Source organism: Glaciihabitans tibetensis (assembly GCF_003003265.1).
Taxonomy (GTDB): domain Bacteria; phylum Actinomycetota; class Actinomycetes; order Actinomycetales; family Microbacteriaceae; genus Glaciihabitans; species Glaciihabitans tibetensis.
The window spans coordinates 1-115,343 of sequence record NZ_PVTL01000002.1 but is presented as its reverse complement, the minus strand read 5'-3'; the positions used below and the strand labels follow the sequence as shown (position 1 = coordinate 115,343).

Here is a 115,343-nt window from a genome sequence, read left to right as displayed (position 1 = left end):
GAGATGCTCGGCCGCAAGGTCACGCTGCGGGACCGCGCCGGCGAAGCCACGATCGAAGACGTCGCGATCGAAGAAGCTGACCTCGGCGAATGGGAGGTCGGCCAGCTCTTCTGCCGTCAGGCGAAGACCACCCCGTCTCCGTTCGGCAAGGGCGCGACGGTCTTCGCAAAGTGGAGCGACGTGGTCGAGAAGACCACCGCGGGCGAATCACAGTCGGCAACCCAGCTCATCGCCACCTACGCGGACTTCCTCCCCGCAGACCTCGCCAACGCCATGCTCGACCTGCCCGGGCAGCGCATGCTCGAAGTCGCCGACGAGCTCCCCGACAGCCGCCTCGCGGACGTGCTCGAAGAGATGCCCGAGACCGACCAGGTCGACATCATGAACCAGCTTGATGACGCGCGCGCGGCCGATGTGCTCGATCACATGCAGCCGGATGACGCGGCCGACCTCATCGCGCAGATGAGCGAAGAGCGCGGCGAGGCCCTGCTTGAACTCATGGAGCCCGAGGAAGCCGAAGATGTGCGGTTCCTGCTCTCCTACGCGCCGGAAACCGCGGGTGGACTCATGACCACCGAGCCGATCATCGTCTCCGCCGACACCACGGTGGCCGAAGGCCTGGCGCTCATCCGACGACACGAGCTCGCCCCGGCACTGGGCGCCGCCATCTGCGTGACCCTCCCGCCCTACGAGCCGCCGACCGGCAGGTTCCTCGGCATGGTGCACTTCCAGCGGATGCTGCGCTACCCGCCGAACGAGCGTCTGGGCACCCTGCTCGACCAGTCGCTCGAGCCCGTGCGCGCCGACGCTCCCGCGGCGGAGGTGGCCAGGATCCTCGCCAGTTACAACCTGGTGTCCGTTCCGGTAATCGACGAGAACCGCCGACTGGTCGGGGTGGTGACCATTGACGATGTCCTCGACTATCTCCTGCCTGACGACTGGCGAAGTACCGACCACGACAGCAGTACCCCCCGCACTCCCATCGATACTTCAACATCAACCATCCCGCTGAGAACCAGCACAGCCAAGACGAGGAGGGCAGGCAATGGCTCGCGCTAACCGATCCGAAATCCGTCTCGACTCTCCCAAAGGCCTCCGCACCAAAATCGTCCCCCGTTTCGGCGGTGGCGGCGGAGACCGGTTCGGCCGCTTCACCGAGTGGGTCGCCCGCGCCATGGGAACGCCGACCTTCCTCGCCGGGCTGACCGTCTTTGCGGTCGCCTGGATGGCCTTCAACTCGTTCGGACCCGAGAACTGGCGCTTTGACAGCGCGGCCATCGGCTTCACCGCGCTGACCCTCATCCTGTCGCTGCAGGCGTCCTACGCCGCTCCCCTCATCCTGCTCGCGCAGAACCGTCAGGACGACCGGGACCGCGTACAGATCGAACAGGACCGCCAGCGCGCCGAGCGCAACCTGAACGACACCGAATACCTCGCACGCGAGGTGGTGTCGTTGCGATTGGCGATGCGCGATCTCGCCAGCAAGGACTTCATCCGGGCAGAGTTGCGCTCCCTGCTCGAAGAGCTCGATCGTGACAAAAACAGCTCCGACCGGAACAACGGATGACGGTGCCCCCCGCAGAGGCGTCGGATCAGACCCTCGCGCTCGGCCGTGCCCTCACCCGCGTGATCGACCCGGAGATCCGCAAACCGATCACCGAGCTGAACATGATCGGCGCAGCATCCGTCATCGCCATATCGGCCACAGAAACCGTAGCGACCGTCGACCTGAAATTAACGATTGTGGGATGCCCCGCCGCCCAGACCATTGAACGCGACGTGCGCGAGGCTGCAGCATCCGTTCCGGGAGTGACCGACGTTGTGGTCAATGTGGGCGTGATGACGCGGGCGGAGCGCGACGCCCTGACCGAGAAGCTGCGGGGCGGCCGTGCGCGCACGCAGCAGTTCGGGCCGGAGTCCCTCACCCGGATCTACGCGATCACCAGCGGCAAGGGCGGCGTAGGCAAGTCGACGCTGACGGCCAACCTCGGGGTCGCCCTCGCTGCCCGGGGCTTGCGTGTGGGGATCGTGGACGCCGACGTGTTCGGTTTCTCGATTCCCGGGTTGCTCGGCATCGCCGGCACGAAGCCGACCCAGGTCAATGACATGATTCTGCCGCCCGTGGCGCACGATGTGAAGGTCATCTCGATCGGCATGTTCGTCGACACCACCGGCACCGCCGTCGCCTGGCGCGGACCGATGTTGCACCGCACGATCTCGCAGTTTCTTACCGACGTCTACTTCGGCGATCTCGACATCCTGCTGCTCGACCTGCCCCCGGGCACGGGAGACGTGGCGATCTCCATCGGGCAGCTCCTCCCCCAGGCCGAGGTGCTGGTGGTCACGACGCCTCAGCCGGCGGCGGCGGACGTGGCCGAGCGCAGCGGCCTGGTCGCGCGCCAGACGGGCCAGAAGGTCATTGGCGTCATCGAAAACATGGCCGGCCTGCTGCAGAGCGACGGCACCATGCTGGATATTTTCGGGCGGGGCGGTGGGGCGGATGCCGCGGCGCGGCTGTCCACGCCGGAAGAGCAGGTTCCGCTGCTCGCGTCGATTCCGCTGAGCATCGCACTGCGCGAGGGCGGCGACGTCGGCGCCCCGATCGTGCTGTCGTCTCCGCTGGATCCGGCTGCCGTGGCAATCGCCGGGGTCGCGGCGCAGCTCGCGGTTCGCGCCCGCGGCCTGGCGGGCCGCAAACTGGGCCTGTCTGTCACATAGGCGCCATCGCGGGGGTACGGCAATATGCTCAAGCCATGGCGCAGAACTGGATCGAACATCGACGCGGACGGGACGGCGAACTACTCGGCTGGATGAAACCCACCGGGGATGGATTTGTCGCGGTCGACCTGCTCGGGCACGAGAAAACCGCCGTTGTCGACTGGCTCACCGCAGAGGAGACCCTCGACGCCCTGGGTATCGGCTATCTCGCTGAGCCCTATGAACTGCGGCTCGACGATGGTGGCTGGCTGCGGGTGCGGCTGGTCGAAGTTTCTGCCCAACAGATTCGGCTGAAGAAGGACGACTGGGGAGCCATTGATGCCCCCCAGGTGTTCTACACGCTTCCGATTCCGGCGCCCGACGCGTTGCGGCCGCTGCAACGCTGAACGGTGCGGGTCGAACGGTGCGGGCTGAACGGTCAGGTCAAACGGTGCGGGCTGAACGGTCGGGTCAAACGGTGCGGGCTGAACGGTCGGGTCGCTCGAAGCGTTCAGCACGCAGCGGACGTTCGGGTCTTATGCGCGGCGCGTCGGAATGCGGTGGTAGCCGTCGCGCGCGACGGAGACAACGGTGCTGTAGATGGCGACGACGGACAGGACGGTGACGAGGGTGATGGCGATTGTCATGGGGTGCTCCTTGTAAGTATGAGTACATTTCACCGCCAAAAAAGAGTTAGCACAATCGAATGTTTCTTGTGTGAGTGTGTAGCCTAGCTACATGGACATCCGTCGCCTCGAACTGCTGCGGGAGCTTGCCGAACGGGGCAGCATCACGGCCGTGGCACGAGCAACCCAACGCACGCCCTCTGCGGTCTCCCAGCAGCTCAAGGTGCTCGAGCGAGAGGCCGGTATCCCACTCACGGAGCGCTCCGGGCGCGGCATCGTGCTCACCGGAGCGGGCCGCGCGCTGGCCCTGACCGCGACCGAAGTTGCCGTCGCGATCGAGCATGCGCAGGCGGTCTGGGAGGACTTCAAGCAAGCGCCCCGCGGAGAGGTCACGCTGACCACTTTTCCCACGGGAGGCCAGATGTTTCTCCCCGGACTCCTCGGGGCCGTCGCCGAGGTTCCCGGCCTCACCTTGATCTGCACCGACCAGGATGCTCTGCTGCCAGATTTCGCCGACCTCACCCCCGACTTCGACATCGTGCTGGCCGATGCTCCCGGCTACCTGCCGTCGTGGCGCGAGCGGGGACTCGCGGTGATCCCACTGATGCGTGAGCCGCTCGACGTGGCGCTGCCGGAGGGTCATCCGCTGAGCGCCAAAGCGACCCTGGCACCGAAGGACCTGGTCGATGTCACCTGGATCGGCATGCGGGTGGGATTCCACTACGACCGAATCCTGAGTCAGATCGAGGCCGCGAACGGCGTCAGCGCAAAAGTAGGGCAGCGGTTTCTCGACAACGGCATCGTGGAGTCGGTCGTCGCCGCGGGCCATGGCATCGCCATCCTGCCCCGCTTCACCACACGCGACAAGGAGAACGGGCTCGTCACCCGGCCACTCACGGGCGTCGTTGCGGTGCGCCAGATCTTCGCGCTGCTGCGGCCGGACCGCGCCGAGCGCCCGTCGGTGCGCCTCGTGGTGGAGGCGCTGCGCACGGAAGCAAAGCGCATGCAGGAGCTGTACGAGTCTCTGCGGTAGCTACGCCGCCATGTCGCCCGGTGCGTTCACTAACAGGCGGGTTCGATGTCAGGCGGGTGCGTTTGCTATCAGGTCGCTTCAGAGTCGTAGGGGGCGGGCTTGCCCTCGCGCTCAAGCCGCAGCCGCTGCGCATACGCGCTCTCTCGCACCGGCTTCACGGCCGGAGTGACCGTCGCAGTGGCGGCGGCTGCTGCAGGAGTGGTGTCGTCAAGCAGGGCCTCGCGGATGATCCGGCGAGGATCATACTGCCGGGGATCCAGTTTCTTCCAGTCGACGTCGTCAAAGTCCGGGCCCATTTCTTCCCGCATGCGGTCCTTCGCACCGTTGGCCATGTCGCGGACCGTGCGCACCAGGCGCGCCAGCTGCGCCGCGTAGTGGGGAAGCCGTTCCGGGCCCAGCACAAAGACCGCGATGATGCCAATGATCACCAATTTGTCGAACGTCAACCCAAACACCCGCTCAGAATACCCGCTTCGGATGCAACCTCGCCCTAGGCTGAAGAGTCAAGAGGAGTTCAGGGTGTCTGACAAAGATTTGAGCTGGAAGTTCGCGGAAGACTTCGTCGTCGAAAGCGATGAGATGCTCGCGGCCCGCCAGCACTCGCTGGAGCAGGGCGTCGAGCCCATCTCCCCCGGGATGGGTGCGCAGATCGCGGTGATCGCCGCGGCGTCCCGAGCGCGCACCATGATCGAAATCGGCACCGGACTCGGCGTCAGCGGACTCTGGCTCATGAAGGGCGCCCCGCAGGCGATCCTGACCTCGATCGACATTGAACTGGACTACCAGCAGTCGGCCCGCAAAGCATTCAACGCCGCCGGCATCCCGGTCAACCGCGCGCGTCTCATCACCGGACGTGCGCTCGACGTGTTGCCCCGCATGAACGAATCGAGCTACGACGTGGTTCTGGTCGACGCCGACGCGCACTCGGTGATCGAGTACGTGGAGCACGGCCTGCGCCTGGCGCGCACGGGCGGCACGGTGCTCGTCACCCACGCGTTATGGCGTGGGCGGGTTCCCAACCCTGTTCAGCGGGATGCCACGGTCGCCGACTATCGCACCCTGCTCCGAGAGATCGCGGCCTCCCCCGCCGTGCACAGCTCTCTCTCGACGGTCGGCGACGGACTGCTCCAGCTCACGAAGGTCGGCGACTAGCCCGAGCTCGTCAGCGCAAACCCGGGTAGGTCGACACCGACCCGAGCACTCCAGAACTACGCCGAGCAGGACGGCACAGCATGACGACCGTCGCCCGCACCTGATGTGTCACGTTTGGTCACTAACCGCACCTGAAGTGTCACGTTTGGTCACTAGCCGCACCTGATGAGTCACGTTTGGTCACTAGCCGCACCTGAACCCTCTGCGTCACGTTTAGTCACTAGCCGCACCTGAAGTGTCACGCTTAGTCACTAACCGCACCTGAAGTGTCACGCTTGGTCGTTCACCGGCCGTGAGGTGTCTCACTTGGTCGCAGCTTTTGTTCAGGATGCGACCAAACAAGCCACTTCAGTTCCGGCGCAGCGGCGAGGTGCCAAGTTTTGTCGGACGACCCCAACCACACGGCCCACCCAAGAGAGACGATCAGAGGTTACCGTGGTGACGGAGCGGGAATGATCGAAGACCTGGACCAGAAGTCACCGGAGGGACGGACCAGAGCTCGCCGAAGCACAGGAGCAGAAGTCACCTACGTGACGGAGCAGGAGCCGCCGAAGAGCAACGGACCAGAACTAAGGGGAAGTGAGTGCTTACGCCGAAACGACGTTGGCGAGAGCGTCGTGCAGCTCTTTGGCCTCGGCGTCGTTCACGGATACGACCAGACGGCCGCCGCCCTCAAGGGGAACGCGCACGATAATGAGGCGACCTTCCTTGACAGCCTCCATTGGGCCGTCGCCGGTCCTCGGTTTCATGGCTGCCATGAGTAGTCCCCTTTCACAAAGATACGTTCCTATTATCGTCTATTTCTCGCGTTCTCAAAAACGCGGGATTCTCAGGTCTTGGACTACGGCGGTGTCCAGTCATTCTCACCCACCAACCAGCCTATGTAAATCCAGCCCACCTGGCCCGCAATCAGCACTAAAACGAGCAGAATCCGGTAGGTCCTTGACCGGGGCTGCGCGAGTGCACCCCAGAGCGGGAACATGGGCATCAACAGCCGGAACGTGCTCGACTGCGGAAAGAACACCGCGAGCAGGTAGAGCGCGTAACTCGCCACCCACAAGCGCAGGTCAACGCCGATGCGCCTGACCCACGGGGTGAACATCGCGCAGGCAAACAGCGCGACCGCCAGGATCAGGAGCAAGACACCCAGCGGTTCTGGCACCCACCAATTCGCCCCGGCAATCCACCCGGCGAACGGAACCAGCTCGCCGTATCCCACGTACGAGGCCCGCCAGGCGAGCTCGGTGTCAGTGTATGCGCTGGCCGACCCCGTCACCGCCCAGGCGATAAGCGGCCAGGCGAAGCCCATCGCGGCGCTGAAGCCGCCCGCAACCACGGCGGCGACTCGTTCGGGCACGGGAAACGGCTCGGTGCGCCGCTTCGTCCACCGGTAGATCACGTGGAGCCCGAGCATGAGGGCAAATGCCAGACCGCTCGGCCGCGTGAGGCTCATCGGGACGATGACCAGCAGAAGCAGCCAATACCGGCGCTGGAGGAGCAGGTACAGCCCGAGTGTGAGAAAAAACAGGCCCATCGACTCGGCGTAGGCGACCTGCAGAATCGGGGACAGCGGCGCAAAGCAGAACAGCACAACGGAGTACAACGCCTGGCTTCCCGGCAGCACCAGGGCCATCAGCCGGTAGAACATCAGCGCCGCTCCCAGGGCGAAACCGACCGACACCCAGACCGCGACAACGGCGAAGCTGCCGCCGGTGATGGCACCGATCAGGCGGACCAGCATCGGGTACGCGGGCATAAACGCCCAGGCATTTTCCCCGATGTGGCCGTCAGCGGTCACGGGGAGATCGCTCGGATACCCCGCGACGCTGACGATGTAGTACCAGTGGCCATCCCAGATGGAGGCGAACGAGAAGTAGTCGGGGCTTGCCGCGGTCCACGGGTTCTGTGCCTGCATCGACGCGAAGATGAGCAGCAGGATGGTGGTGACAACACGCGACACCAGGAAGACGACGAGGACCTTCGCCCACCACGGCGTCCGCGCGTAGTAGCTGGCGGAGGAGCTGGCAAGGTCGACCGGCGCTGGCGGGCGCCCGGGCTTGCCCGCCGAGGGCCGACGGGCAGCGGTGCGGGAGTTCGGCACGGAGATCAGGCCGTGGCGTCGGAGAGCCAGGTGCGCAGGCCCGTCTCGCAGGACGTGATCTGCTCCAGCGCCACCCGCTCATCATCGGCGTGTGCCTTCAGCGGGTCGCCCGGGCCGTAGTTGACCGCGGGGGTACCGAGGGCGGAGAACCGCGCGACATCCGTCCAGCCATACTTCGGGCGGGCCTCACCGCCCACCGCCGCCAGGAAGTGCTGTGCCAGCGGCGCGTCGAGCCCGGGGCGTGCGCCGGCCGCGAGGTCGACCACGGTCAGGTCGTACCCGTCGAAGAGTTCGCGCAGGTGAGCGACCGCCTCCTCCGCCGACCGGCTGGGCGCAAAGCGGTAGTTGATGTGCACCATCGCCTCATCCGGGATGACGTTTCCGGCGATGCCCCCGGAGATCCCGACGGCGTTGAGGCCCTCGCGGTAGACGAGGCCATCGACCTCGACCTCGCGGGCAACGTAGCTGGCGAGGGTGTCGAGGATGGGTGCGAGATCGTGCACCGCGTTGTGCCCCACCCACGACCGGGCGGAGTGCGAGCGGAGGCCAAAAGTGCGCACCTCCACGCGCACGTTGCCGTTGCATCCGCCTTCGATCTCAGAGTTTGTCGGTTCGCCCAGAATGGCGAAGTCGCCCGCGAGCAGGTCAGGGCGGGTGCGGGCCAGACGACCCAGGCCGTTGAGGGACTCAGAGACTTCTTCGTGGTCGTACCAAATCCACGTGACATCCACCGCGGGATCCACCAGCTCGGCGGCCAGCTTGAGCTGAACGGCCACGCCCGCCTTCATATCGACGGTGCCGCGCCCCCAGAGGTACTCGACCCCGTCGATGGTCTCGTACCGGGTGGGCACGTTGTTGTTGATCGGCACCGTGTCGATGTGGCCGGCGATGACCACCCGCTTGTCCCTGCCGAGGTTCGTGCGCGCCACGATTGCGTCGCCGTCGCGGATGATCTCAAGGTGGCCCGCACCGGCGAGGCTGGCGATCATCGCGTCGGCGATGGTGGCTTCGTCGCCGGACACGGATTCGATGTCACAGAGCTGGCGGGTGAGGTCGATGGATGAGGCGGTGAGGTCGAGCACGGGAACGGTGGCGTTTACGGTCGGCATGCACGAAATTCTACTGGTGAGCGGCTGGCCCGCCCCGGCAATCGATACTCTGGAGCCATGACTTCTCGCTCTGCCTGGGGCTACGGCCTCGCCACCATCGCCGGCGACGGCACCGTTCTCGACACCTGGTTTCCCGAGCCGAAGCTTGGCGCGGTTCCCGAGGGTACCGATCCCCACATCGCGCCCGCCGTGTTCGAGGATCTCGCCGGGGCCGACGAGCGCCGCAACGTTACCCTCGAGTTCCGCACGGTTGAGATCGACCTCGACGCGCCTCCCGCGAGCACCTCGGATGCCTACCTGCGCCTGCACCTGCTCAGTCACCTGCTGGTGGAGCCGAACAGCATCAACCTCGACGGACTGTTCGGGCAGCTGCCGATCGTCACCTGGACCAACGCTGGCCCGGTGCACCCCGACGACTTCACCCGGCTGCGCCCCCGCCTGCAGCGCGCGGGCATCGCCATCACCGGTATCGATAAATTCCCCCGGCTTCTCGACTACGTCAGCCCGGATCGGGTGCGAATTGCGGATGCCTCGCGCGTGCGTCTCGGCGCCCACCTGGCACCGGGAACCACAGTGATGCACGAGGGCTTCGTCAACTTCAACGCCGGCACCCTGGGCGTCTCAATGGTCGAGGGACGCATCTCCCAGGGCGTTGTGGTCGGCAACGGCTCGGACATCGGCGGCGGGGCATCCATCATGGGCACCCTCTCCGGCGGCGGTACTCAGCGGGTGTCGATCGGCGAGCGGGCGCTGCTGGGAGCGAACTCCGGAATCGGCATCTCGATCGGCGACGACAGCGTGGTGGAGGCGGGGCTTTACGTCACCGCCGGCACCAAGGTCACCGTGGTCGACAAGACCACCCCCGAGGTGCGCACCGTGAAGGCCGTTGAGCTCAGCGGAGTTGCCGGACTGCTCTTCCGCCGCAACTCGATGACCGGGGCCGTCGAGGTGCTCGCCCGTTCCGGCAACGGCATCGAGCTCAACACCGCGCTGCACGCGTAGGGCGGGCGCGTCAGGCGGGCGTCGCGCGCCAGGCGGGCGCGTCAGGCGGGCGCGTCGCGCGCCAGGCCAGCGGGAGCGGGAGCGGGCTGCGCTGAGCCAACCTCAGCGCGCCCGTGCCGCCGTGCGTGCTACTGGTGGCCCTCCGGGCGACCCTCGGGCCATTCACGCGCCGGTGAGCCCGTGTAGAGCTGCTGCGGGCGTCCGATGCGGGTCGCGGGGTCGTCGTTCATCTCACGCCAGTGCGCGATCCAGCCGGGCAGGCGTCCGATGGCGAACAGCACCGTGAACATGCGCGGGGGGAAGCCCATCGCCTTGTAGATGACCCCCGTGTAGAAGTCGACGTTCGGGTACAGCTTGCGCGAGATGAAGTACTCGTCGGCGAGGGCGACCGCCTCGAGCTCCTTCGCGATGTCGAGCAGGTCGTCCTGCACGCCGAGCGCCTCGAGCACCTCGTCTGCGCTCTCCTTGACCAGCTGGGCGCGCGGGTCGAAGCTTTTGTACACCCGGTGGCCGAAGCCCATCAGGCGAACACCGGGCTCCTTGTTTTTGACCCGCTCGACGAATTTCTCGACTCCCTCGCCGGAGTCCTTGATCTCCTGCAGCATCTCGAGCACGGCCTCGTTGGCGCCACCGTGCAGCGGGCCGTAGAGCGCGTTGATACCGGCGGAGATCGACGAGAAGATGTTCGACTCGGTCGATCCGACCAGGCGTACCGTCGAGGTGGAGGCGTTCTGCTCGTGGTCGGCGTGCAGGATGAGCAGGCGCTCGAGCGCCTTGCTGACGACCGGGTTGACCACGTAGGGCTCGGCCATGGTGCCGAAGTTCAGGCGGAGAAAGTTGTCGACGAAGCTGAGGCTGTTGTCGGGGTACAGGAAGGCGTGCCCGAGGCTCTTCTTGTGGGCGTAGGCAGCGATGACCGGCAGCTTCGAGAGGAGGCGAATCGTGGAGAGTTCGATCTCGTCGGGATCGTTGACCCCGCGGGACTTCTCGTAGTACGTGGACAGCGCGGAGACGGCACTGGAGAGCACCGACATGGGGTGCGCGTCGTGAGGAAGCGCGTCGAAGATGCGGCGAAGGTCTTCGTGGATGAGGGTGTGCCTGCGCACCCGCTTGTCGAAGGCCTCGAGCTCTTCCGCCGTCGGGAGCTCCCCGTAGATGAGCAACCACGCGGTCTCAAGGAACGAGGAGTGTTCGGCGACATCGGCGATGTTGTAGCCGCGGTAGCGCAGGATTCCCTTGTCGCCGTCGATATAGGTGATTGCGCTGCGTGTGGCGGCGGTGTTCACGAATCCGACGTCGAGCGTCGTGAGTCCGGTCTGCTTGGTCAGCGTCGAGATGTCGATCGCATCCCGCCCGTCGACCGCGCGGACTATCGGAAACTCGGCGCTTACGCCGCGAAAGTGGAGTGTGGCCTTCTCGGCGTTAGCGTCTTCAGCGTCGTTCACGCACACAGCCTAATTGCCCGCGGGCGTAACCGTTGCATCCGTCAATACTGGGGCGACTTCTCTGTTGGTAGAGACCAACGACCCGCGCAACCGGGTGACGGCCTCGTCAATCAGCGCGTCGGTGGTGGTGAGAGCCACCCGCACGTGGTGGGGAGCCCCCGTGCCGTAGAAGCTGCCGGGAACCACGAGGATGCCGAGTTCTGCCATCGCGGCGACGGTAGTCCAGGCGTCTTCTCCCCGGGTCGCCCAGAGATACAGCCCTGCTTCGCTGTGGTCGATGCGGAAGCCCGCGTCCTGCAGCGCCGGCAGCAGTCGGGCGCGGCGCGAGCGGTACAACTCGCGCTGGGCGCTCACGTGCTCGTCCTCGCCGAGGGCAGCGACCATGGCCGCCTGCACGGGCGCCGGCGGGATAAGTCCCGCGTGTTTGCGCACGGCCAGCAGCGCGTCGATGGTGGCAGCGCACCCCGCGACGAACCCGGCGCGGTAACCGGCGAGATTGGACTGCTTGCTGAGCGAATACACCGAGAGCACTGACTCGGTCGAATTGCCGACCACACGGGGGTCGAGAATTGACGGGGTCGGCTCGTCCCCCGCCCAGTTCAGCTCGGCGTAGCACTCGTCGTTCGCGATAACGGCGCCGAGTTCGCGGGCGCGGGCGACGGCAGCGGCGAGACCCGCGATGCCGAGAACCCTGCCGTCGGGATTGCCAGGCGAGTTGAGCCAGATCAGTTTCGTGTTCGCGGGCCAGGCGGCCGGATCATCCGCCGTCACCACGCTCGCACCGGCCAACGCCGCACCGATCGCGTAGGTGGGGTAGGCGACGCTCGGCTGCACGACAACGTCGCCGGCGCCGAGGCCCAGCATCAACGGAAGCCACGCAATCAGCTCCTTCGAGCCGATCGACGGCAGCACCTCGGTGAGCGACAGACCGGACACCCCGCGACGGCGGGCGTACCACGCGACGATCGCTTCGCGCAGCTCGACCGTGCCGGCGGTCAGCGGGTATGAATGCGCGTCGGTCGCCTCGGCCAGGGCACGCCGAATGTGTTCGGGCGTCGGGTCAACCGGGGAACCGACAGAGAGGTCGATCATGCCGTCGGCGTGACGGCGCGCCGTCTGGGCGAACGGAATGAGGGCGTCCCAGGGGAATTCGGGCAACGTCACGGGCATAAATCGCGGTTCCTTTGCGACGCGAGCGCGGGCGTTAGTGCGCCGGACCCTGCGGGGGCAGCACGGAGATCACGGGGTGATCCTTGTGGATCACGCCCACCTTTGCCGCGCCTCCTGGAGAGCCGACGTCGTCGAAGAACTCGACGTTGGCCTTGTAGTAGTCCGCCCACTGCTCGGGCAGGTCATCCTCGTAGTAGATCGCTTCGACCGGGCAGACCGGCTCGCAGGCGCCACAGTCGACGCATTCGTCTGGATGGATGTAGAGCGAGCGATCACCCTCGTAGATGCAATCGACGGGGCATTCGTCGATGCACGCGCGGTCCTTGATATCGACACACGGAAGGGCGATGACGTAGGTCACTGGGGCAGTGATCCTTTCACTTCGGAGGGAGCTTCAATCTTATCGTGCCGCCGGGGCGGAAGCTGCGGCCAACCGAGCACAACCAGAGCAATCACCGTTGGCGCGGCCGTCCAGATGTATCCGGCCGCGGTCGCCGGCACCAAAACCGATCCTCCTCCGCTGCGCAACGACAGCGTGCCGACGGCCAGCAGAATGCCGAGGGCACAGGTCGCTGCGATGAGCCTGGTGCCGAAAATCAGGCGAAGCCCAGCCAACAGACAGGCGAAAATGATCACGCCGATGATGAGGCCGTAGGGCACTGTGACCGTGCCAACAACGAACGAGGCCTGGTGCGCCACCGTGAGCATGGCCCCGACGGCGACGCCGACAATGAGGCCCACGAGGGCGCTGACCACCTTCACGGGGAGGCTCTGGTCGACGAAGGGAGCGCGTCCCGCCGGATATTCCCGGCGCACCCGACGAAACCGTTCGATGCTGTCGATCGGCTGGGAAACGCCGTTGGAGAGCGCGAAGCTGTCGCCGTCGACGGCGATCTGGGTCGCGTGGGCGGCCATGGCGGAGCGCTTGCGGTCGAGCACGCCAGCCACATTGATGTCGAGGGTGGATGCCGCGGCCGAATCCCGCGGCTCGATCGCGAAATACGGCACGTTGTACACCTCGGCGGCTCGCCTGGCGGCCCGTGCGGCCCGGATATGGTCGGGGTGCCCATACCCTCCGAAGTCGTTGTAGCTCACAATCACGTCGGGTCGAACGTCGGCGACCACCGCCGCAACGTCGGAGGCCACCTCGCCGAAGTCGGCGGCAACCAGGCTGTCCGGGTCGAGGTCGGGCAGCGCCTGGGCCCCGGACTCGCCCCACTCCATGCCCGAGTCACGGTAGCGGCGTGCATCCCGGCCGACCCAGCGGGCGCTGCCCTCGCCCAGGTACCGGTGGTCGGTCACGCCGAGGATGGCAAGCGCGGCAGCGAGCTCCCGCTCGCGATGCTCGGCGAGGGCATCTTCTGAGGTGAGCAGATGCTGCAGCGATGCCGGAATCACCTCACCGCGCTCGCCACGGGTGCAGGTGACGACGGTGACAACGGCGCCGCTGTCCACCAGAGTGGCGATGGTGCCCCCGCTGGCAATGGTTTCGTCGTCGGGGTGGGCGTGCACAAACAACACGCGTTCCTGCACGCTCATCTGACCTCTTTCGCAATGGCTCATGGACAGGATAGGCATACGACGGTAGAGTCACGTCGGTTAGGTCAGCCTTACCTTCGTCACACTGACCGGTTCATCCGCTCGCCAGGCTCCCCGACATCCGCCTCCTCAATCAAAGGTCCCGCCGTGCTCGCAAACTTCCTCATTGGTCTCCGCGAGGGGCTCGAGGCGGCGCTCGTGGTGGGAATCCTGATCGCGTACGTGAAAAAACTGGGGCGAACCGACGTCATCCGGCGCATCTGGCTGGGCGTCGCTCTCGCGGTGCTCCTGTCGCTCGGCCTCGGCGCGATCCTCACCTTCGGCGCGTACGGGCTCTCATTCACGGCCCAGGAGTTCATCGGCGGAATGTTGTCGATTGTCGCGGTCGGGTTCGTCACCTGGATGATCTTCTGGATGCTGCGTGCCGCCCGTGACCTGTCGAAGCAGATGCGCAGCGACGTCGACTCCCATCTGGACGGCGCGGGGTGGGGGCTGGTGCTCGTGGCGTTCCTCGCGGTCGGACGCGAGGGCATTGAAACGGCCCTCATCATCTGGGCGGCGGCGCGCGCCACCGGCGAGGACAACTTCCCGCTCGTGTGGGCGACGCTCGGAATAGCCACCGCCGTCGTGCTCGGGTACCTCATCTACCGCGGCGTGCTGTCGATCAACCTCACGAAGTTCTTCACCTACACCGGGGTGTTTCTCATCATCGTCGCCGGCGGAATCCTCGCCTACGGGGTGCACGACCTCCAGGAGGCCGGTTTCCTGCCCGGTCTCTACACGCTCGCCTTCGACGTCAGCGCGACGATCCCCCCGAACAGTTGGTACGGCACGCTGCTGAAGGGCATTTTCAACTTTTCCCCCGCCACCACCGTGCTCGAGGCCATCGCCTGGGTTGCCTACGTCGGTGTCGTGATGACCATCTTTATCCGCTCCGTGCGACGCCAGGCACCCAAGGTCGGCGCTCCTGCACGCTCAGTACCCATCCCCCGAGGAGTCCGATGACCCAGCCCGCCGCTACGACAACGCCAGAGCGCCGTTCGGTTCAGCGCCCCATCCGAGCCGCCCTCGGCCTCGTGACCGGCGTGGTCGCCCTGCTCGCCCTGTCGGGCTGCGTGCCCAATAACCCCACGACCGAGGGGGATGCCACGGCCACACTCGCCCTCACCGTGGACAGCAGCGCGGACTCGTGCACGGTCTCCGCGGCTGAAGCGCCGAGCGGCAGCCTCGCGTTCACCATCACCAACTCTGGCGACCAGGTCACCGAGTTCTACCTCCTCGCCGACGACGGCCTCCGCATCGTCGGGGAGGTCGAGAACATCGGCCCCGGCATCACGCGAGACCTGGTCGTGCAGGCCAAACCCGGCGACTACTACACCGTGTGCAAGCCCGGCATGATCGGGGACGGTATCGGCAGAACCGCGTTCACGGTCACCGACTCCGGCGCGGACCTCGCCGATTCGGGGGACGACGCCGAGGCAGCCGCCGCGGCGGCAACAAACTACGTCGCCTACGTCAAGGACCAGATCGAAGCCCTTGTTCCGGCGACAACAGCGTTCCTCGACGCGTACCGCGCTGGAGACGACGACACCGCGCGGTCGCTGTACGCCCTCACCCGCGCCTCCTACGAGCGGATCGAGCCGGTTGCCGAGTCCTTCGGCGACCTCGACCCGAAAATCGACTTCCGCGAGGCGGACGTCGAGGAGGGCACGGAGTGGACCGGCTGGCACCGCATCGAGAAGGATCTCTGGCCGCCAGCCGCGGAGGACAACAACGGCGAGGCCTACGTCCCGCTCACGGCCGCTGAGCGCGCGTACTTCTCCGACTTGCTGCAGGCCGACACCGGCGCTCTGAACGACGCCGTCCACGAGGCGGATTACACGGTCTCGATCGACGCCATCTCCAACGGGGCGATCGGGCTGCTCGACGAGGTCGCGAGCGGCAAGATCACCGGTGAGGAAGAGATCTGGTCGCACACCGACCTGTGGGATTTCCAGGCCAACCTCGAGGGTGCCCGGGTGGCGTTCGAGGGCGTGCGCGACATCGTCGAGCCCAAAGATCCCGAGCTGGTCGCCCAGATCGACGAAGAGTTCACGGCGCTGCAGAGCGAACTCGCCGCGTACGGATCCCTCGATGCGGGCTTCGTGTCGTACACGGAGCTCACCACCGAGCAGGTCAAGGACCTCGCCAACGGCGTGAATGCGCTCAGCGAGCCGCTGAGTAAGCTCACCGCAGTGCTGGTCGGCTAGGGCCAGCGTTACCCGAGGAACTGAACGATGAATGACACACCGGCTTCGCCGAAAAAAGGGCTCTCGCGGAGGGGTCTGCTCTCCCTCGCGGGTGCCGGCGTTGTCGGTGCGGGTCTCGGCGCCGGTGCCTCCTATGCCGTTGCCGCTGCCGCCCCCGGGCACTCGGGCGCAGCGGCCAGCTACCCGTTCTTCGGCGAACACCAGTCCGGCATCACCACGCCCGCGCAGGACCGGCTGCACTTCGCGGCGTTCGACGTCGATGACATCAGCCGCGACGAACTGGCGGAGTTGCTGGCGGACTGGAGTTACGCCGCCAGCCGGATGACCTCAGGGCTGGGTGCGGGCGGCTACGGGCCAGCCAGCGGTCCGTATGACTCGCCGCCGGACGACACGGGCGAGGCCCTCGACCTTCCGCCGTCCGGGTTGACCATCACCTTCGGCCTCGGTCCGTCTCTGTTCGACGACCGCTTCGGCCTCGCCGGCAAGCGCCCCGCCGCGCTGATCGACCTCCCGCACTTTCCCGGAGATGCCCTCATCGACGCCCTCGTCGGCGGTGACCTGTGCATCCAGGCGTGCAGCGACGACCCGCAGATCGCCGTGCATGCCATTCGCAACCTCTCCCGGATCGCCTTCGGGCGCGCATCGATCCGGTGGTCGCAGCTGGGCTTCGGCCGCACGTCATCCACCACCCGCGCCCAGACAACCCCGCGCAACCTCTTCGGGTTCAAGGACGGCACGGCGAACATGCGCGCCGAAGACACCGATCAGGTTAACTCCGCGATCTGGGCCCATTCGTCCGAGGGACCGGGATGGATGGCGGGCGGCAGCTACCTTGTTGCGCGCAAGATCCGCATGACCATCGAGACCTGGGACCGCTCGTCGCTGCGCGAACAGGAGCGAGTGATCGGGCGCACCAAGGGCGAGGGCGCGCCACTCAGCGGCGGAAGCGAGTTCACGGAACCCGACTTCGCCCTGGCGGGACGCGGGGACGCGCCGCTCATCGACCCCGCCTCACACGTGAAGCTTGCCCACCCCACCAATAACGACGGCGCGAGCATGCTCCGCCGGGGGTACAACTTCGTGGACGGCAACGACGACCTCGGTCGGCTCAACGCCGGCCTGTTTTTCATCAGCTTCCAGCGCGACCCGCAAACGCAGTATGTGCCCGTGCAGCTGAGCCTCGCGAAGAACGACGCCATGAACGAATACGTGCGCCACGTCGGGTCCGGCATCTTCGCGGTTCCCCCCGGCGCGCGCGAGGGCAGCTTCGTCGGGGCCGGGCTCTTCGGCTGAGGGGGACTTCTCGACTGAGAGGGGCTCTTTGCCTAGGCCGGACCTTTCGCCTGAGAGGGGCTCTTCGCCTGGGCCGGACCTTTCGCCTGAGCCGACGTCTCCCTATTGCGGGATGGTGGTGACCGTGTAGTTCGCCGCGAAAGTACCGTCGCCGTTGTCATTGACGATCAGCGCGACGGCGTAGGTGTCGTTCGCGAAGCCCGCGGTACCGCCGATGTCGGGCGCTCCGGGAAGATTCGACGTCGAGGCGAAGCCGGCCGAGGTCAGCTGCTCGGTGATGACGCTGGGCGCCGCGACATCCGTCACCGTAATCGTAATGTTCCACACCTTGCCTGTGCCGGTGCCGACGCGGCCGGCCGACGCCACCTCGCCGCTTGCCAGGGGGATCTCGGCGGGGAAGTCCTCGGGGATGGTGGTGCCCCCGACGTCGACGGTTCCGCCGGTCGCGTCGCCGACGATCGACTGGACCTGCTCCCCCGAGCAACCGGCGAGCACCGGCGCAGCGAGCAGCGCGCCGATGAGCAAAACGGTCGGCGCGATGCTTCGGGCGGGTCGGACTCCAGAACGGACAGCGGTGAGAACCATGCATCGAGTGTATCGGCGCAGCATCCGCCCTCCCCGACGGCGGCCCTGTCGGGGAGCCTCACCTCTCGGGCAGCCTCACCTCTCGGGGAGCCTCACCTCTCGGGGAGCCTCACCTCTCGGGGAGCCTCACCTCTCAGGGGGCCTCACCTCTCGGGCGGCTGACCGGTCGGCGACGCGGCAGGGCTGACCGCAGCGAGGCGAAGGCGGCGGCGGGCGGCAGGCGGCAGCAGGTAGGACGGCGAGGAGAAGGCGGCGGCGGCAGGGCTGACGGCGGCGAGGCGAAGGCGGCGGCGGCAGGGCTAGCAGTCCGGCTGGGGCGGCGATCGCGAACGACCAAACGTGACCCGTCGCTGCTCGTGCAAGCCACTCAGGCCCGCGCCAGGGCCCGAAGTGACGCGTTTAGTCGTATCTCGAGCAAAACTTACGACGAATCGAGACACCTCGCGGACGGCTATCGACCGAACGCGACACTTCGGCTGACGGCAGAGACAAAACGCGACACTTCGACTCCGTGCCCGACCGGACCTGCTTGGGCAAATGGGCAGGAACCGTGACTCGTCCGATCGACCGCGCACTCATTGATCGACCGCGCACTCATTGATCGACCGCGCAGTCATTGATCGACCGCGCAGTCACTAAAACGACACATGGCCGCCTCGGGAGATCCCGGGGCGACCATGTGTGTGGTGCGTGTGCTGCGGCGGTTCTGGTTACGCGTTCTGCTTCTTCAGGCGCGAGACACGGCGGGCACGGTCGCCCGCGGCCAGCTCGAGCTTGCGGATACGCACGAACTCGGGGGTGACCTCGACGCACTCGTCTTCGCGGGCGAACTCGAGGCACTCCTCCAGGGTCAGCTGGCGCGACGGGGTCATGCGCTCGAACGAGTCCGAGGTGGACTGGCGCATGTTGGTGAGCTGCTTTTCCTTGGTGATGTTCACGTCCATGTCGTCCGCGCGCGAGTTCTCGCCGACGACCATGCCTTCGTAGACCTCCTGCGTGGGCTGCACGAAGAACGACATACGCTCCTGGAGCGCGACCATCGCGAACGGGGTGGCAACACCGGCGCGGTCGGCAACAATGGAACCGTTGGTGCGCGTCTGGATGTCACCGGCCCAGGGCTCGTAGCCGTGGCTGACGGCGTTGGCGATTCCGGCACCACGCGTGATGGTGAGGAACTCGGTACGGAAACCGATGAGTCCACGCGACGGGACAACAAACTCCATACGCACCCATCCGGTGCCGTGGTTGCTCATGCCCTCCATGCGACCCTTTCGGGCGGCGAGGAGCTGCGTGATCGCGCCGAGGTACTCTTCCGGCGCGTCGGTGGTGAGGTGCTCGAAGGGCTCGTGCACCTTGCCGTTGACCGACTTCACGACTACCTGCGGCTTGCCGACGGTGAGCTCGAAGCCCTCGCGACGCATCTGCTCGACCAGGATGGCGAGGGCGAGCTCGCCACGACCCTGAATCTCCCAGGCGTCCGGGCGTCCGATGTCGACGAGCTTGATCGAGACGTTACCGACGAGCTCGCGGTCGAGACGGTCCTTAACCATCCGCGCGGTGAGCTTGTGGCCCTTGATCTTGCCGATCATCGGCGAGGTGTTGGTTCCGATGGTCATCGAGATGGCCGGGTCGTCAACCGTGATGGTCGGCAGCGGGCGAACATCGTTCGGGTCCGCGAGGGTCTCACCGATGGTGATGTCTTCGAAGCCGGCGACGGCGACGATGTCACCGGGGCCCGCAGACTCGGTCGGGAAACGGTCGAGCGCCTTCGTGATGAGGAGCTCGGTGACCTTGGTGTTGACGACGGATCCGTCGTGCTTGACCCAGGCGACGGTCTGGCCCTTCTTGATGTGTCCGTTGAAGACACGCAGGAGGGCGAGGCGTCCGAGGAACGGCGACGCGTCGAGGTTGGTGACGTGGGCCTGCAGGGGGTGCTCGTCGTCGAAGGTCGGCGCGGGAACATGCTTGAGGATCGCGTCGAACAGCGGCTCGAGGTCGGCGTTGTCCGGCAGCGTGCCGTCTTCCGGCTTGTTCCAGCTGGCTGCACCGTTACGGCCCGAGGCGTAGACGACGGGAACGTCGAGTACGGCGTCGAGGTCGAGGTCGGGGTGGTCATCGGCCATGTCGGAGGCGAGACCGAGGAGGAGGTCCTGGCTCTCGGCGACGACCTCGTCGATACGTGCGTCAGGGCGGTCCGTCTTGTTGACGAGCAGGATGACGGGAAGCTTGGCCTCGAGGGCCTTACGCAGCACGAAGCGGGTCTGCGGAAGCGGTCCCTCAGACGCGTCGACGAGCAGTACAACACCGTCGACCATCGACAGGCCGCGCTCGACCTCGCCACCGAAGTCGGCGTGACCCGGGGTGTCAATAACGTTGATGACGATGTCGCCACCGTCGTTGTGCTCCTGGGCGTGAATGCCGTTGTAGAGCACCGCGGTGTTCTTCGCGAGGATCGTGATGCCCTTTTCGCGCTCGAGCTCGTTGGAGTCCATAGCGCGGTCTTCAAGGTGAGCGTGCGCGTCAAACGAGTTCGTCTGGCGGAGCATTGCGTCTACGAGAGTGGTCTTGCCGTGGTCAACGTGTGCAACGATCGCCACGTTGCGCAGGTCGTTGCGAGTGGCGATTGCCATGCGTCTAGTCCTTGGTGGGGTGTACGCGTCTCGCACTAGTCGCGCCCGCGCGTATATTTCAAGCAGCGGCACGGCAGCGGTCGACGCTGGGTGAAGGGGTCTTTGGGGCCCGCAGGGTTTCGTCTACGGTGCCCTACACGACCAGTCTACCGCGAGATCGCAGATTCCGGTGGCTGCCCGGTGGCTGCCCGGTGGCTGCCCGGCAGCACAGACGGCCCCTGACACGGTGCCTGACCGGTCGACAGACGACCGGTCAGGCACCCTGGGAGCCCGGGAAGGCTACCGCGCGAAGGCGAAATGCGCCCCGGGAATGGCTTCCAGCAGACGCTGCGTGTACTGGTCCTGCGGGTTGTCAAAGACGTCGTCGGTCGGCGCCGTTTCGACGATCCGACCCTTTTGCATCACGCAGACGTTGTCCGCGACCAACCGCACAACGGCCAAGTCGTGGGTGATGAACAGGTAGGTCAGTCCGAGCTCGGCCTGGAGGTCGGTCAGCAGCGTGAGAATCTGCCCCTGCACCAACACGTCGAGAGCGGAGACCGCCTCGTCGAGCACAATCACATCGGGCTTCAGGGCAAGCGCCCGCGCCACCGCGATTCGCTGGCGTTGTCCCCCAGACAATTCGTTCGGGTAGCGGTTGATGGTGGATGCCGGGAGCGCAACCTGATCGAGCAGCTCACGGACGCGTGCCTGACGAGACTTCTTGTCGCCGATCTTGTGGGCCATGAGCGGCTCGGCGATTGTGTTGCCGACACTGTAGACCGGGTCGAGTGAGCCGTAGGGATCCTGGAATACCGGTTGCACTCGGCGCCGGAATGCCAGCAGGTCCGCACCCTTGAGCGCAGCGACATCCGCTCCATCGAAGGTGATCGATCCAGACGAAATCGTCTCCAGCTGGAGAACCAGCTTCGCCACGGTCGACTTGCCCGAGCCGGACTCCCCCACGAGTGCGGTGGTTGTGCCCTTCGCGATGCTGAACGACACATCATCCACCGCGCGCAATTCGGTCTTGCCGAACCCGCGCTGGCGAATGTTGTAGATCTTCGACAGGTGATCAACCGTGATGAGGTCGGGATGAACGCCGGCCTCCCGCTTGTCCGCCCGGGCGATCAGCGTGTCATCGCTGGCACCGATGTCGGAGATCGCCATGTGGTCGGTGGTTTCCGGGCGCCGCGCGGACTGGATGCGGCGCGAGGCGAGGCTCGGTGCCGCGGCGACCAGACGCTGGGTGTACGGGTGGAGGGGGTTCGCCAGAATCTCGCGGGCGTTACCGGCCTCAACAACCTGGCCCTTGTACATCACCACGAGCTGCTCCGCGCGCTCGACCGCGAGGCCGAGATCGTGCGTGATGAACAGCACCGAGGTGCCGTAGTCGCGGGTCAGGGTGGCGAGGTGGTCGAGGATCGTCCGCTGCACGGTCACGTCGAGTGCCGACGTGGGCTCGTCGGCGATCAGCAGCTTCGGACGCGCCGAGAGGCCGATGCCGATGAGCACCCGCTGGCGCATACCGCCGGAGAACTGGTGCGGGTACTGCTTGAGCCGGTCTGCGGCGTCGGCGAGTCCCGCCTCCTGCAGAACCTCGACCGTGCGTGCGCGCGCGGCTTTGCCCGTGAGGTTGCTGTTGGCGCGGATGGCTTCTTCGACCTGGAAACCGATGTTCCAGACCGGGTTGAGGTTCGACATCGGGTCCTGCGGAACGTAGCCGATCTGCCCGCCACGAACCTGCTCCATCTCGGACGCGGAGATCTTGGTGAGGTCGCGACCTTCGAAGAGGATCTGACCGCCGGTGACCTTGCCAGCACCCGGCAGCAGATTGATGATCGCCTGCGCGGTCGTCGACTTGCCGGAGCCGGACTCGCCCACGATCGCGAGCGTCTGCCCGGCGCCGAGGGTGATGTTCACGCCCTTGACGGCGGGAACGAATCCGCGCTGCGTCTTGAAGCCGACCTGAAGGTCGCGAATTTCGAGGAGGGGGGCGGATGTCTCGTCCGCCACTGTCGGAATACTCATGATCTGTTCCTTGGTCATCGGCGTGCCCGTGCCTGAGGATCGAGGGCATCTCGGACGACATCGCCGAGCATGAGGAACGACAGCACCGTTATGGACAGTGCCGCCGCCGGGTAGAACAGCACCATGGGTGCGGTCTGGATGGAGGTGCGCGCCTGACTGATGTCGTTTCCCCACGACATCACGCTCGGCGGCAGTCCGATTCCGAGGAAGGACAGGGTCGCTTCCGCGACGATGAACGTTCCGAGCGACGTGGTTGCGACAACGATGACGGGAGCAATTGCGTTGGGCACAACGTGACGGACGAGGATCTGCAGCTTACTTACGCCGAGCGCGGTGGAGGCCATGACGTAGTCGGAGCTGCGCGCCGCGATAACGGCGCCGCGCATGATGCGGGCGATCTGCGGCCACGCGAAGATCGCCAGTACCAGAGCCACCGTGATGGAGGTGCGGTCGGGAAGCACCGACATCAGCACGATCGCGCCGAGGATGGTGGGGATCGCGAAGAAGATGTCACCAAACCGCGAGACCAGGGCGTCGAACGCGCCGCCGTAGTAGCCGGCGAGGGCACCGACGATGGCGCCGAACAGCGTCACCAGCAGGGTGGCGAGCAACCCGACGGTGACCGAGGCCTGGGTTCCGAAGATCACGCGGGAATAGATGTCGCAGCCCTGGCGGGTGAAGCCAAATGGGTGGCCAGCTTCGGGCCCGCCGTTTCCGTTGGGCAGCAGGCATCCGCTGTTCGGGGCTGTGTGCGAGAACAGTCCGGGGAACAGCGAGACCAGCAGGATCACCAGGATGAGGGCCGTGGCGATCCAGAACATCGGGCGAACCCGCATCGAGTCCCACGCGTCGGACCAGCTGCTTCTGGCCTTCTCCGACTCGTCAATCGTGTCGATTGCGGCGATCGGCGTGTCAGACAGGTCGGCAACAAAGTGCCCCGGGGTTGAAAGATTATTACTTGGCAAGACGGATCCTCGGGTCAAGTGCCGCGTAGAGGAGGTCCACGAGCAGGTTGGCGAGCATGTAGATGATGACCATCACCGCGACGAACGAGACGACGGTGGGCCCCTCGCCGCGGGTCACGGCCTGGTAGACGGTTCCACCAACACCATTGATGTTGAAGATGCCTTCGGTGACGATCGCGCCCACCATCAGCGCACCCACATCGACACCGAGGAACGTCACCACCGGAATCAGCGAGTTACGCAGAATGTGCACGCTGACGACCCGACGCCGCGACAGCCCCTTGGCCGTCGCGGTGCGCACGAAGTCGGCACCGAGGTTGTCGGAGACGCTGGCCCGGGTCAACCGCACGATGTACGCGAAGGACACCGAAGCCAGCACCAACGCCGGGAGCACGAGGTCTCCGAGGGGCGCTCCAGCGCTGACCGTGGTCCTGAACCAGCCGAGCTGGATCGCGAAAACGTACTGGAGGATGAAGCCGAGCACGAAGGTCGGCACCGAGATGAGCAGGAGACTGACCACGAGAGCGGAGCCGTCGAAGAACTTGCCCTTGCGGAGACCGGCGATGAGGCCCAGCAGGATTCCGGCGATCGCCTCGAACGCGAGAGCGAGCATCGCGAGTCGGAAGGTGATGGGGAATGCCTGAACGAGCAGGTCGCTGACGGGCCTGCCCGAGTACGTGGTACCCAGGTCGCCCGTGAGAATGCCGCCGACGTAGTAGAAGTACTGCACGATGAACGGGTCGTTCAGGTGGTACTGCTCACGAATGGTCTGGATGACGGCTTCGGGCGGGGGCCGCTCGCCGAAGAGTGCGGCGATGGGGTCGCCCGGCAGGGAAAAGACCATGAAGTAAATGAGGAATGTGGCGCCAAAAAAGACGGGGATCAACTGCAGCAGTCTGCGCCCGACATACCCCCACATCAGAGGCTCGCGTCTGAGGTCAAAAACATAAAAATCACAATCGTAGATTTCGGTGGCTCACACCGGAATGTCCGGGACGCAGAGTGCGTCCCGGACATTCGCGGGCGGTCTAACAGAGTACGCCCTGATTAGCCCTTGGTGATTTCGTCGTACAGCGGGACCGAGTCCCAGCCGAACACTACGTTGTCAACCTGGTCGCCCCAGACGCCATTCACGTTGGCGTACCAGAGCGGGATGGTGGGCAGGTCCTTCAGGAGGACTTCCTGTGCGTCCTGGTAGAAACCAGTGGCGGTCTCAACGTCGGGAGCAACGCTTCCCTCGTCGAGCAGGTTGTCGAACTCTTCGCTGCTGTAGCCCTCGTAGTTCGAGCCGGCACCAGTCTGGTAGTTCGGCGCGAGGAAGTTGTACAGCGACGGGTAGTCGGCCTGCCATCCGGCGCGGGTGGCGCCGGTGAGGGTGCCCGCTGCGCGGTCGGTCAGTGCGTCGGCGAACGTCGGGTAGGGCTTGCCCTGCGCGGTGATGCCGAGTGCGTTCGAGATGCTCTGCGTTGCAGCGTCGACCCAGGCCTGGTGGCCACCGTCGGAGTTGTACGCGATGTCGAACACGGTGTCACCGTACGGCGCAATCGCGTCAGCCTGTGCCCAGAGGTCAGCGGCGATGTCGGCGTCGTACTCGAGCACCTCAGCACCCTCGAGCTCGTCGGAGTATCCGTCGATCACCGGGGAGGTGAAGTCAGTTGCCGGGGTGCGGGTGCCCTGGAAGATGAACTCCGTGATCTCGTCACGGTTGATGGCGCGGGAGATCGCTGCGCGACGCAGTTCGCCCTCTTCACCGGTCCAGTGCTCGAGGTACTGCGGGATGTTGATCGCCTGGAAGACGGCGGCGGGCTGGTTGGCCGTGCGGCCATCGAACTCGGTCTCGTAGGTTTCGAACGCACTGTCCGGGACCGCATCCAGCACGTCAAGGTTTCCACCCTGCATGTCGGCGTACGCGGCGTCGAGGGTCGCGTAGAAACGCATCGTGACGCCTTCGTTCGCGGGAACGCGCTCACCGGCGTAGTCCGGGTTGGCCACGAGATCGATGTCGATGTCGTGCTCCCAGGCGCCCTCACCATCGAGCATGTACGGACCGTTACCGATCGGGTTCTCACCGAACGCTTCCATGTCCTCGAACGCGACCTCGGGCAGCGGCATGTACGCCGTGTAGCCCAAACGCAGCGGCCAGTCAGCCTCGGCGGCAACCAGCTCGACGGTGAACGTCTGGTCGTCGACAACCGTCAGACCCGACATCGTCTCGGCGGTTGGCGCGGGTACCTGGAGGACGCTGCCGTCTTCGTCGAGGGTTCCGGCCGGGTCGTCGATCATGGCGTTCACGTCGGTGTAGCCGACGATGTTGTCGAAGAAGTAGGAAGAGCTCTGCGCGTTGGTGATCAGCGCGCCGTAGTTCCAGGCATTCACGAACGAGCTCGCGGTGACCGCTTCACCGTTGGTGAACGTCCAGCCGTCCTTGAGCGTCACGGTCCAGGTAATCGAATCGTCGGTTTCGAGCGACTCGGCGACCTCGTTGGAGATCTCGCCCGCAGCGTCGTAGGACACCAGGCCGGCGTAGATCGACGTGAGGATCTTTCCACCGCCCACCTCTGTGGTGTTGGTGGTAACCAGCGGGTTCTGCGGCTCGCTGCCGTTGGTGGTGATGATGCCTTCGGCAGATGTCGACGCAGTGTCGTCCTCCGCCGCACAGCCGGTCAGGACGAGCGCGGTGGCAAGCCCAAGACCGACGGCTGCTGTGCCGATTCGGTTGAATCTCAATTTTCCTCCAGTGCAAGATGAACGCGGCAGAACAAGACGCTGTTCTGCCGCGTGATTAGGTTCACCCTAGAACGGGGGTCCATGCTGACCAAATCCAGACGACAAATGTTACATATCGGCAACACGATCGCCGGAATCCTGCGTCTGCCGCACTAATTGTGCGTCCTGGGCGCTTTGTGCGCATAAAAGCTGCGTATTGTGGCGGTCGGGCATTGAGATACCCGCGCGGACGCCCGCGTAGCATGAGCAGGATGGAGCAGATCACCCTGTCACTTATGTACCTATGCGCGTAGCCACAAGGGCCTTCGCGCCCGTTTCGCTGGATTCGCCGCGCCGCATCTGGGCCGAGGTGAGCATCGTCCTCGCGCTCTCCCTCGGGGCCTCCGCCGTGTACTCGCTCGTGTCGATCATCAACCGGCTGACGCAGTCCACCGCCCTGTCCGAGCAGACGGCCACGCTCAACACCTCGCTGAGCGCCCGCCCCACCTTCGATCTCATCTACCAGCTGCTCGCGGTGTTTTTCGACCTCGCCCCCGTCGCGCTGGTGGTTTTCCTGCTCTGGCGGAGCGCGCGCCCCCATCTCGGCGCGCTCGGCATCGACTTCACCCGACCGGTCCGGGACGGTCTCAGCGGGCTCGGCCTCGCCGTCGTCGTCGGGGTTCCCGGCATTGCGGTCTACCTTGCCGGCCGCGCCATCGGCATCAGCGTCACCGTGGTTCCGACGGCGCTCGACGCCTATTGGTGGACGGTTCCTGTCCTGGTGCTTTCCGCGCTGCGCGCCGGCATCACGGAGGAAGTCATCGTCATCGGGTACCTGTACTCCCGCCTGCGCGATCTGGGCTGGGGACCATGGAGAATTATCGTCGCCAGCGCCGTGCTGCGGGGTACCTACCACCTGTACCAGGGCATCGGTGCGTTCTTCGGGAACGTCGCGATGGGACTCCTCTTCGGGTGGTTGTACACCCGTTACGGTCGCCTCCTGCCCCTGGTGGTGGCGCACACGGTCATCGATACCGCGGTCTTCGTCGGATACCCCTGGGCCGTCGCGACCTTCCCCGCACTGTTCAGCTGACCGCACGCCCCGCCGTTCGGCCGGCTGCGGCCCGCGCGCCCCGCCGTTGAGCTGCCTGCGGCCCGCTCTACACCCGACCGCCGTCGATTGAACGCCCGTAAACGACGTCTTCCTCCGGCACCAAGACCTCGGTCGATTCGTTCAGGCTCTGGCCCCGGAAGTACGGCCTCGAGGCCCCGAAGAACGACCAGACAACCATGAGCACGACGCCGAACAGCAGCGAGCCGATGCCAATCACGAAGACGCCGCCGATGCCCCAGATGACGGTGTACCCGTAGTCGGGGTCGAGCATGTCCACCGCCGACTTGATGAACGCGGCGGTCAAGGCGAGCGCGCCGAGCAGCGGGAACAGAAACTTGTACACGAAGTTGAATGGTGTCGCGAAAAGCTCCCGCCGAAAATACCAGACACAGGAGTAGCCGGTCAGCCCGTAGTAGAAGGCGATCGCGAGGCCCAGGGAGTAGATCGAGTCGGCGAGAAAGTTCTCGCTGATCATCGTCATCGCGACGTAGTACACAACCGAGACCGCGCCCATCACGAGGGTCGAAAAGCTGGGGGTGCGGAATTTCGGATGCACCGTGGCGAAGCGTTTCGGAAGCGCGTTGTACACCGCCATCGACAACGTGCCGCGCGCGGTGGGCAGGATCGTCGTCTGCGTGGAAGAGACCGCGGAGATAAGCACCGCGAGTACCAGCAGCCACGCCCACGGGCCGAACAATGCGTCCTTGACGACGAGGAACACGTCGTCCTGATCGGCGAGAGCGTCCAGCCCCGCGAACGACATCACCGCAACGGTGACGAGTACATAGGTGATGACGAGCACGACGGTGGAGATGAGCGCCGCGCGACCCGGGATCGTTTTGGGGTCCTTGGTTTCCTCGTTCAGGGCGAGGCAGGTGTCCCAGCCCCAGTAGATGAAGAGCGCGAGCAGTATCGACTCGGTGAACCCGTCCACCGAGGTGAATGCGAGGGGGTTGAACCACTCGAGCGTCGGCAACACCGACGCCGCGGGCGGGTTCGATCCGAGAACGCTGATGAAGGAGAGGATCACGAACAATCCGAGGGCCAGGTACTGCACCCCGAGCAGAACGTTCTGGAGCCGTTCGCCGATCTCGATTCCGCGGTAGCTGACGAAGACCATCGCGACAATAAACGCGACCCCGGTGAGCGTGGTCACCCAGACGGTCTGCGACAGCTCGGTCTGGCCGAGGAGGATCCAGAAGTAGATGCCGGCGATCTGGGCGAGGTTCGCCAGCACCACGATGCCGGCCACGGCGATACCCCAGCCACCGAGCCAGCCCACCCGGGGCCCAAACGCCTTGGCCGCCCAGGTGAATGTCGTGCCGCAGTCGGGTACCGCGCGGTTGAGTTCTCGGTAGGCAAACGCGATGAAGAACATGGGCACAAACGCGAGAATGAACGCGATCGGGGCCTGGAACCCCACCGCCGTGATCACAAAACCGAGCGTCGCGACGAGCGAGTACACGGGCGCCGTGCTGGCCAGCCCCATCACTGTTGACCCGATCAGGCCGAGCTGGCCCCGCGCGAGTCCCTTGCCCCTGCCCTCTGCCGCCACCCCTGTGCTCGTCATGGACGGATACTAGAGGACCGGGTACCCGCAGCACCAGAGGTCAGGTCTCAACTTACGTCGTGTGTTCGTCATCGCGAACGACATAAGTTGAGACCCGGCCGGCCGGCCAGTGACTCCGGCCGGCCCGCGGACCCAGCCCGCCCGGAGACCTGACCGGCGCGACTATTCGGCGAACGCCTCGATCGGCGGGCAGGCGCAGACCAGGTTGCGGTCGCCGTACGCGTTGTCGATGCGGCGCACCGGCGGCCAGTACTTGCCCCGGATGAGCGAGGACACCGGATACACGGCTTCCTCCCGGCTGTACGCGTGGTCCCACTCCCCCACGATCACGGATTGCGCGGTGTGCGGTGCGTTGTGGAGCGGGTTGTCGTCTGCGGGCCAACGACCCGCGGCGACAGCATCCGCTTCCTTCTTAATGGCGATCATCGCGTCGATGAAGCGATCGATTTCGGGGAGATCTTCGCTCTCGGTCGGCTCGACCATGAGGGTTCCCGCGACCGGGAACGACATGGTCGGCGCGTGGAATCCGTAGTCGACGAGGCGCTTGGCCACGTCGTCAACGGTCACCCCCGTGGCCGCGGTGAGCGGACGCAGGTCGAGGATGCACTCGTGCGCGACCAGACCGTTGTCCCCCGCGTACAACACGGGGTAGTGCTCCCGCAGGCGCACGGCCACGTAGTTCGCGGCGAGCACGGCTGCGCCGGTCGCGGCCTTGAGTCCCTCGGAGCCCATCATGCGCACGTACGCCCAGCTGATCGGCAGGATACTCGGGCTGCCGTAGGGTGCGGCACTGACGATGTTGTGGTGGGCCGGCATCGCGGCGTGGCCGCCAGCCGACTCGTCGCCCCCGCTCGCGAGCAGGTCTCCCCGGTGGGCGAGCAGGTCGCGCTGTGCCATCGGGTGGCCGGGCAAGAACGGCGCGAGGTGCGCCTTCGCCGCGACCGGACCGACGCCGGGGCCGCCGCCGCCGTGCGGGATGCAGAAGGTCTTGTGCAGGTTCAGGTGCGAGACGTCGCCGCCGAACTCGCCGAAGCGGGCATAGCCGAGCACCGCGTTGAGGTTTGCCCCGTCGACGTACACCTGTCCGCCGGCGTCGTGTACCGCGTCGCAGATCGCGACGACCTCGTGCTCGTACACACCGTGGGTCGAGGGGTAGGTGATCATGAGCGCGGCCAGAACGTCGGCGTGCTCCGCGATCTTGGCGTGCAGGTCGGCGATGTCGACGTTTCCGAGGTCATCGGTGGCGACGACGACGACCTTCATGCCGGCGAGCACCGCGCTGGCGGCGTTGGTGCCGTGGGCACTGGACGGGATGAGGCACACCGTGCGGTGTTGGTCACCGCGCCAGTGGTGGTATCCGCGAATCGCGAGCAGGCCCGCGAGTTCACCCTGGCTGCCCGCGTTGGGCTGCAGCGACACCGAGTCGTAGCCGGTGACCTCGGCGAGCCAGTTCTGCAGCTGCTCGATGAGCGTCAGGTAGCCCTCGACGTCGGCCTCCGGGGCGAACGGGTGCAGTCCGGCGAACTCGGGCCAGGTGATCGACTCCATTTCGGTCGCGGCGTTGAGCTTCATGGTGCACGACCCGAGCGGAATCATCCCCCGGTCAAGGGCATAGTCCTTGTCCGCGAGGTACTTGAGGTAACGCATCATGGCCGTCTCGGAGCGGTGCGTGTTGAACACCGGGTGGGTCAGGTACTCGCTCTGGCGTTCAAGCTCGACGGGCAACGACGAGGTGAGAATCGAGAACGCCGTGCGGCTGGTGAAGCCGAAGGCCTCCGCGAGCCCCAGCTGCCCGTCGACGCTCGAGACCTCGTCGAAGCTGACACCGATGGTGTTCTCGTCGACCAGGTAAAGGTTGATGTTGGACTGGCGCGCGTTCTCGACGATGTCGGCGGCGCGGCCCGGGGCGGAAACCCGCACCGTGTCGAAGAAGGTCTGCGTCTCGACCGTGAACCCTGCCGCAGCGGCGTCCTGCGCGAACACCTGGGCGCTGAGGTGGATGCGCTGAGCGATGCGCTTCAGCCCGTCCGGCCCGTGGTAGACCGCGTACATCGAGGCCATGACGGCCAGCAGCACCTGCGCGGTGCAGATGTTCGACGTGGCCTTCTCACGGCGGATGTGCTGTTCACGCACCTGCAGCGACAGGCGGTAGGCGGGGTGGCCGTCGGAATCCTGGGACACCCCGACGAGGCGGCCGGGGAGTTGCCGCTCGAGACCCTTGCGCACCGCCATGTAGCCGGCGTGTGGTCCGCCGAAACCCATCGGTACGCCGAGGCGCTGGCTGGTGCCGACGGCGACATCCGCCCCCAGCTCCCCCGGCGCTTTGATCAGGGTGAGGGCGAGCAGGTCGGCCGCGACGACCGCGAGTCCGCCCGCGTTTTTGACCGCTGAAATGGTGGATGTCGGGTCCCACACGGTTCCGGAGGCGCCCGGGTACTGCACAAAGACACCGAACGCCTCGGGCAAAGCTGAGGGCTCGGTCGACGCCAACGGCAGCTCGACAATCTCGATACCGACTGCCGCCGACCGATTCGCCAGCAGGGCCTTCGTCTGCGGCAGCGCGTCGGAATCCACGAGGAAGACGGCCGACGTCGACTTCGACGCGCGGCGCGCCAGCAGCATCCCCTCCACGACGGCGGTGCCCTCGTCGAGCATCGAGGCGTTGGCGGTGGTCATGCCGGTGAGGTCGGAGACCATCGTCTGGAAGTTGATGAGCGCCTCGAGCCGGCCCTGGCTGATCTCGGGCTGGTACGGGGTGTACGCGGTGTACCAGCTGGGGTTCTCGAGCACGTTGCGCTTGATCACCGCGGGGGTGATTGTGTCGTAGTAGCCGAGGCCGATCATCGAGCGGCGCACCGTGTTGCGGTCGGCGAGGGTGCGCAGTTCCTTCAGCGCGTCGCGCTCGGTGGCGGGAGCGGGGATGGTGGATGCCGCGACCGGAAGCGCATGGATGGACGTCGGCACCGCGGCATCCACCAAACGCTCAACGGTGTCGTAACCCACGGCTGACAGCATTTCCAGCTGGGCCAGGGAGTCGGTTCCGATGTGGCGTTCTGCGAAGCTGAACGGCATTACTCGGCCACCAACGCCGCGTACTCGTCGAAGCTGAGCAGCTCGGGCAGTGTCTCGAAGGTCACCTTGATGAGCCAGCCCTCGCCGAACGGGTCGCTGTTGACCAGCTCGGGCGAATCCACAACGGCCTCGTTGGCCTCGAGCACGGTGCCGTCGACCGGGGCGAACAGTTCCCCCACCGACTTGGTCGACTCGATCTCACCCACGACGGTTCCGGACGCGACGGTGGAGCCCACCTCGGGCAGCTCGACAAAGACGACATCGCCCAGCTTGTCGGCTGCGTAGTCGGTGATGCCGACCGTCGCGGTCGTTCCGTCGACGAGAATCCACTCGTGCGCGGCGGTGTACTTCAGTTCTGTCTTGTCAGCCATCAGCGGGACTCTCTCTTGTAGAAGGGAAGGGATACGACGTGTGCGGGAATCCGTTTTCCACGCACGTCGATAAAAATGGGGGAACCGGGCTCGGAGTGCGCCTTCTCGACGTAGGCCATGGCGATGGGGTGGCCAAGCGTCGGCGAGAGGGCGCCGCTGGTGATGACGCCGATGGGGTTGGGTGCCTCGGTGTCGGTGCCGCTCTCGGTGCCGGCGAACAGGAGATAGTCAGCGCGACCGGCTCTTTTACCCTCGGACGCGAGGCCAACCAGCACGCGGGCGTCCGCGGGCGGACCTGCCTCGATGGCCTGGCGTCCGACGAAGTCGCCTTCCTTTTTTAGGGCGACTACCCGGCCGAGTCCCGCCTGCACCGGGAAGGTGGTGGTGCCGAGTTCGTGCCCGTAGAGCGGCATCCCGGCCTCGAGGCGAAGCGTGTCCCTGCTGGCGAGACCGGCGGCAACGAGGCCACTGCCCGCGCCGGTTTCCATTAGGGCCTCCCACAGCTGCGCCGCGGCATCCGGCGACAGATAGAGTTCGAAGCCGTCCTCGCCGGTGTAGCCGGTGCGGGCGACGAGCAGCTCATGTTCGCCGCGATCGCCGAAGGTTCCCGGACGGCACCAGTAGTACTTGAGGTCATCGAGACCCGGGATCTCGACAGTGGGAGCCTGGCTCAGGATCTCGTGCGCGCGCGGGCCCTGGATCGCGATCAGCGCGATGTCGTCGCTCTCGTCGTATACCTCGCAGGCGAAATCAGCGCTGCGTTCGATCAGTTCGCGGGCGACATCCACCCGGTTCGAAGCATTTGCGACGACCAGGAAGCGGTCGTCGCCGGTGCGGTAGACGACGAGGTCGTCGACGATGCCCCCGTCGACGGTGAGCAACAGGCTGTACTTCGCCTGGCCCACTGCGATCGCCGACAGTTTGCCCGCAAGCGCGTAGTCGAGGGCCTGGGCGGCCTCCGGGCCGACCACGAAGATCTCGCCCATGTGCGAGAGGTCGAACAGCCCGGCTGCGGTGCGCACGGCGTGGTGCTCTGCGAGGTCGGATCCGTAGCTGACCGGCATCTGCCACCCGGCGAAGTCGGTGAAGCTTGCGCCGCCCGCGACGTGGATGGCGTGCAGCGGAGACAGGCGCTCCGTACTCGGGCTGTCGGGGCTGGTGCTGGCGGGGCGGGTGCGGTCGGAACTGGTGCTGCCCGAGTCGAGGCTGCCCGAGTCGGGGCTGTCGGGGCTGTCGGAACTGGGGTTGTCGGTCGATGCGGTCACGGAGTTCTCCTGGCGCGAGGGCTGCGGATGAAACTCCCCCTCTGTCGCGAGCCTGAGAGTTTCACCGCGCGTATGGTCAAGGACCTCAAACGTGGCTTTCACCTTCGGCGGGATGTCGTCGCACGCTTGCGCGCGCGGAATCCTCTTTCCAGAGTGGCCAGTTCGATGCGGTACTTGTGACCTGAGAGATTGGCAGGGAGGCTTGCTCCTTCGGTGCCCGGCAGTCGACAGTTTCGGCGGCTGCTGGGCTCTCCCGCATCGCGTATGCGGCCCAGTGTTCGATTGTCTGTACAGACTAGCAAGCCCAATGTTTCCGAGGGATGTCGACAGACTCTCATACAACACGGGCGTGCCGAAGGGCAACCCTGGACGCCATTGTTGCGGTTCGCCTAGGCTGCCCAAATCCAGCTCCTCCCTACCCGAAGGGATTCTCAGCTCATGGTTTTTGCGGCGCAACAAACTCAGGTCCTGACGCCGCTCACGGTGCCCGGACCCTACCGCTCGATCCTGCACCGCTGGAAGGACGTGGTCGCCGCTTACCCCGGCCGGCCCGCCCTTTCCTCCGCCGGTGTCAGCTACACGTTCGCGGAGGCAGACGCGCTCAGTGATGAGGTCGCCATCGCGCTCGCCCGCGCGCTGCCCGCGGGAGAGGCGCCCATTGGCGCCTTCGTCGGCCACACCGCGTCCGGCCTGATCGCCTATCTGGGGGTGCTCAAGGCGGGCCGGATCGTGGTCATTCTCGACGCCCACCTTCCCCAGGAGCGGCTTCGGGACATCTGCTCTCTTGCGGGAATCACCGCGTGCATCGCGGACGACGCGAACCTCGACGCGGCCCGCGAGCTCGGCGACTTTATGCAGACCGTGGTTGCCCTCGACCCGATCGTCACGACGTACGACCCCGCGGCGCCCAGGCAGCGCACCGCCGCCGACACCGCGGTGCTTGCGGCGGGCCTCGCCCGGGGAGGCAAGGACGCCACCGGAATCGTTTTCACGTCGGGCTCGACCGGGCGACCCAAGGGAGTCATCCAAAACCACGACGAGCTCCTCAACGACGCCATGACCAGCGGGGTCTCATTCCGAATCACTCCGGAAGATCGGGTCGCCATGGTTCTGCCCTACGGGTTTGCCGCCGGCGCCATCCTGCAATTCGTGGCCCTGTTGAACGGGGCCGGGCTCTGGAGCTTCGATCCCCGCAGCGGCGGAATCCGCGGGCTCATCTCCTGGATCGAGCAGATGAAGCTCACCACCTTCAACTGCACGCCCCATCTGCTGCGCTCCCTCTCCGCCGCCCTGCCCGCCGGATCCGATCGGGCCGGGATGTCGCCCCTCGCGTCTCTGCGCATGGTCTCCACCGTGGGTGAAGCGGTGCATGGGCGGGATGTCGCGGCGATTCGCCCGCACTTGCCCGCCAGCGCGACCTTCTTCAACTGGGTGGGCTCCTCCGAAATAGGCACGCTCGCCGTGCACGAGATCCCCGGGTCGGCACCGGTGCCTGACGGCACGGTTCCGGCGGGAACCATCGTCGCCAACAAGGAGGTCATCCTCCTCCGCGAGGATTCCTCCGTGGCCGGGCCGGGAGAAGCGGGCGAGATCGTCGCCATCTCGGACTACATGTCGGGAGAGTACTGGCGGGACGATGCGGCCAACGCGCTCCGCTTCAGCACCTTCACGGACGGGCGTCGGGTCTGCCGGCAGGGTGACCTGGGACGGTTCGACGAAAACGGCGACCTCGTGTTGCTGGGTCGGGCCGACGCAGCGGTGAAGGTGCGCGGGTATCTCGTCGAGCCCAGCGAAATTGAAGCGGCATTCCTCGCCATCGAGGGCGTCACCGAGTCCGTGGTGCTGACGGAGACAGACCCCCCGGCGCCGACCCGACTCGTCGCCTACGTGGTGCAGGAGGCGGGCCTGCGTCCGCATTCCGCAGCGGCACTGCGCCGGCTGCTGCGCCTGCGCCTCCCGGAGTACATGGTGCCGGGCACCATCGTGCAGCTGGGTGCACTGCCCCGCAACGAACGGGGAAAGGTCGACCGGCGACAGCTGCCACCCCCTCCGGCCCGGGTACCGAACACCGGGGCGATGGATCCGCGCCAGCGCGTGGTCGCTGACATCTGGTCGAGCGTGCTGGGTCTCGAGGTGGAGATGATTGGCCTTGAGGACGACTTTATGGCCCTCGGCGGCGACTCCCTCTCGACCGAAGAACTGCTCGTCATCGTGCGCGAACGGTTCGGTGTGACCCTCACCTCGACGGACCTGCTCGAATCGCCCACCCTGCGCGAGTTCGCCAGACGCGTCAGCCTCGGATCCTCCGCCCTGCCCACCCATCCTGACGTGGTCACCCTGCGGTCCGACGGAATCCGCACCCCGCTGTTTTGCTTCGCCGGAGCCGGCGCGCTCGCCCTGACGTTCCTGCCGCTGTCGCACCACTTCCCCGAGCACAGCATGTACGCCTTCCAGTCCCACGGCCTCGAGAAGCGCGCGATCCCGGACCAGAGCGTGGAGAGCGAGGCGCGACGCCACCTCGGCATGATCCGCATCCTCCAGCCACGCGGCCCCTACCTGCTGATGGGCCACTCCTACGGGGGTCTTGTGGCGTTGGATGTCGCGAGGCAGTTGATCGAGGCGGGTGAAACCGTAGAGCTCACCGCACTACTCGACACCTACCTGCCCTCGAGCTCCGACGCGATGCGCGACGCGGTGGTCGGCACGGCAGAGAACCGTCGCCGCAGGTCGGGCCTCGCGTGGCTGATGCACCGTCCCATCGCGGTGCCCTTCCGCTCGCAGACACTCCCCCCGCTCACCGACTGGCCCCGCCACTTTCGCTCACGCACCGCCGGACTGGTTTTCTACCCTGGGCGGCGGCAGTTCGACGCCTACTTCGACCACAGCATCATCTCCTCGCGCAAATATCGCATCAACGCGTTTCCGGGAAAGGTGCTGCTGGTCTTCGCCGACGGCAACCCCGACGGAGTCGAGAGCTGGTCACCCCTGCTTACAGAAACGCCGGCGGCGGTGGCGATCATCAGCGAACACACGTCGTTGTTGCGGGAGCCGCACGCGACCGAGCTCGCGGCCGCGATCCAGGCGGAACTCAGCAGGGCGCAGCAGTAGGGAGCAGGAGGGGCAGCAGGGAACGTCGGAAACTCAGCGCGGCTCGCAGATCACCACGGGAATGTCCCGTGCCGTCTTCTCCTGGTACCGGCTGTACCCACCGTAGGCGGCGGTGACGCGGGGCCAGAGTGCGGCCTTTTCTTCGGCATCAGCCACGCGAGCGCGCATGAGGAGCGTGACACCACCCACCGTGAGCTCGACGTCAGGGTTGGCGACCAGATTGGAGAACCAAAAAGGGTCGCGGTCGTCCCCACCCTTGGAGGCGATGAGTATGTACCGGCCATCTTCCACAATGGGCGCACTCAGCATGGCGGAACGCATCTTGCCGCTTCTGCGCCCGATGGTGTGCAGCTCGACCACCTTCATCGGACCGAGGGTCGCGCCGAGCTGACCGCGCGATGCTTTCAAGAGCAAGCGATGGGCGTGGCTCATCGCGGTCATCCACCGATCGGTAAATGTTTCGCGCGCGCTCATGGGAGCACTTTACGCCTCGCTGAGGTGCCCGTCCTCAACCCGCCAGAAACGGTCGAGCTGCACCGCGCTCAGCATCCTGCGGTCGTGGGTGACGAGCAGCAAGGTGCCCTCGTAAGACCGAAGCGCCTGCTCCAGCTGCTCGATCGCGGCCAGGTCGAGGTGGTTGGTCGGCTCATCGAGCACCAGCAGGTTGATGCCCCGGGACTGGAGCAACGCGAGGGCGGCACGGGTGCGTTCCCCGGGCGAGAGTTCATCGACCGGCCGGTTCACATGATCGGCTTTCAAAGCGAACTTGGCGAGGAGGGTGCGCACCTCCCCGGGGGTCAACTCGGGCACGAGCAGCTCGAAGCTCTCCGCAAGGGGCAGGGATCCCGCCAGCAGGGTGCGGGCCTGGTCGATCTCGCCGATGCGCACGCTCGCGCCAAGGTGGCTGGAACCGTCGGCGGGCTCGATTCGCCCGAGCAGTGCGCGCAGGAGGGTCGACTTGCCCGCGCCGTTCGGTCCGGTGATTCCGATTCGATCGCCCGCGTTTACCTGCGCCGAGATGGGCCCGAGGGTGAAGGACCCCTGCCGAAACACCGCCGCGGTGAGGGTGGAGACCACGGCGCTGGAGCGCGGGGCGGCACCGATCGTGAACTCGAGCTGCCATTCCTTGCGGGGCTCCTCGACCTCGTCGAGGCGCGCGATGCGGCTCTCCATTTGGCGTACCTTCTGCGCCTGCTTCTCGCTCGACTCCGCCGAAGCCTTACGGCGGATCTTGTCGTTGTCCGGCGACTTTTTCATCGCGTTGCGCACACCCTGGCTCGACCACTCCCGTTGGGTGCGGGCCCGGCCGACCAGGTCGGCCTTTTTGTCCGCGAACTCGTCATACTCTTCCCGGCGATGGCGGCGGGCTGTCTCGCGCTCCTCGAGATACGCCTCGTAGCCCCCGCCGAACACCCGGTTGCTTCCCTGCAGCAGATCGAGCTCCAGCACCCGGGTGACACACCGGGCGAGGAACTCGCGGTCGTGGCTGACCAGAACGACTCCGCCCCGCAGTCCCTGCACAAAGCTCTCGAGGCGATCCAGCCCGTCGAGGTCGAGGTCGTTGGTGGGCTCGTCCAAAAGCACAATATCGAAACGTGACAGCAGCAGCGCCGCGAGTCCCACCCGCGCGGCCTGGCCACCGGACAGGGAGGTCATCAGCGACGCTCCGGTCACGGGCGCGCTGGCCGGGGGCGCGCCAGCAGCAGCGACGGTGGGCTCGAGCGACGCAGTCTCAAGCGAGGCAGCCTCGAGCGACGCAGCCTCGAGCGAAACAGAGCCGAGCGCCAGGCCCAGATCTGCCAGCACAACGGGAATGCGCTCGTCGAGGTCGGCGGCACCGCTGGCGAGCCAGCGGTCGAGAGCCACGGAGTAGACGTCGGCGGGATCCTGGCCATCCTCGCGCGGGGTGCCGGACAGGTCGCCGAGAGCGGCGGCCGCGGCATCCATCTCCACACTCGCCTGCGCGCACCCGGTTCGACGCGCGATGTACTCAGCGATGCTCTCACCGGCGACGCGTTCGTGTTCCTGGGGCAGCCAGCCGACGAAGGCGTCGCGCGGCGACAGCGCAACGCTGCCCGACTGGGGAGAGTGGATGCCGGCCAGGATGCGCAGCAGCGTCGACTTGCCCGCTCCGTTGACGCCGACAACCCCGACAACGTCGCCCGGGGCGACGGTGAGGTCGAGGGATTCAAACAGGGTGCGGTGGGCGTACCCGCCGGCGAGGTCCTTGGCGACGAGCGTTGCGGTCATGAACCCATCGTCTCATTGACCGCGCCGGGGCCCTGCCGGTCACCTGCCGTCGCTTCCGCTGTCGCCCCTGTTGTCGCCGCCGCCGTTGCCACCCTCGCCGCCGCCGCTGCCACCCCCGCCGCCGCCGTCGCCGCTGCCACCCCCGCCGCCGCTTGCGCCGCCGCCGATGTCATCGTCGTCCGCCCAATCGTCACTGAACCCGGCGCTGAAATCCGCCTCGGCGGCCTCGGTCAGGGCAATGACGCGGGTCAACAGTTCGAACGCGCTGGTCGAATGCAGCAGGGCGACCTGGTCGAGGGGGCCGAGCGGAGCGATCGCCGCGAGCTGCCAGATGGCCGCCGCCGGGTCGTCGGAAAGCTCCACGTTGGCGGCCCACTGCTGGTCCGCGAATTCGCTGGCCACCGCGAGCGCTCGACGCACGGTGTGCTCGGCGGTGGCCCGCAGCGGTTCGAGCGAGGCATCCCACGTCAAATTTTCAATCTCACGCACCTTCGCACGCGGGTAGGGCGCCTCATCGAGCCACTGCGTGATCTCGATTCGCCGGTCGCCCTGCGCGAGCAGCGCGACAAAACCGTCCGCCGCCTCGAGCTGCAGGATCTGCGCGACGGTGCCGTAGCCGAAGCGCTGCTCGCCGCCGCCGACTTCTTGTCCGCGCTCGATCAGCACAACACCGAACTCGGCGGAGTCGGCGGGCAGCAGTTCCGACAGCATCACCAGGTATCGCTCCTCGAACACCCGCAGTGGCAGCGGCATATAGGGGAACAAAACAGAGCCAAGCGGAAACATCGCCATGTCAGTCATCACCCCAGCGAACCACGCCAGCCACCCGCGGCCAAGCCATTTCGACCGATGTACGCGTAACCTGTGACATTGACCGTGACTGTCGCGGCCACCAGAAAGGCTCTTCGTGGATCCCACCCTGCTCCGACACTTCGTCGCCGCTGCCGAAGAGCTGCACTTCGCGCACGCCGCAAAACGTTTCGAGATCCCCCGCAGCACGCTCATCGCCTCGGTGCGCAAGCTCGAGTCGGACCTCGGCTACGAACTCTTCGACAAGACCGCGGAATCCACGGTTCTCACCGCAAAGGGTGTCGTGTTCCTGGAGGACGCCCGGCTGCAATTGGCCAAGTCGGCCGCGGCGGCCCGCGCCTCCGTCGCCGCCCCCGGCGGTAAGGCGAAGGCATCCAAGGGCAAGGGGCGCGCGCCGGCCGTCAAGGGCGCCCCGCGAGTGGGCAAGCGCCGCCAGTCCCGCTGACCGCGTCAGCGACCAGACAGCGCGTTGACCGGGGACTTTCTCGTCGCCTGCCGCGCGGGGATCACCGACGCGAGAACCCCCGCGACGAGCGTTCCCCCGAGAATGATCCCGAGCTGGTCCCAGGGCAGGTGAACGCTGAGCGACAGCTTGTTCGCCTGCAGTGCCACGGCTGACAGCCCCGCCCAGGCATACACGATCCCGAGGACGACGCCACACCCCGCCGCGACGAGCGCGATGAGGGCTGCCTCGACGGCAAGCATGCCCCGCAACTGGCCCCGGGTGAGACCGAGCGCGCGCAGGAGACCCGACTCACGCCGACGTTCGAGAACGGACAGGGCCAGCGTGTTGGCGACCCCCACCACCGCGATGACCACGGCGATGGTGAGAAGTGCGAGCACAATCAGCAGCATCACGTCGAGAATCTGCGCGTAGTAGGTGCGCTCCGGCGCTCCCCCGCCCACGACGAGGTCTTCCCCGAGCGACATGATGCCCGAGCTGATCAACTGCACCTCGGCACCCGAGGCGGTATCGGACAGCCGCAATTGCACCTGGGTTGTCGTGGGCGACGCCACCACCACGAGCAGGTCCTCCGCCGTGACCACCACCTGTCCGGGCTGCGCAGCCGGGTCGAACCGCGCGGTCAGCATCCTCTCCCCGCCCGATCCGCGCACGGTGACGCCGGTTCCGTCGGTGAGTCCACGCGCGTTGCTGGGATTCAGTACGATCTCGCCCGCTGCCGCTACCGTGGGCGCCGACCGTGCCACGGCCCGAGCCTCCTCCGGCACCACCCCGCGTGCAGGCAGCTGAAACTCCGCGACGCCGTCCGCAGAGAGGCCGAGCCGCCCGGCCGTGATCACGGCGGACTCCTCGACGCCCGGCAGCGCGGCGATCTGCCCCACCATCGTGGCCGTGAAACCCGCCGGGTCATCGGTCTGAACGGTCAGGTCGACCGGTCGTTTTTCGTCGATTTTGTCGTTGACGGATGTCCGGACCGAGGTCACACCCACGACCATCATCGTCACCAGCGTTACCCCCACCAGCAGGGCGGCAGCGGTCGATGCGGTGCGGCCGGGGTTCCGGCTCGCGTTGAGGGAGGCGAGCCGCGCCGGCACCGAGGTCCAGGCGATGAGCAGCCCGGCCACGCGCACGATCCACGGGATCAGCAGGGTGGAGGCGAGCAGCACCCCGACGAAGCTGATCACTCCGGCGGCGACGGCGAGGCCGAGACCGGACCGGGTGGCGCCGCCCACCAGGGTGTACCCGCCCACGGCGATCAGCGCGGCGGCGACGATGGCTCGCAGCACGAAGCTCGTCGCGGTGCGCGGGGCTTCAACGGCCCGCAAGGCCGCGACCGGACGCACCCGTGTGGCCCGGTGGGCTGGCGACAGGGCAGAAAGCAGGGTCAGCGACATCCCGATCGCCATTCCCAAGGCCAGCTGGAGAGGATCGGTGACCAGCTCACCCAGATGAAGGGTCGAGGAATCGGTACGGCTAAGGGCGGCGAGCGCCCCGGCCCCCACGATTCCCAGAGCGACCCCCGCCGCGGATGCAACCGCCCCGAGCACAAACGCCTCGCCCAGGATCAGGCCGCGCACCTGGGCCGTGCTCGCGCCGATGCAGCGCAGGAGCGCGAACTCCCTTGTGCGCTGGGCGACGAGAACCTGAAAAGTGTTGGAGATCACCATGCTTGCCACGAACAGGGCGACCGCGGCGAACGCGAGCAGGATACTCGTGAGGATGGTCCCGCTGCCCGACAGCTCGCCGGTCTGGTAGTCGACCGCCTGCGCCGCGGTCTGCACGACGATTCCCGGCGACCCGGCCACTGCTGCCGACACGGCGCCGACGAGGTCGGCTGCCGCGATGTTGTCCCCCGCGACCAGGACACCCGTCGAGACGGGAAAATACACCGGATTATCGAGAACCGCGGGAAGCATCAGCAGCGTGGGCGCGCCCGTGCCGACCCCGGCGCTGTCGGGCGAGGTGATCCCCACGATCGTCACGTTGATGGCGCCCACTCCGGTGCTGGCCGGAGCGATGGACAGGATGTCCCCGAGCGTCAGCCCCAAGGCCGAGACGGCGGTCTGGTCGAGCGTGGCTTCGGCGACCGTGGCGGGCCAAACACCGGCGCTGAGCTGCTGCCAGCGCACGGATTCGTCGAGGACGGTGGCCACCTGTGCCGCGCTGCGGGTGGACCCGGATCGCAGTTCCACCAGCGCCAGGCGCTCGACGTCCGCGCCCGCGACCTGATCGAGGGCGAGCACCCTCGGCAGCACGTCGGTCAGCACGTCCGTGGACGTTCGCGGATCCGACGTTGCCACCATCGCGACCGTGGGGGTGATCCGCACGTCGGCGTGCGACATGTTGGCGGTCAGGGTCTGTTCGGTCGTGCGGGTGAAGGTGGTGGACAGCGTGAGCGTTGCGACCACAAAGCCGACCGAGAGAGCGACGGCGAGGCCGGTGGCGACCAGACGGGCCAGGCTGGTGCGCAGCCCCGCCAGCAGGACGATGTTCACGGGCGGCTCGAGGTCGCGGGTTGTACCGGGGACGCAGCGGATGCCTGCGCGAGAGCCGACAGCACCGACTCGACGGTGGGGTTTGCCAGCTCCCCCGCCAGCTCGCCGTCCGCCAGCATGACCACCCTGTCGGCGTAGGACGCAGCGACCGGATCGTGAGTCACCATGATGACCGTCTGTCCGAGCTGGCTGACCGCCTGGCGCAACAGGGTGAGCACCTCGGTGCCCGCGGCTGAGTCCAGATTTCCGGTGGGTTCGTCGGCAAAAATGACGGCGGGGCGGCTGAGGAGGGCCCGGGCGACGGCGACCCGTTGTTGCTGTCCCCCGGAGAGCTCGTGCGGCCGGTGTTTCAGGCGGTCTGCCAGCCCGAGGGTCTGCACCACCTGGTCCAACCACGCCCGGTCCACCCTGTGGCGAGCCAGGGACAGGGGCAGCAGCATGTTTTGCCGCGCGGTCAGGGTCGGCACCAGGTTGAAGGACTGGAAAACGAACCCCACCCGGTCACGACGCAGCTTCGTGAGCGCACGATCGGAGAGAGCGGTGATCCGCACGTCGTCGATGTAAACCTGCCCACTGGACACGGAATCCAGGCCGGCGAGGCACTGCATCAGCGTCGACTTTCCTGAGCCGGATGGCCCCATCACCGCGGCAAACTCACCCCGGGGAAACGCGACGGTGACGCCCGCGAGTGCGTGCACGGCCGAGTCCCCGGCGCCATAGCTCTTGCGCAATTCAACGGCCGACGCCGCGAATCTTTGCGATTCGGACATTCCCCCACCCATCGCTCAACCGTTCGGCGCCCCGATCGTGCACGCCGTGGGTCCCCCCAGCGCCTCCGTTCCGGTACCCCCAAGTACAGAAACGAAAATCGAAAAACCGAACGTATTCCCGTGGCTTCACGACTTGTAACCACTTCGGGTTACAACTCTAGGGCGCAAGGCGCACAATCGAAACCAGAGTGACTCTGGACGACGCCGGATACGGGAGAGAGAATCAGCAATGGTGATTGTGACGGGGCCCGCGGACGCGGATGCGGCGGGTGTGGCGGCGGAGCTTTTCACGGGTGACATCAAGGATCAGGGGTTCGTGTCGAGCCATACCCGCGCGCTCAGCCTGAACCCGGAGGCGCTCGTGGCCTGGGAAAACCTGATCACGGAGATCGCCAGGCCCATGGGAAAACGGCGTTACGAACTCGTCACCCTCGCGGCCGCGCTCGGTGCCCGATCACCGCACTGTCGCCTCGCCCACGGCCGGAGGTCGCTGCGCTACTTCGAAGAAGAACAGTTGGTGCGGATCGCGGAGGACTATCACCGCGCTGACCTGTCGGCCGCGGAGGTGACCATGATGGAGTTCGCCGAACGCGTCAGCCGCAGCGCGGCAGACATGACCGACCGGGACACCGAACTCCTCCGCGACGCAGGTTTCTCCGACCGCGAGATCGTCGACATCGCCCTGGCCGCGGCGGCGCGCAACTACTACAGCCGCGCCGTCCAGGCGTTGGCGGTGCCGGTGGAGGTTCCCGAGGACATCAGCGAGAAACTCCGCGACGCACTTCTCCGTGGTGTGTAGTCGGCAGCTCCGGACGCAACCGGAGTGATCAGCCGCCCACGGCCATCCGCACGCCGAGCCCGAGCATCACCACGGCGATCGTGCCGTCCAGGATCCGCCACGAGCGTGGGCGGGCAAAGAACGGTCGCAGCAACCGCGCTCCGAAGCCGAGGGCGCAGAACCAGACCACGCTCGCCGTCATTGCTCCCCCCGCCCACCACCAGCGCTCCAGTTCGCCCTGCTGGTTTCCGATGGAACCAAGAAAGACAACCGTGTCGAGGTAGACGTGGGGGTTGAGCCAGGTCAACCCGATGGCCGTGAGGATTGCGGACCGCAGAGGGAGCTCCGCACCGTCGCTCGCCACAAGTGCCTGCGGCCGGAACGCCCGACGCGCCGCGAGCAGCCCGTAGACGATCAGGAAGCCGGATCCGAGGACACGGATCAGCACCAAAGCCACCGGCGCCCGTTCCACCAGGGCCCCGATGCCAACGATCCCGGCGACGATCAACGCGGCATCCGACAGCGCACAGATCAGCACGACGGGCACGAGGGTGCGGTTGTTGCCCGCAATGCCCAGGCGCAGCAAAAACGCGTTTTGCGCACCGATGGCCACGATCAGGGTGAAGCCCGTTCCGAGGCCGAGGAGCGCGGGGAGGAGGGCGTCGAAGAAGGTCACGGGTACCACGGTAAGAGCAGGCACCGACTTAGACCAGCTAACCTTTCTTACGAGACCTAAGCTCTACTTATGATGTTTCAGGTGGATCAGCTCCACACCCTCGTCGTAGTGGTGGAGGAGGGCACGTTCGAGGCCGCCGCCCAGAGGCTGAGAATTACCGCCTCTGCCGTCTCCCAGCGGATAAAGGCGATGGAGCAGGCCGCGGGGCAAATACTGCTGCAGCGCCTCAACCCGGTGCAGCCCACCGAGGCGGGGATGGTGGTGCTGCGCTATGGACGCCAGGTGCAGCTCCTCGACGGGGACACCGCCCGCCAGCTCAGCGGGCTCGCGCATTCTGCGGGGGACCACATCTCGCTCCCGCTTGCCGTCAACGGCGATTGTCTGTCGACCTGGTTCCTGGGCGCCCTGGCGGGCTTCCCGCGCGCGTTCAACGCCGTCTTCGACATCCACCGGGAGGACCAGGAACACACCACCGCGCTGCTCCGCTCGGGAGCCGTGATGGCCGCCGTCACCTCCACCGCGGAGGCGGTGCAGGGCTGCACCGCGACGCCGCTGGGAATCATGCGTTACCGTGCGGTCTGCAGTCCAGATTTTGCATCGGAGTGGCTGGATGATTTGCCCGCGATCGATCGGCTGGATGTCGCGCCGCTGGTGACCTTCGACCGCAAAGACGACCTGCAGCACCAGTTCTATCGGGGTCTCACCGGGCGCGACCTGCACGCGCCGCGGCACTTCATTCCGACCTCGGACGACTTTGCGCGAGCGATCGTGCAGGGGTTCGGTTGGGGCGTGCTCCCCGAGCAGCAGTGCAGCGACGACATCGCGGCCGGCACCCTGGTGGACATCGCGCCGCACCACGCCGTCGACGTACTGCTGTACTGGCAGCGCTGGAACCTGGCGTCGCCGCTGCTCGACGAGGTCACCCGCCGGGTGACCACGGCCGCAGTAGCAAGTCTGCACAGCGCTCGATAGAAAGCGGCGCTCGATAGAAGCGCCGCTCGCTAGAAGCGCCGCTCGCTAGAAAGCAGCGCTCGCTAGAACGCGGTACTCGGGAGATCCTTCTCACCGTCGCGGATCGCACGCACGATTCGCGCCACCACCTCGTCTGCACTGTGCGCTTGCCCGAAGGCCGGCGCGGTGCCGGCGACGGGATGGGTGGACAGGTCCGTGTCGGTGTGACCGGGACGCGCGTCGAGCAGCCGGATGCCACTGCGCCGGTACTCCCGTGCTGCCGCGCTGACGAAGGCAGAAAGCGCTGCCTTCGATGCCGAATAAGCCGCAAGCCCCGCTGCGGGCGCTTCGGCGACCACCCCGCTGAGGGTGACCACAAACGGAAGCCTGCCCGCGGCGGCAGACTCGACAAGGTACGGGAAGCTGTCGCGCAGCATTCGGATCGGCCCAAGGGCGTTGGTTTCGAACAGCTCGGTGACGGTCTCGTCCGTCACCTCGTTCGCGGGACCGAAGGCAACCACTCCCGCCGCAATGACGACCCCGTCGAGCCTGCCGTGCGTCTGGATGGCGGCGGCGATGAGCGATTGCGGGCCCGTCTGAGTGCGCAGATCGGCCAGGAACGCGTTGGGGCCAAAGAGCGTGGCGGGGTCCCGACCGGCCCGCACCACGAGGGCACCCGCGTCGGCGAGCTGGGTCGCCAAGCGCGACCCGAGACCACCGGATGCGCCGAGCACGAGCACTACTGCGCCGTCGAGTTCTGTCATGCCCGCAGCCTACCGAGCCGGTCGCTCCCGCGGAACCGACGCAACCGAAGGCTGTTGCCCACCACAAATACCGACGACAAGGCCATGGCGGCGCCGGCGATCAGCGGGTTGAGCAGTCCCAGCATCGCCACCGGGATCGCTGCGACGTTGTAGGCAAAGGCCCAGAAGAGATTGCCCTTGATGGTGCCGAGCGTGCTGCGTGCGAGGCGCACCGCGTCTCCCACCACAATCAGATCGCCGCTCATCACGGTGATGTCGCTCGCCGCGATCGCCGCGTCGGTGCCGGTACCCATCGCAATCCCGAGGTCGGCTGCCGCGAGCGCCGCGGCGTCGTTGACACCGTCGCCAACCATTGCCACCACGTGGCCGTCAGCCTGCAACTCGCGAATCGCCTCCAGCTTGCCGGCCGGGCTGATGCCGGCGCGCACCTCGCTGATGCCGACGGCTGTCGCAACCGAGCGTGCCGCGCCCGGGTTATCGCCGGTGAGTAAGACGGGTGTGAGCCCGAGGGCAATAAATCGCTGCACCGCGTCGGCACTGGAGGGCTTCACGGTGTCGGAGACGGCGATGGAGCCGCGCACCTCGCCATCCCAGGCGACCACAACGGCGGTTCGCCCCTCGGACTCCGCTGCCGCCACCGCGGTGCGAGTTGTCTCGGGCAGCGCGAGCGCCCACTGCCGGAGCATCCAGTCGGCCTTACCGACGAGCACGGCGCGCCCGTCGACCATCGCCCGCACGCCGACACCGGCATCGGACTGGAACCCTTCTGCGCCGGAGACGTCGAGACCGGAAACGGTTGCCGCCGCGACAATCGCGCGCGCCACGGGATGCTCAGAACCGGCTTCCGCCGCCCCCGCGACCCGGAGCAACTCGCCCTCCGTCAGCCCTTCCTCGGCGAATACGCCGGCGACAGCCATCGTTCCGGTCGTCACCGTTCCGGTCTTGTCGAGCACGATGGTGTCGATCCGGCGTGTCTGCTCGAGCACCTGCGGCCCGCGCAACAGGATTCCCAGCTGCGAACCACGCCCGGTTCCCACCAGCAGCGCCGTGGGAGTGGCCAGCCCCAGCGCACACGGGCAGGCGACGATCAGCGTCGCAATGGCCGCGGTGAACGCGACCGATACCGACCCGCCCAGAAGCGCCCAGCCAAGAAAAGTCGCGAGGGAGAGACCGATGACCACGGGAACGAAAATCGCCGACACCCGGTCAGCGAGGCGCTGCACCTCCGCCTTGCCCGTTTGGGCTTGCTCCACGAGACGGCCGAGGCGGGCGAGTTCTGTTTCGGCGCCGATGCGGGTCACCTCGACGACGAGTCGGCCGCCGACGTTCAGCGTCGCGCCGACGACGCGATCACCGACGGCGACCTCGACGGGCACGGATTCGCCCGTGAGCATGCTCGAATCAATGGCGGATGCCCCGTCGGCAACAATTCCGTCCGTGGCGACTTTCTCCCCCGGCCGCACAACAAAGCGGTCACCAATCGCGAGTTGGTCGATCGGCACTCTCGCTTCGCCGCCGGCCCGCAGGATCACCGCATCCTTGGCGCCGAGCTCAAGCAGCGCCCGCAGGGCGGCTCCCGACTGCTGTTTGGCGCGCGCCTCGACATAGCGCCCGGCCAGGATGAACACGGTCACCGCTGTCGCTACCTCAAGGTAGATGTCGTGCGCTGCCCCACCGGGTTCGGTGACGAACGCAAAGGTCATCTGCATTCCGGCCATCCCGGCCGATCCGAAGAAGAGCGCGTACAGCGACCAGCCGAAGGCGGCAAGTACGCCGACGCTGATCAGCGTGTCCATGGTTGTCGCACCGTGCCGCGCGTTGATCCAAGCGGCGCGGTGGAACGGCCACGCTCCCCACACCGCGACGGGAGCCGCGAGGGTCAGGGCGAGCCATTGCCAGTTGGTGAACTGGAGGGCCGGAATCATCGACATCAGCACCACCGGCACCGTGAGCGCGCCGGCGACGATCAGACGGCGGGCAAGCTCCGCGGCTTCGTCGCGGGGCTGTTGCTCCTGAGCCGCTGAGTGAAGCGGTGGCGGCACCGCGGCCGAGTAGCCGGCGGACTCAATGGCCGAGATCAGCGTGGCGGTGTCGATCGGTACGACCGCACGCACAGTCGCCTTTTCCGTGGCGTAGTTCACACTGGCCTCGACGCCGTCGATCCGGTTGAGCTTGCGCTCGATGCGCGTGGCGCACGACGCGCAGGTCATCCCCCCGATATCGAGTTGGACGTCGACGGCGCTCATGATGCTGTGCTGGCCAGTTCGTATCCGGCTTCCGTCACGGCGGCCGTCACTGCAGCGCTGTCGAGGGCAGCAGCGCTGGTGACCGTGACACTGGACGCCCCACCGACGTTGAGCACGACCGTGACATCGAGCACCCCGGAAATCTCCGACAGCTCTTCGCGCACGCTGGAAACGCAATGGGCGCAGGTCATCCCCAGAACGGCATAGTTCGCGCTCACCGGACCCTCGGGTGAGATAGCGGTGTCCGCGATCGACTCCTGCTCCGCAGAGTCGTTGGCACCGCAGGTGCAGTTGCAGCCGCCGCCACAGCCGACGGAGTCATCGCGAACGACGTCTTTCGCAGTGAGTCCAAGGTCGGTGAGCGAAGTCGAGGTGTCGGTCATGAGTGTCTCCTGTAGTGGTCGTGCGGGAACGGTGGTCGTGCGGCAACGGTGGTGGAACGGGAACGGTGGTCGAACCCGAACGGTGCTCGAACGGGTATGGTGCGCGTGGCCGGTGTTAGGAACGCACGAGACGGGCGATGGCGGCAGAGGCCTCGCGCAATTTCTCCTCCGCGACGGCGCCGCCCTGCGCGGTCGCCTCGGCGACGCAGTGGCTCAGGTGATCCTCCAGCAGGGAGAGCGCGACGGTCTCCAACGCCTTGGTGACGGCGGAAACCTGGGTGAGCACGTCGATGCAGTAGGTGTCTTCGTCGACCATTCGCTGGATGCCGCGCACCTGACCCTCAGCGCGGCGCAGACGCTTCTGCAGTTCATCTTTTCGTTCGCTGTAGCCGACCATCATTCGCCTCCGTCATACCCCCTGGGGGTAAATCCACTCTACGCGGCTTGTGGCGCCGTGTGTGGGCAGAAAGTCCCGAGGCACGGTGGCAGAAAGGTCAGTCGGCGAGGCCGATCGCCTCGACCCGGGATCCCGGGCCAACAACGACGAGCACCCGCTTGCCCGCGAGAAGCCCGAGCGCATCCGCAAGGTGGGCGGCGTCCGGGGAGGGCTGCTCGTCGTCGCTCGCACGCGACCAGATTGTGACGGGTGCCCCCGAAATGGCGTGGAGAATCTGCGCTTCGGCCGCCGCGTTCGCCCCCGAGACCAGGATGATCCGCCCGATGCGTCTGGCCTGCACGAGCCCCGCGGTGGTCACTGCGACGAGCTCCCTGCGCCACACGACAAAGTGGTAGGCCGCGACCAGCACGGTCGCGAACAGCAGTCCGAGCGGCGCCCGCACCCTGTCGAGCAGACTCGCTGCGAGAGCGCCATCGAGCGCAAACTCAAACACTCGGTACCCGACGACAAGCAGGGTCACGACCGCGACGACCGCGCTCAGGCCGAATACGGCAATGAGGTACACCCTGCGGGCGGGCGACGCGGCCTCCGCGGGTCCCGCGATCGACGCGGGTTTCCAGACGATCCACCACAGTGGGCCGCCCACCACAGCAGAGCTGATTCCCGCGAGCAACAGCGTGCGCGCATCAGCACCAACGAGGGCCGGGGTGAGCGCCGCCAGCAACGCGTTCACGATGACGCCGACACCCGACGCGGTGGCCACGAGGCCAACACCCGACGTGACCAGGCTCGCGGCCAGTCGGGGCGTGGCGGCGAGCGAGTCGACGACCGTCCGGTGATAGGCCCACACGACCGCGCCGACCGTCGCCGTCGCCAGGGCACTGCTCAGCGGGTCGAGGATCTCGCGAAGGGGGTCTGAGCGGTCAAACGTGAGGCGAAGGACCACAAACAGGCTGACGCCGAGACCGCCGAGCGTGAGGATGCTGCCGCCCGCGATTCCCGCGGCAATGACGGCCACCGTGGCGAAGTCGGAACCCAGCGCGCGCGCCCTGTCGTGGTTCCAGTGCCACCACCAGACAACCCACCCGCCAACCGCCCAGACCAGCGACTGCAGCACTGCCTCCCACCAGGGATTGCCGACCGCGACGACGCTGCCCGCGGAACCCGCGACGGTGTCAATCGCCTCGCGGAACACCAGCCCGAGCCCCGTGATACTGCCGGCCACCCCGATCGCCAGCCCCCAGACAAAGCCCACGACACCGGGGGCGTGGCGCAACTGGCGCGGTCCCTTCACCGGGTGCAGGAGCATCCACCGGTGCCAGATCCAGACGCCCCACCAGACCAGGCCGGTTCCGACATCGCGCGGCGCCGCATCGCCGCCGATGGACGCCGTCACCGCGCCCAGCAGCGCCTGCGTGAACGTGATGAGCGACACCGTGTACACCGCCGTGATGTACACGCCCCACAGCACCGACGAGCGGTCGGCTCCTCCGGACAGCCGCCTCCAGACGAACCACCAGAGCACCGCGGCCAGTGGTCCGGCGATGAGGGTGAAGGCGAGCGATTGGGCGAGGCCCGCGACATCCCCCTCCACGAGAACCACACCGGTGTCCAGCAGCCGCCCGACCAGCCCGGACAGGCCAATGGCGGCGATCATTACGAGCGCGAAGAGGATCGTGTACACAATCAGGCGGCGCACCGTCGGCTGCGCCGCGGTCACGGCGGACGGACGTTCGGCGATCACGGTGAATTCCTTCGCTGGTCTGCCACGAGATCACCCAGGTTGCTCAGGCGCACAGCGCCAGTTGCCAGGGGGCAGAGTCGATCAGCCAGGTGTCGCCCGAGCGAACGAGGGCGAAGCGGTCCTCGTACTCGTATTCGTTGCTGCCGAACGGGCCTCCGGTGTAGGACGTGACGATCGAAACCCGCACGTCGGCGGAATCGTTGCGCTCGGTGGACGACACCAGCACGACCCGGAGATGAGAGGTGTCGCCCCGCCCGATTTCTTCGCACCGTTCGACGGCAGCTTCGGTGACGTATCGTTCGGCGGTCTCCTCGTCGGCGGCGATGATCGCGGCGGAGTACCGCTGCACCACGCCCTCGGGCGTGGACGCATCGTGCATCGTCGGAGTGCCGCGCGAAAACACCACCACGAGCGACACCACGACCAGCACCGCGAGCACGGCCAGGATCGCGATCAGCGTGCGATCCGGACGCGCGCCGACGCCCGCCGGTTCACCAGAACTGTCGACGACCGAGCTGCCGTTCGCAGAAGTGTCTTGCACAGAAAAAGCATGACGCGTTCCCGTCGCGGTAGCTAGGGTCCGGGATCGGATCCGGGGTCGCGTCCGGGCGGAAGGTGCTCCCAGAGAAACTCGATCATCGTGCTGATCAGCAGAATGCGCGAGTCCGCTCGCCGAAAGTCGTGCCCCTCCCCCTCAAGCTCGAGGTAGTCGACGGTCCTGCGCCGTTTCCGCAGTGCCGCAACGATCTGGTGGGCCTCTCCGATAGGCACATTGGTGTCGTGTTCCCCGTGCACAACCAGCAGCGGAACAGCGATGGCGTCCACCGATCGCAGCGGCGAGATCGCCCGCAGCAGCGTGCGGTCGCGTCGTGGATGGCCGTACTTGGTGACCGCCGCGGCCGCGATCCACGGCTCGGTGTCCCGGTAGAAGGTATGGAGATCGGACATCCCGCAGATATCCACCCCCGCGGCGAACACCCCCGGGGTGAAAGCCAGGGAGGCGAGCGTCAGATAGCCACCATAGGAGCGCCCGGTGACGGCGATCGACTCCCGGTCGGCGGCCGCCAGACTAACCACGTGGCGAGCCGACGCGATCACGTCGGCGAACGCACCGTAGCGGCCCTCGACGTCATCCGCGTGCACAAAAGCACGCCCAAATCCCGACGATCCGCGCACGTTGGGGGCGAAAACGGTGATGCCCGCCGCCACCATGGCCTGGTGCTGCGGGCTGAACGTGGGGCGCTCCTGCGCCTCCGGTCCGCCGTGCAGGCTCAGCATCGCCCGTCCGGGCCGAGCTCCCGCCGAATCCGGCGCGCGGTAGAGCCAGCCGGTGAGCGGCAAGCCGTCTCCCGAGACGTACGCCTCGAGCGTGGGGCGCACCAGCGACCGCCGGGGCAGCTCCGGCACGTCCGTTACCCGATTCCAGAGAAGCGTCCCGGTATCGAGACGCCAGATCTCGCGCGGGCGCTCGGGACTTTCAACGCCCAGCACCACCGTGCTGCCGTCGCGACTGAGGATGGGATCGGAGGCAACCAGCCCGGGAAGCTCCGGCACGCGGGTTGCGCGTCCGGTCGTGGTGTCGAGCAGCTCGATCTCGCTCGTGCCCACCACATTCCAGACCAACAGAAGCAGCCGTCCCGCGTCATCCGCATCGAGGCCCTCCAGGTCGGCATCCGGTCGCGCGGCGAGAACCCGGGCCGTCCCCCTCCAGTTGTTCGGACCGATCGGCATGGCCACCAGCTCGTGCCGCGACGACAGCGCCTCGGTTACGAGGTACACGACCAGGGGGTTCGGGTCGCCCTCCGGCGCGGGCCGCACCAGCGCGACCTCGGTTGACCCCACGGCCGACTGCGGCAGCAGGGTGTGCGCCTGATCGGCGAGCCGGTCGACGACGACACAGAATTGATGGCCGCGCCGGCCGTCGCGGAGCACTGCCAGCCGCTCCTCGATCGACAGGTCAAGCACGGTGATCAGGTCGCCGGTGGCGAGGGTGGTGAATTCGCCGGTTGCCGGGTCCGCAAGCAGGCTCAGCGTGGGTTCGCCCGGCTCGGTCGACGGGATCGTCACGACAACGCGATGCCCGCTGCGCGTCCAGGGCCCGAGCTGGGCGTGCACCTCTCGGGAGCCCGCAAGTCGGCGCGCGTCAGAGCCGTCCGGCCGAACCACCCACACCTGGGTGCGCACCCCGCCGTCGGTCGCGACCGCGCAGGCAAGCCAGGCGTCATCCGCCGACCAGCGCACGGCAAGAACGGGGTCCTCCGACAGGCTGATGGGCAGCGCTGCGGCTGCAGCGTCGTCGCCGGTCTGCACCCACAATTCGGGTGTGCCCCGCCGATCGCTGATGAACGCGACCCGCAGCGCGTCGGAGGACAGCGTCGGACCCCAGCTCCCCCACGCGCCCACGAGCTGCTTCGCCAGCCAGATGCCCGCGGCGGCGGTTCCCTCAGCGGGCGTGTTCTCGGGTGCGTTCTCGGCAGCGTCCCCGAACGCGTTCTCGGCAGCGTCCCCGGCCGGGTCCTCAAGTGGCGCTGCCGCGCTCACGAAATCCCGTTTTCCTGCAGCCACATCTCCAGCACCGCAAGCTGCCAGAGCGCGTTGGAACCGAGCGTCGTGCGGATGGTGTTCGGGGATGCGAGCATCGCCTCGATCGTGTCCGGGGCGAACAGGCCGCGACGCACGGCAGCCGGGTCGGTCAGCGCCTCACGTACCCGATCGAGGTAGGGGCCTTCCAATTGGCGGATGGCGGGTACCGGAAAGTACCCCTTGGTGCGATCGATCACCGCGTCGGGCACGATGCCGCGGCTGGCGCGCTTCAGTACCCCTTTGCCGCCGTCGGCGAGCTTCAGCTCGGGAGGAATTCGCCCGGCAAGCTCCACAAACTCGTGATCGAGGAAGGGCACGCGCGCCTCCAGCCCCCAGGCCATGGTCATGTTGTCGACCCGTTTCACCGGGTCATCCACGAGCATCACCGTCGTGTCATTGCGGAGCGCCGCATCCACCGCGGTCTGCGCTCCGGGCCGGCCAAACCGCTGGGTGATGAATTCGGTGGGGGCGTCGGCGCCGATCTGCCATTCGGGTCGGAGCAGCTCACGCAGCGCGGCCCAGCGCCGGTCAAAGAACACCGACGAATACGCCTCGACGGCGGCTCCCCGGGCGACATTTGCGAGCGGCGGGTACCAGTCGTAGCCGCCGAGCACCTCGTCGGCGCCCTGACCAGATTGCACCACCTTGACCGACTGCGAGACATCCTGACTGAGCAGGTAAAAAGCGACGCAGTCGTGGCTCGTCATCGGCTCGCTCATCGCCCGCACGGTCGCGTCGAGCCCGGGAAGCAGCCGATCATTGGTGATCCTGATGCGATGATGCCGGGTGCCGAACTGCTGGGCGACGAGGGTCGAGTACTCGAACTCATCGCCGGTCTCACCGCCGGCCGACTCGAAACCGATACTGAACGTGGTCAGGTCGTGCTGCCCGGCGTCGGAGAGCAGCGCGACGACCAGGCTGGAGTCGATGCCGCCAGACAGCAGCACCCCGACCGGCACGTCGGCCACCATCCGCCGGTCGACCGCCGTGCGGAGGCTCGCAATCAGGGCGTCTTCCCAATCGCGGGATGACCAGTCCGCACGCTCCGGATCGCGGGTGAACTCGGGCTCCCAGTAGACGTGGTCGGCGCTCGAACCATCGGCGTCCACCACGCGCACGGTCGCCGGCGGGAGTTTCTGCACGCCGGCAAGGATCGTGCGCGGCGCCGGAACCACCGAGTGCCAGGTGAGGTACTCGGCGAGCGCGGTGGTGTCGAGCGAGGTGTCCGTGCCCCCTCCGGCCAGCAGCGCCTGCACGGTCGAGGCAAACCGCAACCGCTCGGTTGTCTGGTCGAGGTAGAGGGGCTTGATGCCGAGGCGATCGCGGGCAAGGATCATCCGCCCTCGACGATGTTCGATGATCGCAAAGGCGAACATGCCGAGAAAGTGGTCAACGCAGTCGATCCCCCATTCGGCATACGCCTTGCCGATGACCTCGGTGTCGGAATGGGAGAAGAAGGAGTGGCCAGCGGACTCCAGTTCGCCGCGCAGCTGCTTGAAGTTGTAGATGCACCCGTTGAAGACCGTCGTCAGGCCGAGCACGGGGTCTACCATGGGCTGCGCTCCGGCGACGCTGAGGTCGATGATCGACAGCCGTCGGTGGCCGAGCGCCACCGGTCCGCGCGCCCATACCCCGTCGCCGTCCGGCCCGCGGTGCACGAGGCAGCCCGTCATCCGCTCCACCGCGCCCAGGTCAGCGGACCGCCCGTCGAAACGCACTTCCCCGGCCAGCCCGCACATCGACTAGTCCTCCTCAGACCCTGCGGTCGAGGCCGCACCCACGATCCAGGTGTCCTTGCCGCCTCCGCCCTGGGACGAGTTGACGACCAGGCGCCCCTCCGGCGCGACCCGGGTCAAAGCCACATCAGCGACCCGGTAATGCTCAGGATCGGGCCCGGTGACGTACACAAACGCCCGCAGGTCGACGCGCCGCGGCTCCAGCTTGCCGTCGGAGAAGGTGGGGTGCAGCGACAGCGACACCACCTCCTGGGCGATCCACGCCTCGGGGTTCTGCAGGATCTCCGCTCGCCGCTCGGATACCTGGGCGGCCACCGCGGTGGGCCCGATGAGTATGCCGTTGCCGCCCTGGCCGTCAACCGGCTTGGTGACCAGTTCGCCGACCCGCTCCAGCACGATCTGCCGCTCGGTTTCGTCGCTGGTGCGATACGTCGGCACCGATTCCAACAGGGGGCGTTCCCGTAGGTAGTAGGCGATCAGTTCGGGCATCGTGCAATACATCGCCTTGTCGTCGGCGACACCGTTTCCCGGAGCATTGGCGAGGAACACCCGGCCGGCCGCCGCGACATCCATCACGTCTGCCCCGATGGGATGACCGGTGTCGTCGACGAGGTCAACCAGCTCACCATCCAGGCGCAGATAGAGTGCGTCGATTGTGGTGCCTGTGGACCGGTGGATGACTCGTCCGCCGTCAACGCGCAGATCATCCGCCTCCACCAGAAGCAGCTCGGCGCCGGCGGCCAACGCCCGGTGCTCGTAGCGCGCGCTGCTTTCCACGCCACTGGACAGCAGCGCGCCCGTGCCGCCGGGGCTGCGGGCAAGCAAGCAGTCGTGGAGCACCTTCAGGGCGCTCGTCGGATCGAGCAGGCCGTCGGGCCGCGGCAGCTCGGGCACTACGGTGTCCAGCAGGGAGCGCGCCGCGATGGCGTAGGCTGCTCCGCTCGGGGCACGTACGTTGTCTTCGAGAACGCGCCACTCGCCGAACTCGTTGCGCACGAGATCGAATCCCATGATCGGGGCGCGGATTGTGCCGGGCGGCAGTCGCAGCGCTTCCTCGCGCCAGCCCGGAGATCCCACGACGGACTCGGCCGTGACGATGCCGTGACGGAGGACGCGCTGGTCGCCGTAGATGTCTTCGAGGAAGGCTTCCACCGCGCGGGCCCGTTGGATCAGACCGGCGGACAGCTCCGCCCACTCGTGACGCGAGATCACCCGCGGCACCAGGTCGATGTGAAAACCTTGCTTTTCGCCCTCGACGCCGAAGTTAAGCCCCATCCTGGTGCTGGCGCGGTCGCGTTCGGTGTGCCGCTCGGCGAGCGCCGCGGCGTCGAGCCCGCTGTAGAAATCGATGATGGCGCGGTAGTGAGACTTCGGCTGGGCGCCGCGGCCGATCGCTTCGTCTCCCGCCCGCACCCGGTAGCGGGGAAGCGGCACGGTCGCGGGCGCCGTACCCTCGGCTGGCCCGTGGGTTTCTTGCACCACCAGCTCGACGACGTCATCGAGGCTGCCGCGCTCGGCAAACGCGGCACGCTGGCGGTCTGCAGACGTGCCGCGGGCGAGGACGGACTCGACCAGCTGGCTGACCTGGGCGTAGTCACCGAGCTCCTCGAGCTGGGGACGGAGCCTCTGCACCTGCTGCCGGACGGCACGTTCTGCGGGTATCGGACGCGGGTGCAGCCCCGGCCCGAGAAGGTTGCTCGACAGTCCGCCCCGCGCGGCCTGCCACATCGCGGCCCGATGGAGCGGCACCGCCGTCGGAACGAACGACACTCCGGCCACGATGTCCAGTTCCGCTGCGCGCACGGCCGCTCGGAACAGGCCAGCGATGAGCACGGCATCGTCCACGATCGGGCACGCGTCGGCGATGCGCAGTTCGAGGGTGGGGGCGTGCGACGAGGGACGCACGTCGAAGTAGGCCATCTTCGAGTCAGCGATGACGCCGGTGTGGATAAGGTCAGAGAGCAATTCATCGTATTCGGCGGCGGATCCGAGCGGCCCCGTGGCGCCGGCGCTTGGCCAGCGCTGCCAGATAATGGTGCGAAAACTCGCGTATCCGGTGTCGAGGCCGTTCCAGAATGGTGAGCTGGCCGAAAGCGCGAGAAAAATGGGCAGTTCTCTCGCCACCCGCTGCGCGATCTGCACCGCCAGGTCACGGTCAGACACTCCCACGTGAATCTGCGTCCCACAGATGAGTTGCTCGTCCACGAGCAGGCGGTACTGCTCCTGCATCCGGCCGTACCGGCCGGTGGCCGTGAGTTCGAAGTCGGCGAACACGGAACGCGGCGCTGTTCCCACCGCGGCGATACCCATGCCGTCCTCCCCCGCGACGTCGATGACCCCGCGGCGCAGCCGAAGCAGCTCGTCGCGGAGACCGGATAGAGAGGTGACAACGTCGGTGTTCGTCTCGACCGTCGTGCGCTGTATCTCCGCGGTGTAGTTGGCTGCCGACAGCCGCGACAGCACCTGAGGTGCGCGCGCGGCGAGCTTCCAGCTATCCAGATCGATGAGGTGGAGTTCTTCTTCCGCACCCAGGGTTAGCTCGGCGGCCATCGTCCCACTGTAGTTCCGAGAGTAGGTCTAACGGAAGGTCCTCTATATACTTCGAATATGAAGCAAAACCGGATTGTCGCACAGAAGGCCCCTACCTCCATCCCCCGCACAATCGGGCGAATCGGACTAGGCGCGGCGCTGATGTTCGCGGGCGTGAGCCATCTTTCGTTCAATCGGGAAGCTTTTCAGGCCCAGGTCCCCGAGTGGTTGCCCCTCGATAAGGACTTCGTTGTACTGGCGTCCGGCGTTGTCGAGATCGGTCTTGGTCTCGCTCTGGTGGCCGCGCCGAAACACCGCGTCACGGTGGGCTGGGTCGTTGCCGCATTCTTCGTTGCCATTTTCCCCGGCAACATCTCCCAGCTGGCAACCCGCACGAACTCGTTCGGTCTCGACACCGACGCCGCCCGCGGGTTCCGGTTGCTGTTCCAGCCGCTGCTCGTGATCTGGGCCCTGTGGTCCACCGGCGCCTGGCGCGCCTGGCGCGCGGGTCGCGCCAGCCGCTAACCAGGTCACCGCACCAGCGGCTAGGCCGGCTGGGCGACCTCGGCATTCATCGCGAGCGCGGTCAGCTCGACCGAGACCAGGCGCTGCTCGACGGTGGGCGACTGGTGCGCGATGATCAGCTCGTCGGCTCCGGTGGTCGCGGCGAAGTCGTCGAGGTAGGCCTTGACGTCCGCGCCTGTGCCGACCGCGGTGTACTTCATCATCTTCGCGATGTGGATTCCATCCGGGGTCTGCAGGAACGAGTCAATGTCTGCGTCGCTGTACTGCGGCGTCGCCGGTCCGCGCGAGAGCATGCCGCGCACTCGCTCGCGGCGGGTCGTGCTGAATTGCCGCTGCGCGTCATCGGCATCGTCCGCGGCCACGACGTTGACGGCGACGATCAGGTGCGGTTCTGCCAGCTGCACCGACGGGCGGAAGTCCCGGCGGTAGAGCGCGACGGCCTCGTGCAGCGCGTCGGGCGCGAAGTGGGAAGCGAAAGCGAACGGGAGGCCGAGCGCGGCCGCCAGCTGAGCACCGAACAGGGACGACCCGAGGATGTACAGCGGCACGTTGGTTCCCGCGCCGGGCACTGCCTGCACCCCGGGGATCACGGATTCGCCGCGGAGGTATCCCTGCAGCTCGACGATGTCCTGCGGGAACGATTCGGCCGACGAGGGGCTGCGGCGGAGCGCCCGCATGGTGTTCTGGTCACTGCCGGGGGCGCGCCCCAGGCCCAGGTCGATGCGACCGGGGAAGAGGGTTTCGAGGGTGCCGAACTGCTCAGCGATGGTGAGGGGTGCGTGGTTGGGCAACATGATGCCGCCGGAACCGAGGCGGATGCTCGAGGTCTGCTGCGCCACGTACCCGATCAGGATGCTGGTCGCCGAAGACGCGATCGAGGGCATGTTGTGGTGCTCGGCGTACCAGACACGGCGGTAGCCATGCTTCTCGCCCGCCTGCGCCAGGGCGACTGAGGCGGAAAAGGAATCGCGGGCGGTGCGTCCGGGGGTGATGGGCGCCAGATCCAGGAGAGACAGGGGAATGGGCATACGGGTAACAACCTTCCGCGGCGGGATTTGTTCCCGATGGGCCACCCCGCCGCTGACTACTTCTTCTTGGCGGCCGCCTTCGCTGCCTTTTTCGTCTCGCGAACGCGCCCCAGCGATTCCGCGTCAACGATGTCGGCGACCGAGCGAAATGATCCCTCTTCTCCGTAGGGGGCGGATGCCTCGCGCCATCCGGTCGCGGTAATCCCGAGACGTTTCCCGAGCAGCGCCAAAAAGATCTTCGCCTTCTGTTGCCCGAAACCCGGCAGCGCCTCGAGTCTGCGCAGAATCTCCGCACCGTCCGGGTCGCCGGTGGTCCAGATGCCAGTTACATCCCCGTTCCAGTCGTCGGCTATCGCTCGAGCGAGCGCCTGCACGCGACCGGCCATCGAACCCGGGTAGCGGTGGACTGCGGGGCTGACCCGGAAGGCCTCGACGAGCTCATCCGGGTCGAAATCGGCGAGCGCGGCCGGCTCGAGGGTGCCGGCACGGTCCCGGATCTTCAACGGGCCAGCAAAGGCGGACTCCATCGTCACCTGCTGGTCCAACAGCATCCCGAGTATCAGGGCGAAGGAATCGTCGCTCAGGAGGGTGTCGGCGTTGGAGTCTCCCGTAATGTGCAGCGTCATTCCCCCATAGTGCCACCGACGCAGCGCCTGCCCCACCCCGTCGTTTTCACGTCGGAATCCCAGCCATAGCCACCCGGACGGGTATAGCGTGCGAGGGAGAGAAAGGGCAGTGTGGTGAACAAAGACGTCGAATCCCCAACCTCAACGAGGAGGTCCAGCGGCCAGAAGAATGTCAGGCGCTGGCTTCCGGCTGCAATCGTGCCCGTCACCGTGTTCGCGGTGGCCGTGACCGTTCCCGCTTTCGCCGACTCCTCCCCCGATCTCCCCGACCGGTCAGCCCAGGAGGTGCTCGAGCTGGTCGCTGACAGTGTCGACGCGACGTACTCCGGCACCGTCGAGCAGACCTCCGAATTCGGACTGCCGGAGCTTCCCGCGATGGGACCGGGATCGTCGTCAGGTTCGTCGGACTCTTCGGTCGGCACGGCGCTCGAGTTGCTCACTGGGTCGCACACTGCACGGGTCTACATCGGGGCGGACCAGACCGCGAGATTCCAACTGATGGACACGCTCGCGCAACGCGACGTTATCGTCAACGGGTCCGATGTCTGGCTCTACAGCTCGCAGGACAACGAGGCAGTGCACGTGCTGCTTCCGAGCGATGTTGCGAGCCCACCCGCCTCCGCCGCGCTGCCACCCGAGGTTCCTGCTACCCCCGCGGCACTCGCCGCAACGCTGCTCGAAACGATCGAGCCATCCACCACAATCGAGGTCGGTGAAACCGCGCGAGTCGCCGGGCGCTCCGTCTACACCCTGACGCTGACCCCAGATTCAGGCGCCGCCGATTCTGGTGCCGCCGGTTCCGGCTCCCCCGCGACGCTGGTGGACTCCGTCGTGCTGTCCGTGGATGCGGAGACGGGGCTTCCGCTGGCAGTGACCGTAGCCGCCACCGGGCAGGACACCCCCGCATTCGCGGTCGAGTTCAGCTCGATCACCTTCGAGGCGCCCGACTCCACCCTGTTCGCGTTCGATCCCCCGGCGGACGCCACCGTCACCGAGAAGGACCTCACCGCTGCAGACGGCGACCATTCGGCAACTCCCGGCACGGGCGAGCTGGACGGCATGGACGTCACCGGCGAAGCGATCCCGGAAAGCGCCGTTCCCACGGTGCTCGGCGAGGGTTGGTCGTCCATCCTGGTCATCCCCGCCGAAGCCCTCGGCGCAGCTGGCCCAGCGGGCGCGGCGCCCTCCGACGCGAGCGATGGCACCGAAGCCGGCGAAGGCATGGGCGAGTCGGCAGAGGCTGCCCAACTGCTCGACCAACTGACTACGGCAGTGCCCGAGGGTCGCCTGTTCGAGAGCGCTCTGGTGTCCGTACTGCTCAGCGCAGACGGACGAGTGTTCGTGGGAGCCGTTTCCGGCGAACAGCTGCAGGCCGCGGCTCAGAGCACGCCGTGACCGGCCCCGAGACCAGACACAACAGGCACCGCCGCGTCGGCCATACGATGACCGTCCTGTGACCGACGCGGCGGGCGACTCGCTCGCCATCGAGACGCACGGGCTGACGAAGAACTTTGGCCGACAGGTCGCCGTGGATGATCTGAGCCTAGCGGTGCCGCGGGGCGCCGTCTTCGGATTCCTCGGGCCGAACGGGTCGGGCAAGACCACGACCATTCGCATGCTGCTCGGCCTCGCCTCCGCCAGCACCGGACAGATTCGCATGCTCGGCAGTGCGATTCCCGACCGGTCCCGCTCGGTGCTGCCGCGCGTAGGAGCGCTGGTCGAGGGACCCGCGTTCTATCCGTTCCTCTCTGGAGCGGCGAATCTGCGCCGGTTCGATTCAGCTGACCGGCACGCGACATCCGCCACCCGCACCGCCCGCGTCAACGCAGCCCTCGACCGGGTCGGGCTCAGCCACGCCGCCAACAAACCCGCGCACGCCTATTCGCTCGGCATGAAGCAGCGCCTCGGGATCGCGAATGCGCTGCTCCAGCCGCGGCAGCTGCTTATCCTTGACGAGCCGAGCAACGGACTCGACCCGCAGGGCACCCGCGAGGTGCGCAACCTGATCCGCTCGCTCGCCGACGACGGAACAACGATCTTTCTGTCCAGCCACCTCCTTGCGGAGGTCGAGCAGATCTGCTCCCACATCGCCGTGATGAGCGTCGGACGGCTCGTCGCGCAGGGAACCCTCGACGACCTGCGGGCGGCGGGCATCGCCACCGTGCAGGTGCGCACTCCCGACCCGGCGCTCGCCGTAACGGTTCTCCGCCGGTTGAATTTGATGGCGGATGTCACGGAGCCCACCCATCCCACCGGCCCAGACAGCGATCCGCTCGTGAGCGCCCCGCTCTCGCCCGGCTCGCCCGCAATCGGCTCGCCCACAGCGGAGTCACCCGCAGCCAGCTCGCCCGCAGCATCGTCGATTGCGGCAGAGACTATTGCGGCGGCGCTCGTGGAGGCCGGGGTGCGGGTGCGCGGTTTCGCCGTCGTCGGCGCGAGCCTGGAGGAGCGTTTTGTGGCGCTGACCGGAGAGGGGTTCGACGTTGCCCAGTAGGCCCGTATCGCACGCGACCCGTGGACTCGGAATGGCGCTGCTGGTGTCCGAGATCACCGTCCTGTTCCGACGGCGGCGAACCTGGGCGATGCTCGCGGCCCTCGCGGCGGTACCCCTGCTTATCGCCGTGGCGGTTCGGCTCTCGTCCGACGATGAGTCCGGCGGTGGTGGTCCGCCGTTCCTGTCGAGCATCACCGAAAACGGCCTCTTTGTCGCAATTACCGCGCTGACGGTCGCGATTCCGCTGTTTCTGCCCCTGACGGTCGGCGTTGTCGCGGGCGACACCATCGCGGGCGAGGCGAGCCTCGGCACCCTGCGCTACCTGCTGGTGGCGCCGGCCGGCCGCATTCGCCTGCTCGTCGTCAAGTACATCGGAGCCGCCGCGTTCTGCCTGGTTGCGACGCTCGTGGTGGTGCTGGTCGGGGTGGCGATCGGTGCGGCGTTGTTCCCGATCGGCCCCGTCACCCTCCTGTCCGGTGACACCGTGGGCGTCGGCGGCTACGCACTGCGGTGCCTGCTGCTCACCGCGTACGTCACCGTGTCCCTCTGCGGGCTGAGCGCAATCGGACTGTTCATTTCGACCCTCACCACGGTTCCCGTGGGCGCCATGGCAGCCACGAGTGTGCTCGCGGTGGTGGCCCAGATTGTCGGCGCACTCCCCCAGCTCGCGTGGCTGCACCCGTGGTTGTTCAGCCAGTACTGGCTCGATTTCGCCGGACTGCTCACGGAGCCGCTGTCGCTCGCGTCGTTTGGTGACAACGCATTGCTCCAGCTTGGCTACGTCGCGGTCTTCGGCGCCCTGGCTTACGGCCGCTTCGCCACCAAAGACATCCTGAGCTGAGCGCGCTCGACCAACGCCCGGTCGCAGTGCGGTCGCGGTCGCGCTTGCGCTCGCGGCGCGGTCGCCAGATCCGACCCCGATTGACCCACGTGAGAAACACTCCGGAAACCGGAGCCGTCGATACTGAGAGTCTGCTGACCGACTCGCCACTCGAAGGAACCTCTCATGTCCTCTTCCAGCTTCTCGCTCCGGCGGCCGGTGCGGGTGTCCGCGGCGACCGCGATCTGTGTCGGCCTCGTGGTCGGCGCTGGCGCTTTGGCGCCCATAGCGGCCGGCGCCGCGGCGGTCTCGCCACCCCCAGCATCGAGCGGCACCGCACCCGACGTCGTCGACCTCGGAATCACGGACGTGCTGGCGCTGCTCGAGTCGGGCGAATCCACCTCGGTGGCCCTGACGCAGGAATATCTCGACCGGATCGCCACCTATGACAACCCGTACGGCAGCCAGCCCGGCCTCGCCGCGGTCATCCTGGCGAACCCGAACGCCCTCGCGACCGCCGCGGAGCTCGATGCTGAGCGGGCGGCGGGCACGCTGCGCGGGGTGCTGCACGGTGTGCCGATCCTGGTGAAGGACAACTACGCGACCTTCGACATGCCGACCACCGCCGGCAGTGCCTCCCTCCACACCTACCAGACCAAGGTCGACGCGACAGCCGTGCAGCGGCTGCGCGACGCTGGGGCCATCATTCTCGCGAAGACCAATCTGTCCGAGTTTGCCTGGCACGGAACCTACACGCTCAGCTCGGAGCGCGGCCGCACCACCAATCCCTACAACCAGGCCAACAGCGCGAGTGGATCCAGCGGCGGAACGGGCGCAGCCGTAGCGGCCAGCTACGCTCCGGCGGGCCTCGGCACCGACTCGTGTGGCTCGATCGTCGGGCCGAGCGCGCACCAGAGCCTGGTCGGATACCGTCCCACGATGGGCCTGACCAGCGTCGCGGGAATCGTTCCGCTCAGCCTGCGGCAGGATGTGTCCGGTCCCATGACGAAAACGGTCACGGACGCGGCCCTGCTGCTCGAGGTCCTCGCCGGCTACGACCCCGCAGACCCGCAGACGGTGATCGCGGACGAGCAGGACACCGGCGCGTATGTTGCGGGTCTGAGCAGTACGTCGCTCGAGGGCAAGCGCATCGGCTACGTGAAGTGGGACTTCGTCGAAGACCCCGCACGGCCCGGTCTTGCTGAGACGACGGCGATCATCGACCAGGCCGTCCTCGACCTTGAGGCTCAGGGCGCGATCATCGTCGATGTTCCTTTCACTCGCGACTACGTTTCCGACGTGCTGAAGAGCGGCGGATGGATCGACATGCGCCCGAGCATCGACAACTTCTTCGCCACCACCGAGGCTGCCTGGCCCGCCGGTCTCGCCGCGCTCACCGCACCCACCGACGAGCTCACCTTCTCCGACGTGATCGCCGACGGCAAGTCATCGCTGACCGACGGCGACATCGCGTACTTCATGAGCAACGAAGACCTCCCGAACGCCGCCTACGACGCCGCCATCGCGGAACAGGACGAGGGAAAGGCCGCCATGGATCAGTTCTTCATCGACAACAACATCGATGCCCTCGCGATGCCGACCAGCGCGACCTCGGCCGCCCCCGACTGGGCGGGCACGACGTTCTGCGATCTCGGGGCCAACACGGGCATCCCGACCGTGTCGTTGCCGGCCGGTTTCACCTCCACCGGAGCGGCCGTCGGCCTGGAACTCGCGGCGCCCCGCAGCGAGGATGCGGAACTGCTGTCGATGTCGTACGACTACGAACAGGCCACGCTGCACCGCGTTGCCCCGGCGTCGACGCCCGAATTGCTCCGCCCGACCCTGCTCGTTCCCGCCGACGGCGTCACGGACGACGTCGAACCTGCCGCGAAGCCTGCACCCGGCCCTGCAACTCTCGCTGCCACCGGCGCCGGCCACACACTGCCCGGCGCCGTCTTCGGGCTGTCGCTGCTGCTCGGCGGAGCGATCGCCCTGCTGCTCACCACCTTCGGGCGGCGTCGACCAAGCGCGAGCTAGGCGAAGCGGCGACCCGGGTATCAGATGCCCGGGTCGCCCGCAAGCCTGACCAGACGTAACAAATGTCACTTAGGCTGCCCGCACAGGCTCTTCCCTACCCGGAGGGATTTTCAGCTCATGCGCGCCGTCACCCAACCCCACCAGGTCCTCGCCCCGCTGGTCGTGCCCGGACCCACGAGCTCGATCCTCCATCGGTGGAAGGAGGTGGTGGCCGCCCTGCCGCACCATCCCGCGCTCAGCTCACCGGGCGTGAGCTATACCTTCGCGGAGGCCGATGCACTCACCGACGCGATCGCGATTGGACTCGCCGGGCAGCTTCCGCCCGGCGAGTCCCCCGTTGGGTCGCCGATCGGCTGCTTCGTCGGCCACACGGCGGCGGGACTGCTCGCCTACCTCGCGATCCTGAAGGCCGGACGTGTGGTTGTGGTGCTCGACCCGCACCTGCCGTCCGAGCGCCTGAGCCAGATCTGTGCGCTGGCCGGCCTCACCGCCTGCGTCGCTGACGCCGCCCAACTGTCGCGCGTTCCGGAGCTGGGAAGCGCGCTCTCTACTGTCGTGGCGCTGGAACCGCTTCTCGCGGCCGATGCCGGTGGCGTGCCGACATCCGCCCCCCTCGCAGAGAATGTTCTGTCAGCCGGGATGGCTCGCGGCGACGGGGATGCGACCGCGATCGTGTTCACCTCGGGATCGACCGGCCGGCCCAAGGGTGTCATCCAGACCCACCGGCAGCTGCTGAATGACGCGATGGACAGTGGGCAGCGGTTCAGGCTGTCGCCCGACGACCGGATGGCGATGGTGCTGCCGTACGGGTTCGCCGCTGGCGCGATTTTGCAGTTCGTCGCCCTGCTGAACGGCGCGGGCCTGTGGAGCTTCGATCCGCGCAGCGGGGGCGTTCGTGGGCTCGTCTCCTGGATCGAAGATCAGAAGCTGACCACCCTGAACTGCACGCCGCACCTGCTGCGGTCTCTCGTCGCGGCCCTGCCGGAGCACACCGTACTCGACAGCCTGCGGATGGTGTCGACGGTGGGCGAGGCCGTGCACGGGCGCGACGTCGAGGCGATCCGCAAGCACACGGTGCCGACGGCATCGTTCGTGAACTGGGTCGGCTCGTCTGAGACGGGCACTCTGTCGGCCCATGAGATTCCGGGCGGCGCACCGCTGCCGACCGGCACCGTGCCCGCGGGCAAGATCGTCGCAAACAAAACCGTGCTTCTCCTCCGCGAGGACTCCACGCTTGCCGCACCCGGTGAGGCGGGCGAGATCGTGACCGTCTCCGACTATATGTCGGGCGAATATTGGGCGGATGCCGCGGGCAATGCTCTTCGCTTTGGATTCAGCGACGACGGCCGGCGACTCTGCCGCCAGGGCGACCTCGGGCGGTTCGACGAGAACGGCGATCTCGTCCTGCTCGGCCGCGCGGACGCGGCGGTCAAGGTGCGGGGCTACCTGGTCGAACCGAGTGAAATCGAGGCGGCTTTTCTCGCGATTGCCGGCGTGACGGAGTCGGTGGTGCTCTCTCAGGTCGACTCGGCCACCCCCACCCGTCTCATCGCCTACGTGGTGCAGGAGTCCGCGGTGCGCCCGCACTCGCCGGCGGCGCTGCGGCGACTGCTCCGGCTTCGCCTGCCCGAGTACATGGTGCCCGCAGCCATCGTGCCGATGTCCGTGCTGCCGCGCAACGAACGCGGCAAGGTGGACCGCGCCTCGCTCCCCGACGCACCCGCGCCGAGCGTGAGCAGCGAACCGATGAACCCGCGCGAACTCGTGCTCGCTGACATCTGGAGCGAGGTGCTCGGCCTCGCCTCGGTCAACCTCGACGACGACTTTATGGCGCTCGGCGGAGACTCCCTCTCGGCGGAAGAGCTGTTCGCCATCGTGCGGGAGAGGTTCGGCGTCTTTATGACCTCGGCGGACCTGCTCGAGGCGCCCACCCTGCGCGAGTTCACCCGGCGGGTGCGGCTCGGAACCGACTCCCTGCCCACGCACCCCGATGTGGTCACCCTCCGCGCCGGAGGCCTGCGCACCCCCATCTTCTGCTTTGCCGGCTCCGGCGCACTCGCGCTCACCTTTCTCCCCCTGTCGCGCCACTTCCATGACCACAACATGTACGCGTTCCAGGCTCACGGACTCGAAAACCGCGGGGTGCCCGACTGGTCGGTGGGCGCCGCGGCGCGGAGGTTCCTGGCAATCATGCGGGTGATCCAGCCGCGCGGACCGTACCTGCTGGTCGGTCACTCGTTCGGCGGCCTGGTCGCGCTCGAAATCGCACAGCTGCTGACGGGGGCGGGCGAGACCGTTGCCATGGTGACCCTGCTCGACACGTACCTCCCGAAGCATGCGGGATCGCTTCGCCTCGCGGAATCCTTCGACACCGGGTCGTCGCGCGGGTTCAGCGACGAGCCCCGCGCGCGCGTTCCCCTGGCGCGCAGTCCCCTGGCACGCGGTCCCCGCGCGCGCACGCCCCTGGCTCGCGTTCCCCTGGCTCGCGTTCCCCGCGCGCCGGAATGGGGCCGGCACCTCCGCGCGAGAGCCGCCGGGCTGGTGCCGTTCGCTGGACAAGACCAGTTTCAGGCCTTTTTCGATCACGGCCAGCTGGCCGCTCGGCGGTACAGCGTGAGCGCGTATTCCGGTCGGGTTCTGCTCGCCCTCGTTCCCGGAAACCCCGACGGGCGCGCGAGCTGGGGCCCGATCCTCGCCGGGCCGCACACGATTGTTGACATTGCGAGCGAGCACACCTCCCTGCTGCGCGAGCCCCACGCGACCGAGTTGGCCAGGATCATCCAGGCCGAACTGACCGCGGTCGACCAGTGACCCTCCGGACACCGCCGTTTCAGGCCACCGACGAGTTCCCGCGACTCGGCCGGGTCGAGCAGCTGGTGCTCCGCGGCGACGGCCTGACCACGACCTCACTCGAAATCCTCACGGGCGAACAGATCAGCGTGGAAGTAGCCGGGCACTGGATGATCGCGGTTCCGGATCCGGCGGACGCAGTGTCCCGCGGTTCGAGCCTGTACGAAGACGACAGCCCGGACCCCGGCGAGTACATCGCCCTCGCCCACCACAACCTGGGGGTGCAGCCGGGCGAGCGCCTGCTGGTGCGCGACGTGCTCCTGATCGGCCCCGGGCGTACCGTTCACGGCGCCGCCGAAGTGGTCGCCCGCCTCGACGAACTCCCCGCTCCCGTCGCAACCGCGCTGGCAACAACGGAGCAACCGATCGGACGCCTGCTGCGCGATCACGGAGTCCACGTCTCGCGCGAGCTGCAGTCGTGGGGGCTCATCCCCGCCGGTCTCCGCGCCGAGCGGCTCGAACCCGGCCTCACCAGCGGGTCGAGGGTCTCCGGACGCACCTACATCATGCGGCTCGTCTCGAGCAGAACTCCGCTCGCCGTTCTCGTGGAACGGTTCGCGCCGCACGTGTTCGCGACGCCGTAACCGCCGCAACGTTGGCTAGTGACCGCCGCTGTGCCGGTCAGCGACGGCCGCGTCGGAGGCTACAGCACCATCCGGTCGATGCCCTCCGGCGACAGTGCGTGGTGGATGGCGAGGATGCTCGCGCCGAGCACCGCGGCGTTGACCCCCGCTGACGACTGCGCGATGGTCAGCCGACTGGTCGCGAGCGGCATTGACCGGGCGTAGATGACCTCGCGTACCCCCGCGATCAGGTGGTCGCCGACCACCGCCATCGATCCGCCCACCGCGATGACCGAGGGGTTCATCAGGCTGACGCAGGCGGTGAGGATCTCCCCCAGGTCACGGCCGGCCTGCCGGACCGCCTGGATCGCCTCGATGTTTCCGTGCTTGACCAGCGCGATGACCGAGCTGGCCGTGCCGTCCCCGAGCCCAGTCTCCGCGAGCGCGCGGGCGATCGCAGGTCCAGACGCCATGGCCTCGAGACATCCCCGATTTCCACAATGGCAGGCGACACCCTCGCCGCGAGGGATACGCACATGGCCGATGTCGCCGGCGATGCCCTGCGCGCCTCGCAGCAGACGCCCGCCCGAGATGACCCCGGCACCGATGCCGGTGGCGACTTTCACGAACAGGAGGTTGTCGGTCTGTGGCCAGCCAAAGGCCTGTTCGCCCAGTGCCATGATGTTGACGTCGTTGTCGACGAGTACGGGCACCTCGAGATGCTGCCTGACAAACTCCGGAACGTCGAACTGGTCCCAGCCGGGCATGATCGGCGGATTGATTGGGCGGCCGGTGCTGTGCTCGACCGGACCGGGTAGACCGATTCCGATCGCGATGACGTCGGCGGTCGAGAGCCCGTGCTGCTCAAGCAGCGCACGGCCGGTGTCGACCATCCAGGTGAGCACCGTCTCCGGGCCGTCCGCGATGTTAATGGGGCCGGTCATCTCCCCGACGATGGTGCCGCTGAGATTGGTCACGGCGATGGTGGCGTGCGTTGCTCCGAGGTCGGCGGCAAGCACAAACCGCGCGGAGGGGTTGAGCGCGAATTGCGACGACGGCCGACCCCCCGTGGATTGCGCGTCCCCGACCGGGCTGATCAGGCCGAGGCTCATGAGTTCGTCCACCCGAAGCGCGATCGTGGACCGGGCGAGCCCCGTGGTCGCGGCGAGTTCGGTGCGGGTGCGGGGCAGTCCGTCGCGCAGCAACTGGAAGAGTTCGCTTGCTCCCGAGCCCCCCAGCGTCGATCCGCGACTTATGTCAACCATGCTCAAGTCTCGCACGGGCCACTTCGCCCACAACGCCACGGACATCCGACGATGATCATCGGAACTCAGCGAGTGCTGAAAGCCGCGTCGAAGGCGGCACCGGGAGCGTCGAAGGCGAACTTCTTCACGAAGGCGAGAGCTTCCGGGGCGCCGATCAGTCGGTCCATCCCGGCATCCTCCCACTCGACCGAGATGGGCCCCGTGTACCCGATGGTGTTCAGCATGCGAAAGCTGTCTTCCCAGGGCACGTCGCCGTGGCCGGTGGAGACAAAGTCCCAGCCCCGCCGCGGGTCCGCCCACGCCAGCAGCGATCCCAGCCGTCCGTTACGGCCGTTGTTCATCCGCTTTTTGGTGTCCTTGCAATCGACGTGATAGATCCGGTCCTTGAAGTCCCAGAGAAAGCTCACGGGGTCAAGGTCCTGCCAGATGAAGTGGCTCGGATCCCAGTTCAGCCCGAACGCTTCACGGTGGCCGATCGCCTCGAGCGTGCGCACCGTCGACCAGTAATCGAAAGCGATCTCGCTCGGGTGCACCTCGTGGGCGAACCGCACGCCCACCTCGTCGAAGACGTCGAGGATGGGATTCCAGCGGTCCGCGAAGTCCTGGTAGCCGGCGTCGATGGCCTCCTGGGAGACGGGCGGGAACATCGCGACATACTTCCAGATCGACGATCCCGTGAATCCGATGACGGTCTTCACTCCGAGCTTCGCTGCCAGGCGCGCGGTGTTCTTCATCTCCTCGGCTGCCCGCCGCCGAACGCCCTCAGGGTTGCCATCACCCCAAACCGAATCAGGCAGGATGTCACGGTGGCGCTGGTCGATCGGATCATCGCACACCGCCTGGCCTTTGAGATGGTTGGAGATGGCCCAGACCTTCAGGCCGTGCTTCTCGAGCACCCCCAGTTTGCCTTCGACGTAGCCGGGTTCCTCCCAGCGCCCGGGATCGAGGTGATCACCCCAACACGCGATCTCGAGGCCGTCGTAGCCCCAGCTGGCGGCGAGCTCACACACCGTCTCGAAGGGCAGGTCGGCCCACTGGCCGGTGAACAGGGTGATCGGACGGGTCACGGTTGCATCTCCTCTTGGTGTGTTTCCTGAACGGTGCTCGCCGCGGCCACGGTGTCTGCCACGGCAACCCACGAGCTGGCCGCGTGCGCGCTGCGCTCCACCGCGTCGAGCACCCGCTGCACCTGCAACCCGTCGGCAAACGACGGAGTGGGTTGGGCTCCCGCACTGACTGCCTCGACGAAGTCCTTCGCCTGGTGCGAGAAGCCGTGCTCGTAGCCGAGCGTGTGGCCGGCCGGCCACCACGCGCCAACGTACGGATGCTCGGGTTCGGTGACCAGGATGCGGGTGAATCCCTGCTCGGCGATCGGAGCCCGCGCGTCGAAGAACTGCAGGACGTTGAGCTCCTCGAGGTCGAAGGCGATCGCACCGGCCGAGCCCGAGACCTCGATACGCAGCGCGTTCTTGCGGCCGGTCGCGAAGCGGCTGGCCTCGAAACTGCCGAGCACCCCGGATTCGAACCGCGCGGTGAACAGCGCGAGGTCGTCGACACTCACCGTGCCCCGTTCGGCTCCGGCGGTGCCCGACAGCCCGCGGGTCTCCGCGAGCAGCGGCCGTTGCTGCACGATCGTTTGCAACACCCCAGACACCGCGGAGATGCGCTGGCCGCTGATGAATTGGGCCAGGTCAATCGCGTGCGCGCCGATGTCACCCAGTGCGCCGGAGCCGGCCCGCGCCTTGTCGAGCCGCCAGGTCATGGGCGATTCCGCATCGGCCAACCAGTCCTGCCGGTAGCTTGCCCGCACCTGCCGGATCTCGCCGACGCGCCCTGCGGCCACGAGGTCGCGCGCGAGCGTGGCAGCGGGGACACGCCGGTAGGTGAAACCCACCATCGCGACCACCCCCCTGCTCCGTGCGCGAGCCGCGGCATCCGCCATCGCCTCCGCCTGTTCGACCGTTGTCGCCAGCGGCTTCTCGCACAGCACGTGTTTGCCCGCCTCGAGCGCGGCACTCGCGATCTCCGCGTGCGAGTCGCCCGGTGTAACGATGTCGACGACGTCAATGTCGTCACGGTCGAGCACCGTGCGCCAGTCGGTGGCGACCTGGGCCCATCCCCACCGCTCCGCGGCCTCGCGCGCCGCATCCTCGTCGCGGCCGACGAGCAGCTGCATTGTCGGCTGAAGCGGCAGGTCGAAGAACCGAGGGGCGGTGCGCCAGCCCTGGGAGTGGGCGGCCCCCATAAACCCGTGTCCGATCATGGCGATGCGCAACGGCGTGCTGTCTGATGACATGAGTGTGCCTTCTGTGAGGTGGTGTCCCGCCGATCGACGGGACACCACACCTGCTTCGAGTGCTTAGGACGTGAACGCGGTCGGGAGGTATTTCTCGACGTTGTCCGCATCCACCACCGGAGCATTCAGAACGATACGGTTCGGCACCTCGACCTCGACGAGGTCGCTGAGCGCCTTGTCCTGTGCGACCAGGCGGGCCAGCCGGATTCCGTCCGCTGCCTGCGTCGACGGGTAGATGACCGTCGCCTCCAGCACGCTGTCGCCGGACTGGATGAGTTCCATGGCGTTCTTTGACCCGGCGCCCCCAACCATGATGAACTCGTCGCGCCCGGCCGAATCTATAGCGGCCAGAACCCCAAGGCCCTGGTCGTCATCGTGGTTCCAGATGGCGTCAATCTGCGGAGCGGCGGAGAGCAGCTGCGAGGTCACCGCTTCACCCCCGGCAACGGTGAAGTCGGCGGCAACCCGGTTGGACACCTCGAGGCCGCAGTCATCGAGTGCGTCAGCGAAACCCCGGCTTCGGTCCTGGGTGAGGGGCAGGGAGTCGATCCCGGCGATCTCGGCGATGATGGCGTCGGGGTTGTCACCGACCTGCTCGCAGATGTAGGTTCCGGCACTGACGCCCATGCCGTAGTTGTCGCCAAGGATCGTGACGCGCGCCGCGAAAGTCGACGAGAACTCCCGGTCCACGTTGATCACGGGAATCCCCGCTTCCATGGCCTTCGTCGCAACGTCCGTGAGCGCGGCGCCGTCGGTGGGCAGCAGAACGATGGCGTCGACGTTGTCGTTGATGAACCCCTCAACCTGGCTGATCTGGAGGCTCGCGTCGTTCGTGCCCTCCGCAACCCGTAGGTCGATGTCGGGGTATTTTGCCGCCTCGGCGATCGCCGCGGAGTTGATCGCGCCGAGCCAGCCATGGTCGGCGGCCGGTCCAGAGAAACCGATCACGATGGTGTCGCCGGTTTCCTCGTTCTCGGCATTGTTCGTGGGGCCGGAGTCGGCCGGGTCGGTCGTTCCGCTTGTACAGCCGACGAGCAACCCGGCGACGACAAGCGATGAGCCGATGGCCGCAGAGACGCGGTATCGAGATGAGCGGGTGGAAAGCATGTGGATCCTCCAGGGTGTGTGATGCGGATGCCTCTTCGCCAATGCCTCGGGATCCGGGCGACTCTCACCGGCTGCACTGCCGGTTCCACATCACACTGTCCACGTCGACATTGGTGGCAACGTAACAGAGCCAGAACGAGAAAGAAACGACTTTCCTCGAAAAAAAGCAAAAGCCGACGAATTCGCTTCGGGTTATGTAGGAACTGTTTCGTCTCTGCTAGATTGCGGGAATGATCACTGTCGACCATAAAGAACCCCTGCTTGAGGTGCGTGGAGTCACGAAGTCCTTCGCCGGGGTGGCCGCCCTCAAGGGCGTCGACTTCTCGATCGTGCCGGGCGAAGTGCACTGCGTTCTCGGTCAGAATGGTGCGGGAAAGTCGACACTGATCAAGGTTCTCTCCGGCGTGTACACCCCCGAGGCTGGCGAACTCCTCTGGCAGGGGTCGGGCGTGAGCATCGCAGATCCGACGGCTGCCCTCGACCTCGGCATCGCGACGATGTACCAGGAGCTCGACGTCGTCGACGGGCTCACCATCGCTGAGAACATCTTTCTCGGCCACGAACTCTCAGCCGGCGGCGTGCTCAAGGTGCGGGAAGCGCACCGACGCACCCGGGCGCTGCTCGCCCGCCTGGGTCATCCCGACCTGTCGCCCTCGCGCGAAGTGGGCTCGCTCTCGCCCGCGAACAAGCAGATCGTCTCGATGGCCCGGGCGCTGTCACGCGACATCAAACTCATCGTGATGGACGAGCCGAGCGCCGTGCTCGACTCCGAGGAGGTGAAGAACCTGTTCCGGGTGGTCAGGGAACTCACACGCGACGGCATCGCGGTGGTGTACATCTCGCACCGGCTCGCGGAGATCCGCGAGATCGGCGACCGCATTACCGTCATCAAGGATGGTCGCACCACCGCGAGCGGGCTGCTGGTCTCCGCGACCCCGACGGCGCAACTCATCACCCTGATGACCGGCCGGGACGTCGAGAACGTCTTCCCGCCCGCCGTGCCTATTCCGGATGCCGCGGCGGAGATGCTGCGGGTCGAGAACCTTTCCGTGCGCGGGTTATTCGAACCCGTGTCGTTCGCAGTGCGCGCGGGCGAGATCTTTGGGCTCGCCGGGCTCGTCGGATCTGGACGATCGGAGATCCTCGAGGCGATCTACGGCGCGTTGCGACCCTCGACCGGCGAGGTCTTCGTCGACGGCGCGCCGATTCGCACGGGCTCTGTGCCGACGGCCGTCGCGAAGGGAATCGGCCTGTCGCCCGAGGAGCGCAAGAGCCAGGGACTCATCCTCGAGCAGCCGGTGTACCGCAACGTCACCCTCTCGTCGTTCCCCCGGTTTGCCCGGTCGATTTTTCTGAACGAGAAGCTCGAACGGTCGATGGCCCGCACTCAGCTCGAGGCACTGGAGCTCCGGCCCGCCGATCCCGACCGCGCGGTCGGCCTGCTCTCCGGCGGAAACCAACAAAAGGTGCTCCTCGCGCGCTGGCTCGTGCACGGCACCAAGGTTCTGCTTCTCGACGAGCCCACGCGGGGCGTCGACGTCGGCGCCCGCGCCGAAATCTACTCTCTCATCCGCCAGCTGTCCGCTGCGGGCACGGCGATCGTGGTGGTATCGAGCGAGATCGAAGAGGTGCTCGGACTCGCCGACCGCGTGCTCGTGCTCGCCGACGGCGAAACGCTCGACATCCGTAACGCCGCCGATATCGACGAATCGGGCGTTCTCGACCTTGTTATGAAAGGAAGCGCCGAATGAGTCACCAGAACCCCTCCGCCGCCCCGCTCCACACTCCGGGCCGCGCTGCCGGGACGCTGCGCGCCGTGCTGGGCAGCGCCGCCGGCCGCAATATCGGGCTGGTCATCGCCCTCATTCTGCTTATCATCGTGGGAACGGTTACGAGCGGCGACCGCTTCACCAACGTCAACAACATCCTCACAATCGTGCGCCTGGCGTCTGTCACCGGTGTGCTCGCCATCGGCATGACGTTCGTCATCATCGGTGGCGGCATTGACCTCTCGGTTGGTTCGGTGCTGGGTCTCGCCTCGGTGGTTGCGACGCTAGCGGCCGTGCAACTCGCCTCCGAGTCGTTCTGGCCGCTGATGATCATCGTTGCGCTCGCCGTCGGCCTTGCGGCTGGAGTAATCAACGGGATCATCATCGCCTACGGCAACGTGGTCGCCTTTATGGCCACCTTGGCCATGCTGATCGCCGCCCGGGGCTTCGCCGAGATCCTCTCGAATCGAACGACCCAGACCGTACGGGTGCGCGGCTTTCTGGAGTTCTCCGATGGGAGCTTCCTCGGCATCCCCACCCTGGTCTGGATCTTCATTCTCGTGTCGGCGGCCGGCTGGATCTTGCTCAACCGCACCACGTTCGGTCGCCGCACGGTCGCAATTGGCGGAAACCGCGAAGCCACCCGGCTTGCGGGTATTAACGTGAAGCGCCACATCGTGTACCTCTACGCGCTCGGCGGTCTCACCGCGGGTATCGCCGGCGTGATGCTGACCGGCCGCACCACCTCGGGAACCTCAACCCACGGAACCCTCTACGAGCTGGACGCGATCGCCGCGGTGGTGGTCGGCGGAACCCTGCTCGCCGGTGGTCGCGGCACGATCGTGGGCACCGTGCTCGGCATCCTCATCTTCAACGTACTCACCAACATCTTCACGCAGAACAACCTGAACACGTCGGTACAGGCGATCACCAAGGGTGCGATCATCGTCATCGCGGTGCTCATCCAGCAGCGCTTCGCCGCCCGCGGAGTACGCGAGACGTGACCCAAAAATGACCTGTCCGACCGCTCCGTCCCCCATCACGGTTCGACCCGCGCATGCCTTCAACGACATGGCAACGATGCTCGGGCCGAAGAACCCCGACTCATCGGTGTGCTGGTGTCTCTCCTGGCGGTTGAGCTCCCGGGAGAACCGTGAGTTGAGGGGAATCGACCGCGCGGACGTGGTGCGCACTCTCTGTGATCGCGAACGGGCGCCCGGGGTACTCGCCTACCGTGATGGTGACGTCGTGGGCTGGGCTGGCATCGCCCCGCGTTCAGAGCTCTATCCAATAGCCCACTCACGGAACATTCCGCACCACGACGATCTCGAGGTCTGGTCGCTATGGTGCCTCCGGGTGCGTCCCGGCTTCCGAAAGCAGGGAATCACGAGTGCCTTAATCGACGGCGCCGTCAGCTACGCCCTCGCCTCCGGGGCACCCGCGATCGAAAGCTATCCTGTCGACAACGCCGACGCCAGGGTCGACCAGACGATGGCGTTTGTCGGCACCCGGCGCATGTTCGAACGCGCCGGATTCACGAAAGCGGCGGACACAACGTCGGTTTCCGGCGGCATCCCGCGGATCCTGATGCGCCTTGAGCGGTCGGGGAACGGAATACCCGCAGATCAGTGATCGCCGAGGACAATCCCGGCAAGGAGCAGGTCGAGCTTGCGGATGTCGACTCCCTTGCCGAGCTTGATCTTGATGTGACCGGCCTTCGTCCACAACTCGAGTTCGGCATTGAAGTCGAGGGTCCCCGCGTTCTCCGACGACCACATAGTGACGCTGGAATAGGGAAGCGAGTACATCTCTACCTTTTTGCCCGTGATGCCCTGTGCGTCTCTCACCATGAGGCGCTTGTTGGTGAAGACCGCGCTGTCACGGAAGGTCTTGTACGCGGCGACAGGCTCTTCACCCGCGATCATCAGCTGCGCCACGTCGGCAGGAATGGGGATCTCGGAAATGAACGTCCAAGTGGCAATTGCTGCGGCTTCCATGAGGCTCCTTCGTGAACGGCAACGACGACAACCGTGCCCTCACTCTAGTGATGTTGAATTGATGTCATAATCCGCGGGTGACGCTTTTTGAATACGAGGCCATCGAGACCCGCTCTTCTGGAAGTCAGCCTCCTCTGCGGCCTCGGGCCGGCGTTCTTGTCCTGATCGCACTGCTCGCGGCATCCGCCACCGCGCTCGGAATCTCGGTCATGCCCGAGGTCGTTCTGCCCGAGCTGCGTCCGTACGCGATGTCCGACGACATGTCGCAGATCGCGGACCAGATCGGGTTCACCGCCACGGGCCTGGACGTCTTTTCCGATGCTCGTCCGCAACTGTTGGACAGCGATGATTTTCTCGAAGCGTGCGTAGATCCGGCCGAGGTCGCCTCCAGCGAGGATTGGGAGAGCATCGGCTGTTTCGACGACTACGTATATGCCCACGGTCAGATCGCCATTTTCCAGCCCACCGACGAACGACTGGAAGCCCAGACGGTGGTGACAACCGCGCACGAGTTTCTCCATGCCGCCTACGCGCGGCTCACCGACGACGACCGTCAGGCCCTGAACGCACTCCTTGCGGCTCGCTGGGCCGAGGTTCCGTCGGACGATGTCATCCGAGAAAAACTGGCATCATCGGTCGGATCGTGGAAGGGGAACCGCGCGACCGAGCAGTTTGCGTACCTCGGCACGGAGATAGCTGAGCCATTCGACCCCGAGCTTGAGCGGTACTATTCCCGCTATTTCCTCGATCGAGGAGCTGTAGTGGAGTTCCACCTCGCGGACCAATCCTTGTGGGACGGCCTCATCAACGAAGTCGACACGATCTATGATGCGCTTGTCATCCAGGACGACCTCAATGCTGCCGAAGACACCCGGCTGGAGGCGGAGCGATCACAGCTCGACGCGGACCAGGCGGCGTACGACGCGCAGGCCTCCGAAGCGGGTGAAGGAACTGACTCTCGCCTTTCAGAGAGGCGCGCCACTCTTGATCAGCGGGACGCGCAACTCGCTGTCGAGCAGGCGAAACTCGACGCGGCGCAGGAAGAGGCAGACCAGGCCTGGGCGGACCTCGAACGGCGATACGACGAGCTCGACGCGCTCGACGCAGCATCGGTGCCCGCTCGGGAGTGAGTGGTTCTCCACGGGCGTGACCCATGTCCGCCAAGCTCCCAAACTGGGGGCTACGAGCCGTTAATGAAGCAATGTCATACTCCGCGGGTGACGCTCTTTCAAAACGATCCCCCCTGGGGACCGGACACGAGGCGCCGTCCGCCCTCTGTCGCGCCCGCCGTCACTCTGGTTGTCCTCGTTACGGCACTCCTCGGGGTAATGACCTGGGCCCTAATGCTGGACCGCCCGCTCGCGCTGGTAATGCCCGAGCCCGTCTTGGCGCCGTACACGATGCCCGAGGAGATCGCGCAGATCGCGGACAGGATGGGGCTGAGCGAAGAGGGGCGGGCGATCTTTGTGGCTGCACGACCGCAGCTTTTGGACGACGTCGACTTCCTTCGCGTCTGTGGAGATTCTGATCACGGAGGCGACGGCGGTGAGTCAGCGCCCATCGGCTGCTACTTTGGATCCAGCCGGGTGAGCGGGGGCGACGGGGAGATCGCGGTATACCGCGTCCCCGACCCCAGACTGGCAAACCGCGCGGTCGCCGTCGCGGCGCATGAGCTGCTGCATGCCGCGTATGACAATATGCCCGCCGATGCGCGCGGTCCGCTCGACGCGTTACTCGAAGCGCGCTGGTCGCTAGTGCCTCCAGACGACCCGATTCAGACCAGGTTCCGCAACTCGGTGGGACCCGACACCGACAACCGTTCTACGGAGCAGTTTGCCTACATCGGCAGTGAGATATTCCATGACATCGACCCGGAGCTGGAGAGCTACTTCGCGCGATACTTCAGCGACCGCAGCGCGGTGCCAGCAGCCTTAGCGGCGGATGACGCCATGTGGGAAGGGCTCAAGGCCGAGCTCGCCGCGGCTTCCGACACCCTCATGGAGCAGGAAGTCGCGGCGATGGCGGCGAGTTCCCGCTTGCAGAATGACCGGGCACGGCTCGACAATGACCGCGCCACGTACAACATGCAGGTTGAGGAGTACAACGCCCGCACGCCGGAGGAACGCACCAGGTGGTCGGTCATCAATCCCGACGGCAGCAGCACGGGACTGGGTGAGCACCTGGCGGCGACACTCGCGACCTTCCCGGTACGTGAGGCAGAGCTTGCGGCACGGCAAGTCGAGGTCGACGCGGCGACCGCCGCCGCGGCATCCGTTCGAGAAGAGGTCGATCGCAAATACGCCGAGGTCAACGCACTCGGGGAGCTCTACTTACCAGACATGGATTGAGGTTATGCGGAGTTTTAGACTCCGAACATGGAGCCCGAACAGATTCTCGATGCGGTCCGATCGCTTGATGGGTCCCTGGTGATGGCGCCCCGTGAGGGCAGTGAGGCGCCCGAGATCGCGTGGGGAGATTCGTTCTTCTACTTCGCGCCGAACGGGCAACCGCCGGCGAACGCGCAGCCGTACGGCACGATCGTGACCAAAAACTACCCCGACGACACGCTGTCACACCTCGATGGTGCGGGCCGCTGGAGGGTGAACATCCACGTGGGCGCGACTCGATTCCGCGAGCTGACCGGCACGAGGCCCGGGGACCCCTCTGGAGTCGATTTCGCCGCGGACGATGTATTTCTGCCGCACCCGGTGTACGGCTCCCTCGGCTGGGTTTCGGTCGTGAATCCCGGGGAGGCAACCGGGGCTACGGTTCTCGAATTGCTGCGCGCGGCTCACGAGAGTGCTCGAGCACGCGCCTTCCGCCGCACCGCACAATAGTTACCCCTAGTGCAGTTACTCCTATTGCGGGGGCGGGTTGTTCAGTTTCGAAGCGCGCTCCCGGCGCTGCGGTCCCTGAGCCACCCACGTCACGGCCCACAGCACGACTCCGATCGCCAGGAGGAGTCCCGCGATCTGGTACTGCTCTGCTGCGCGACCCGACGTGCCGGGCAAGACCAGGTAGACGCAGGCGATTGCGCCCAGGATGGGCAACGCCGTCCAGGCCCTGAAGTGCTTGTGATCGACCGGTTGGCGCCGCAGCACCAGCACGGTGACATTCACCACGGCGAACACAGCGAGCAGCAGCAACGATGTCGTGCCGCCGAGAACCGCCACGACCGATCCCTCCGGGTCGAGGGATACGTAGGTGATGAGGGCGAGGGCGATAGCGGTGGTGAACACGATCGCGGCCCAGGGCGTGCGGCGCTTGACGTGCACCTTGCCGAGGAACTTGGGGAGAACGCCCTGCTTGCTCATCCCGTACAGCAGCCGACTCGCCATCATCATGTTGATCAGGGCGCTGTTGGCGACGGCGAACATGGAAATGAAGGGAAGGAGATCGGAGATGGGGAAGTCGGGGGCGGCCGTCTGGACCACGGTGACCAACGGTGTTTCGTTGCCCGCGAGCTCCCCGATCGGCACGATCGCCACAGCACAGATTGAGACGAGCACGTAGATCACCGCGGCGAAGCCGAGCCCGGTGAACATGATGCGCGGGAAGATCCGGCTGGGGTCTTTCGTTTCCTCTGCCATGTTCACCGAATCTTCGAAACCGACCATCGCGAAGAACGCGAGGGAGGTTGCGGCGCTGACGGCCAGCAGCACGTTTTTGTCCTCGGGCGTTTCGAACGCGACGACGCGAGAGAAGTCCGCTGCGCCTCCCGCGATCGCCCAGAATCCGATGAAGATGACGAGTAGCAGACCCGACAACTCAATCAGCGTCAGCACCACGTTCAGACGAACGCTCTCGGTGACACCACGAAAGTTGATCGCGAGAACCAGGAGCATAAACCCGAGGGCGATCAGCAGGATGCCGCCGCGGCCGAGATCGAGCCCGAAACCCGCGACCAGGTTGGCGGCGAACGCCTGCGACGCGGCGGAGGCGGAAGAGATTCCCGACGACATCACCACGAAGCAGACGAGGAAGCTCACGAAGTGGATGTTGTAGGCCTTTTGCACATAGAGTGCGGCGCCCGCCGCCTGGGGAAACTTGGTGACGAGCTCGAGGTAGGAGGTCGCTGTCACCGCCGCGACGGCGAAGGCGACGAGGAACGGCACCCACGCCGCTCCCCCGACCTCAGCAGCGACCTGGCCGGTCAGCGCGTAAATGCCGGTTCCCAGGATGTCGCCGACGATGAACAGCAACAGGAGCCACGGGCCCAGGGCCCGTTTCAGCTCGGGTTGGGCAGAGGGGGTGTCTACGGTCGCGGAGCTCACAACTTCCTCCCGATGGGTGGAACGTGCAACAAGGAAATGCCGAACTCCGATCCTCCCCCTATTGACCGCGCGCGGCAAGCAGTTGTTTACTCGCGCGCCACTCTCCGATCAGGCGCGACCCTTGAGGATCAGGTTCCAGTAGACCCACGGAAGAATGTGGCGGTCGAATACCCAGGTGAGTCGGCGTTCGCGTGCCAGTCCCTTCCAGAACGGGATCGTGGGCTGCTGGCGATACGCATCGTCAAACTCGGCAAACACCACGGTGGACCGCGACACCGTAAACGGAGCGACCGAGTAGCCGTCGTACTTCTCCGTCGGCTCTTCCCCACCCAATACCGCGACCAGGTTCTTGGCCAGGACGAGGGCCTGGGTGCGGAGCGCACCGCCGGACTTCGAGTTTCTGGTCGCCGCGGCATCCCCCAGCGCCCAGACATTGGGATAGCGAGTATGACGCAGCAGTTCCGGATCGACCTCAACGAAACCGTCCGAGCTGCCCGCGGCAGGCAGGCTAGTCGACTTCAGCCAGTCGGGAGCGGATTGCGTCGGAACCACGTGGAGAACGTCGTAGGCGAGGTGCTCGTTCTGGGCGGCGCCGTGCTGCCCGATCACGACCGTGCGGCTCGCGGCATCCACCTCAAGTAATTCGGACTCCAGGCGCAATTCGATGCCGTACTCCGCGATCTTTCTGTCGAGTTCCTCGTCGATCGCGGGAATGCCGAACACCGTGGGATCGGGGACGACCATGATGACGCGGATGGCGCCGAGCCGCCCTTTCGCTCGCCAGTAGTCACACGCGAGGTACATCGGCTTCTGCGAGGCTCCGGCGCACGACGCGGGCCCGGCGGGCTGGGTGAAGACGACTGTGCCCCGCTCAAGATCCCGCAGGAGCCGGGAGGCCTTCTTGGCCAGGTCGAATTCATAGTGGGATGCCCCGTGCGGCGACGCCATGGCCGCGGCGAGTCCCGGCACGCTGTCCCAGTCCTTCTGGATTCCGGGGCAGACGATGACGTGATCGAAGGTGACCCGGTCGCCCGAGGTGAGCACCACGGTGCTGGACTCGGGATCGATGTCGACGACGCTGTCGCGGATCCATCCGACGCCCTTCGGCATCACCTCGGATTGCGGCTTTGTGGCCATCCCGGCGCGCGCGGTGCCGCCGGCGACGTGCGAGAACAGCGGCTGGTAGAGGTGGTGAGTGCGCGGCTCGATCACCACGATGTCGTCCACGCCGTACCGACGGAGGCGCCCCGCGACGGACAGTCCGGCGTTGCCTCCCCCGATGACGACCACCTGGTGGTGACTGGTTGCGGGACTGGTGCTGGTCGCTCGCGCGGCACTGCTGTGGTCTGCCATGCGACGACCCTATAGCCGGTTACTGGCGGGTTACTGGACGGCGTCCGTCGGAGTCGGCGGCGCTGTCAGCAGTCGTGTGCTCGGACCGCCGTCGAGCAGCGCGTCGGCCCGGCGCCGATGGTCGGCCCTCGTGGTCGGGTCCATCTTGTCAAGCAGGGAGACGACCATGCGTGTGCGCGGATTAGAGGCAAAGACTTCGCGATGGTCGTCGATGAACGCCCAGTAGAGCCCATCCCAGTCGGCCGACCACTCTCCGGCGGGCAGGTCTGACATCTTCCGCAGGTAATTGCTACCCGACACATACGGCTTTGTGGTGAACTCCGCGCCGGCCGCAAACTGGCTCATGGCGTACACGTTCGGAACCATCACCCAGTCGTAGGCGTCGATGAACAGCTCCATGAACCATTCGTAGACAGCGTCGGGGTGAATCCGCAGCAGGGACATCGCGTTGCCGAGCACCATCAGCCGCTCAATGTGGTGGGCGTACCCGGTGTCGAGCACCCGCGAGATGACCAGGTCGACGGGCGCCAATCCCGTGGTCGCGTCCCACCAGCCGTCCCCCAGTGCGTTCTGGTGGTTGAGTCGGTTGGAGGTGCGCATCCGGCGGCCGCCCGTTCGGTAGGTGGCGCGCATATATTCGCGCCAGCCGATCACCTGCCGCACGAATCCCTCCAGGGAGGCGAGCGGGGTGGTGTGATCGGCTCCCTCGAGCACCGTTTGGATGACTTCCCGCGGGTCCAGCAGGCCGACGTTGAGGGCACCGGTCAGCAGGCCGTGGGAGATGAACGGGTGAACGGTGGAAATCGCGTCCTCGTAGGGTCCGAAGTCGTTCAGGCGTTCGCGCACGAACTCGCGGAGATGTGCGCGCGCCTCGTCGCCGCTCGTCGGCCAGGCGAACAGGTGGGGGTCGCCGGGAGCGTTCGGGAACTCTTCACTCACCCATGCGATCGCGAGCGTGACCTCCTGCGAGACCTCGGCGTCACCGCCGTCGGCAGTGCCAGCCGTGTCGGCGTCCGCCATGAGCGCGTCAATGTCGAAGGTGCCTTCGGACCCCAGGACGGGATGCCGGGCGAAGCGACTCACCGTTCGGGGAGTGTATCCGCGCGGAAGCTTCTTACGGTTCTCGGCATCGAACGACCACTTGCCGCCGACGGGCCTGCCATCGTCGAGAAGGATGTTGAGCCGGCGGCGTTGCCACACGTAGAAGTCCTGCATGCGGGAAATGTTCTGCGAAAACCAGTCGTCGATCTGCCCTCGGTCGGTGAGGAAGTTCGGCGTCTCCAGAATGTCGTTCGGCAGCATCCGATAGCCGCCGTCGGCGAGAGCCGCAAACAGGTCCTGCTCGAGCCAGTCATCGACCACGTCGAACCAGGTCACCTGCGCTGGTTCACGGTCGCGAACGAATGCCGCGAGCTGGTCGTGCGAGCTCTGGGCGGCGTCGCTGCGAAGTGTCTCGACCTCGTAGCCGTGGTCGCGCAGACGGTTCGCGAAGCGCGCCATGGAAGCGCGATGCAGCACCAGCTTGTGGGAATGGAATGCGTACTGGCGAAAGAGGAGGTCGTGCTCGATGAGCACAAACACGGTGTCGTCGCCCGCTTCGAAATGAAGGTCGAAGAGTTGATGCGGCAGAACGAGGCGCACGCGCGGGCCGGGAGACATACCCCAACGATAGATGGCGGACCACGGGCCGAGCAGCAGCGCCTTCGATGTTCACGACACTGTCAGGCGGTGCGCATGAGGTTCGGCCCGAGTAGCTTCGAAGCGTGAGGTTTGTCGATGCGGACGGACTCGGGATCGCCTACGAGCGGGTCGGTGACGGGCCGCCCCTGGTCTTTGCCCACGGCGCGGCCTCGGACGGTCGCATCTGGAAACCGCAGCTCGACGGGTTGAGTGACGAGTTCACCGTCGTCGCCTGGGACGAGCCTGGGGCCGGCCGATCCTCCGATCTACCCAACGACTTCGGCTTGGCGGATGTCGCTGACGGGCTCGCAACGGTGGTGATGACTCTCGACGGCGGTCCGGCGCACGTCGCTGGCCAGTCCTGGGGTGGCACGGTGGTGCTCGAGCTCTACCGACGCCACCCTCAGCTCGTCGCAACCCTGATCCTGATTGACACCTACGCCGGCTGGAAAGGGTCGCTGAGCACAGACGAAGTACGGGCGCGGTCCGCAGACGCACGAACGATGCTTGCGGCGCCGGACGGTGAGTTCACCCCCACCATTCCCGGGCTCTTCGCCGACGGACCGCCACCGGAGTCACTGGCTCTGCTCGCGGCAATCGCTGCCGACATCCGCCCATCTTCCCTGAGATTTCAGCTGGCCATCATGGCCGAGACGGACCTCAGGGAGCTGCTGCCCACCATCGCCGTCCCCACTCTTCTCATCTGGGGACAACGCGACACCCGTTCGCCGCTGTACGTCGCCCACCAGTTCGAAGATGCGATTTCGGATGCCACGCTCGTAGTCATCGACGGCGCAGGACACGAAAGCCCACTGGAGCGTCCCCAGCAAGTCAATGCTGCCATCCGCAAGTTCTGTCGCGCCCACCCGCCGCAACAACCATCGCGCGGGTGAACATCCGGACTGATGTGTCGCGCACTCCCCTCCGATGAAACATGAGAATTTATCTGTGGCCGCTACTATGCGCTGGTGGATACAGAAACTCTCGGCCCTCCCTCTCGTCCGGTCGCCCTGCTCATTACGTGGGTTGTTTTGCTCGGGCTGTTCGCTGCGATCGCGCCAACAGCGCAGGCGGCGCTGAACATCCCGTTCGAGCTGCTGTCGCTCGTGATGCTCGCGCCAGCGCTGGCGTGCGTGATCGGACTTTTGCGCCCCACCTGGATGCCCAGGGCGTGGGAGCACGTCAGCCGGTCACAAACCCTCGCGTCGGCGGGGCTGGCAGGCGTCGCGGTTCTGAGCTTCGTCGGGGCGCTCACCGTGATCTTGGGGCACTGGCCCAGCTGGCCGCCCGACACGGCCGGCGCCGGGCTGGCTGGTTACCTCGCTCTCCAAGCCGCAGGAGTGCTGGCAGAGGAAATCGGGTGGCGAGGGTTTGTCCAGCGTTGCGGCGAACAGCTGGCAAAGCCGGTCGTCGTCTCGGTCATCGCGGGATTTATTTTCGGCGCGACACATCTCGGCTATTGGTCGTTGGGACTCCTGCCGGTGCTCACTTTCGCGATCACGGCGATGGTGATGAGTGTGACCATCACGTCGATCTTCGTCGGGTCCTTCTGGCAACGCATGGTTCCAGCCGTCGTCGTGCACCTCGGGGTGAATCTGGGGTTGGGGTCTCTCGCAAGCGAAGATCAGCCGCTCGCGACTACCCCGACCGCACTGGGAGCAGCCGTCATCATGCTGGCGATCACGCTGATCGCCAAATCACTCACACAATCGCGCGCGGTGGGGACAGGAGTCGTTCGGAGCAGCGACGAATCTCGACCGAAGCTCGGCTAGTTCATCGGCCACGAGATGGATCTCGCGCGCGCTTACTCCCTGCCGTCCTCGAGCGGGATGAGCATCGTGCGGAACGGACCCGCGTTGGCATGGAGGCCCCAGATCCGGTCGGCGACGTCGTCGATTCCGTTGGGAAGCTGGAGCTGCGGAATGCCCCCGGGGATCACGAGCTGGCTGACCCGGATGCCTTCATCCTCGAGTGCGTCGTGGAGCATCTCGCCGTACGCGCTCTCGGCGGGGAACGCGACCGATGTGCCCGCGAAACCGGCTCGTGCCTTTACCGAGGTTCCGCCGTTGATCAGGATAATGCTGCCGCTCCCGGCCTCGCGCATCGCGGGTAAGACGGTGCGCACCGCGTGAATGAGCCCGAGAGCCGAAAATTGCAGTGCCTCGAGCGCCAACTCCGGAGTCATATCGAGCACGGGCTTCAGATAGTCACGCGACGGGAGCGGGCTGTACTGCAATGCGGTGATGGGCCCCAGCTCGGCCGCGGCTCGCGCAAGGGCACCCTCGAGCTCCGCCGGCTCTCGTACGTCCGCCGCAAAGCCGCCAGCGGTCAGGCCGGCGGCTGTGAGCTCAGCCGCCATGGCGTCGAGCTTCGACTGGTCCCGCGAGATCAGGGCGATAGAGAATCCTTCGCGCCCGAACCGTCGCGCAACAGCGGCTCCAAGTCCTGGTCCAGCTCCGATGATTGCGATAACAGGCACGGTGACTTCCTCTGATCGTGAGTCGCGCGAAGCGGCTCTAAGGCTGAGCTCCACTGTAGGCGGAACTTCACGAAGTCGCCGTCGGGTGCGGACTCACCGGTACGGCAGGCTTCTGGCGCATCCGTTCTCGGTGAGCGCGCTCAAAGCGACTGTGCCTCGTCGATATAGTCGACCGCCAGGTCAACTGCCGCCTGGTTCAGTCGTTTATCCCGCGTCCATAGCGCGGTCCCAGGATTCAAAAGAAGGGAAGCCAGCAAATGTGCGTCAACGAGGCTGATTCCGCGTCCGAATAACTGCTTTGACTCGACAAGATGCATCACCTCACCGTGGCTCGCTTCGACAACACTCGACAACCCAGCGAGCGAGCCAAGGACCAGATCCCGATCCTTCAGCCGTCCGAGAGCAAGCTCCCCAATGACCATCTGATGGGTCACAACCTGCGATTGCCCCAGCAGCTCTATCAACCTTGGATCGCCGACGTGGAGATGGTCAATCCAGATTGACGTATCCACCAAAATCATTTGCCGACCGTACGACTCCGCGGTGCGCTCACGGCCGAGGGGTCGCTCCCACCGAGCAGGGCGAGACGCCTAGAACTCTCGCGCTCGATAAGCGCTTCCAATCCGAGTCGAAGCAAGACGGACGATTCATCTCGGCCGGTGAGTTCCGCGGCGCGCGCCAGAAGCTCATCGCTCACGGTCACCGTGGTCCTCATGATGCCTCCTCCGCATCAAAAATAGCACCAAATGATGCACTCGTTGATGCACCTTGACCTGGCACGAACACCTCCGCGCCGACGGCGACCCAGCTACGTCGTTGTGAAAGGCCGCCGCGAAGCCCGCCCATCCAACATCGTCGACAGTCCGTCCACCTGAGCCATCACGAGGTCACGATCGCCGAGCGCGACACGAACATGGTGGTCGATGTATCCGCGAATTTCAGGCGGAAATTCCGACCTGGCCGCCGACCCGACAGTGCCGTTAGCTTGATTGAGCAGCTGGATGAGGGTGGGTTTGTCTTGCATTTCGCGATCAACCCAGTCGTCGTGTCCGAAGACCCGCCCCATATGCATGGTGCCGTCTCCAAGGTAGGAAGCAGCGAACACCGCCGCAGCGCCAAACGCCGCTTGCGCGCCCAGGTCACCCGTCAACTCAGTGTCGTAGTACGCGCGAATCTCACGCTCGAGGTACGAGGCCACCGGGCGCACAGCATCAACGTCGGTCTCATTCACCGCCCTGCTCTGGCTTGAGCGCTGCACGACCTCGTTGAGCAGGTCCAGCTTGGACGTGAGCTGCTCTCGCAGATCCGGATTCAACTCTCTACCCCCGATGAGCGCGACCGCTTTGTGAAAGACCATGAGGCGCTGGAGGTTGGCAAAAATCAGGACGAGCGCGTTAAATCGATGTTCGTCAGGCGTCATTTCACCAATCTAGTGGGACCGCGTCGATCGGTTGGGTCGACGCGAACCTTGTCAGCGGCCAGTTGTTGAAGCGGAACTAGGCTGAGTGCATGGATGCGCTCGCACGCCTGCTCGACGCCCCTCGCGGTCGCGACGCCTATCTGCTGCGCGCGAGCCTGACTCCGCCCTGGTCGGTACGGCTGGCCGACGAATCGCCCTTGGGGCTGATCGCGGTCGTGCGAGGTTCGGCCTGGATCGAAGGCGACGAAGGCGCCCCGCTCGAGCTGCACGCGGGTGATGTCGCGGTCGCGCGAGGGCCCGCCGCAGTCGTGATGTCGCACGAGCCGGGCATCAGGCCTGACGTCGTGATCTTGCCGGGCATGCGCGTACAAAGCCCAGACGGCCGCGATGTTCACGACGAGTGGTCGCTCGGACTGCGGGCGTGGGGCAACGACCCCGACGGCCCGACCACCATGCTCATGGGCTGCTACCAGGTGCGCGGTGAAGTCACACAACGCCTCCTGAGTGCTCTCCCACCTGTCATCCACCTGCGCGGCGCCGATTTCGACACTCCGTTCATCAGCATCCTGGCCGACGAGATCGTGCGGGATGCGCCCGGCCAGTCCGCCGTGCTCGATCGCCTTTTCGACGTGCTGCTGGTCGCGGTACTGCGCGCCTGGCTCACGCACGAAGGCCCGGAACGCACCGGACTCTACGGCGCGCAGAGCGACCGGATCGTCGGGCACGCTCTCCGCTTGCTGCACGAGGATCCCGCATACCCGTGGACGATAGCCGAGCTCGCAGCCCGGGTGCGCGTTTCGCGGGCGGCGCTCGCCCGGCGCTTCTCGAAGCTCGTGGGCGAGCCGCCCATGACCTACCTGAGCGGGTGGCGCCTCGCGCTTGCGGCCGACCGACTCATACAACCGAATGTCACGATTGAGGCGGTCGCCCGCGAGGTCGGCTACAGCAGCGGCTTCGCGCTCAGTGCCGCATTCAAACGCGAGCGTGGCATGAGCCCGAAGGAGCACCGGGCACGGTCACTGGCCTCATAGTGCGTCGAGCGGCGCGCGCAGCCCGGTGAGCCGTTCGCTTTCACTCCACAGGTTCAGCGCGATCGTCGCATCACGCGAGGCACGGCTCGTGCGCACCTCCGTCGGGAAGCCGTTGCGCTGGAACCGGCCGTCAGGCCCGATGCAGGTGCCGCCCCGGACACCCGGCGTTGTTGCAGCGAAAAGGATGGGCAGCGCGCCCATCGCCGGCGACTGCGCGCGACCGCCGGCAAGTATCTTGCCCTGCAGGGAGGTGTCGCGGCGTTGCCCCTCCGTTGCAGCGACTCCGGGGTGGGCAGCGACCGAGATGACGTTGCGTCCGGCCGCCGCGAGCCGGCGTTGCAGCTCGTACGCGAAGACCGCGTTCGCGAGCTTCGACTGCGCGTAGGCGAGCCACCGCTGATACCGACGACGTTCCCAGTTGAGGTCGGGGGAAATTCGACCGAGCACATGCAGGCCGCTCGTTACAGTCACGACTCGGGCGCTGACCCGGTCGAGCAGCAAATTCGTGAGTACGAACGGCCCAAGGTGGTTGGTGCCGATGTGCCGTTCAAAGCCGTCGGCCGTGCGGCCCCGCGCAACAGCCATGACACCGGCGCTATTGATGAGCACGTCGATGTCGGTGTCGATGCCGGCCGCGAAGGCCCGCACGGATGCCAGCTCGGCGAGGTCGAGGTGGCGCACCTCGACCTCACCAGCGACGGTGTCGGCAAACGCAGATGCCCGATCGACATCGCGACACGCCGCGATGACCCGCGCGCCGCGACCCGCGAGCACCCGTGTCGCCTCGGCACCGAGTCCGCTGTTCGCACCCGTAATGACGACGGTGCGCCCGCGTTGGTCTGCCACATCGGCGGCGGTCCACTGCACCACGGCGATCACCTCATCTCACGCGTAAGCCAGCGCCGGAGTTTGCCCGAGCCATGCGTCGTCGGTGAGCTGTGAGACGACGAAGTCCGCGACATCGGCGCGCGCGATCTTGAGTGATGTCTTAGCGTCATCAGGCCCGAAGCCGAGCCGGTACTGCCCCGTGCGCGGGCCGTCGACGAATGCGGCGGGCCTCGCGATCGTCCACTCCAGGCCGCTAGCGCGGGTCACACGCTCCTGCTCGACATGGTCGGAGTAGGCCCTGCGCAGCAGGAAGCCGAACATTACGCGCTTCCACATGAAGTCGAGGTTGTCCCAGCTGTCCCCCACGCCGAGCGTCGACTGAACGATGAGTCGGCGCACGCCGACCTGGTGCATTGCAGCGACGATGGACGCAGTCCCCTTCGAACGCACATCGCCCTTCGACCCATTGCCGAGTGTGACGATGACCGCGTTGTGCCCCTCGATCGCGGATGCGACTTCGCCGATCTCGAAGACGTTGCCCTCGACGACGGTAAGTCGCGCCTGCTCGCGGGTAACCGATTCCGCGTTTCGCGTGAACACCGTCACCTCGTGACCTCGCTCGAGCGCCTGCTCGACCACAAGCCTTCCGACGCTGCCGGTTCCTCCAAAGACGATGACCTTCATGACGACCTCCCTGAGTGTGTTGCGTTACATCTCAGTTCAGTCGCTCAATCATGGATACACCATGGCTTCTCGTCTTGAATCCATACGCGAGCGTCTCGCTCGCCGCACGGAGGCCGTGTAGGGCTAGTTGTTGAAGCGGAACTCCACCACTTTCCGTCACAGGTGAGTATCTGGGCTGGGACTACATCTACCCGACGTACTCCACACCAAGATCGACTGCGGCTTGCCCCAGCCGTTTGTCGCAGGACCACAACAAGGCGTCAGGATCCAAAAGAACCGATGCCAGCAAATGAGCATCGACGAGACTGAGACCTCGACCGTGCAGCTTTCGTCGATTTACGAGGTGCATCACCTCATCGTGGCTGGCCACGGTGGCACCCGGCAGGTCTGTGATTAACGACTGCGCGTGTCTCGAGGGACGGTGGATCGGGCGCTGGCCGCGGACCGGTCGCCGACGTATCAACGCGAGGCCACCGGGTCGAGCTTCGACGCGTTCGCGGCGCACGCGCGAACGTTGCTGGCCACGACGCCGACGATGGCCGCAGCGACCATCGCGGAACGAGTCGGTTTGACGGGCTCGGAGTCGCTATTCCGGGCGAAGATCGCCGAGATTCGCCTCGACTACGAAGTCCCCGACCCGGTCGATCGGCTCGTGCATGATCCTGGCTATCAAATCCAGTGAGACTTATGGTTCCCGCACGAGGATCTGCCGTTGGGCCGTGACCAGGTCGATCCACCGCGCCCAACACCGCAAGGCTCCCGCCCTAGCGGTGGTGGAGACCGCGTCGCTGGAACACTACGACACACACTTCGGACTGACCCCCGCAGCACCCAGCTTGGTTGCCACTTCGTGGGCGCAGAACCGGTCGCGGGCGCAAATCGAGTACTACGCCCGGGCGATGCGCGCGCCACGGATCAGCGACGCGTTCCGCCGCCTCGGCGACCAAGCCCGCGATGCCGGCTGGTCGCACGAGGAATACCTCGCCGCGATGTTGTCCCGAGATGTTTCTGAACGGGAAGCCTCCGGAGCCGCGCTGCGGATCAAAGCCGCCCGGTTTCCGGGATTCAAAACATTGGAGGACTTCAACTTCGACCACCAGCCATTCGCCGGCCACCGAGTGCTCTTCTATACCGCCGTCGGCTGGGTGGCCCGCCTCCAGCACGCCCACTCACACGGCAAACTCGACGGTGAGCTCAAGCGATTACGCCGATACAGCGTCCTCATCGTTGACGAAGTCGGCTACATCCCGTTCGACCAAGACGCCGCCAATCTGTTCTTCCAGCTTGTCTCGTCTCGATACGAACAGGCATCACTGATCCTGACATCCAACCTGCCCTTCAGCCGATGGGGCGACGTCTTTGGTGACCCAACGGTGGCCTAAAGGATGATCGACCGCATCGTCCACCACGCCGACGTCATCAGCCTCAAGGGCACCAGCTATCGGATGAAGAACCACCAACTGCCCACGACTGCGGAACACTAGAACCACACAACTGTGGCCCTGTTTTCAGTTGGCGAAAGTGGCCCCATATTCGGTTGGCGTCAACACCATGCAACAGTTGAAGTGGCTGCTGCCAGCCGGACTCGGGCCGCTCACAACAACCAATCGTTCGCTTCGCACCTCACGAGAGCCGATCATGATTGCGTCCGCCGTAGAAGATGCCAGTTGGTCGCTACAGCCTCGTCAAGAACCGCGTACGCAATCAAAACACGCTTCCGGAGAAATTGTTGGGCGATCGATCGAACCCGTCAATCAAACCGTTTCATTGGTGATAGGACAACCTCTCGAGACGACTCAGCGTTGGTAAACTAGTTGCAAAGCGCATGTTTTCGCACCTGCTTTCAGTCGCGGTAGCAACACTTCCCCTGGCGTCAGCAGTATCGCCTTGAACGCTGCCAGCACGGTTGCTCGCCGTTGCGACAACTGGGTCGGCCGAAAAGCGGATTTGGGCCGTCCCGCAGGCATGCATGCAAGAGGCCGAATGTTGCTTGATCCTGACACCGAAGCTGTTAATCACCAGGGCGCGGGTCCGCGACTTCGATGATTTCAGGGCGCCACTCACTTACGGGTGATACCAGCAGCCTTACCGGTGTCATCGGGAATCGGATTTGCACTGGATTTTCGATGCCAATCGAACATTCGTAGATCGCCCAGGGGATAGAGTTCGCGCCAATCTTCGCAGAGAGAGCCAACGTGGCGGCTGAATCAGAGTAAGCAGCACCAAGTGGAGCGCTACCTGCAAGGTCGCCAACGACACCGCCGAGCGATGAAAGATCGATGTTCGATCCGGGCCCACCGGTTGTGCCGAACCACGTATTGAGAACCACCACGGTGCTATCCCATGGCGGAACACAAGGCAGGCTGTCATAGAAGTAACTAGTGCCGATGTCTGCCGAGCCCGCTCCATCCACCATTATCGCCTGATCGGTACTTACGAATTTGCTGTTTTCGATTGTCACAAGACTGAACTCGCGCACGTGAATGCCAACGTCCGCGAAAGCGAACACCGTGTAGTTAAAGGTGGAACCGACACCGCCGACAATCATCGCGGGATCGGGCTGCCGACAATTGATACAGCCTGATCCGACGTCGCCACCAAACGCGCCGCCACCCAAGTACACAGGGTCAGAGACAGTACCGTTCGCGTGAACTGTGCCCGTGACATCAACCGTCCCGTTGACTATTGTGCCCGGCGCGAGATCGAGCGTGCCGCCCACATTGAGCGGCCACGCAAGAAACACAGAGACGCCGCTCTCGTTCGTCAACTCATAGCTCGATCCGCTTGGAATACCAGCCCCATCTAAACTCACGGATCGTTCTGCGGCGCTGCCTGTGAAAGAATTTGCGTCTGGTCCCGCGAGCTTTATCCCGGTGATGTCAGGCACGCTTCGGATACTGAGCGCGACAACGGCAGCACAGCCAGACTCAGGACTAGCGCACTCGCTAAAGCGGCCGTGCAGACTTGTTCGCTCGACAACGGGGCTTGCGACGTGCTCTAGATTAAGCGTGCCTTGGATGGTGCTATCGGAAATGGTGATCGCTGAGACTGTGTCTGAGGCATTGGCGGTCCGCGCAAAAACTGTCTCAATACCGGTTACCAACACGTGGCGGAGTGTGATGTCAGAGCCGTCCGTCGCATGGAGCGCCGAGCCCGTGAAGTCTTTGCCAGGGACAACGCTCGAAAAAACGTCGCCCCCGTACTGCATCGAGTGATATCCGGCAAAAATCACCGGATCGGCATCTGTCCCTTCAGCCACAAGATTGTGGGCCTCGACCATGCCGCGCGTAAGTGTTCCCGGTAGAAGCCTCACCATTCCGCTTCCTAGCGGCAGTCCAACATAGGCTGAAATTCCGCCGCCAGGTCCCAGTATGTATTCCTTACCCGCCGGCACTGACGCGACGCCTTGAAACCCAACGGAGCGTTGCAAGGGACTACCCACGAATGTATTTCTGTCGGTTCCGGTCAACGCGATGCCCGTAACGTCCGGCGCATCAGTGACCATGAGGCCGGGGTAATTGGTCGTCATTCGTGCAGACACGACATTGCGGGCAAAGATCGGGTGTCCTTCGTTGTAGCCGTAACTCGGCTCTATGCGCACGTTGCCGCGGATGTCTGAATCTACAACGCTGCCATCACCAAATGACAATGAACCATAAGCCAGAGTGATGCCCGATAAGTCCAGCCGCCCTGCATACCCCGCGCCCAGCTGAAATATGCTGCTCTCAGCCGAATATGCGGTGAACGCCGGTTCGAAGACGGGATCGGCGCGCGAAGTGAAAACGATCGGCGAATCGGGTGTGGCATGTGCCTCCAACTCACCCAGGACAGTGAGATCGCTCCGACTGTCGAGCAACACTACGGCACCCGGCGCGACGGTCAGCGTGGTGTCAGCCGCGACCGTGACGGTACAACTCAAGTAGTGACGGCCAGACGACCATGTCGAATCACTGGTGATCAAGCCACAATGGGCGACTGTTACAGCCGCACTTGTTCGACTGGTGTCCGGGTAACCAGCGCGGCTGCCTGTTGCGGTCGCAGTGATGATCGCGCCAGCGTCTGCAGCGACCAGCCGATAGGAACGTTCTGTCGCCCCGCCAATCGCGACCCCACCACGACTCCACTGATAGGACACAGCCGTAGGAGACGGAGCCCAGGTCCCAAGATCCACGGACAATACCTCGCCGACTTCCGCTTCTCCTGCAATCGTCGGTACGGGCGTCGCAGTGAAGGTGCCTCCTACAACGAGCTTCGCAATGCTCGTTGTGGTGACAGTTACGTAACCGGATCTTGTCGCTGTCACAGACACCGTAATGCTGGTGCCCGCGTCTGCGGCGATCAGCCGATACATTCGTTCTGTCGCCCCGCCAATCGCGACCCCACCACGACTCCATTGATAAGTCAGACCGACGGGAGACGGAGCCCATGTTCCTGGGTCCGCCGACAACAGCTCTCCGACTTCCGCGGCACCCGAGATCGTCGGCGCTGGCGTAGCAGTGAAAGTGCGCGAAACAATGTTCGAGGCCAGTTCATCTTCCACCGCGATGGATACGGATTGACTGCCCCCGAGTACCACGATTCGCTCGGGGTTCAGCCGACGCAGCTCTGTAGCGATCGATTCGGGAATGGCGTCGTTGGTAACAAGCAGGACCGGAGCATTGGCTCTTCCTGCGACAGGAGCTCCGGAAAGCGCGTCCGGGAACTTCAGCCCGTTCGCGATGTAGACAATGGGGGTATCAACGGAGAAGCTTCGAGCGGAAATTTCTGCTGACGCGGAAAACCGATCGGCTCCGGCCAAACGGGTAACGTCCGCCCGGTCCTTCGTAGCGGTGTGCTCGGAGAGCGAGTTCGCTACTGCTTCTGAAATTGAATTGATCCCGCCAAGCACAACAATCTTCGCAGGGTTGAGACGGTCGAGTTCGCTCACGACTGAGCGGGGAATATCGTCAACAGTCACCAATAGGACCGGGGCACTCTCCTTTGCAGCCACAGGCGCTCCCGACAGCGCATCCGGGAAGTTCAACCCGCTCGCTACGTACACGGTAGCCACGTTCGGGTCGAAATTTGCAGACGATATTGCCGCTGATGCAGAAAAACGATCGGCCCCAGCCAGCCGGGTCACCTTACCGGGATTTGCCACATAGGCGGCGAGCGCGCTCTCCACCGTTTGGCTGACCGAGTTGACACCACCGAGCACGACGATGTTCTCCGGGTTCAACCGCTCAAGTTCGCCCCTGACGGGATCTGGTATCGCATCGGCAGTCACAAGCAAAATGGGAGAGCCGTTCTTCGCCGCTACTGGCGCCCCTGAAAGGGCATCAGGGAAATTGATTCCGTTGGCTACATACACGGTCACTACTCCAGGAACGAAGTTCGCCTCAGAGATCGCAGCTGATGCCGAAAACCGGTCAACTCCCTCCAGTCGGGTAATCGATGGATCGGCAATACGCGACGTAGTTGCTATCGCGTTAGTTCCCGCGCCACTAGACACAGACGCGTCAACTGGGAGGGCAGTCGATACCACGACAACGGCTGCGGCTGCAGCTGCGATCAGCGCGATTACCGCTGCACGTCGGATCGCAGTCAACTCAGGGAATATTCGCATTGAGTTTGCTTTCTCTGATCTCGCCCGGGCCGGAGCTCTGTTTTTAGCAGTCGACTTCGCGATCAGTCAACCGCTATTAAAAAGCGCCTCACATCTTGAAAGATGCGAGGCGCTCAAACTACCCAGAAATGGGATCGGGGTGCGTTCCTTAGTTTTTGAGCCTAAACTCCACGACGTCGCCGTTCAGCTGAGACCTTCGCCGTACGGCTCGTAGTGAACCGTGCGATCCCAATGCTTGCTGGCCCGTCGCCGGAAGGTAGGCAATCCGAACCCGTGGGAGCCGGTCTCCGATGCCGTCGTGCCGTCAAGAAAGGTAACGTCCACACGGGACCGTCGGGGGGCGAAGTACTCCACCACTCGACCTGCGATCACGGCGTCGATAAGCCGCTTAGCGAGCAATACGTCCTCCCGGTCGTAGCCGAGTTCCCAGCGTCCTCCAATCACTCCGATCTCGATGACGAGAAACTGCTCGCACAACACCCCGACCCCACGTGCGCGAGAGTTGTGAGGCGTCAGAAACAAGCCCAGGATGCGACCCTCGTTGTATTCTTCGAGGCTGATATCCGCGTCCGCACCCGCCGCCGAGCGTGAGAACGACGCGAGTTCGTTGTGCACGAGTCGAACCTCCGATGGCGGAGTCAGCGATGCGGTCGTCATGTTCACATGTTAAGGCGGAACTCCACCGCGGCGCGTGCCAACCCCAGAAGCCGATCGAAGTAGGGGCGACCGTGCTGGGGAAACACCGGGATGGCGCGCTCCACCTGATCGGCGAGCGCCGATAGCTGAAGACGATCGACGTCGGTCAGCCTTCCACGGAGGGAAGCCACCGCCCAACCGTAAACGTCCGCATCTGCCATCACGGGATCGATTTCACCATAGTCAGCGCTGCGCTCGACGCTTTCCGGCCACGGCTCTTTGAACTGCACATGCAGCACGCGCCGGAAAGCCGTCGGCACCTCAAGTCTCGACCAGGGATCCATTGGGGCACACGGAACTCCACGACGTACCCATCTTCACTTTCTGGGAGAACGAGCGGTTCGTCGACTATGGATTACGCGCAATGGATTCTTTATCCAGCCGTATTTTTACCCCGCCGCCCTGAAGGGACTCAACGACAAAGAAGTCTGTGGCTCTGACGAGTTCGGAGAGTTTCGCCTAACCCCAATTGCGAGAGTCAAAATCGGGATGCTGCTTGCGCACCAGTTGACCAACAGCAGAGAGATTCGACCAGCCGTCTTCGGAGGACGCCGCGACCGTGCTGGACCTCAGAATTCTCACAAGCTTGGTATCGCGCCGAAGCTGAGGCGTGGCCACCTTCCGTGCAAACCCCGTGGGGCTTTCGGTTGCTGGCTCATCCAAGACGTCTAGGTAAGTCAATTGGGGACAAGCATTCCGACCCTCTTGACAGATGCGGTACCAAAGCGCGCAGCCTCGGCGAGAACGGCTCCGATCCGCGAAGGTGACACGTTATCAGCGTCGATGAGTATCGCGAGGAGGTCATTTGCCTGTGGCAGGACCTAAGCATGGCACCACCCAGTCCGTGTCCGCCGATACAACGTACGGAAGATGCGGGATGATCGCTGCTGGCCGATATTGCAGCCAGCCGTGGATCGGCACATCGCCGAGCTCGCCCCTCGAGTATTGCTGGCGCCTGTCTAAACCCTTCAGTCGTATCCCTCAAAGTGCTTGCAGCACATAGAGTTCTCGCCGCACTTCTCACATCTCGGGATTTCGGCAGTGAGCCCCAGCCACACCATCAGCCCGTCATCGCTCTCGGAAGCGCCGAAGGTGATGCTTCGCCCGTCGCTCTGAACGACCATTTCAGCGGGGGCGTGCAAGCGAGTGTCGTCGTAGAAGTAGCTCCAACCCCACGCCTCTTCTTCCGCCGCGTTAGCTTGGGGATATTCGAGGTTCCCGATGTGCTCCGCATAGAACGTAAGCAGGAGGTCGGCCCTGTCTCTGCTGATACCTGAGCTGTTCACCTCTGCTGGCATGCCGTCAGTTTAGAGACGAGTGGCTGGGACTTGCACGTCTCGACGATGGGTTGGTTAGGTGACGCGGGCACTAACGGGCAGGTTCGATACGCCTTGTGCCCGCTCATCTCGGCGTAAGCCGCGGCTCACCGCGGGGCCCAAGCCGCGTACGCCAGCTGCAAAGCAGTGGCTACCATCTGCGCTGACGAGCCTCGCTTTTCGCGAAGACGGGCATTCCTGTCAACTAGTTAGTTGTTGAACCGGAACTCCACGACGTCGCCATCCTGCATCACGTACTCTTTGCCCTCGATGCGGGCCTTGCCCTTGGCGCGGGCTTCGGCGATCGAGCCTGTTTCGACGAGGTCGTCGAAGCCGATGATCTCGGCCTTGATGAAGCCCTTTTCGAAGTCCGTGTGGATGACGCCGGCGGCCTGCGGGGCCTTGGCGCCCTGCGGGATCGTCCAGGCGCGCGTTTCCTTCGGGCCCGCCGTGAGGTAGGTCTGCAGGCCGAGGGTGTTGAAACCGATGCGGGCAAGCTGGTCGAGACCGCTCTCGTCCTGTCCGGTGGAAGCCAGCAGCTCTGCGGCATCCTCCGGGTCGAGGTCAACGAGCTCGGATTCGAGCTTGGCGTCGAGGAAGACTGCCTGCGCGGGGGCAACGAGTGCGGCGAGCGCAGCTTTGCTGTCGTCGTTGGTCAGCACCGCTTCATCCACATTGAATACGTAAATAAATGGCTTGACGGTGAGCAGGCCCAGTTCCTGGAGCGGCTCAAGGTCGAGGGTGGAGGCGCTCAGGGGCTTGCCATCGTTCAACCAGGCCGCTGCGGCCTTGGTCGTGTCCATGGTGGCTTGCGTGATCTTCTTCGCGCGCAGTTCCTTCTCGTAGCGGGCTTCCGCCTTCTCGAGGGTCTGCAGGTCGGCGAGAATCAGCTCGGTGTTGATGGTTTCCATGTCGCTCGCGGCATCCACCTTGCCGTCGACGTGCACGACGTCGGGGTCTTCGAAGCCACGGACGACCTGCGCGATGGCATCGGCTTCGCGGATGTTCGCGAGGAACTTGTTGCCGAGGCCCTCCCCCACGCTTGCACCCTTGACGATGCCGGCGATGTCCACGAAGGACACTGCGGCGGGGAGGATTCGCTCGGATCCGAAGATTTCAGCGAGCACCGCGAGACGCTTGTCGGGCAGGCTCACAATTCCGGTGTTCGGCTCAATGGTCGCGAACGGATAATTCGCCGCGAGGACTGAGCTCTTCGTGAGAGCGTTGAACAGGGTCGACTTGCCGACATTCGGGAGTCCGACGATTGCAATAGTGAGTGCCACGAGCACCCAGCCTAGCCGCCAGACACTCCGAGCCGCGGACGTCGAGCGTCAGTCGCCCGTGAGAGCATCAAGGCGTGCCCATGAATTTCACCGCCATCGACTTCGAAACTGCCAACTCTTCGAGCGCCTCTGCCTGCTCGGTCGGGTTGGTGAAGGTTCGCGACGGCGTGGTTGTCGACAAGGTCGCGTGGTTCATTCGGCCGCCCGCTGGGCACAGCGAGTTCTTGTACTGGAACACCCGCATTCACGGAATTGTCGAATCGGATGTCGCGGACGCGCGCACCTGGGATGAGCAGCTTCCCGATCTCATCGAATTCGCGGACGGTGACCATCTCGTCGCCCACAACGCCGGCTTCGACATGGGAGTCATCCGCGCGGCCAGTGCCGCGACGTTTGTGGAGACCCCGTCGTTCTCCTACCTGTGCAGCCTCGCCGTGGCCCGCAAGACCTACCATCTGGATTCCTACAAGCTCCCCGTTGCCGCGATGGCGGCGGGCTTCGAGGATTTCGCGCACCATGACGCGCTGGCGGACGCGGAGGCGTGCGCCGCGATCATGGTGCACGCCGGTCGGCGCCATGAGGCGGACGATCTGGCCCACCTGGCCGTGCTGACCGGAACCCGGGTCGGAGTGATCGGGCCGGTCCCCGTCGAGCACGCTCCGGCGGTTCTGCAGTAGGGCGAAGCTTCTCCCTCATCTGCGGGATGCGCGCTCGAGCGGGATGCGCGCGCGGGCGATGCGCCTCCGGGCGATGTCCGACCCTCCTGCCAGACTGCAGACATGGATCCCGTTGTGTCTCTTCTTATCGGACTCGCCGTCGGCGCGGTGCTCGGTGTTGCGATCGTGTTCGCACTGTTGCGTGGGCGCGCCTGGTCGGGTGCGGGCGCCGGCACCGCGGTCGTTGAGGCTCGCCACGAGCTGGAACTCACCCGCGCCCGAACGCAGACCGAGCTGACCTCCGTGCGGGCCGAAGAGCAGAATCTGCGCGCGGAGATCGAATCCGAACTTGCCGCGGTCACGGCCACCCTCCACGGCGCGCGCGAGCAGGCCACGCTGCAGCGCGAGCAGTTCCATGCCCAGATCCTCCAGCAGGAGCAGCGCCTCGGTGAGTTCCAACAGCGCTTGCGCGATGTGCAGATCGCCGAGGCCCAGCGATTGAAGGCCGACGGCGAGGTGCTCGTGGCACTCAGCCCGGTGCAGGAGAGCCTGCAGGCGGTCCAGCGCAAAGTGGTTGAGCTCGAGGAGCAGCGCAGCGCGCAGTACGGCGCGCTCAGCGAACAATTGCGCTCCGCGACCGAATCCGAGGAGCGACTCCGCAGTACCGCCGAGTCGCTGGCCTCGGCGTTGCGCTCCAACAGCGTCCGTGGGGTGTGGGGCGAGACGCAGCTCCGCAACGTGGTCGAGGCGGCGGGTCTTATCGAACGGGTCGACTTCGACGTGCAGTCGAGCATCAGCTCCGACGCCGGTTCGGGGCGGCCCGACATGGTGATCCACTTGCCCGGAGGCAAGAACATCGCGGTAGACGCGAAGGTTCCCTTCACCTCGTACCTCGAGGCGAGCCAGATTGCAGTCACCGCCACCGGCGAGGAGGGTGCCCGGCGCCTTGCACTCATGAAGCAGCACGTGCGCGCGGTGCGAGCCCACGTAGACGCACTCGCGGCCAAAACCTACTGGGCCGGTCTCGAATCCTCGCCCGAGCTGGTGATCGCGTTTATCCCGAGTGAATCCCTCGTCTCCTCCGCGATGGAAGCCGACCCCGCGATCATGGACTACGCCTTCAGCAAGCGCGTAGCGCTGGCCTCGCCGGTCACCCTGTGGTCGGTGCTGAAGACCGTGGCATTCAGCTGGCAGCAAGACGTGCTGACAGATGACGCGAAAGAGCTGTTCGATCTCAGCCGCGAGCTTTACTCGCGCCTCGCGACCATGGCGGGCCACGTCGAGAAGCTGGGGCGCTCGATCGAGAGCACCGTGAAGAACTACAACGGTTTTGTCGGCTCGCTGGAACGCCAGGTGTTGCCGTCCGCGCGCAAGCTCGGGCGCCTCGACGAGTCCAAGGTGCTCGCTCCGTTCGCCGGCATTGAGGACTCGCCGCGCGAACTCACGGCGTTCGAGCTGCTCGAAGAACTCGAAGCGAGCGCCGCTCGATCGGACGCCGAAATCCGGTAGCATCACACTCTCGGCGGACGGCTGACGATCGGGCGCACGGCTGACGATCGGGGCGCCAGCCCGGTGGACTCGAGTGCACGCGGGTGGCAGGGTAAAACTACGAGCTCGCCCCATCGTTGCCCTACCGAGGAGCACCCATGTTCAGCCCAGACAAAGCGTTCAGCGGATATTCCGTAGACGACATTGCCCACGCCCGCGCCTTCTATGCGCAGACCCTTGGCATGACGGTCACCGAGAACGAGATGGGGTTTTTGAACCTGCATCTGACCAGCGGCGGCGTCATCATGGTCTACGGCAAGGACGACCACACTCCCGCCAGCTACACGGTGCTCAATTTCGAGGTGGATGACATCGACTCAGCGGTCGCGGACCTGAACGCCCGCGGTGTGGTGACGAAAATCTACGACGACGACACAATCCCCACGGACGCCCAGGGTATTGCCCGCGGGATGGGGCCAGCAATCGCCTGGTTCACCGACCCCGCGGGCAACGTCCTGTCGGTGCTGCAGCCCGACTGAGCGGACCTAGTTGTACCTGACCCAGGCGTTGCCGACCTAGTCGTTATCGAGCCACTTGTCGGCCGAGTGCTCCGCAATGACGCGGCGCATGGTGCCGGAGCGCGCTCGGAGAACGATGCTCTCCGTGCGAATGATGGGTCCCATCCGGCGGACGCCGTCGACCAGCTGGCCATCGGTGACGCCGGTGGCGACGAAGAAGGTGTTGTCGCTGCGCACGAGTGTGTCCGCGTCATAGACGTGATCGAACTTCAGCCCGGCATCCAACCCCTTCTGACGTTCTTCATCGGTGCCGGGATGCAGAATTCCCTGGATCAGCCCACCGAGCGCCTTGATCGCGCACGCGGTCGCCACTCCCTCAGGACTTCCCCCGGTGCCCACGCACATGTCAATGCGGGTGCTGTGGCGAGCAGCGTTAATGCCGCCCGCCACGTCGCCGTCGAGCATCAGGCGGGTACCGGCACCGGCGGCACGAATGTCTTCGATCAACTGCGCGTGCCGCGGGCGGTCGAGCACGGCGACCGTCATCTCCGACACCGGCTTGCCGAGCGCCTTTGCCAGCGCGCGAATGTTCTCGCCGATGGGCTGGCGGATGTCGACGACTCCAATTCCCTCGGCGGAGGTAACGATCTTGTCCATGTAGAAGACCATGGACGCGTCGAGCATGGTGCCGCGATCGGCCACCGCAATCATCGACAGGGCGTTTTGGCGTCCGGCTGCGGTGAGCGAGGTGCCGTCAATCGGGTCCACGGCGATGTCACAGGCCGGGCCGCGGCCATTGCCCACGTGCTCGCCGTTGAAGAGCATGGGCGCCTTGTCCTTCTCGCCCTCACCGATCACCACAACGCCATCAAAGTTGACGGTGCCGAGGAACTTACGCATCGCGTCGACGGCTGCCTTGTCTGCGGCGTTTTTGTCGCCCATCCCGATGAAGGGAACGGCACGAATCGCTGCAGCCTCGGTTGCCCGCACGAGTTCCATTGCGAGGTTGCGATCAGGGTGGAGATAGAGATCTCCGTGGTCGGTAGACACCATTGTTCAGTCCTCGCAGTCGTTGGCCGTCGTCGCTGTGGTGGAGATTCGTCGGTCAGAATCAACGCGGAGTCAGTCTATCGAGCGAGCGGATTGCCGCTCCTACCTCGGGACCAACGACCCCAATTCCCTCGAGGCCATGAAATACACTGGGGGTGAAGCCCGAGCGACACCAAGGCCGCCGGTAGCCCGAGGAGATCACGCTATGCCCGTCGCAACCCCAGACCAGTACGCCGAGATGCTCAACAAGGCGAAAACCAACGGTTTCGCCTACCCCGCTATCAACGTGTCGTCGTCTTCGACCGTCAACTCCGTACTGCAGGGCCTGTCCGAGGCTGGCTCCGATGGCATCATCCAGGTCACCACCGGTGGCGCCGACTACTTCGCCGGCCACACCGTCAAGAACCGCGCGTCGGGCGCGCTCGCCGCGGCCGCCTTCGTCACCGAGGTTGCCAAGAACTACCCGGTCACCATCGCGCTGCACACCGACCACTGCCCCAAGGACGCCCTCGATGGCTTCGTTCTTCCGCTCATCGCCGCCTCCGAGGCCGAGGTGAAGGCCGGCCGTAACCCGATCTTCCAGTCCCACATGTGGGACGGTTCCGCCGTTCCCCTCGAGGAGAACCTGCGCATCGCCAAGGACCTCCTCCCCCGCATGAAGGCAATCAGCGCCATCCTCGAGGTTGAGATCGGTGTTGTCGGCGGCGAGGAAGACGGCGTCAGCGCCGACGAGAACGCGAACCTGTACACGACCCTCGAAGATGTCATCGACACCGTTGAGGCCCTCGGCCTCGGCGACCAGGGCCGCTACATCGCCGCCCTCACGTTCGGCAACGTGCACGGCGTCTACAAGCCCGGTGGAGTGAAGCTGCGCCCCGAGCTGCTCGGCGAGATCCAGGCTGGTATCCAGGCCAAGTACGGCACGGGCCTCCTGCCCCTCGACCTGGTCTTCCACGGTGGATCGGGCTCGACAGCCGCGGAGATCGCCACCGCCGTCGCGAACGGCGTCGTGAAGATGAACATCGACACCGACACCCAGTACGCCTACAGCCGCTCGCTCGCCGACACCGTGCTGCGCAACTACGACGGCTTCCTCAAGGTAGACGGCGAAGTGGGAAACAAGAAGGTCTACGACCCGCGCTCGTGGGGCAAGATCGCCGAGTCCGCCATGGCCAAGCGCGTCATCGAGGCCACCCAGCAGCTCGGTTCCGCCGGCTGGTCGGGCAAGTAACCACAACACCCATCCCGCCCAGAACCGCCCCAGGACACGCTTCGGTGTGCCCTGGGGCGGTTCTCGGTTTCAGGACGAGAGCGGCGATGGAGTCTGCGGAGTCGGCACCTGCGGAATGCGGAAGGTGAACCGCACGCTCCGCCCGTCGGTCCACGCGAGGTCCTCCACCGTGTCCTTCAACGTCAGGTAGTAGGGCGCGAGCATCGCAACGCGGCGCCCCTCCGGCAGGTCCACTTCCAGGCTGAGCGCCACCTCCGTGGCACCGTCAGCCTGGGCGCGCAGTTCGATGAGCAGCGATTCCCGGTCCACAACCGAATTGGCCAGCATGTCCTGCAGCACACCGCGGAGAGCGGCGCGCTGGTCATCATTCATGCCGTCCGCCAACCGTGCCGGATCGCTCACCACCAGTGCGGTGTCGTGCGCGAGGACATCCAGCCAGCTTCGACATGCTGTTGTAACGAGTTCAACTCGCAGCTCGCGGGCAAGGTGGGCCGCCCGGGTGCGGTCGGCGTCGGTGATGACGCCCGCGTTCGCGATGTCACGCAAGAACGGCACCGTTTGCGCGCCCACACGGGCAATGGTTGCGCTCGGCGGCCGCGACACGCTCGTACGCGTCTCAGGCTGAGCCCGCGGTTCACCTGCCGGCGCCAGCGTCGACGTCGACGCCGACGCTGACGTCGACTGCGACTGCGCCTGCATGCGGCTGGTTCGTGCGACGAGAGTGCTGCAGAACACGACAGAGCCGACCGCGGCAATGACGATCGGCGAGACGGCGATCAGGGCGCTGCCGACCGAGGAGAGTATCGAGTCGTCGCCGTAGGCGTAGACGGCGAGGAGGGCCGCCGCAGCAAGGGTTGCCCCCGCATAGCCGAGCGCCCGCCGTGCGGAGATGAAGGGCGACAAGCTCCCGAGCGCGATGCCCACCGCCGTCGGCGCCCACCAGAGCTCCACCGGAACGCTTCCTCCCGCTGACCCGGCAGCCGACAGAGCGAGGCCGCCAATCGCTACGGCAAGAACGCCGGCGCCGCGCGCCACACTGAGGTCGGCACGATCGGCCCGGGTCGCGGCCGCAGTGAGCGCCGCAGCGGCGACAAAGAACATTATTGCCGCGAGCTGCAGCGTGGGCAGAGTCCAGCGCTCCCAGAACACGAGAGTGGTCAACACGGCCTGCGCGGCCGAGACGATCCCCATCGTGACCGCGATCCAGGGCCCGGTGAACCAGCTCAGCGGGTCGACCTGCCGCGGCGATCGGGTCCAGGCCCGCCCGAGTTGCTCGCGTCTCATGCGTCGACCGGCTCCCGTTCGCCGCGGACCGGGATTGGGAAGGAGAGCAGCACGGATGCGCCACTACCGGGCGCGGACCACACCCGCACGGTTCCGCCCAGCGATTCCACCCGGTGCACGACCGAGGCCCGCAGGCCGAGCCGGTCGGCGGGCACCGCGGCCGGATCGAAACCGACCCCCGCGTCGACCACCATCAGCGTCAGCACCTCCCCCGGCTTCTCGACACTCCCGGGATCGGCCGCTAGACCCGACGGACCCTCCACACCTGCCGGACCAGACGGACCCGACGGACCAGACGGACCCGCCCCAATCCCGATGATGAGCTCCGCCGAATCCTCCCCCGAGTGGTTCAGCACATTTTCCAGGCACGCACGCGCTGCGCCCAGCGCGGCCTCGACCACCGTCGGCGGCACGTCCGCCACCGCCCCGGGATCGATGGTGACGTCAACGCTGAGCCCGCGGCCGTGAAACTCGCTGGCGAGGTTCGTGACTGCGTTGCGGAACTCGGTATCCCGCGGGTGAGCGGAGCGCCGCGCGTCATCCCGCCACTCCGGATGGGCCAGGGTCGTGATGTCGTGCAGCAGGCGCGCCCGCACCCGGTCGTCGATCAGCGGCGGCGAGTTGATGATCAGCGAAAGGTCGCTGAGGATCGTGTCGTGCAGCAGCGCGGCGTCCGCGCGTTCGCGGTCGCGCTGCTTGTCGGACAGTTCGGTCTCCTGGCGGAGGCGACGCAGGTCGGGCACGCGTCCGTTCTGGGCTCGCTGAATCAGAGCGATGGCCAGAAACACCCCCACGTAGTTGACCAGAACGAGGGTTGGTCCGGCCCCCGTGGATGGGGGTACGTCGAACTGAAACGCCACGAGAATCACGGATGCCTGTCCGGCCAGGTATCCGGCAACGCCCCACCCGATCGCGTTGATCGGCGACGCCGACGCGGTGCCCACCAGCACGAGCGCCAGGGCGGGCCGGTTGAGCACAAAGACCGACCCCGGGTTCAGCTCCGGCGCGATCACCATCAGGGAGTATTGATAGGCCCACACGCACACGGCGCCGACCACGATGAAACCGGCGAGGCTCAGCGCGGACGGGCGGAGGGCCACCACCCCGAGTGCAACCAGCATCACAACGAGCGCGGCGAGGGGGGCGCCGAGCGAGGGCAGATCGCCACTGCTGGCGAGGGTGGTGATAACCGACGCGATCGCCATAACGATGATCGTCGCAGCGATGGCCCAGACGCACCGAACACACGCGGCCACCGTCGCCGCTGCCGCAACGTGCCGAGGCAGCACGGCGGGTTGAGAGAGTTGGCTCGTCACTCGCCCAGACAACCACATCCGGCGTTGCGGCACCGTCGCCTCGCACTGAACGCTAAGAATCCTCGCGAAACCCGCGCAGGCTACCTCGCGAAACCCGCGCGGCTACCTTGAGGAGATCGAGTCCAGAAGCGCCGGGTCCGACGCGAACAGAACGGCCACCAGGATGAACGTAACCACGAAGAAGACCAGGCCGGCGATCAGCGGATAGATGAAAGCCAGTCGATTGCGCCGCAGCATGAGGATCGCCATCACTGCTCCCGCCACGAACAGGACAATTTGCGTGATGTTGAGTGCGATTCCGACGGTGGAAGCCAGCTCGGAGTTCGCGTAGTCGTCATAGCCGAGCTGGGCCAGCCCGGTGTCAATCCACGACGCGAAGTCGGCGTACTGCGGAATCGACGTGAGCACCGAGACGGCGCCGACGCCGAGCAGAACGGCGGTGAGCACCGAGTCCCAGGTGCGACGCGGGCGGACGCCGGCCGGCGCAGCGGGGTCGGCGGTCGATTTGGGCGAGCCGGTCGAGCCGGTCGGGGTGGGCGAGCCGGTGGGGGCCTGGGCGGCGGATGTCTCGGAGCCGACCGACCGCTTGGGCGCAGCGACATCCGCCCGCCCATCAACGGAGGCAGAAGCAGCGGCCGACGCCGGAGAGCCCACGCCCATGGCCTTCGCTTGCTCTTCTGGGGTGGCGTACTCGCCGTATTGCGGGCGGGGGCGGGGGTCAGTCACTATTGCTGCCAATCGAGTCGACGCACGCGACCGCCCAGACCGCGTTCGTCCGGGTTGCCGTTCGCGTCCTTGCGGAGTTCCTTCGGGAGGGAGAACATGAGGTCTTCTTCTGCGGTGACGACCTGCTGGACGTCAGCGTATCCCGCATCGGCGAGGTCGTTGAGCACTTCCTGCACGAGCACTTCGGGCACGGACGCACCGCTGGATACGCCGACTGTGGAGACACCGTCGAGCCACTCCTGCTGGATCTCGCTCGCGTAGTCCACGCGGTAGGCGGCCCTCGCCCCATTCTCCAGGGCGACGTCGACCAGGCGAACGGTGTTGGAGCTGTTTGCCGAGCCCACCACGATGACCAGTTCAGCTTGCTCGGAGACCTTCTTGATGGCGACCTGGCGGTTCGTCGTGGCGTAGCAAATGTCGTCGCTCGGCGGGTCCTGCAGGTTCGGGAACCGCTCGCGCAGCAGGCGCACGGTTTCCATCGTCTCGTCCACACTGAGGGTCGTCTGCGACAACCAGACCACGTGATCGGGGTTGTTCACAACGATGTTGGGCACGTCGGCCGGGCTGTTCACGAGGATCGTGCGCTCGGGCGCGTGGCCCATCGTTCCCTCGACCTCTTCGTGGCCGCGGTGGCCGATCAGCAGGATTTCGAAGTCGTCACGGGAGAACCGCACGGCCTCGCGGTGCACCTTGGTGACCAGCGGGCAGGTCGCGTCGATGGCATCGAGATTGCGGTCGGCGGCGCCCTGCACGACGGCGGGCGACACACCGTGGGCGCTGAATACGATGTGCGACCCGACGGGCACCTCGTCGACCTCGTCGACGAAGATTGCGCCCTTGCGTTCGAGGGTGGAGACCACGTGGATGTTGTGCACGATCTGCTTGCGCACATACACCGGGGCGCCGAAACGCTCAAGCGCTTTCTCCACGGCGATGACCGCGCGGTCCACTCCTGCACAGTATCCCCGGGGCGCGGCGAGGATCACCCGCTTCGGCAGGGGCACGGGATTGTCCCGTAGCCTGTTACGTACCGCGGGAACCCGCGGCATCTCGAGGCTGACGGCAGAGCCGTTAGAGATATTGCTCACCTACGGATTGTATCCGAGCCAGGGGCACGGAAGCTGGGGAGACAACCATGACGATCGTGGAAACCCCACCCACCGTCGATTCGCCGTGGCCGGTTGGCCTCCTCTCGGCGAAGATCAAGGGGTGGATCGATCGCCTGGGCTCCGTGTGGGTCGAGGGCGAAATTACGCAGTGGGGGATGTCGGGCGGCAACGTTTACGGCAAACTCAAGGACCTCGACGCCGACGCCACCGTCTCGTTCACCATCTGGTCGTCGGTGAAGGCGAAAATCCCCGCCGACCTCAAACAGGGCGACCGGGTCATCGCCCTGGTCAAGCCCAATTACTGGGTCAAGGGCGGCACGCTCACGATGCAGGTCTTCGAGATGCGTCACGTCGGCCTCGGCGACCTGCTCGAGAGGTTGGAGAGGCTCCGCCAGACCCTGCGAGCAGAGGGCCTGTTCGACCCCTCGCGCAAACGCGCCCTCCCCTTTCTCCCCCACTGCGTTGGCCTGATCACCGGGCGCGACAGCGACGCCGAGAAGGATGTGCTGCGTAACGCCCAGCTGCGGTGGCCCGCGGTGGAGTTCCGGGTGGTGCACGCCGCCGTGCAGGGTGACCGGGCCGCCGGCGAGGTGACCGCAGCGCTCCGACGCCTCGACGAGGATCCCGCCGTCGACGTCATCGTCGTCGCCCGCGGTGGCGGGGACTTCCAGAACCTCCTCGTGTTCAGCGACGAAACGCTCGTGCGCACGGCCGCGGCCTGTACCACGCCGATCGTCAGCGCCATCGGTCACGAAGCTGATCGCCCGCTGCTCGACGACGTGGCCGACCTGCGTGCATCGACCCCGACAGACGCGGCAAAGCGGGTGGTTCCGGATGTCGCGGAAGAACTCAACCGCATGCACCAGGCACGCGCCCGCATCAGCTCCCGCGTGACCCACCTCCTCCGCACCGAGATCGATCGGCTCGAACAGCTGCGCTCACGCCCGGTGCTGGCCAATCCCACCTGGTTGGTCGACTCCCGGGGCGAGGAGCTCACCCGCTATGTCGCGAGGGGCTCCGAACTGATGGGCCGCCTGCTCGAGCGGAACGGCACCAGGATTGTGGAACTGACCGCCCAGTTGCGCGCCCTGTCGCCCCAGCGCACGCTCGATCGGGGCTACGCTATCGCGCAGCTGCCGTCTGGGCTGGCATTGCGGCGTCCCGAGGATGCCCCGGAGGGAACACCACTCCTCCTCACCCTGGCCGAAGGAAAGCTCCCCACCATCGCGACGAAACTCGCGACCGCTGTCACCGACGATCGGTAGAGTTGCTCCGTGGTTACCGCTTCCCCGAACGCAGCATTCCCCGGTTCGACGTCCGCCGACTCTGTCTCTGGCGAATCCGTACCCGGCAGCTCGGCGTCTGACAAATCCGACGACATCCGTGCGCTCAGCTACGAGCAGGCGCGCGACGAACTCGTGCGGGTAGTCAACGAGCTGGAGCAGGGTTCTGCAACGCTCGAGCAGTCGCTGGCGCTGTGGGAGCGCGGTGAGGCGCTGGCCAAACGGTGCGAAGAGTGGCTCCTTGGCGCCAAAGCACGCCTCGATGCGGCACGCGCCGCCGCCGCCGAGTAGCCATGGCGCAGCCACCCATTCGGGCCGACCTCGGCCGACCGGAGACGCCAGAGGAGCGCGCCGAACGCAAGGCGCAGAATTCCCGCAACTACCGCGAGTCCAAGACGCCGAACAACCTGGTCATCGCGCTCGTCGCCTCCCTCGCGGTAGTGCTCTTCCTGGTCTTGGTGGTCGTGCGGCCCACCCCCGCGCCGGCCGATCCGATCGACTACGTCGCCGTGGCGGCCGAGGCACAACCGGGAGTCTCCACCACGCTGATCACCCCCGCGCTCCCGCCGGAGTGGCGCGCGAACGACGCGAAACTGACGGCAGCGCGCGGCGACAGCTTCCTCTGGTACATCGGGTTTGTGACGCCGAAGAATCAATTTCTCGCGCTCGAGCAGGGCATCGACGCGGAGGCGGGCTGGCGCGAGGATTTCCTCGGCCGGGCGAGCCCCACCGGCCAGGTCACCATTGAGGGCATCGACTGGGACGTCTACGACCAGCGCGAGACCGATGACCCCGGCAACTTTGCGTACTCGCTTGCCACGAGCGTCGCCGGAACCGAATATCTTGTCCATGGAACAGCGAGCGACAACGAGTTCGCACTATTCGCCTCGGCTTTATCCGCCGAGATCACCACACCGGAGGGCTAGACGTGCCAGATTCCAGAACCCCCGCCAAAGCCTGGCAGCAGATGCTCCGCGGCAACCAACGGTTCGTCGACGGTGAGCCCAACCACCCGCGTCAGGACGTCGATCGCCGGGCCGAGGTCGCGGCCGCGCAAGAACCGCTCGCCGCCCTCTTCGGCTGCAGCGATTCCCGCCTCGCCGCTGAGATCATCTTCGACAAGGGCATCGGCGACCTCTTCGTAGTGCGTAATGCCGGGCAGATCATCTCCGATAGCGTCGTCGGTTCGTTGGAGTATGCCGTCGGCGTCTTGCACGTGCCGCTGATCGTGGTCCTCGGCCATGACCAGTGCGGTGCCGTGCTGGCCGCAATCGACTCGCAGGGTCCAGACGCTGTTCCGCTTCCTCCGCACATCACCACTCTGATCGAGAAGATCGTGCCCGCCGTGCGCCGAGTGGGCGCGCAGTCCTCGGGTGAGTCCGCGACCGACTCCAGCGCGATCGACTCCGGCACCATTGACTCAGGCGCCTTCCGCTCCGGCACCATTGACCCCAGCACCATTGATGCCCAGGCCGTGGGCCGGGAACACCTGCGCGACACCATCGCCGAGCTGCTCGAAGAGTCCGAACTCATCAGCGACGCGATCGCCGCCGGTACGCTGGCTATCGTCGGTGCGAACTACCGGCTCCTTGAGGGTCGCGCGGTGCCAGACATCGCGCTTGGCGCAATCTAGTCGCGCCGGGTTTCACTAGCCCGTCTGACTGGCCGGTGTGACTCGCCCGTCTGCCTGATCCGTTCGGCCCGCATCATCCGTCCATCGCTCCACCGCACCACGTACCCCGAAGGAAGCACACCGCCGTGACCACTCCGCAGGACTACCGCATCGAACACGACACAATGGGCGAGGTGCGGGTTCCGGCCTCCGCTCTCTACGGCGCGCAGACGCAGCGCGCCGTGGAGAACTTCCCCATCTCCGGCGCGGGCCTCGAACCCGCACAGATCGTGGCGCTCGCCCGCATCAAGCGCGCTGCCGCGATCGTGAACGGGTCGCTCGGAGTGCTTGACGCCGACATCTCGGCCGCCATTGTCGCCGCGGCGGAGTCGCTCATCGCCGGTCAGTTCCATGACCAGTTTCCGGTCGACACCTACCAAACCGGCAGCGGCACCTCCAGCAACATGAACATGAACGAGGTCCTGGCGACGATCGCGTCTTCCGAGCTCGGCTCGCCCGTTCATCCGAACGACCACGTCAATGCGTCGCAGTCCTCCAACGACGTGTTCCCCACGTCGGTGCACGTCGCCGTCACCGGAGCGCTCCTCGCCGACCTCATCCCCGCGCTCGATCACCTCGCCGTCGCCCTCGAGGCCAAGGCCGTGCTGTGGAAGACCGTGGTGAAGTCCGGTCGCACCCACCTGATGGATGCGACTCCCGTGACCCTGGGCCAGGAGTTCGCCGGGTTCGCGCGCCAGATCCGCCTCGGCATTGAACGCGTCGAGGGCACCATCGGGCGCGTCGCCGAGGTCCCCCTCGGGGGCACCGCCGTGGGCACCGGTATCAATACCCCGGCCGGATTCCCTCAGCAGGTCATCGCCGAGCTCGCCGAGAACACCGGTCTTCCGATCGTTGAGGCCCGAGACCACTTCGAAGCGCAGGGCGCCCGCGATGCGCTCGTCGAGGCGTCCGGCGCGTTGCGAGTACTCGCCGTGTCGCTCACAAAGATCTGCAACGACCTGCGCTGGATGGGCTCCGGGCCCAACACGGGTCTCGGAGAGATCAACATCCCGGATCTGCAGCCCGGATCCTCAATCATGCCGGGCAAGGTCAACCCGGTCATCCCGGAAGCCGTCCTGATGGTCGGTGCCCGCGTCATCGGCAACGACGCCACGATCGCCTGGGCGGGCGCGAGCGGCAGCTTCGAACTGAACGTCGCCATTCCCGTAATGGGAACTGCGCTGTTGGAGTCCATCCGGCTGCTGACCAACTCGAGTCGCCTCCTCGCCGACAAGACCATCGACGGCCTCACGGCCAACGTCGAGCGCGCGCTGGCTCTCGCGGAGTCCTCGCCCTCCATCGTCACCCCGCTCAACCGCGTGATCGGCTACGAATCGGCCGCCAAGGTGGCCAAGCACGCGGTCGCCTCCTCGCTCACCGTGCGCGAGGCCGTCATCGACCTCGGGTTCGTGGAGCGCGGCGAGATCACCGAGGAGCAGCTCGACACCCTGCTCAACGTGCTCTCAATGACGCATCCCGGCTAGCAGCTCGACGACGCCTCGCCCCTGCTTTTGCGGCCTGTGGATAACTCGAGCGGGATGCCACGCAGCTGACTTATCGTCACTGCATGCACTCACGCCCTCAGCTTCCCCGACTGCGCCGCCGCGTAGTGCTGGCTGGCGCCGCCCTGGTCGCCACGCTCGGGTTGGCTGCCGCGGCGCTCATGGTCTGGTGGCCGACCAGCACTGCCGCGCCCGCAGCCAACACCGCGCCGGCAACTGACTCCACCGCGGCTGCCGAAACACCCACCCCGGCACCACTTTTCTCTACGGACGAAGAGGCTCTCGCGGCTGCCCGGGCCACCTACGAAGGGTTCCTCGCGGCGACCGACGCAATCCTGGCCGACAGCGGGGCAGGCGCCGAACGCCTAGATGCATTCGCCGAACCAGACGTCGTCGAGACGGAGCTACAAGGCTTCCAGCGATTTAATAGCGGCGGCTTGCGGCTGATGGGGCAGACAACCATCGAGAACTTCGCGCTGCAGTCCCGCTCCCTAGCGAACGAGGTCGTCGTCACCGCCTACGCATGTGCGAACGTCGCAGACGTCGACGTGGTCGACGCGACGGGATCGAGCGTCGTGACGGATACGCGCCCGGATCTCACACCATTTGAACTCACCTTCTCCGTCTCGAAAGATTCTCCAACCGGGCTAGCGGTCGCTTCCAAGTTCGTGTGGCAAGGGGGCGGAGTGTGCTAGCCGTCTTGTCTTTACATCTGGGTACAGCCCTCGCGCTTGCGATCGCACCTGCACCCGTGCCTGGCACCCCCGCCGCAGGAGTTTGCGATAGCGGAAATCAGACCACATCCGGATGCCCGAACGTAGACGGGTCCATCCAAGACGAGAATGCGGTCCTCGACGGATCCGAAGGCGGGCCTGGGGCTGTACCCACGACCCCGCCGCGCACACCGCCCCGCCCGACATCGCCGCCCACTGCGTCAACTCCGGCGCCGGCCACCGATCCTGCCGCGCCGCCGTTCTGGGACGAGTTCGTCATCGTCGAACCGGTCACCCTTGAGGACATCGCAAGCTTCCATCCCGATACCGGCACCACCCAGATGGAACCCAACGGGTGGACCATCGCCGGACTCCCCACAAA

At 66.0% G+C, this 115,343-nt stretch carries 101 protein-coding genes, 4 pseudogenes and 2 riboswitches (1 of these 107 running past the window's edge); of the genes and pseudogenes, 45 read left to right on the top strand and 60 right to left on the bottom strand.

Going from position 1 to position 115,343, the window contains the following annotated elements; all coding sequences use genetic code 11:
* From B0I08_RS04340 to B0I08_RS04320, 5 genes are all read left to right on the top strand, one after another.
* Positions 1–1,059: the 3' portion of a magnesium transporter MgtE N-terminal domain-containing protein gene (locus B0I08_RS04340; RefSeq protein ID WP_106210226.1), read on the top strand. 276 nt of this gene lie to the left of the window's left edge; the window shows 1,059 of its 1,335 coding nt (coding positions 277–1,335); its start codon lies off the left edge, out of view; the stop codon is at positions 1,057–1,059.
* Complete coding sequence (locus B0I08_RS04335; RefSeq protein ID WP_106210224.1) at positions 1,046–1,567, top strand: DUF1003 domain-containing protein; 522 nt, start codon at positions 1,046–1,048, stop codon at positions 1,565–1,567. The genes B0I08_RS04340 and B0I08_RS04335 overlap by 14 nt, the downstream gene beginning before the upstream one ends.
* A complete protein-coding gene (locus B0I08_RS04330; RefSeq protein WP_106210222.1) occupies positions 1,564–2,718 on the top strand; it encodes a P-loop NTPase in 1,155 nt (384 codons plus the stop codon). Before B0I08_RS04335 ends, B0I08_RS04330 begins: the two co-directional genes overlap by 4 nt.
* Positions 2,719–2,753: 35 nt before the next feature.
* On the top strand, positions 2,754–3,104 hold the full coding sequence (locus B0I08_RS04325; protein WP_106210220.1) for a hypothetical protein: 351 nt from the start codon (positions 2,754–2,756) through the stop codon (positions 3,102–3,104).
* 331 nt (positions 3,105–3,435) lie between these two features.
* Entirely contained in the window at positions 3,436–4,356 is a 921-nt protein-coding gene (locus B0I08_RS04320) for a LysR family transcriptional regulator (RefSeq protein ID WP_106210218.1), read from the top strand.
* A gap of 68 nt (positions 4,357–4,424) precedes the next feature.
* On the opposite strand, the gene B0I08_RS04315 is transcribed toward B0I08_RS04320, so the two are convergent.
* Positions 4,425–4,811, bottom strand: a complete 387-nt coding sequence (locus B0I08_RS04315; protein ID WP_106210216.1) for a sec-independent translocase — start codon at positions 4,809–4,811, stop codon at positions 4,425–4,427.
* A gap of 64 nt (positions 4,812–4,875) precedes the next feature.
* Between B0I08_RS04315 and B0I08_RS04310 the strand changes: the two genes are divergently transcribed.
* On the top strand, positions 4,876–5,508 hold the full coding sequence (locus B0I08_RS04310) for an O-methyltransferase (RefSeq protein WP_106210214.1): 633 nt from the start codon (positions 4,876–4,878) through the stop codon (positions 5,506–5,508).
* A gap of 587 nt (positions 5,509–6,095) precedes the next feature.
* On the opposite strand, the gene B0I08_RS04305 is transcribed toward B0I08_RS04310, so the two are convergent.
* From B0I08_RS04305 to dapE, 3 genes are all read right to left on the bottom strand, one after another.
* On the bottom strand, positions 6,096–6,266 hold the full coding sequence (locus B0I08_RS04305; protein ID WP_106210212.1) for a DUF3117 domain-containing protein: 171 nt from the start codon (positions 6,264–6,266) through the stop codon (positions 6,096–6,098).
* Positions 6,267–6,349: 83 nt separating this feature from the next.
* The gene (locus B0I08_RS04300) at positions 6,350–7,609 is read right to left on the bottom strand and encodes a hypothetical protein (RefSeq protein ID WP_106210211.1); all 1,260 of its coding nucleotides are present in this window, start codon (positions 7,607–7,609) and stop codon (positions 6,350–6,352) included.
* 5 nt (positions 7,610–7,614) lie between these two features.
* Positions 7,615–8,718: a succinyl-diaminopimelate desuccinylase gene (dapE, locus tag B0I08_RS04295; RefSeq protein WP_106210210.1), complete on the bottom strand. Its 1,104-nt coding sequence runs from the start codon at positions 8,716–8,718 to the stop codon at positions 7,615–7,617.
* 57 nt (positions 8,719–8,775) lie between these two features.
* Here dapE and dapD point away from each other — a divergent pair, with 57 nt between their 5' ends.
* On the top strand, positions 8,776–9,720 hold the full coding sequence (gene dapD / locus B0I08_RS04290; RefSeq protein ID WP_106210209.1) for a 2,3,4,5-tetrahydropyridine-2,6-dicarboxylate N-succinyltransferase: 945 nt from the start codon (positions 8,776–8,778) through the stop codon (positions 9,718–9,720).
* A 128-nt stretch (positions 9,721–9,848) separates the two neighbouring features.
* Here dapD and B0I08_RS04285 read toward each other — a convergent pair whose 3' ends face one another.
* Genes B0I08_RS04285 through B0I08_RS04270 form a run of 4 tightly spaced genes read right to left on the bottom strand, consistent with a single transcriptional unit; the run spans position 9,849 to position 13,874 of the window.
* On the bottom strand, positions 9,849–11,165 hold the full coding sequence (locus B0I08_RS04285; RefSeq protein WP_106210791.1) for a citrate synthase: 1,317 nt from the start codon (positions 11,163–11,165) through the stop codon (positions 9,849–9,851).
* Between the two features lie 9 nt (positions 11,166–11,174).
* Positions 11,175–12,335 carry a succinyldiaminopimelate transaminase gene (gene dapC / locus B0I08_RS04280; RefSeq protein WP_106210207.1) on the bottom strand — a complete coding sequence of 387 codons (1,161 nt, stop codon included), beginning with the start codon at positions 12,333–12,335 and terminating at the stop codon, positions 11,175–11,177.
* Between the two features lie 34 nt (positions 12,336–12,369).
* On the bottom strand, positions 12,370–12,696 hold the full coding sequence (gene fdxA / locus B0I08_RS04275; RefSeq protein ID WP_106210205.1) for a ferredoxin: 327 nt from the start codon (positions 12,694–12,696) through the stop codon (positions 12,370–12,372).
* A complete protein-coding gene (locus tag B0I08_RS04270) occupies positions 12,693–13,874 on the bottom strand; it encodes a PIG-L family deacetylase (protein WP_181243215.1) in 1,182 nt (393 codons plus the stop codon). The genes fdxA and B0I08_RS04270 overlap by 4 nt, the downstream gene beginning before the upstream one ends.
* Before the next feature lie 147 nt (positions 13,875–14,021).
* On the opposite strand from B0I08_RS04270, the gene efeU reads away from it, so the two are divergent.
* Genes efeU through efeB form a run of 3 tightly spaced genes read left to right on the top strand, consistent with a single transcriptional unit; the run spans position 14,022 to position 17,416 of the window.
* Entirely contained in the window at positions 14,022–14,879 is an 858-nt protein-coding gene (efeU, locus tag B0I08_RS04265) for an iron uptake transporter permease EfeU (protein WP_106210201.1), read from the top strand.
* Complete coding sequence (efeO, locus tag B0I08_RS04260) at positions 14,876–16,123, top strand: iron uptake system protein EfeO (RefSeq protein ID WP_106210199.1); 1,248 nt, start codon at positions 14,876–14,878, stop codon at positions 16,121–16,123. Before efeU ends, efeO begins: the two co-directional genes overlap by 4 nt.
* A 27-nt stretch (positions 16,124–16,150) precedes the next feature.
* Complete coding sequence (gene efeB, locus B0I08_RS04255; protein ID WP_106210197.1) at positions 16,151–17,416, top strand: iron uptake transporter deferrochelatase/peroxidase subunit; 1,266 nt, start codon at positions 16,151–16,153, stop codon at positions 17,414–17,416.
* Between the two features lie 102 nt (positions 17,417–17,518).
* On the opposite strand, the gene B0I08_RS04250 is transcribed toward efeB, so the two are convergent.
* From B0I08_RS04250 to B0I08_RS04225, 6 genes are all read right to left on the bottom strand, one after another.
* Positions 17,519–18,001, bottom strand: a complete 483-nt coding sequence (locus tag B0I08_RS04250; protein WP_106210195.1) for a hypothetical protein — start codon at positions 17,999–18,001, stop codon at positions 17,519–17,521.
* Positions 18,002–18,711: 710 nt separating this feature from the next.
* Complete coding sequence (gene typA / locus B0I08_RS04245) at positions 18,712–20,631, bottom strand: translational GTPase TypA (protein WP_106210193.1); 1,920 nt, start codon at positions 20,629–20,631, stop codon at positions 18,712–18,714.
* 279 nt (positions 20,632–20,910) lie between these two features.
* Positions 20,911–22,641, bottom strand: coding sequence for a dipeptide ABC transporter ATP-binding protein (locus tag B0I08_RS04240; RefSeq protein ID WP_219905611.1), 1,731 nt, complete (start codon positions 22,639–22,641; stop codon positions 20,911–20,913).
* Positions 22,642–22,655: 14 nt separating this feature from the next.
* On the bottom strand, positions 22,656–23,606 hold the full coding sequence (locus tag B0I08_RS04235; RefSeq protein WP_106210189.1) for an ABC transporter permease: 951 nt from the start codon (positions 23,604–23,606) through the stop codon (positions 22,656–22,658).
* Positions 23,596–24,525: an ABC transporter permease gene (locus tag B0I08_RS04230; RefSeq protein ID WP_106210187.1), complete on the bottom strand. Its 930-nt coding sequence runs from the start codon at positions 24,523–24,525 to the stop codon at positions 23,596–23,598. Before B0I08_RS04230 ends, B0I08_RS04235 begins: the two co-directional genes overlap by 11 nt.
* A gap of 128 nt (positions 24,526–24,653) precedes the next feature.
* The gene (locus tag B0I08_RS04225) at positions 24,654–26,333 is read right to left on the bottom strand and encodes a peptide ABC transporter substrate-binding protein (protein WP_106210185.1); all 1,680 of its coding nucleotides are present in this window, start codon (positions 26,331–26,333) and stop codon (positions 24,654–24,656) included.
* A 283-nt stretch (positions 26,334–26,616) separates the two neighbouring features.
* Between B0I08_RS04225 and B0I08_RS04220 the strand changes: the two genes are divergently transcribed.
* Entirely contained in the window at positions 26,617–27,405 is a 789-nt protein-coding gene (locus B0I08_RS04220; protein WP_106210183.1) for a CPBP family intramembrane glutamic endopeptidase, read from the top strand.
* A 67-nt stretch (positions 27,406–27,472) separates the two neighbouring features.
* On the opposite strand, the gene B0I08_RS04215 is transcribed toward B0I08_RS04220, so the two are convergent.
* The 4 genes from B0I08_RS04215 to gcvT all read right to left on the bottom strand — a co-directional run bounded on the left by B0I08_RS04215 (position 27,473) and on the right by gcvT (position 33,569).
* Entirely contained in the window at positions 27,473–28,996 is a 1,524-nt protein-coding gene (locus B0I08_RS04215; protein WP_106210181.1) for an APC family permease, read from the bottom strand.
* Between the two features lie 162 nt (positions 28,997–29,158).
* On the bottom strand, positions 29,159–32,068 hold the full coding sequence (gene gcvP, locus B0I08_RS04210) for an aminomethyl-transferring glycine dehydrogenase (protein WP_106210179.1): 2,910 nt from the start codon (positions 32,066–32,068) through the stop codon (positions 29,159–29,161).
* Entirely contained in the window at positions 32,068–32,439 is a 372-nt protein-coding gene (gene gcvH, locus B0I08_RS04205) for a glycine cleavage system protein GcvH (RefSeq protein ID WP_106210177.1), read from the bottom strand. Before gcvH ends, gcvP begins: the two co-directional genes overlap by 1 nt.
* On the bottom strand, positions 32,439–33,569 hold the full coding sequence (gene gcvT / locus B0I08_RS04200) for a glycine cleavage system aminomethyltransferase GcvT (RefSeq protein ID WP_219905618.1): 1,131 nt from the start codon (positions 33,567–33,569) through the stop codon (positions 32,439–32,441). The genes gcvH and gcvT overlap by 1 nt, the downstream gene beginning before the upstream one ends.
* 169 nt (positions 33,570–33,738) lie before the next feature.
* A riboswitch (glycine riboswitch) is annotated at positions 33,739–33,861 on the bottom strand.
* A gap of 1 nt (position 33,862) precedes the next feature.
* A riboswitch (glycine riboswitch) is annotated at positions 33,863–33,970 on the bottom strand.
* Between the two features lie 172 nt (positions 33,971–34,142).
* On the opposite strand from gcvT, the gene B0I08_RS04195 reads away from it, so the two are divergent.
* A complete protein-coding gene (locus B0I08_RS04195; RefSeq protein ID WP_106210173.1) occupies positions 34,143–36,812 on the top strand; it encodes an AMP-binding protein in 2,670 nt (889 codons plus the stop codon).
* Between the two features lie 33 nt (positions 36,813–36,845).
* Here B0I08_RS04195 and B0I08_RS04190 read toward each other — a convergent pair whose 3' ends face one another.
* Genes B0I08_RS04190 through B0I08_RS04180 form a run of 3 tightly spaced genes read right to left on the bottom strand, consistent with a single transcriptional unit; the run spans position 36,846 to position 39,863 of the window.
* A complete protein-coding gene (locus B0I08_RS04190; RefSeq protein WP_106210171.1) occupies positions 36,846–37,286 on the bottom strand; it encodes a nitroreductase/quinone reductase family protein in 441 nt (146 codons plus the stop codon).
* A 9-nt stretch (positions 37,287–37,295) separates the two neighbouring features.
* Entirely contained in the window at positions 37,296–39,062 is a 1,767-nt protein-coding gene (locus B0I08_RS04185) for an ABC-F family ATP-binding cassette domain-containing protein (protein WP_106210169.1), read from the bottom strand.
* Positions 39,063–39,101: 39 nt separating this feature from the next.
* Positions 39,102–39,863, bottom strand: coding sequence for an LON peptidase substrate-binding domain-containing protein (locus B0I08_RS04180; RefSeq protein WP_181243213.1), 762 nt, complete (start codon positions 39,861–39,863; stop codon positions 39,102–39,104).
* Between the two features lie 106 nt (positions 39,864–39,969).
* Between B0I08_RS04180 and B0I08_RS04175 the strand changes: the two genes are divergently transcribed.
* Positions 39,970–40,317 carry a LysR family transcriptional regulator gene (locus B0I08_RS04175; RefSeq protein ID WP_106210167.1) on the top strand — a complete coding sequence of 116 codons (348 nt, stop codon included), beginning with the start codon at positions 39,970–39,972 and terminating at the stop codon, positions 40,315–40,317.
* A gap of 5 nt (positions 40,318–40,322) precedes the next feature.
* Here the strand turns inward: B0I08_RS04175 and B0I08_RS04170 are convergent, their stop codons facing one another.
* Together B0I08_RS04170 and B0I08_RS04165 are read right to left on the bottom strand one after the other, a co-directional pair.
* Positions 40,323–42,830, bottom strand: a complete 2,508-nt coding sequence (locus B0I08_RS04170) for an FtsX-like permease family protein (RefSeq protein WP_106210165.1) — start codon at positions 42,828–42,830, stop codon at positions 40,323–40,325.
* Positions 42,827–43,600 (bottom strand): ABC transporter ATP-binding protein, encoded by a 774-nt coding sequence (locus B0I08_RS04165; protein ID WP_245884515.1) that lies wholly within the window; start codon positions 43,598–43,600, stop codon positions 42,827–42,829. Before B0I08_RS04165 ends, B0I08_RS04170 begins: the two co-directional genes overlap by 4 nt.
* A 229-nt stretch (positions 43,601–43,829) precedes the next feature.
* On the opposite strand from B0I08_RS04165, the gene B0I08_RS04160 reads away from it, so the two are divergent.
* Positions 43,830–44,399, top strand: coding sequence for a carboxymuconolactone decarboxylase family protein (locus B0I08_RS04160; RefSeq protein WP_106210161.1), 570 nt, complete (start codon positions 43,830–43,832; stop codon positions 44,397–44,399).
* A 28-nt stretch (positions 44,400–44,427) separates the two neighbouring features.
* On the opposite strand, the gene B0I08_RS04155 is transcribed toward B0I08_RS04160, so the two are convergent.
* A complete protein-coding gene (locus B0I08_RS04155; RefSeq protein WP_106210789.1) occupies positions 44,428–45,054 on the bottom strand; it encodes a LysE/ArgO family amino acid transporter in 627 nt (208 codons plus the stop codon).
* 69 nt (positions 45,055–45,123) lie between these two features.
* On the opposite strand from B0I08_RS04155, the gene B0I08_RS04150 reads away from it, so the two are divergent.
* A complete protein-coding gene (locus tag B0I08_RS04150) occupies positions 45,124–46,026 on the top strand; it encodes a LysR family transcriptional regulator ArgP (protein WP_106210159.1) in 903 nt (300 codons plus the stop codon).
* A gap of 62 nt (positions 46,027–46,088) precedes the next feature.
* Here B0I08_RS04150 and B0I08_RS04145 read toward each other — a convergent pair whose 3' ends face one another.
* The 9 genes from B0I08_RS04145 to B0I08_RS04105 form a co-directional block, all read right to left on the bottom strand.
* Positions 46,089–46,769 (bottom strand): SDR family NAD(P)-dependent oxidoreductase, encoded by a 681-nt coding sequence (locus B0I08_RS04145; RefSeq protein ID WP_106210157.1) that lies wholly within the window; start codon positions 46,767–46,769, stop codon positions 46,089–46,091.
* Positions 46,766–49,015: a heavy metal translocating P-type ATPase gene (locus tag B0I08_RS04140; RefSeq protein WP_106210155.1), complete on the bottom strand. Its 2,250-nt coding sequence runs from the start codon at positions 49,013–49,015 to the stop codon at positions 46,766–46,768. The genes B0I08_RS04145 and B0I08_RS04140 overlap by 4 nt, the downstream gene beginning before the upstream one ends.
* Positions 49,012–49,398, bottom strand: a complete 387-nt coding sequence (locus B0I08_RS04135) for a heavy-metal-associated domain-containing protein (protein WP_106210153.1) — start codon at positions 49,396–49,398, stop codon at positions 49,012–49,014. The genes B0I08_RS04140 and B0I08_RS04135 overlap by 4 nt, the downstream gene beginning before the upstream one ends.
* A 115-nt stretch (positions 49,399–49,513) precedes the next feature.
* Positions 49,514–49,795, bottom strand: coding sequence for a metal-sensitive transcriptional regulator (locus B0I08_RS04130; RefSeq protein ID WP_106210787.1), 282 nt, complete (start codon positions 49,793–49,795; stop codon positions 49,514–49,516).
* Positions 49,796–49,892: 97 nt separating this feature from the next.
* Entirely contained in the window at positions 49,893–51,539 is a 1,647-nt protein-coding gene (locus B0I08_RS04125; RefSeq protein WP_106210151.1) for a DUF5671 domain-containing protein, read from the bottom strand.
* 43 nt (positions 51,540–51,582) lie between these two features.
* Complete coding sequence (locus tag B0I08_RS04120) at positions 51,583–52,080, bottom strand: LpqB family beta-propeller domain-containing protein (RefSeq protein WP_245884514.1); 498 nt, start codon at positions 52,078–52,080, stop codon at positions 51,583–51,585.
* Between the two features lie 32 nt (positions 52,081–52,112).
* The gene (locus B0I08_RS04115) at positions 52,113–54,080 is read right to left on the bottom strand and encodes a S9 family peptidase (protein ID WP_219905610.1); all 1,968 of its coding nucleotides are present in this window, start codon (positions 54,078–54,080) and stop codon (positions 52,113–52,115) included.
* Entirely contained in the window at positions 54,077–55,861 is a 1,785-nt protein-coding gene (locus B0I08_RS04110; protein ID WP_106210149.1) for an N-acetylglutaminylglutamine amidotransferase, read from the bottom strand. The genes B0I08_RS04115 and B0I08_RS04110 overlap by 4 nt, the downstream gene beginning before the upstream one ends.
* A gap of 3 nt (positions 55,862–55,864) precedes the next feature.
* Positions 55,865–58,408, bottom strand: coding sequence for a carboxylate--amine ligase/circularly permuted type 2 ATP-grasp protein (locus B0I08_RS04105; protein ID WP_106210147.1), 2,544 nt, complete (start codon positions 58,406–58,408; stop codon positions 55,865–55,867).
* A gap of 57 nt (positions 58,409–58,465) precedes the next feature.
* Between B0I08_RS04105 and B0I08_RS04100 the strand changes: the two genes are divergently transcribed.
* Positions 58,466–58,912 carry a DoxX family protein gene (locus B0I08_RS04100; protein ID WP_106210145.1) on the top strand — a complete coding sequence of 149 codons (447 nt, stop codon included), beginning with the start codon at positions 58,466–58,468 and terminating at the stop codon, positions 58,910–58,912.
* Between the two features lie 20 nt (positions 58,913–58,932).
* Here B0I08_RS04100 and B0I08_RS04095 read toward each other — a convergent pair whose 3' ends face one another.
* Both B0I08_RS04095 and B0I08_RS04090 read right to left on the bottom strand, forming a co-directional pair.
* Positions 58,933–59,940: an LLM class flavin-dependent oxidoreductase gene (locus B0I08_RS04095; RefSeq protein WP_106210143.1), complete on the bottom strand. Its 1,008-nt coding sequence runs from the start codon at positions 59,938–59,940 to the stop codon at positions 58,933–58,935.
* Between the two features lie 56 nt (positions 59,941–59,996).
* A complete protein-coding gene (locus B0I08_RS04090; protein WP_106210141.1) occupies positions 59,997–60,566 on the bottom strand; it encodes an HhH-GPD-type base excision DNA repair protein in 570 nt (189 codons plus the stop codon).
* Between the two features lie 198 nt (positions 60,567–60,764).
* Here B0I08_RS04090 and B0I08_RS04080 point away from each other — a divergent pair, with 198 nt between their 5' ends.
* The 7 genes and pseudogenes from B0I08_RS04080 to B0I08_RS04055 all read left to right on the top strand — a co-directional run bounded on the left by B0I08_RS04080 (position 60,765) and on the right by B0I08_RS04055 (position 69,351).
* The gene (locus B0I08_RS04080; protein ID WP_106210137.1) at positions 60,765–61,961 is read left to right on the top strand and encodes a LolA family protein; all 1,197 of its coding nucleotides are present in this window, start codon (positions 60,765–60,767) and stop codon (positions 61,959–61,961) included.
* Between the two features lie 58 nt (positions 61,962–62,019).
* A pseudogene (locus B0I08_RS18280) lies at positions 62,020–62,568 on the top strand (ABC transporter ATP-binding protein); the annotation flags it as partial.
* Positions 62,569–62,949: 381 nt separating this feature from the next.
* A pseudogene (locus B0I08_RS18275) lies at positions 62,950–63,060 on the top strand (ABC transporter ATP-binding protein); the annotation flags it as partial.
* A 31-nt stretch (positions 63,061–63,091) separates the two neighbouring features.
* Entirely contained in the window at positions 63,092–63,901 is an 810-nt protein-coding gene (locus B0I08_RS04070) for an ABC transporter permease (RefSeq protein ID WP_106210133.1), read from the top strand.
* 165 nt (positions 63,902–64,066) lie between these two features.
* Positions 64,067–65,917: an amidase gene (locus B0I08_RS04065; RefSeq protein WP_106210131.1), complete on the top strand. Its 1,851-nt coding sequence runs from the start codon at positions 64,067–64,069 to the stop codon at positions 65,915–65,917.
* 117 nt (positions 65,918–66,034) lie between these two features.
* Complete coding sequence (locus B0I08_RS04060) at positions 66,035–68,728, top strand: AMP-binding protein (RefSeq protein ID WP_181243211.1); 2,694 nt, start codon at positions 66,035–66,037, stop codon at positions 68,726–68,728.
* Complete coding sequence (locus tag B0I08_RS04055) at positions 68,725–69,351, top strand: chorismate--pyruvate lyase family protein (RefSeq protein ID WP_106210127.1); 627 nt, start codon at positions 68,725–68,727, stop codon at positions 69,349–69,351. Before B0I08_RS04060 ends, B0I08_RS04055 begins: the two co-directional genes overlap by 4 nt.
* A gap of 59 nt (positions 69,352–69,410) precedes the next feature.
* Here B0I08_RS04055 and B0I08_RS04050 read toward each other — a convergent pair whose 3' ends face one another.
* The 4 genes from B0I08_RS04050 to B0I08_RS04035 form a co-directional block, all read right to left on the bottom strand.
* On the bottom strand, positions 69,411–70,595 hold the full coding sequence (locus B0I08_RS04050; RefSeq protein WP_106210781.1) for an ROK family transcriptional regulator: 1,185 nt from the start codon (positions 70,593–70,595) through the stop codon (positions 69,411–69,413).
* Between the two features lie 65 nt (positions 70,596–70,660).
* Positions 70,661–71,662 (bottom strand): sugar phosphate isomerase/epimerase family protein, encoded by a 1,002-nt coding sequence (locus B0I08_RS04045; RefSeq protein ID WP_106210125.1) that lies wholly within the window; start codon positions 71,660–71,662, stop codon positions 70,661–70,663.
* Entirely contained in the window at positions 71,659–72,891 is a 1,233-nt protein-coding gene (locus tag B0I08_RS04040; RefSeq protein ID WP_245884512.1) for a Gfo/Idh/MocA family protein, read from the bottom strand. The genes B0I08_RS04045 and B0I08_RS04040 overlap by 4 nt, the downstream gene beginning before the upstream one ends.
* 63 nt (positions 72,892–72,954) lie before the next feature.
* Positions 72,955–73,998, bottom strand: a complete 1,044-nt coding sequence (locus B0I08_RS04035; protein WP_106210123.1) for a substrate-binding domain-containing protein — start codon at positions 73,996–73,998, stop codon at positions 72,955–72,957.
* Between the two features lie 230 nt (positions 73,999–74,228).
* Here B0I08_RS04035 and B0I08_RS04030 point away from each other — a divergent pair, with 230 nt between their 5' ends.
* The 3 genes from B0I08_RS04030 to B0I08_RS04020 are packed head-to-tail and all read left to right on the top strand — an operon-like array spanning position 74,229 to position 77,399.
* Positions 74,229–75,749 (top strand): sugar ABC transporter ATP-binding protein, encoded by a 1,521-nt coding sequence (locus B0I08_RS04030; protein WP_106210121.1) that lies wholly within the window; start codon positions 74,229–74,231, stop codon positions 75,747–75,749.
* Positions 75,746–76,771 (top strand): ABC transporter permease, encoded by a 1,026-nt coding sequence (locus tag B0I08_RS04025; protein ID WP_106210119.1) that lies wholly within the window; start codon positions 75,746–75,748, stop codon positions 76,769–76,771. Before B0I08_RS04030 ends, B0I08_RS04025 begins: the two co-directional genes overlap by 4 nt.
* A 7-nt stretch (positions 76,772–76,778) precedes the next feature.
* Complete coding sequence (locus B0I08_RS04020) at positions 76,779–77,399, top strand: GNAT family N-acetyltransferase (RefSeq protein ID WP_106210117.1); 621 nt, start codon at positions 76,779–76,781, stop codon at positions 77,397–77,399.
* On the opposite strand, the gene B0I08_RS04015 is transcribed toward B0I08_RS04020, so the two are convergent.
* Positions 77,393–77,764, bottom strand: coding sequence for a PH domain-containing protein (locus B0I08_RS04015; RefSeq protein ID WP_106210115.1), 372 nt, complete (start codon positions 77,762–77,764; stop codon positions 77,393–77,395). The two genes, B0I08_RS04020 and B0I08_RS04015, sit on opposite strands and share 7 nt — an antisense overlap.
* A 77-nt stretch (positions 77,765–77,841) precedes the next feature.
* On the opposite strand from B0I08_RS04015, the gene B0I08_RS04010 reads away from it, so the two are divergent.
* From B0I08_RS04010 to B0I08_RS04000, 3 genes are all read left to right on the top strand, one after another.
* Complete coding sequence (locus B0I08_RS04010; RefSeq protein WP_106210113.1) at positions 77,842–78,894, top strand: hypothetical protein; 1,053 nt, start codon at positions 77,842–77,844, stop codon at positions 78,892–78,894.
* Positions 78,895–78,981: 87 nt separating this feature from the next.
* Entirely contained in the window at positions 78,982–80,112 is a 1,131-nt protein-coding gene (locus B0I08_RS04005) for a hypothetical protein (protein WP_146134313.1), read from the top strand.
* A 27-nt stretch (positions 80,113–80,139) separates the two neighbouring features.
* Complete coding sequence (locus B0I08_RS04000; RefSeq protein ID WP_106210109.1) at positions 80,140–80,601, top strand: DUF6194 family protein; 462 nt, start codon at positions 80,140–80,142, stop codon at positions 80,599–80,601.
* 21 nt (positions 80,602–80,622) lie between these two features.
* Here B0I08_RS04000 and B0I08_RS03995 read toward each other — a convergent pair whose 3' ends face one another.
* The 3 genes from B0I08_RS03995 to B0I08_RS03985 form a co-directional block, all read right to left on the bottom strand.
* Positions 80,623–82,038 (bottom strand): APC family permease, encoded by a 1,416-nt coding sequence (locus B0I08_RS03995; RefSeq protein WP_245884510.1) that lies wholly within the window; start codon positions 82,036–82,038, stop codon positions 80,623–80,625.
* Between the two features lie 108 nt (positions 82,039–82,146).
* Complete coding sequence (locus B0I08_RS03990) at positions 82,147–83,391, bottom strand: NAD(P)/FAD-dependent oxidoreductase (protein WP_106210107.1); 1,245 nt, start codon at positions 83,389–83,391, stop codon at positions 82,147–82,149.
* A 30-nt stretch (positions 83,392–83,421) separates the two neighbouring features.
* On the bottom strand, positions 83,422–85,050 hold the full coding sequence (locus B0I08_RS03985) for a cryptochrome/photolyase family protein (protein ID WP_106210105.1): 1,629 nt from the start codon (positions 85,048–85,050) through the stop codon (positions 83,422–83,424).
* Between the two features lie 104 nt (positions 85,051–85,154).
* On the opposite strand from B0I08_RS03985, the gene B0I08_RS03980 reads away from it, so the two are divergent.
* Together B0I08_RS03980 and B0I08_RS03975 are read left to right on the top strand one after the other, a co-directional pair.
* Positions 85,155–85,964, top strand: a complete 810-nt coding sequence (locus B0I08_RS03980; RefSeq protein WP_106210103.1) for an alpha/beta fold hydrolase — start codon at positions 85,155–85,157, stop codon at positions 85,962–85,964.
* 75 nt (positions 85,965–86,039) lie between these two features.
* Complete coding sequence (locus tag B0I08_RS03975; RefSeq protein ID WP_106210101.1) at positions 86,040–86,843, top strand: CPBP family intramembrane glutamic endopeptidase; 804 nt, start codon at positions 86,040–86,042, stop codon at positions 86,841–86,843.
* Positions 86,844–86,875: 32 nt separating this feature from the next.
* On the opposite strand, the gene B0I08_RS03970 is transcribed toward B0I08_RS03975, so the two are convergent.
* From B0I08_RS03970 to B0I08_RS03955, 4 genes are all read right to left on the bottom strand, one after another.
* A complete protein-coding gene (locus B0I08_RS03970; RefSeq protein WP_106210099.1) occupies positions 86,876–87,550 on the bottom strand; it encodes an SDR family NAD(P)-dependent oxidoreductase in 675 nt (224 codons plus the stop codon).
* A gap of 140 nt (positions 87,551–87,690) precedes the next feature.
* On the bottom strand, positions 87,691–88,071 hold the full coding sequence (locus B0I08_RS03965; RefSeq protein ID WP_106210097.1) for a type II toxin-antitoxin system VapC family toxin: 381 nt from the start codon (positions 88,069–88,071) through the stop codon (positions 87,691–87,693).
* The gene (locus B0I08_RS03960) at positions 88,068–88,265 is read right to left on the bottom strand and encodes a type II toxin-antitoxin system VapB family antitoxin (protein WP_106210096.1); all 198 of its coding nucleotides are present in this window, start codon (positions 88,263–88,265) and stop codon (positions 88,068–88,070) included. The genes B0I08_RS03965 and B0I08_RS03960 overlap by 4 nt, the downstream gene beginning before the upstream one ends.
* 93 nt (positions 88,266–88,358) lie before the next feature.
* Entirely contained in the window at positions 88,359–88,970 is a 612-nt protein-coding gene (locus tag B0I08_RS03955) for a hypothetical protein (protein ID WP_106210094.1), read from the bottom strand.
* Positions 88,971–89,059: 89 nt separating this feature from the next.
* On the opposite strand from B0I08_RS03955, the gene B0I08_RS03950 reads away from it, so the two are divergent.
* Complete coding sequence (locus B0I08_RS03950) at positions 89,060–90,001, top strand: AraC family transcriptional regulator (RefSeq protein ID WP_106210092.1); 942 nt, start codon at positions 89,060–89,062, stop codon at positions 89,999–90,001.
* Here the strand turns inward: B0I08_RS03950 and B0I08_RS03945 are convergent.
* A complete protein-coding gene (locus B0I08_RS03945; protein ID WP_106210775.1) occupies positions 89,996–90,871 on the bottom strand; it encodes an oxidoreductase in 876 nt (291 codons plus the stop codon). The two genes, B0I08_RS03950 and B0I08_RS03945, sit on opposite strands and share 6 nt — an antisense overlap.
* A gap of 15 nt (positions 90,872–90,886) precedes the next feature.
* Entirely contained in the window at positions 90,887–91,513 is a 627-nt protein-coding gene (locus B0I08_RS03940; RefSeq protein WP_106210090.1) for an NAD(P)-dependent oxidoreductase, read from the bottom strand.
* A 406-nt stretch (positions 91,514–91,919) separates the two neighbouring features.
* Between B0I08_RS03940 and B0I08_RS03935 the strand changes: the two genes are divergently transcribed.
* Together B0I08_RS03935 and B0I08_RS03930 are read left to right on the top strand one after the other, a co-directional pair.
* Positions 91,920–92,195, top strand: coding sequence for a hypothetical protein (locus B0I08_RS03935; RefSeq protein ID WP_146134312.1), 276 nt, complete (start codon positions 91,920–91,922; stop codon positions 92,193–92,195).
* A gap of 217 nt (positions 92,196–92,412) precedes the next feature.
* Positions 92,413–92,997, top strand: a pseudogene (locus B0I08_RS03930) (ATP-binding protein).
* A gap of 527 nt (positions 92,998–93,524) precedes the next feature.
* On the opposite strand, the gene B0I08_RS03925 reads toward B0I08_RS03930, so the two are convergent.
* The 6 genes from B0I08_RS03925 to ychF all read right to left on the bottom strand — a co-directional run bounded on the left by B0I08_RS03925 (position 93,525) and on the right by ychF (position 100,413).
* Entirely contained in the window at positions 93,525–97,118 is a 3,594-nt protein-coding gene (locus B0I08_RS03925) for a cell wall-binding repeat-containing protein (RefSeq protein ID WP_106210086.1), read from the bottom strand.
* 183 nt (positions 97,119–97,301) lie between these two features.
* A complete protein-coding gene (locus B0I08_RS03920; RefSeq protein ID WP_106210084.1) occupies positions 97,302–97,775 on the bottom strand; it encodes a hypothetical protein in 474 nt (157 codons plus the stop codon).
* Between the two features lie 2 nt (positions 97,776–97,777).
* On the bottom strand, positions 97,778–98,098 hold the full coding sequence (locus tag B0I08_RS03915) for a hypothetical protein (RefSeq protein WP_106210082.1): 321 nt from the start codon (positions 98,096–98,098) through the stop codon (positions 97,778–97,780).
* 175 nt (positions 98,099–98,273) lie between these two features.
* Positions 98,274–98,396 (bottom strand): OST-HTH/LOTUS domain-containing protein, encoded by a 123-nt coding sequence (locus tag B0I08_RS18270; protein ID WP_181243207.1) that lies wholly within the window; start codon positions 98,394–98,396, stop codon positions 98,274–98,276.
* A gap of 386 nt (positions 98,397–98,782) precedes the next feature.
* Positions 98,783–99,112: a hypothetical protein gene (locus B0I08_RS03905; RefSeq protein WP_106210078.1), complete on the bottom strand. Its 330-nt coding sequence runs from the start codon at positions 99,110–99,112 to the stop codon at positions 98,783–98,785.
* Positions 99,113–99,339: 227 nt separating this feature from the next.
* The gene (gene ychF, locus B0I08_RS03900) at positions 99,340–100,413 is read right to left on the bottom strand and encodes a redox-regulated ATPase YchF (RefSeq protein WP_106210773.1); all 1,074 of its coding nucleotides are present in this window, start codon (positions 100,411–100,413) and stop codon (positions 99,340–99,342) included.
* 74 nt (positions 100,414–100,487) lie between these two features.
* Between ychF and B0I08_RS03895 the strand changes: the two genes are divergently transcribed.
* From B0I08_RS03895 to B0I08_RS03885, 3 genes are all read left to right on the top strand, one after another.
* A complete protein-coding gene (locus B0I08_RS03895) occupies positions 100,488–101,090 on the top strand; it encodes an exonuclease domain-containing protein (protein ID WP_181243205.1) in 603 nt (200 codons plus the stop codon).
* A 102-nt stretch (positions 101,091–101,192) separates the two neighbouring features.
* Positions 101,193–102,578, top strand: a complete 1,386-nt coding sequence (locus tag B0I08_RS03890) for a DNA recombination protein RmuC (protein WP_106210074.1) — start codon at positions 101,193–101,195, stop codon at positions 102,576–102,578.
* 137 nt (positions 102,579–102,715) lie between these two features.
* Positions 102,716–103,096, top strand: coding sequence for a VOC family protein (locus tag B0I08_RS03885; protein WP_106210072.1), 381 nt, complete (start codon positions 102,716–102,718; stop codon positions 103,094–103,096).
* 36 nt (positions 103,097–103,132) lie between these two features.
* Here the strand turns inward: B0I08_RS03885 and glpX are convergent, their stop codons facing one another.
* A complete protein-coding gene (gene glpX, locus B0I08_RS03880) occupies positions 103,133–104,128 on the bottom strand; it encodes a class II fructose-bisphosphatase (protein WP_106210070.1) in 996 nt (331 codons plus the stop codon).
* Positions 104,129–104,330: 202 nt separating this feature from the next.
* On the opposite strand from glpX, the gene fbaA reads away from it, so the two are divergent.
* Positions 104,331–105,356, top strand: a complete 1,026-nt coding sequence (gene fbaA / locus B0I08_RS03875) for a class II fructose-bisphosphate aldolase (protein ID WP_106210068.1) — start codon at positions 104,331–104,333, stop codon at positions 105,354–105,356.
* Between the two features lie 69 nt (positions 105,357–105,425).
* Here fbaA and B0I08_RS03870 read toward each other — a convergent pair whose 3' ends face one another.
* From B0I08_RS03870 to B0I08_RS03855, 4 genes are all read right to left on the bottom strand, one after another.
* Entirely contained in the window at positions 105,426–106,640 is a 1,215-nt protein-coding gene (locus B0I08_RS03870; RefSeq protein WP_106210066.1) for a hypothetical protein, read from the bottom strand.
* On the bottom strand, positions 106,637–107,956 hold the full coding sequence (locus B0I08_RS03865; protein WP_106210064.1) for a sensor histidine kinase: 1,320 nt from the start codon (positions 107,954–107,956) through the stop codon (positions 106,637–106,639). Before B0I08_RS03865 ends, B0I08_RS03870 begins: the two co-directional genes overlap by 4 nt.
* 102 nt (positions 107,957–108,058) lie before the next feature.
* Positions 108,059–108,682 (bottom strand): DUF6264 family protein, encoded by a 624-nt coding sequence (locus B0I08_RS03860; protein ID WP_146134311.1) that lies wholly within the window; start codon positions 108,680–108,682, stop codon positions 108,059–108,061.
* Complete coding sequence (locus B0I08_RS03855) at positions 108,682–109,731, bottom strand: 4-hydroxy-3-methylbut-2-enyl diphosphate reductase (RefSeq protein WP_106210771.1); 1,050 nt, start codon at positions 109,729–109,731, stop codon at positions 108,682–108,684. The genes B0I08_RS03860 and B0I08_RS03855 overlap by 1 nt, the downstream gene beginning before the upstream one ends.
* An 86-nt stretch (positions 109,732–109,817) precedes the next feature.
* On the opposite strand from B0I08_RS03855, the gene xseA reads away from it, so the two are divergent.
* The 7 genes and pseudogenes from xseA to B0I08_RS17870 all read left to right on the top strand — a co-directional run.
* Positions 109,818–111,056, top strand: coding sequence for an exodeoxyribonuclease VII large subunit (gene xseA / locus B0I08_RS03850; protein ID WP_106210060.1), 1,239 nt, complete (start codon positions 109,818–109,820; stop codon positions 111,054–111,056).
* 114 nt (positions 111,057–111,170) lie between these two features.
* Positions 111,171–111,365 carry an exodeoxyribonuclease VII small subunit gene (locus B0I08_RS03845; protein WP_245884611.1) on the top strand — a complete coding sequence of 65 codons (195 nt, stop codon included), beginning with the start codon at positions 111,171–111,173 and terminating at the stop codon, positions 111,363–111,365.
* A 2-nt stretch (positions 111,366–111,367) separates the two neighbouring features.
* On the top strand, positions 111,368–112,000 hold the full coding sequence (locus tag B0I08_RS03840; RefSeq protein WP_106210056.1) for a DUF4245 family protein: 633 nt from the start codon (positions 111,368–111,370) through the stop codon (positions 111,998–112,000).
* 2 nt (positions 112,001–112,002) lie between these two features.
* Complete coding sequence (locus B0I08_RS03835; RefSeq protein ID WP_425432984.1) at positions 112,003–112,707, top strand: carbonic anhydrase; 705 nt, start codon at positions 112,003–112,005, stop codon at positions 112,705–112,707.
* Between the two features lie 125 nt (positions 112,708–112,832).
* Positions 112,833–114,230, top strand: coding sequence for a class II fumarate hydratase (locus B0I08_RS03830; protein ID WP_106210054.1), 1,398 nt, complete (start codon positions 112,833–112,835; stop codon positions 114,228–114,230).
* Positions 114,231–114,313: 83 nt separating this feature from the next.
* Positions 114,314–114,943, top strand: a complete 630-nt coding sequence (locus tag B0I08_RS03825; protein WP_146134310.1) for a hypothetical protein — start codon at positions 114,314–114,316, stop codon at positions 114,941–114,943.
* Positions 114,944–114,999: 56 nt separating this feature from the next.
* Positions 115,000–115,343 (top strand): annotated as a pseudogene (locus tag B0I08_RS17870) (hypothetical protein); the annotation flags it as partial.

Coding starts and splice junctions, on each gene's coding strand:
- B0I08_RS04150 (WP_106210159.1), top strand. CDS start 45,124: ATGATGTTTCAGGTGGATCAGCTCCACACCCTCGTCGTAGTGGTGGAG.
- B0I08_RS03960 (WP_106210096.1), bottom strand. CDS start 88,265: ATGAGGACCACGGTGACCGTGAGCGATGAGCTTCTGGCGCGCGCCGCG.
- B0I08_RS04090 (WP_106210141.1), bottom strand. CDS start 60,566: ATGACGCTGCACATTACGGGAGACTCCAACGCCGACACCCTCCTGAGC.
- B0I08_RS03940 (WP_106210090.1), bottom strand. CDS start 91,513: ATGAAGGTCATCGTCTTTGGAGGAACCGGCAGCGTCGGAAGGCTTGTG.
- B0I08_RS04015 (WP_106210115.1), bottom strand. CDS start 77,764: ATGGAAGCCGCAGCAATTGCCACTTGGACGTTCATTTCCGAGATCCCC.
- B0I08_RS03840 (WP_106210056.1), top strand. CDS start 111,368: ATGGCGCAGCCACCCATTCGGGCCGACCTCGGCCGACCGGAGACGCCA.
- B0I08_RS03890 (WP_106210074.1), top strand. CDS start 101,193: ATGGATCCCGTTGTGTCTCTTCTTATCGGACTCGCCGTCGGCGCGGTG.
- B0I08_RS04040 (WP_245884512.1), bottom strand. CDS start 72,891: ATGTCATCAGACAGCACGCCGTTGCGCATCGCCATGATCGGACACGGG.
- B0I08_RS04250 (WP_106210195.1), bottom strand. CDS start 18,001: ATGGTTCTCACCGCTGTCCGTTCTGGAGTCCGACCCGCCCGAAGCATC.
- B0I08_RS04240 (WP_219905611.1), bottom strand. CDS start 22,641: ATGAGTATTCCGACAGTGGCGGACGAGACATCCGCCCCCCTCCTCGAA.
- B0I08_RS04020 (WP_106210117.1), top strand. CDS start 76,779: ATGACCTGTCCGACCGCTCCGTCCCCCATCACGGTTCGACCCGCGCAT.
- dapD (WP_106210209.1), top strand. CDS start 8,776: ATGACTTCTCGCTCTGCCTGGGGCTACGGCCTCGCCACCATCGCCGGC.
- gcvP (WP_106210179.1), bottom strand. CDS start 32,068: ATGCCGTTCAGCTTCGCAGAACGCCACATCGGAACCGACTCCCTGGCC.
- B0I08_RS04100 (WP_106210145.1), top strand. CDS start 58,466: ATGAAGCAAAACCGGATTGTCGCACAGAAGGCCCCTACCTCCATCCCC.
- B0I08_RS04095 (WP_106210143.1), bottom strand. CDS start 59,940: ATGCCCATTCCCCTGTCTCTCCTGGATCTGGCGCCCATCACCCCCGGA.
- B0I08_RS04190 (WP_106210171.1), bottom strand. CDS start 37,286: ATGAGCGCGCGCGAAACATTTACCGATCGGTGGATGACCGCGATGAGC.
- B0I08_RS04140 (WP_106210155.1), bottom strand. CDS start 49,015: ATGAGCGCCGTCGACGTCCAACTCGATATCGGGGGGATGACCTGCGCG.
- B0I08_RS04135 (WP_106210153.1), bottom strand. CDS start 49,398: ATGACCGACACCTCGACTTCGCTCACCGACCTTGGACTCACTGCGAAA.
- B0I08_RS04325 (WP_106210220.1), top strand. CDS start 2,754: ATGGCGCAGAACTGGATCGAACATCGACGCGGACGGGACGGCGAACTA.
- B0I08_RS03950 (WP_106210092.1), top strand. CDS start 89,060: ATGGATGCGCTCGCACGCCTGCTCGACGCCCCTCGCGGTCGCGACGCC.
- B0I08_RS03905 (WP_106210078.1), bottom strand. CDS start 99,112: ATGCCAGCAGAGGTGAACAGCTCAGGTATCAGCAGAGACAGGGCCGAC.
- B0I08_RS04305 (WP_106210212.1), bottom strand. CDS start 6,266: ATGGCAGCCATGAAACCGAGGACCGGCGACGGCCCAATGGAGGCTGTC.
- B0I08_RS04025 (WP_106210119.1), top strand. CDS start 75,746: ATGAGTCACCAGAACCCCTCCGCCGCCCCGCTCCACACTCCGGGCCGC.
- B0I08_RS03925 (WP_106210086.1), bottom strand. CDS start 97,118: ATGCGAATATTCCCTGAGTTGACTGCGATCCGACGTGCAGCGGTAATC.
- B0I08_RS04000 (WP_106210109.1), top strand. CDS start 80,140: ATGGAGCCCGAACAGATTCTCGATGCGGTCCGATCGCTTGATGGGTCC.
- B0I08_RS04220 (WP_106210183.1), top strand. CDS start 26,617: ATGCGCGTAGCCACAAGGGCCTTCGCGCCCGTTTCGCTGGATTCGCCG.
- B0I08_RS03955 (WP_106210094.1), bottom strand. CDS start 88,970: ATGACGCCTGACGAACATCGATTTAACGCGCTCGTCCTGATTTTTGCC.
- B0I08_RS04065 (WP_106210131.1), top strand. CDS start 64,067: ATGTCCTCTTCCAGCTTCTCGCTCCGGCGGCCGGTGCGGGTGTCCGCG.
- gcvH (WP_106210177.1), bottom strand. CDS start 32,439: ATGGCTGACAAGACAGAACTGAAGTACACCGCCGCGCACGAGTGGATT.
- B0I08_RS04320 (WP_106210218.1), top strand. CDS start 3,436: ATGGACATCCGTCGCCTCGAACTGCTGCGGGAGCTTGCCGAACGGGGC.
- B0I08_RS04160 (WP_106210161.1), top strand. CDS start 43,830: ATGGTGATTGTGACGGGGCCCGCGGACGCGGATGCGGCGGGTGTGGCG.
- B0I08_RS03985 (WP_106210105.1), bottom strand. CDS start 85,050: ATGTCTCCCGGCCCGCGCGTGCGCCTCGTTCTGCCGCATCAACTCTTC.
- B0I08_RS04145 (WP_106210157.1), bottom strand. CDS start 46,769: ATGACAGAACTCGACGGCGCAGTAGTGCTCGTGCTCGGCGCATCCGGT.
- B0I08_RS03825 (WP_146134310.1), top strand. CDS start 114,314: ATGCACTCACGCCCTCAGCTTCCCCGACTGCGCCGCCGCGTAGTGCTG.
- B0I08_RS03885 (WP_106210072.1), top strand. CDS start 102,716: ATGTTCAGCCCAGACAAAGCGTTCAGCGGATATTCCGTAGACGACATT.
- B0I08_RS04105 (WP_106210147.1), bottom strand. CDS start 58,408: ATGGCCGCCGAGCTAACCCTGGGTGCGGAAGAAGAACTCCACCTCATC.
- B0I08_RS04035 (WP_106210123.1), bottom strand. CDS start 73,998: ATGCTTTCCACCCGCTCATCTCGATACCGCGTCTCTGCGGCCATCGGC.
- glpX (WP_106210070.1), bottom strand. CDS start 104,128: ATGGTGTCTACCGACCACGGAGATCTCTATCTCCACCCTGATCGCAAC.
- B0I08_RS03870 (WP_106210066.1), bottom strand. CDS start 106,640: ATGAGACGCGAGCAACTCGGGCGGGCCTGGACCCGATCGCCGCGGCAG.
- fbaA (WP_106210068.1), top strand. CDS start 104,331: ATGCCCGTCGCAACCCCAGACCAGTACGCCGAGATGCTCAACAAGGCG.
- B0I08_RS03915 (WP_106210082.1), bottom strand. CDS start 98,098: ATGGATCCCTGGTCGAGACTTGAGGTGCCGACGGCTTTCCGGCGCGTG.
- B0I08_RS03920 (WP_106210084.1), bottom strand. CDS start 97,775: ATGACGACCGCATCGCTGACTCCGCCATCGGAGGTTCGACTCGTGCAC.
- efeO (WP_106210199.1), top strand. CDS start 14,876: ATGACCCAGCCCGCCGCTACGACAACGCCAGAGCGCCGTTCGGTTCAG.
- B0I08_RS04230 (WP_106210187.1), bottom strand. CDS start 24,525: ATGTGGGGGTATGTCGGGCGCAGACTGCTGCAGTTGATCCCCGTCTTT.
- B0I08_RS04030 (WP_106210121.1), top strand. CDS start 74,229: ATGATCACTGTCGACCATAAAGAACCCCTGCTTGAGGTGCGTGGAGTC.
- B0I08_RS04165 (WP_245884515.1), bottom strand. CDS start 43,600: ATGTCCGAATCGCAAAGATTCGCGGCGTCGGCCGTTGAATTGCGCAAG.
- B0I08_RS03855 (WP_106210771.1), bottom strand. CDS start 109,731: ATGCCGCGGGTTCCCGCGGTACGTAACAGGCTACGGGACAATCCCGTG.
- xseA (WP_106210060.1), top strand. CDS start 109,818: ATGACGATCGTGGAAACCCCACCCACCGTCGATTCGCCGTGGCCGGTT.
- B0I08_RS04060 (WP_181243211.1), top strand. CDS start 66,035: ATGCGCGCCGTCACCCAACCCCACCAGGTCCTCGCCCCGCTGGTCGTG.
- B0I08_RS04050 (WP_106210781.1), bottom strand. CDS start 70,595: ATGGTTGACATAAGTCGCGGATCGACGCTGGGGGGCTCGGGAGCAAGC.
- efeB (WP_106210197.1), top strand. CDS start 16,151: ATGAATGACACACCGGCTTCGCCGAAAAAAGGGCTCTCGCGGAGGGGT.
- B0I08_RS03965 (WP_106210097.1), bottom strand. CDS start 88,071: ATGATTTTGGTGGATACGTCAATCTGGATTGACCATCTCCACGTCGGC.
- B0I08_RS04130 (WP_106210787.1), bottom strand. CDS start 49,795: ATGGTCGGCTACAGCGAACGAAAAGATGAACTGCAGAAGCGTCTGCGC.
- B0I08_RS04215 (WP_106210181.1), bottom strand. CDS start 28,996: ATGACGAGCACAGGGGTGGCGGCAGAGGGCAGGGGCAAGGGACTCGCG.
- B0I08_RS04330 (WP_106210222.1), top strand. CDS start 1,564: ATGACGGTGCCCCCCGCAGAGGCGTCGGATCAGACCCTCGCGCTCGGC.
- B0I08_RS04335 (WP_106210224.1), top strand. CDS start 1,046: ATGGCTCGCGCTAACCGATCCGAAATCCGTCTCGACTCTCCCAAAGGC.
- dapC (WP_106210207.1), bottom strand. CDS start 12,335: ATGCCCGTGACGTTGCCCGAATTCCCCTGGGACGCCCTCATTCCGTTC.
- B0I08_RS03990 (WP_106210107.1), bottom strand. CDS start 83,391: ATGGCAGACCACAGCAGTGCCGCGCGAGCGACCAGCACCAGTCCCGCA.
- B0I08_RS04070 (WP_106210133.1), top strand. CDS start 63,092: ATGGCGCTGCTGGTGTCCGAGATCACCGTCCTGTTCCGACGGCGGCGA.
- typA (WP_106210193.1), bottom strand. CDS start 20,631: ATGGCAATCGCCACTCGCAACGACCTGCGCAACGTGGCGATCGTTGCA.
- B0I08_RS04185 (WP_106210169.1), bottom strand. CDS start 39,062: ATGACCGCAACGCTCGTCGCCAAGGACCTCGCCGGCGGGTACGCCCAC.
- B0I08_RS04180 (WP_181243213.1), bottom strand. CDS start 39,863: ATGACTGACATGGCGATGTTTCCGCTTGGCTCTGTTTTGTTCCCCTAT.
- B0I08_RS04270 (WP_181243215.1), bottom strand. CDS start 13,874: ATGAGCGTGCAGGAACGCGTGTTGTTTGTGCACGCCCACCCCGACGAC.
- dapE (WP_106210210.1), bottom strand. CDS start 8,718: ATGCCGACCGTAAACGCCACCGTTCCCGTGCTCGACCTCACCGCCTCA.
- B0I08_RS04110 (WP_106210149.1), bottom strand. CDS start 55,861: ATGTGCGGGCTGGCCGGGGAAGTGCGTTTCGACGGGCGGTCCGCTGAC.
- B0I08_RS04195 (WP_106210173.1), top strand. CDS start 34,143: ATGGTTTTTGCGGCGCAACAAACTCAGGTCCTGACGCCGCTCACGGTG.